Here is a 112,005-nt window from a genome sequence, read left to right on the forward strand (position 1 = left end):
TACGGCGTGGGCTTCGCGTGGGAAGCCCCGCCGCCCGCGGACTGATCGACCCCGCTACTGCGGACCGCCGCAAAGGGCACGGCCGAGGTGTCGGCCGCGGTGAAGCGCGTGGTGCCGCTGCGCCGGGCGCTGCGCGGCTTGTGCGCGGGCCATTCGCTCTCGGTCCAGCTGAAGCTCCAGCCATACGTGGCGCCGGGACGCGCGGCATCGGCATAGGCGATGCGCAGGCTGCCCGAGGTCTCGTCGTGGCAGTGCGGCGAGGTCTTGTATTCCTTCTCGGAGAAGCAGGCGCGGATCATCTGCGAGCACCAGAAGGGGATGTCCTCGTAGGCCGGCTTGGCCGTGGCCGGATCTCCTTCCAGCGGCACGAAGTCGGCGACGACGAAGCTGGCGCCGCCGCCCGAGTACATGTCGCTGAAGGCGCTCTGCACCGCGACCGCCCAGCGGCCGTCGGCCAGCGGATAGAGCGCGGGTGCGAGCGAGCGCTGCGCCTCGCGACCCCCGCCGAGCTTCGAGGGCGTGCCCTGGTAGGCCGAGAAGTCATGCAGCCGCTGCAGGCGCCAGGTTCCCTCGGTATTTCTTTGCACGCGCGCCATCGCGAGCGGCTTCACCGACAACACCACGTATTCGCCCTCGGCACCACCGCGTGGGCGGTAGAGGCCGAGCTCCTCGGCGCTGCACGGCTTCGTGAGCAGCGCGCAGAAGGTGGGGCGCCATTGGGCATCGACCGCTTCCGGCTTGGCGACGCGGTCGAAGACCTGGGCTGTGGGGGCGGCTGTCGCGGCCGTTGTTGCCAGGAATGAGAAGGCGGCAATGGCGGTTCGCCAGGTTCGGAGGGAGGGCATGAAGCGATCTTAGGGCGGGCTTGCTGCGGGTCGGGGCGCGTGCACAGGACAGCGGGTACTTCCCTCCGCGAATGTCCCCCGGCCTTCGGCCTCCTCCTTTATTTCGCTGCGGGAAGCACCCACTGCCCTGTGCACGTGGGCGCAGCGGTGGTGCCAGCGGCTAACGACCGCCGCGTCCAGGCTCACGCCGATGGGGTACTCCCCGCAGCGAAATCAAGGAGGAGCCGAAGGCGGGGGACATTCGCGGAGGGGGAGTACCCCATCGGCGTGAGCCCGCTACAACCTGCGGCCGGCATACTCCCCACCCCGACACGCCGAGGCCTCCATGACCCCAGAGCTGCGCCCCCTCTTCGACGCCCAGCGCGCCGCCAGCCTGCGCGACCAGGCCCCGCCCTGGAGCGTGCGCGCCGATCGCCTGCGCCGGCTGCGCGCGCTGGTGCGCGACCACCGCGCCGCGATCGCCGCGGCGATCAGCGCCGACTTCTCGAACCGGCCGCGCCAGGAGACCGAACTGGCCGAGGTCTTCCCCACGCTCGAGGGCATCGACCATGCGCTGCGCCACGGCAAGCGCTGGATGCGCGTGCGGCGTCGCGGCACCGGGCTGTGGTTCAGGCCCGCGTCCTCGCGGCTGATGCCGCAGCCGCTCGGCGTGGTCGGCATCGTCGTGCCCTGGAACTACCCGCTGTACCTCGCGGCCGGGCCGCTCACGGCCGCGCTGGCCGCGGGCAACCGCGCGATGCTCAAGCAGTCGGAGTACACGCCGCGCTTCGCCGAACTGTTTGCGCGGCTGGTGGGCACGGCCTTCGCGGCCGACGAGATCGCGGTGGTCAACGGCGACGCCGAAGTCGCGCGCGAATTCGCGAGCCTGCCCTTCGACCACCTGCTGTTCACCGGCTCGACCGAGGTCGGCCGCCACGTGATGCGCGCCGCGAGCGAGCACCTGACGCCGGTGACGCTCGAGCTCGGCGGCAAGTCGCCGGCCATCGTGGGACGGGGCGCGGCCTTCGACAAGGCGGTGGAACGCATCCTCGTGGGCAAGACGCTCAACGCCGGCCAGACCTGCATCGCGCCCGACTACGTGCTGGTGCCGCGCGAGCAGCAGGCGCGTTTCGTCGAGGCCGCGCGGCGCGTGTTCGCTTCGCTCTATCCCGACCTGGCGCGCAATGCCGACTACACCAGCATCGTGAGCCCGCGCCACTTCGCGCGGCTCGAGTCGCTGGTGGACGAGGCCCGGGCGCGGGCGCCGCGGTGGAACGGCTGGGCGACGCGCCGGCCGATGCCGCGTCGCGGCGGCTGCCGCCGGTGATGCTCACGGGCGTGGACGACGGCATGCGCGTGATGCGCGAGGAGATCTTCGGCCCGGTGCTGCCGCTCGTGCCCTACGACACGCTCGAGGAGGCCATCGGCTACGTCAACGCCCGGCCGCGGCCGCTCGCGCTCTACCTGTTCGAGAAGCAGCGCGCGGACATCGACCGTGTGCTGGCCCAGACCGTGGCCGGCGGCGTGACCGTCAACGACACCCTGTTGCACGTCGCGCAGGACGACCTGCCCTTCGGCGGCGTCGGTGCGAGCGGCATGGGGTCCTATCACGGCGAGTTCGGCTTCCAGACCTTCTCGAAGATGAAGCCGGTGTTCCACCAGTCGGGCCTCAGCGGGGTCGGCCTGTTCAAGCCGCCCTACGGCAAGACCTCCGAGCGGATGCTGAAGCTGCTGGCGCGCTGAGGCCGCCGCCGCGCCGAAGGATCGGGCAAGAACCGGCAAACGCACGGCCGGAAACGGCCAGCCCCGAAGTGCCCGCGCACCGAAGATGGGCTCATGCGAGAAGAAAGTTCGCCCGCCAGCCGGCGTCACCGGCGCGACGCCCTTGTTTCGGAGAAAAAGGCAAGAACCGCGTTCGATCCGGATAACGCCCGAGGCGGCAGCGGCGCGACACTTCCAAGCATGCCGGGAGCCGCGTGGCAACCGTGCATCCCCCAAGCATGAGGAGTTATCCATGACCGCAATCCAGGACAAAGTCGTTCTCATCACCGGCGCGAGCAGCGGCATCGGCGAAGCGACCGCGCGGCTGCTCGCGCGGCGCGGTGCGCATGTGGTGCTCGGTGCGCGCCGCACCGACCGGCTCGCGGCGCTCGCGGCCGAGATCCGGGCCACGGGCGGCTCGGCGAGCTTCCAGCGGCTCGACGTCACGCTGCGCCCCGAGATGGAGGCCTTCGCCGAGCTGGCGCTCGAGCGCCACGACCGCATCGACGCACTGGTCAACGCCGCGGGCGTGATGCCGCGCTCGCCGCTGTGGATGCGCAAGATCGAGGAGTGGGAGCTCATGATCGACGTCAACCTGCGTGGCGTGCTGCTCGGCATCGCGGCCGTGCTGCCGACCATGCAGGAGCAGGGCTGGGGCCACATCGTCAATCTCTTGCCGGTGTCGGTCACGGGCGTGACGGCGGAGTCGGCCGTCTACCACGGCACCCAGTACGCGGTGGACGCGATCTCCGAGGGCCTGCGCCAGGAGCATGCGGGCCGCCTGCGCGTGAGCGTGCTTCATCCCGAGCTCGCGCCGCCGGGCGATCCGCGCCTGGAGCGCATCGCCGCGGGCCTGGCGGGCGAACGCATGTCGACGCGGCGGCGCCTGCTCGCGCCGACCGACGCGGTGGCGCGTTCGATCGCCGGCGCGATCGAGGGCGGCTACTACGCGGCGCACCCCGTGCCCGCGCTGCTGCGCTCGCCGGGTGGCCGCTCGGACAGCGCGCCCGAGGAGCCGGCCGAGTACGCCTTCTGACTCAGTAGGTCTTGTAGGGCAGGAACTTGCCCGAGAGCACCACGTGCACGCGGTCGCCCTTGGGATCGGGCTCGCGCTGGATGTCCATGCTGAAGTCGATGGCGCTCATGATGCCGTCGCCGAACTCCTCGTGGATCAGCTCCTTGATGGTGGTGCCGTAGACGCTGACGATCTCGTACCAGCGGTAGATCAGCGGATCGGTCGGCACCGCCGTCGGCAGCGAGCCCTTGTAGGGCACCACCTGCAGCCACTTCTGCTCCTCGGCGCTAAGGCCGAAGATGCGCCCGACGATCTTCGCCTGCTTCTCGTCGAGCGTCATCTGGCCGAGGCAGGCGGCGGTGGTCCATTCCTTCGAGAGGCCGAGCTTCTTCGCGACATCGGCCCACTGCAGGCCCTTGGCCACCTTGGTGGCGATGATCTTCTCGGTGACGTCGTTGCGGTTCATGTTCAGGTGCTCCTTGAGTGCCGGACACGGGCAAGCAACAGGCGTGCCGCCGCCCGGCCCGGCGCCATCAGGCGCGTTCCCAGCGGAACTTGCGCTCCGACTCCTGGATGGGCTGGTCGTTGATGCTCGCGTAGCGCCGCTGCATGAGGCCGTTGGGCGCGAACTCCCAGTTCTCGTTGCCGTGGCTGCGGAACCAGTGGCCCGAGTCGTCGTGCCATTCGTACTCGAAGCGCACCGCGATGCGGTTGTCCATGAAGGCCCAGAGCGTCTTCTTCAGGCGGTAGTCGAGCTCGCGCACCCACTTGCGCTGCAGGAACTGCACCACCTGCTCGCGGCCGTTGACGAAGTCGGCGCGGTTGCGCCATTCGGTGTCGGGCGTGTAGGCCAGGCTCACGCGCACCGGGTCGCGCGTGTTCCAGGCATCTTCGGCGGCCTGGACCTTCTTGAGCGCGGTCTCGAGCGTGAACGGGGGCAGCGGCGGGCGGGATTCGGATTCCATGGCGGTCTTTCGGTGAAGAGGGAAACGTTGGAAAGGGGAAAGGCGGTGTAGCCCGGCCGCAATGTGCCACATGTAGACAGACCTGTCTACATGGATGCGGGAGTGCCTACAATCGCGACATGGACCTGGACCTTTCCGCCCTGCCCGCGCGCGAGCGCATCCTGCTCACGGCGCACGACCTCTTCTATGCCGACGGCATCCGCGCCACCGGCATCGACCGCGTGATCGCGGCCTCGGCGGTGACCAAGGTCACCTTCTACCGCCACTTCCCCTCGAAGGACGACCTGGTGCGCGCCTTCCTCGACCACCGGCATGCGCGCTGGATGGCCTGGTTCGTCGATGCGCTGGGGCGGCGCGGCGCGCACGAGCGCAGCGGCGACGCGCAGGCCCTGCTGCTGCTGGCCGACGTGATGGCCGAATGGTTCACCGACCCGGTGTTCCGCGGCTGCGCCTTCATCAACGCCGTGGCCGAGGTGGGCGGCAGCGTGGAGGGCGCGGCCGAGCGCGCGCGCGATCACAAGCGCGAGATGGTCGAGGTGATCGCCGACCTGCTGCCCGCCACGCTGCCGCAGCGCATGGCGCTCGCGCAGGCCGCCGCCCTCGGCATCGACGGCGCGATCGTCAAGGCGCAGATGGGCGCAGAGCTGGTGCGCGAGGCGGTCGAGGACCTGCGCCGGCTGCTGCGCGCGCTGGCCGACGCCGCGGCGTCTCCTACTTCACCACCATCGCGGTGAACGGCCACACATAGGCCTGCAGGGTCACGAGGACGCCGACCAGGCAGGCCAGCGCGATCGAGTGGAAGAACACGTAGCGCAGGATCTCGCCCTCGTGGTTGAACCAGCGCGTGGCGGTCGAGGCCACCACGATCGACTGCGCATCGATCATCTTGCCCATCACGCCACCCGAGCTGTTGGCCGCGCCCATGAGGTTGGGACTCAGCCCGAGCTGGTCGGCCGCCACCTTCTGCATGCCGCCGAACAGCACGTTCGAGGCCGTGTCGGACCCCGTGAGCGCCACGCCCAGCCAGCCCATCAGGGTGCCGAAGAAGGGATACAGCACGCCCGTGTTGGCGAAGGCCAGGCCCAAGGTGGTGTCGAGCCCCGAGTAGCGCGTGAGCGTGCCCAGCGCGAGCATCAGCACGATGGTGAGCAGCGAGAACTTCACCAGCCACAGCGTGCGGCCATAGGCGGCCACGAGCTGGACCGGGTTGTACTTCATGACCAGCCCGCCCACGAGCGCCGACACCAGGATGCCGGTGCCGGTGGCCGAGAGCAGCAGCAGCTGGTAGACCGCGCCTTCCTTGGTCGGCTTGGGCACCACCGGCGCCACCTTCTCGATCATGTTGTGCAGCCCCTCGATCGGGAAGTTGGGCGCGAAGATGCCGTTGAGCCAGGTCTTGACCGAGGGCAGGCCCCAGATGAACACGAACACCGTGAGGATCAGCCACGGGGTCCAGGCGCGCACGACCGCGGCCGTGGGGTGTTTCGCGGGCGCGCCCACCGGCGCGGCCTCGCCGCCGTCGGCCTCGTGGCCCTTGAGCGAGACCGAGGTCCACACCCTGGCGGGCTTCCACACGCGCAGGAACAGCACCAGGCAGACCATCGAGACGATGGCCGCGATGATGTCCACGAGCTCGGGGCCGATGAAGTTCGACACCAGGTACTGCGGGATCGCGAACGAGACGCCGGTCACCAGGATCGCCGGCCAGATCTCCCACATGCCCTTGCGGCCCGCGAAGGCCCAGATCAGCCAGAACGGCACCAGCACCGAGAAGAAGGGCAGCTGGCGGCCGATCATCGCGGTGACGGCCATCAGGTCGTAGCCGTGCACCTTGGCCAGCGTGAGCACCGGCGTGCCGAGCGCGCCGAAGGCCACCGGCGCCGTGTTGGCGATCAGCGAGAGCCCCGAGGCCGCGAGCGGCGAGAAGCCCAGCCCGATCAGGATGGCGGCCGTGACCGCCACCGGCGTGCCGAAGCCGGCCGCGCCCTCGAAGAAGGCGCCGAAGGCGAAGGCGATCAGGAGCAGCTGCAGCCGCCGGTCCTCGGTGATGCCGGCGATGGAATCCTGCAGCACCTGGAAGCTGCCGTTCTGCTGCGTGAGCTGCTGCAGGAAGATGATGTTGAGCACGATCCAGCCGATCGGCAGCAGCCCGGTGATGCCGCCGAGGAAGGCGGCCTTGCCCGCCATGTCGGCCGGCATGCCGAAGGCGAAGACCGCGATCGCCAGCGCGCTGAGGAGGCCGAGCCCGGCCGCGAAGTGGGCCTTGACGTGCAGGAGGCCGAGGCACACCAGCATCACCACCACCGGTATCGCGGCGAGCGCCGTCGATACCACCATGCTCCCGAACGGGTTGTAAACCTGTTGCCAAACCATGTGTCTGTCTCCGTACTGTTGGTATTCGATGTGACGGATGCGCTGCAACACACTGCGATCGCTCAGACCCCCTGTTCCTTCCACCTGTCCCCTCTGCACTGCATTGCGGCGCGGCGAAACGAAGCGCCGGGGCGGTCGGGCCCGCGGCGCTTCGATACCATCGTACGCCCGCGGGCCCCGCGGCGCACCACCTGCGGACAACCGTGGGCCGCCCCGTGCCCTCGGGTACAACCTCCTTCTACGCACCGCCCTCCACACCTTCATGGCTTCCACGCGCCTCCCCTCGACCCAGGGCCTGCTCGCCTTCGAGGCCGTCGCGCGCCTGCGCAGCGTGAACCTGGCGGCCGAGGAACTCAGCGTGACGCCCAGCGCCGTGAGCCACCGCATCCGCCAGCTCGAGTCGCAGCTCGGCCTGCGCTTTTTCGCGGGCAGCGACTTCAGCCTCAGCGCCGACGGCATCGTCTACCTGGCGCGGGTGCGCGAGGCCATCTTCGCGCTCGAGCAGGTGCCGGGCCGCGAGGCCGCGCCCCACACCCGGCGGCTGCGCGTGGCCGTCACGCCGACCTTCTCGCGCCAGATCCTGATGCCGCAGCTCGCGCGCTTCTGCGAGGCCCATCCCGAGGTCGAGCTGGTGATGCAGGTGACGGCGCCGATGCGCGAGAACGCGCTCGACGAGGCCGACATCGAGTTGCGTTTCGGCGCCGGGCCGTTCCGCCAGCGCGAGTTCCTGCAGTTCCCGGCCGATGCGCTCACGCCCGTGTGCAGCCCGGCCTACCTGAAGCGCCACGGCCCGTTCGAGGGCTTCGCGACCCGGGCCGAGATCGAACGCGCCCAGCTGCTGCGCACCCCGCTCGAGAACTGGCGCATCTGGTTCGCGGCCCACGGCATCGGCCTGCCCGAGCCGGCCAGCGGCGCCCAGTTCACCGACCTGGGCCTGCTGCTCGAGGCGGCCGCCGAGGGCCTGGGCGTGGCGCTGATGCGGCTGCACCTGGGCCGCGCCTGGATCGACGGCGGCCGGCTGGTGCGGCTGTCGCCGGTCAGCGTGCCCTCGCCCAACCACTACTTCCTGTGCTGGCGGCCCGGTGCGCTCGAGCGCCCCGAATGCGCGGCCTTCGTGGCCTGGGCCCGGCAGTCGCTCGAGGGCTGACGAGGCGGGAAGCGGCCGCCTGAATTCTTTTCAGATCGCCGGCCAGCGTTTTTCAGCCCGCCCGGGCCCCGCCGCGGCCACACTCACGGCGCCGCGCGTTGCGCTGCGGGAGGGGCTGCTGCCCAATAATGGCGGCGGCCCGGCCCCCAGGCCCGCCCACGACAACAACCCGTTCCACAGGAGACTCCCCGTGCCCGACCTTTCCAAGATCACCTGCATCGAAGACCTGCGGGTGGTCGCCAAGCGGCGCGTGCCGAAGATGTTCTACGACTACGCCGACTCCGGCGCATGGACCGAGGGCACCTACCGCGCCAACGAGAGCGACTTCCAGAAGATCAAGCTGCGCCAGCGCGTGGCGGTCAACATGGAGGGCCGCTCCACCCGCACCACCATGATCGGGCAGGACGTGGCGATGCCGGTGGCGATCGCGCCCACGGGCCTCACGGGCATGCAGCACGCCGACGGCGAGATCCTGGGCGCGCTCGCGGCCAAGGCCTTCGGCATCCCGTTCACGCTCTCGACCATGAGCATCTGCTCGCTCGAGGACATCGCCGAGAACACCGGCCGCCATCCGTTCTGGTTCCAGCTCTACGTGATGAAGGACCGCGACTTCATCGAGCGCCTGATCGACCGCGCGCGCGCGGCCAACGTGTCGGCGCTGCAGCTCACGCTCGACCTGCAGATCCTCGGCCAGCGCCACAAGGACATCAAGAACGGCCTGACCACGCCGCCCAAGCCCACGATCAAGAACCTGCTGAACCTCGCGACCAAGCCGCACTGGTGCCTCGGCATGCTGGGCACCAAGCGCCGCACCTTCCGCAACATCGCGGGCCATGCCAAGGGCGTGAAGGACCTGTCCTCGCTGTCCTCGTGGACCGCCGAGCAGTTCGACCCGGCGCTGAACTGGGGCGACATCGAGTGGATCAAGAAGCGCTGGGGCGGCAAGCTGATCCTCAAGGGCATCCTCGACGCGGAAGACGCGCGGCTGGCCGCGAACAGCGGCGCCGACGCGCTGATCGTGTCGAACCACGGCGGCCGCCAGCTCGACGGCGCGCCCTCCTCGATCAGCGCGCTGCCGGCCATCGTCGATGCCGTGGGCCGCGACATCGAGGTCTGGATGGACGGCGGCATCCGCAGCGGCCAGGACGTGCTCAAGGCGCGCGCCCTCGGCGCCCGCGGCACGCTGATCGGCCGCAGCTTCCTCTACGGCCTCGGCGCCTACGGCCAGGCCGGCGTGACGCGCGCGCTGCAGATCATCCACAAGGAGCTCGACGTGACCATGGCCTTCTGCGGCCACACGAGCATCGACACCGTGGACTCGGGGATCCTGCTGCCGGGCACCTACGACTTCTAGCAGGCTGCCACGGATCCGGCCCGTGGGGGCGGGCCGAATCCAAGGCCACGTCGGAGATAGGCCGATGCGGCACCCGCTGACACGACCCGGTCATCGTGCGGCGCAGAATGGTCCGGCAACAACAACACGGCCGCCGGCCCGTTCGGTGGCCCACAGGCACCATGAGCGCGACCACGCCCCTCCACGCGAGCCCGGCAAGCCCGGCGGCTTCCGCCTCCCCACCCCACTACACGGCGGAAGAAAAACGCCACCGCGTGTTCGCGATCATGGCGGCCTCCTCGGGCAACTTGGTCGAGTGGTTCGACTTCTACGTCTACGCGTTCTCGGCGCTCTACTTCGCGCCGGCCTTCTTCCCCAAGTCCGATCCCACCGCGCAGCTGCTCAACACCGCGGGCGTGTTCGCGGCCGGCTTCCTGATGCGCCCGATCGGCGGCTGGCTGTTCGGCCGCATCGCCGACCGGCTCGGGCGCAAGACCTCGATGCTGATCTCGGTCACGATGATGTGCGGCGGCTCGCTGGTCATCGCCTGCCTGCCGACCTACGCGGCCATCGGCGCCTGGGCGCCGTTCCTGCTGCTGATGTGCCGGCTGTTCCAGGGCCTGTCGGTGGGCGGCGAATACGGCACCACCGCCACCTACATGAGCGAGGTCGCGCTGCGCGGCCAGCGCGGCTTCTTTTCCTCGTTCCAGTACGTCACGCTGATCGGCGGCCAGCTGCTCGCGGTGCTGGTGATCGTGGTGCTCGAGCAGCTGCTCAGCGAGGCCGAACTCAAGGCCTGGGGCTGGCGCATCCCGTTCGTGATCGGCGCCATCGCCGCGGTGGTCGCGCTGCTGTTGCGCCGCACGCTGCACGAGACGCAGAGCGACGAAGCGAAGAAGAACAAGGAAGCGGGCAGCATCGGCGGCCTGTTCAGGCACCACACGCCGGCCTTCCTCACCGTGCTGGGCTACACGGCCGGCGGCTCGCTGATCTTCTACACCTTCACCACCTACATGCAGAAGTACCTGGTGAACACGGTGCACCTGCCGATCAAGACCGCGAGCTACGTGATGACCGGCGCCCTGTTCGCCTACATGTGCATGCAGCCGCTGTTCGGCGCGCTGTCGGACCGCATCGGCCGGCGCAACAACATGCTGCTGTTCGGCGGCCTGGGCGCGATCGCCACCGTGCCGATCCTCACCGCGCTGCAGCACACCACCAGCCCGGTGCTGGCCTTCGTGCTGATCATCGTGGCGCTGGCCATCGTGAGCTTCTACACCTCGATCAGCGGCATCGTGAAGGCCGAGATGTTCCCGCCCGAGGTGCGCGCGCTCGGCGTGGGCCTGGCCTATGCGGTGGCCAACGCGATCTTCGGCGGCTCGGCCGAGTACGTGGCGCTGGGCCTGAAGTCGCTGGGCCACGAGTCGGCCTTCTTCTGGTACGTGAGCGCGATGATGGTGATCGCCTTCCTCGTGAGCCTGCGGCTGCCGCGGCAGGCCAGCTATCTGCACCACGACCATTGACCCGACTGGCCGTGGCTATCCCCGGCATGAGGATTTCCAAACCCGCGCCGGGGTGAAGCACGGCACCATGGAGCCTCAGCCAGGAGAACCACCATGACGCTCAGGAACCTCAGAAAACTCGTCGGCGGCGCGATCTCGCTCGCGGGCGCCGCGGTGCTGATCTCGCAGCACCTCTGACGCACCGACTGCACCCCGCGGCGCTCAGTCCGCGTACACCCCCGCGGCCTTGATGATCGGGCTCCACTTCGCGATCTCGGCCGCCACGAACTTCTTGTGGCCCTCGGGCTCGATGCGCCCGTCGGTCGCGACCACGGCGCCCAGCGCTTCCTCGCGCTTGATGAAGTCGGCGTCCTTCAACGCGGCCTTCAGGGCTTCGTTGAGCTTCTTCTGGATCGGTGCCGGCGTGCCCCTGGGCGCATACAGGCCGTGCCAGATCGTGACCTGGAAGTCCTTCAAGCCGGCTTCCTGCAGAGTGGGCAGGTCCTTCAGCAGCGGCGTGGTCAGGCGCTTGGGCGAGGTCACGGCATAGGCCTTGACCTTCTTGGCCTCGATCTGCGGCGAGGTGTTGGTGGTCTGGTCGCACAGCAGGTCGATCTGGCCGCCGATCAGGTCGGTGATGGCCGGCGCGGTGCCCTTGTAGGGCACGGGCGTCATCTCGGTCTTGGTGGCGCTCTGGTAGAGCAGGCCGCACAGGTGCGAGGCCGAACCCACGCCGGCATTGCCGATGTTGATCTTGCCCTTGTTGGCCGTCACCCACGAGGACAGCTCGGCGTAGTTGTTGGCCGGCAGGCTGGGCTTGGCGATCAGGGTCATCGGCACGTCGTTGACGATGCCCAGGTATTCGAAATCGGTCTCGACCTTGAACGGCACGTTGCGCACCAGCGTCGGCACGGTGGCCATGGCGATGTGGTTGAGCAGCAGCGTGTAGCCGTCGGGTGCCGCGCGCGCCACCTTGGCCGCGCCGATCGAGCTGCCCGCGCCGGGCACGTTGTCGATGATCACGCTGGCGCCGCCCAGCGGCTTGCGCAGCGCCTCGGCGAGGTCGCGCGCGACGCGGTCGGTGGGGCCGCCGGCCGCGAAGGGTACGACGATGGTGACGGGCTTGCCCGCCGGGAAGTCCTGCGCCTGCACGGTGAAGGCGCAGGCGGCGGCCACCGTGGCGAGGGCGAAGGCGAAAGCGGAACGCTGGGTCATGGAGTCTCCGGGTATTGAAAGGTCGAATGCGAAAAGAGGATCAGGGCGCGCGCGCCGGCACGCGCTGCTCGAGCGGCGGCGGCTGCCAGGCCGGCTGGATGTGGCAGCCGTTCTTGCCGTCGGTGTCGTAGCGCGGCATCAGCGCGGCGCAGCGCTGCGCGAGCCCCGCGGGCGTGGGCTTCTCGCCCTTGTCGATCCAGTCGAGCAGCGCGGCGAACAGAGCCGGGTATTCCGAATCGCTGAGGTAGCTGTGCTCGCGCTCGTCGCTGAAGCTCTGCACCAGCAGGTCGCCGGTGCCGGCCGCGTCGCGGATGCGGCGGTAGGCGTTCTCGAGTTCGACGAAGGCGGTCGGGTCGTCGATGGCATGCAGCCCCACGGTGGGCAGCGCGGTGCGGCCCGTGGGCTGGCTGTCGGCCGCGAGCGCGCCCTTGGCCTGCGGATCGGCCGCGTAGCGCAACACGCCGGCGTTGAGCGCGGCCGCCTCGGCCGGCGCCGCGGCGTAGCTCACGCCGACGTTGCCGAAGGGATTGCGGCCCTGCAGCCGCAGCTGCGTCAGGTCCTGGAACAGCCAGGTGGCCCAGTTCAGGTGGCCGACCAGCGAGCGCTCGGGGATCTTCACCGCGGTGAGGAGGGTCTTGAGCCGCGCGGCCTGCTCGGGCGTGCGCTGCGCCGCGGGCAGGCCCACCCCGGTGCAGTCGCGCACGCGCTCGGCCAGTTCCTTGCGCGTGAGCTTCGCATCGAGCGGCAGGCCCTGCCACAGCGGGTACTGCGGCTCGTCGGGCTTCGGATGGTTGCGGCAGACGTACTGGTAGACCACGCGCAGGTCGAGCCGGAAGTCGTAGGCGCTGTTGCCGCCGCCGAGCACGCCGCTGGTCAGCAGCAGGCCGTCGTAGGGACCCTTGGCACCGCCGGCCGGCGCATAGAGCTCGGCCGCCTTCGCCGCCACGCCCGCGCCATAGCTCTGGCCATGCAGCAGGGTGCGGCGCGGCTCGCCGAACTGGCGCACGAAGAGCTGGCGCAGGCGCTCGGTGTCTTCGGCCGCCATGGTCACGCCATAGCCGCCGCGCCGGTAGGTGGAACCGGCCCAGGCATAGCCGGCCTTCACGGTCACGGCCCAGCGCTTGAGGTCCTCCTCGCTGCGCTCGAGCTTGGGCGGTCCGGTTTCAGGGCCGCCGTGCGCGTGCATCACGAGCACGCCGCGGTTCCAGTCCTTGGGGATCGCGATCCAGTAGACGCGCGCCGGTGCCGTCGGCGCCGGTGTAGCAGCGGGCGTCCTGCGGCACCGATGTCGGACACGCGGTCGCCCTGGGCCCGGCAGGCGCTGCGAGGGCGGTGGGTGCGAGAACGCTCGACGCAGCGAGGCTCGCGAGCGCCGTCGACACGAGGCGTGCCGTCCAGGCCAACGTGCGAGAGGACTTCTTCGTCAATTGCGAACTCCGAATTGCAGCCCCGCGCTCGTGCCCGCGCCGGACACGTAGCCGATGACGCCGCTGTTGAAGATGAAGTGGTCCGGTGTTCCGGCGCTGGATTCGACCACGCCGCGCAAAGGCTTGTTATAGGCAAGTGTCGCCGCAGTGCCCGCCAGATTGAAGTCCGTGCCGGTCGCCGTGGCCGCACTGTTCAGGCCCGACACGCTCGACATGGCGTAGCTGCCGTCCGCCGTGCCAAGGGGCAGCTCCTCGCCGTCATTCGGTTGCAGCGCGTAGAAGCGCATGCCGAAATTGGCGGCCGATGCGCGCACCAGGTGCAGCGGCACCGCCGCGCCATTCACCAGGCCGATCACCATCGAGCCTGTGAGATCACCTCCGCTGGTGGCGGTGCTGGCGGTGGTGAACACGTTGAATGCCTTGTGCGTGGCGTCGTAGGTGATGTAGCCCTTCTCGGTGTTCGTGCAGGAGGCGTTGTAGATCATGAAACTGCCGGCGTCACCCGCCGCGCTGCGGCAGTACTGGAAGGAACCCCGCATCGCGCAGGCGCACGGCCCCGGCATAGACCTTCGCACCGCTCGCGCCCTGTTGCACGCCCACCGTGTTGAAGATGTCCGAGACCGGCTTGAACTCCGTGGGGTCGAGCACGTTGTCGAAGGTGTTCTGGAACGCGAGCAGCGGCGCAAAACTGGCGCCGACCGGTGCCTTCACGCCCCCCTGCAGCACACCGCCCGGCGCGAACGTGAACACGGCACCCGCCTCGTCGCTGGTGTAGCTGCAAAGCCCCTGCGACACCAGCTTGCCGCTACTGGGGGCGGGGTCCTTGCGCTGCACGCTCGCATCGATGGTCACGGTGTAGGCCATCGTGGCCGGATCGATCCGCACGCTGAGTTCCTCGCCGAAGCTGTTGCCGCCCTTGTAGGTGGTGACGGCTGCCGGCAGGTTCTGACAGGCCAGCGGATTGCCGGCTTCCGTCACGCAGCTGTAGTTGATCGCCGCATCGAGGCTGCCGCTGCCGCCGTACTTGGGCCAGCTCGGGTACTGGCACAGAGGACGCGTGCGGCCGTAGGTGGCAGGCACCGCATCGACCGCCACGGCGGTGGCCGGGGCCAGCCCGCCCTCGACCCAGCCTTCGAGCGCCGCGAGCGAATCCCAGTTGGGAATGAACACGCCCGTGCCGTGGCCCATGCCGGGCACGGTGTAGAAGCGCACGTTCTGGTCGACCATGGTCTGGCCCATGGTGGCGATCATCTGCTTGTAGTAGTCGATGGTGGAGTTGTTGCTGATCACCTCGTCGGCCAGGCCGTGCAGCATGATCAACTTGCCGCCATGCCCGAAGAACGGCGACAGGTCGGGGTTGGTGGCGTCGGTGAGGTTCGAGACCTCGGTCACGCGCGCCGTGTATGCACCGGGGTTGAGCGGATCGAAGGTCAGGGTATCGAAGTCGGTGATGCGCGTGACGAAGAACTTGACCCACTGGTCGCCCGTCACGTACATGTTGGCATCGTTCGTGCCGGCAGGGTTGTCGGGCTGGTTGTCGGTCCCCAGGTCGCGCGTGGTGTAGGGGCCCGCGACCAGCGTGCCTTCCAGCAGGTTGTAGCCACCCGCGCGCTTGACGCCATTGGCCAGGGCGTAGCTGCTGAACTCGAGCGGCGATTCGATGGCCTTCACCGTGTCGATCTGTGCCTTCGACAGGCAGGTGTCGCCGGTATCGGTGCCACCGGGGCAGAGCAGGTCCGAGAGGATCTGCGCGTTGAGCTGGCGGCAACTCTCGACATTGCTCACGATGTTGTCGACGGCGCCGTCGAGCTTGTCGCAGCGCTGCTTCACCGTGTCCTGCACCAGCAGCGTCTTCTTCTTGGTCAGCCAGCCCGCACCGCCGTTGTTGTAGAGCGCCCGCCCCACCGCCACGTTCGACAGCCGCGTCCCTGTGTAGTTGAGCGCTGGCTCGTTGGCGATCACGCCGTCGTAGTCGAGCGGCCAGCGCTGGATGTAGCTCAGCGCGTCGCGCCCGCCGGTCGAAGTGCCGAGGAAGTAGGCCTTCTTCGGCTTGACGCCGTAGCGCGCGAGCACCAGTGCCTGCGCCACGTCGCGCGTCTTCTTGAGCGACAGGCCGCCGTAGTTGGCGAGCTGCTCGTCGTTGGCCGCGAACTTCCCGTCGGTGATGCTGCTCGACTGGTGACCCGAGTCGTCGCCGTAGGTGGCGTAGCCGAGCGCGAGCGGCGCGGGCTTGTCCCGCGGGCCGAAGCGGATCTGCTCGGTGCCGTCGATCAGCACCCCGTCGAAGCCGCCGCCGCCGAAGTGGATGGTCTTCTGGTTCCACTTCTCGGGCAGGTTCAGCGCGAAGTTGATCAGCTGCGAGTTCGGGTCCACCGGCTGGATGGTGCCGCGCACGCGGCAGTAGTCGCCGTAGCTGTTGCCGGCCTCGCCCGCGGCCACCGGCGTGGCGCTGGTCACGGTGGCGCCCTGCGTGGGCAGGCTGATCTGCGCGGCAGCCAGGCTCATGCCGGCGAGCTCGGCGCAGGCCTTCGCGGTCTGCGCCGGCGGCGGCGGCTCCACGGGCGGGTTGCCGCCGTCGCCACCATTCGCGGGCGGGTTGACGGGCAGGAACGGGAAGCCGCCGCCCCCTCCTCCGCCGCCACCGCAGGCGGCCAGGATCAGCGACAGGCCCAGCGCGGTGGCACCGGCGCGCAGCATGGAGGGAAGGCCGAGTCGGGTCGGCACGGAATTGGGCAAGGGGCGCTGTAAGCGGTGTGGGCGCATGGTCTTTGTCTCCGGAACACGGCCTCGCGGGGCCGTTCATTGAAAGTTGCCCTGCGGCCGTGCCAGGAAAACGCATCGGCTCGAAGGGGCGGCCGGACGATAGAAGCAGCCTGACCTAGGGTCAAATAAAATAACAAGGCACTTTCAATATGAAAAAAGTATGGAGATAAGACCGCTGCGCTACTTCGTGGCCGTCGCCGAGACCGGCCACATGACGCGCGCCGCCGAGCGCCTGGGCATCCAGCAACCGCCGCTGAGCCTGACCATCAAGGCGCTGGAACGCGAGCTCGGCGTGCTGCTGTTCAAGCGCCATCCGCGCGGCGTGACGCTGACCGACGCGGGCCGCCAGTTCCAGGCCGAGGCGCTGCGCATGCTGCAGGACATGGACGCGATGCGGCAGCGCATGGCGCGCGTGGCCAGCGGCCAGGCCGGCAGCCTGGCCGTGGGCTTCACCAGTTCGGCCGCCGCGCACCGCTTCGTGCCCGAAGCCTTGCGTGCGTTCAGGCGCGAGTACCCCGACGTCGAGCTCCAGCTCAGCGAGAACAACGCCGCCGAGATCACCGAGGCGCTGGCCGCGGGCCGCGTGCATTGCGGCCTGCTGCGCGTGCCGGTCGACCGGCCCGCGGGCCTGGCGTTCGAGACCCTGCTGCGCGAGCCGGTGCTGGTGGCGATGCCCAGCGACCACCCCTTCGCCACCGCGCGCAGCCAGCGCTCGGCTTCCCGCCCGCTGCCGCTCGCGAAGCTCTGCGAGGAAGACCTGATCCTGGTGCGGCGACCCGGCGCGCCCGGCCTCTATGCCGAGCTGCTCGCGCTGTGCCATGCCAAGGGCCTGCGCCCGCGCGTGGTGGCCGAGGTCGAACGCATGATGACCAACCTCAACCTCGTGGCCGCGGGCGTGGGGCTGTCGGTGGTGCCGGCCTCGATGACCGGCGTGCACGCGCACGCGATCGCCTATGCGCCGCTGGCCGACGGCGGTGCGCTCGACGCGCCGCTCACGCTGGTGTCGCGCGCCGACGAGGACAACCTGCCCGCGCGCCGTTTCGCCGCGCTGCTGCGCGGCCTCGCGGCCGGCGACGCGAAGGGCCGGCCATGACGCGGCCTTTGCATCGCCGCGTGCTGCTCGGCGCGGGCGCGTCCTTCGTCGGGCTCGCCGCGCTGGGCGTGTCGCGCGCCGGCGCGGCATCGGCCTGGCCCAGCCGGCCGGTGCGGCTGATCGTGGTCTACCCGCCGGGCGGCGTCAGCGACGGCATGGCGCGCGTGCTGGCCGAGCCGCTGGCGCAGTCGCTCGGCGTGCCGGTGCTGATCGAGAACCGGCCCGGCGCCGGCGGCAGCGTGGGCATGGATGCGCTCGCGCGCGCCGCGCCCGACGGCCACGCGCTGGCCTTCTCGGCCATCAGCCCGCTCACCTTGCATCCGCTGCTCGCGCGCGTGGCCTACGACCCGCTGCGCGCCTTCGTGCCGGTGGCCAGCCTGATGCGCACGCCGGTGCTGGTGGTCGGCACCCAGGCCTTCACCGGCCGCGGCTTCGGCGACCTGATTGCGCAGGCGCGTGCCCAGCCCGGCGCGGTGCGCTGGGCCAGCTCGGGCGTGGCTACCATCGGCCACCTGGTGCTCGCGCAGGTGCGGGTGCAGAGCCGCACCGACATCACGCACATCCCCTACCAGGGCGGCGGCCCGCAGCTCAACGACGCGCTGAGCGGCCAGTTCGAGGTGCTGTCGACCAACGTCGCGGCGCAGCAGCTGCAGTACATCGAGAACGGCCGCTTCCAGGCGCTCGCGGTCGGCGCGCCGCGCCGCATCGAGGCCCTGCCCGATGTGCCGACGCTTGCCGAGCTCGGCTACGAACGCGCCAACCGCGATTCGCTGTTCGGCCTGTTCGCGCCGGCGCACACGCCGCAGCCCGTGGTGCAGCGACTCAACGCCGAGATCCAGCGCCTGCTGCGCGGCGAGACGCTGCGGCTTCGGCTGCGCGAGGCCTACAACCTGCCGGCCGGCGGCAGCAGCGAGGACTTCGCGCGCGAGATCGCGCTGGACCGGCGGCGCAACCGGGCGCTGGTGGCGGGGGATCGCTCGCAGTTCGATTGAGGCCGCATCGCGCGGCCGGCGGGGCACTCAGGTTTCGGCGACCCAGAGCCCCGGATAGTCGTGCACGAAGCCGTCGGCCGTGACGCCGAGCACCGCCTCGTAGTCGAAGCGCTTCGCCACGTAGCGGTAGGCGTTGTCGCCGCGGCGCTCGTAGCGCTGCATCAGCTCGCCGAGGCTGCCGCCGTCGAGGTCGATCCAGGCCGCGGGCGCGTCGGCGCCCTCGCCGTCCGACAGGCTGAGGCGGCGCAGCTGCAGCAGGTTGGTCGCGGGCGTGAAGCCCAGGTCGAGGTCGACGCAGTGCGAGAGATCGGGCACCGGCTCGTCGTTGAGCTTCCAGCGGCCCTGCGCGTCGCGCGTGATCGAGAGGTCGACCGTGCTGTCGCCGAGCCAGCCGCGCACCGTGCCCCACTGCGCGTGCCAGTGCAGGTCGCAGCGCACGCGGTAGTGCAGCTGCGCCACGCGGCCGTCCTCGGCGCGGAAGGCCGAGGCGCCGTCGAGCTGCCAGGCGCTGGCATTGCGTTCGAGACGGCAGGCATCGTGGCCCGGAACGTCGAGCCTGCGCCAGAGGATGGAAGCGACGGTTTGCATGGGGCGGATGATGGCCCGGGCCGTGGGGCGGCGCAAGCATTGCCCCGCCACGCCGCAGGTGCTGGTCAGGTTCGGGAACTAGCGTCGCTCGCCATGACGCCGCCCGACGCCTGCCTCGCCACCCGTCTGCTCGACCGCCTCGACCGGCTGACGATGCCGCTGGCGCTGGCGATCGCGCTGCTGCTGTTCCTGCAGTGGCCGCTGCGCGATCTCGCCGGGGCCGGCTTCGGACCGACGCAGGCCAACGACCTCGCGCAGTGGCTGTTCGCGCTCTACGTGGCGGTGGCGCTGCGGCACGCGGGCCGGCGCGGCGTGCACCTGGTGGCGCGGCCCGACCTCGCCGCGGGCAGCCCCGCGCGCTGGCGCCGCGCCGGTGCCGCGCTGTGCGTGCTGCCGTGGGCACTGTTCCTGGTGACCGTGTCGGCGCGGCCGGTGCTGGGCTCGGTGGCGGCGCTCGAGCGCTTTCCCGACACCTTCAACGCGGGCTACTTCATGGTCAAGATCGCGCTGCTGCTGCTCGCCGTGCTGCTCGCGCTGCAGGCGGCACTCGAGCTCTGGCAGGCCTGGCCGTGGAGGCGCGCGCGATGAGCGCCGGCGACGGCTGGCTCGGTCTCGCGCTGCTCGCGGTGGCGCTCGCGCTGATGATGAGCACGGGCTGGCCCACCTACGCGGTGCTGCTCGGCGTGTCCACGCTCGGCGCGGTGGCGGGCCTGGCGCTCGGCGCCTTCGACATGGCGCTGCTGCAGAACCTGCCGTGGCGCATCGTCGGCCTGCTCGAGCACGACCTGCTGCAGGCGCTCGCGCTCTATGCGGTGGTGGGTGCGCTGCTCAACCGGCTCGCGCTCGCGCAGCACCTGTACGAGGGCCTGCGCCGCCTGCTCGCGCGCATCGCGCCGCGTGTCGCGGCCGAGATCGCGGGCATGGCGCTCGGCCTGTTGCTGGCGCCGATGAACGGCTCGGTCGGCGCGAGCCTGCTCACGCTGGCGCGCACCGCGGGCGAGGGCTGGGCGCGCGAAGGACTGTCGGCCCCGCGCCGCACGGCGCTGGTGGCGGTGACCGGCACGCTCGGCGTGATCGTGCCGCCCTCGCTGGTCCTGCTGCTGCTCGCCGACGCGATGCTGCGTGCCCACACCGAGGGCGTCAACATGGCGCGCGGCCTGGGCCTGCCGGGCGCCGCGGCCGAACGCATCGTCAACACGCAGGACATCCTGCAGGCCGCGCTGCTGCCGGCCGCGGCGCTGTTCGTCGGCTGGCTCGCGATCGCGGCCTGGAGCGCGCGCCGCGCTCGCCGCGCCGTGCCGGCCACGCCCGCCGCGCGCGAGCCGCTCACGCGTGCGCAGCGCTGGACACTGTCGATCGTGCCGCCCGTGATCGGCTCGCTGCTGGTGCTGATCGCGCTCGGCCGCGTGCGGCCGGTCGAAGGCGCCGCCACCGCCTGCATGCTGCTGCTGGGCTGGGGCCTGGTCTCGGGCCAGCTGCTGCGCGCGGGGCTGCTGCGCCAGGTGCTCGACGACGCGATGGCGCTGACCGGCGCGCTCTATGCGCTGCTGGTCGCGGCCACCACCTTCTCGCTGCTGCTGCGCGGCTTCGGCACCGATGCGCTGGTCATGCGGCTGATGCTCGCGCTGCAGGGCCATCCGATGCTCGGCCTGGGCGCCGTGCTCGCCATCCTGCTGGCCTGCGCCTTCGTGCTCGATGCCTTCGAGCTGATCTTCCTGGTGGTGCCGATCGTGATGCCGCCGGTGCTCGCCCAGCTTCCCGATGCGGCCTGGATCGCGACGCTCGCGCTGCTGGTGCTGCAGGCCGGCTTCCTGCTGCCGCCCTTCGGCTATGCGCTCGTGCTCGCGCGCGGGCAGACCGTGCCGCGCCCGCCGCTGCGCGCGGTGGCGCTCGCGCTGGCGCCCTATCTCGCGCTGCTCGCGCTGGTGCTGGCCGCGGCGATGGCCTGGCCCGTCAGCACGCACTGGCTGCGCGACGCGGCCGAGGCGGCAGCATCCGGGCAGGCGCCGATGGATCCCGAGGCGGTCGACCGCCTGATGCGCGAGATGGCCCCGCCGCCCGACCCGGCCGACGGCGTGCCCGCGACCGAATCGCCCTGAGCGAAGCCGCGGGCGCTACTGCACCGCCGCCAGCACGCGGTCGAAGAACTCCGCCGCCGTGCGGCCGAAATCCTCGGGCAGGTAGTCGCGCTCGAAGTCGCGCGCGAACGCGGCCTCGAGGTCGTCGTGCGAGCCCCGGTAGTCGGCGATCTCGGCACGCAGCGCGGCCAGTTCGGCCGGGGTGCTCGATTCGCGGTACGAGGCCATGATCTCGGCGCCGGTCTCGCCGAAGAGGATGTCGGCGTCCTGGCCGAAATAGACCTTGGTCAAGTGGTCGATCAGTTCGAATCGCATCGTGGGTCTTGTTGTGCTGACTGTCAGAACGGATGGGCGGTGAGGATGTAGAAGGGCTTGCCGTTGTAGGCGCGCATGTTGAGCGTCACGCGCACCTTGGTGAGCTGGCTCACGGCCGTGCTGCCGCGCTGCACGCCGATGCCGACCACGGTGCCGATGTCGTGCTCGAAGGCCATCGGCTTGGAGCCCACCTGCGCCGAGCGCGACCAGGCGCGGATCGCGCGCGCATTGGCGCGCACCGTCTGGCTGATGGCCGACTCGGCGGTGGCGAGGTCGAAGAAGGACGACGACTTCTGCAGGCTGGGCTTCTTCGCGAAGCGGCCGAACAGGTCCTGCGCCGACTTGCCGACGTGTTCGCGGATGGTGTGGCCGCCGGCCTTGGAGCCGGCCACGCCCTCGTGCTCGATGAGGCGCACGGGCTCGAGCTTGAAGCGGCTCGCGCGCACCGCGATGACGCGCGATGCGGCGAGGCCGCCGGCCACGAACAGCGGCACCGCGACGTCGACCGCGAGTCCCACCTGCGCGCCGGTCTCGGGCGAGGCGCCCATGGCCTGCGCGGCGGCATCGGCCGTCATGGAGGTGGCGGTGCGCTGCGAGCGGCCTGTCCAGACCTGGCGCGCGGCGGTGGCGGTGACGTCGCTGCCGTGGGCGCCGAGCACCACGCAGCCGACCTTGCTCGCCATGGTGGGCTCGGGCGCGACGCACAGCACGCCCGCGCCGACCAGCTCGAGCACGCCGCCGACCAGCGCCGCGGTGCCCCAGAGCCGGTTGCTGAGGCTCGCCGACTCGGGCACGTCCTCGCCACCGAGCACCGCCGCCAGCTGCACCGGCGTCAGCGCGACCGAGAGGCCGCCTTCCTCGTCGTCACCCATGGCGCATTCCTTTCCTAGAACGTGTTCATGGCCCTCGTGGGGGCTTGAGATTCCGATGCATTCTTGCACGCTGCGCCGGCCCGGGCGAACATCGGCGCAGCGCGAGACAATCGTTACCGTGAGTTCCAAGCCCGCCGCCACCCCCCCGATCCGCCGCATCGCCCACCTCGACATGGACGCCTTCTACGCGTCGGTCGAGCTGCTGCGCTATCCGCAGCTCAAGGGACTGCCGGTGGTCATCGGCGGCGGCCGGCGCAGCGTGGACGAAGCCATCAGCCGCCTGCCGCCCGGCGGCACGCTGGCCGACATCCCGGTCGATGCCTTCGCGCGGCTCAAGGACTACGTGGGTCGCGGCGTGATCACCACCGCCACCTACCCGGCGCGGCAGTTCGGCGTGGGCTCGGCCATGGGGCTCATGAAGGCCGCCAAGCTGTGCCCGCAGGCGATCCTGCTGCCCGTGGACTTCGAGGAGATCCGCAAGTACTCGCGCGGCTTCAAGTCGATCATCACCGACATCGCACCGCTGATGGAGGACCGCGGCGTGGACGAGGTCTACATCGACTTCACCGAGGTGCCCGGCGGCCAGCGCGAGGGCGGGCGCACGCTGGCGCGGCTGATCCAGAAATCGATCTTCCAGGCCACCGGCCTGACCTGCTCGATCGGCGTGGCGCCCAACAAGCTGATCGCCAAGATGGCGAGCGAATTCGACAAGCCCAACGGCATCTCGGTGGTGTACGAGGACGACGTGCAGACGCGCATCTGGCCGCTGCCCTGCCGCAAGGTCAACGGCATCGGACCCAAGGCCGACGAGAAGCTCAAGCGCCTGGGCATCGAGACCATCGGCGAGCTCGCGGCCTGCGAGCGCGGCTGGCTGATCGACAACTTCGGCAAGTCCACCGGCGCCTGGATGCACGAGGTGGCGTGGGGCCGCGACGACCGCCCGGTGGTGACCGAGAGCGAGCCGGTCTCGATGAGCCGCGAGACCACCTTCGAGCGCGACCTGCATGCGGTGCGCGACCGCGCGGAACTCGGCGAGATCTTCACGCGGCTGTGCGAGAAGGTCGCCGAGGACCTGCGGCGCAAGGGCTACGTGGGCAAGACCATCGGCATCAAGCTGCGCTACGACGACTTCAAGATCGCCACGCGCGACCAGACCATCGACCGCTTCACCGACGACGCGAAGACCATCCGCCGCACCGGCGGCCTGTGCCTGAAGCGCGTGCCGCTCGAACGGCCGCTGCGCCTCTTGGGCGTGCGCGTGGGCGCACTGGCGCGCGCGGGCAGCCCCGAGGCGCTGGCACCGGCCGGCGGCACGCAGCGCCCGGCCGCCGCGCCCGAGTCGGCCACGGCCTCGCTGTTCTGACGGCATGGCCTTCATCGCACGCTGGCTGCGCCGCTTCTCGCTGTTGCTGCTCGGCCTCGTGGTACTGATCGGGCTCTATGCGGGAACGGCGTTCGCGCTGGTGTTCTGGCCCAGCCATGCGAAGACCACCGCGCCGGAAGCGCCCTACGTCGAGGCCTGGGTGCTGACCAACGGCGTGCACACCGACTACGTGTTCCCGGTGCGCTCGACGCTGATCGATTGGCGCAAGCTGTTCCCGCTCGCCGACTTCCCGGCCGTGCCGCCCGGTGCCGACTACGTGGCGCTGGGCTGGGGCGACCGCGAGTTCTACCTGCACACGCCGACCTGGGCCGACCTCACGGTCTCACGCGCGCTGGGTGCGCTGTCGGGCCGCAACCGCGCGCTGCTGCACGTGAGCTACCTGCGGCGCGACCAGTTCGGCGCCGGCGCGTTCCGGCTGCCGCTGTCGATGCCGCAGTACCTGCGCCTGATCGAGCATGTGCGAAGCACCCTGCCCGCGGGCCAGGCGACCGCCATCGCGGGCGCGCACTACAACGCCCAGGACGCCTTCTACGAAGCCAACGGCGCCTACCACCTGTTCGAGACCTGCAACACCTGGACCGGCCGCGGCCTGCGCCGCGCGGGCGTGACGGTCAGCCGCTGGACGCCGTTCGACTTCACGGTGACCTGGCATCTGCAGCCGGCGCCCTGAGCGCGGCCGCCTATGTCTCAGGGCCGCGGCACGCCGCCCCGCCACTGCCCCCAGTTCGCCACGATGTGGTCGACCACGCGCGTGCCCACCAGCGCGATGTTCTCCACCGTCTCGGCGAAGCCGCCGGCCGTTTCGCCGGGCGCGGGGTCGAGGTGCTGCAAGGTGGTCTCGTTGGGATTGCCCTGGTCGAAGTTGACCGCGCCGCGCAGGCTCATCACGCGGTCGGTGCCGTGGGTGCGCTGGATCACGAGCGTGATCGCGGCGGCTTCCATCTCGGTGATCACGTAGTCGTCGGCGCCATAGAGCTTCGCGATGTACTGCGCCTGGTTCGACATGCCGGGGCCGTGGAAGAAGGTGTCGCCCGTCATGTGGGTGCCGGTGCCGACGAAGGGCGCGCGGCGCGCCGCGGCATCGGGATAGCGCAGCCGGTAGCCGCGCGCCGATTCCGAATCCTTGAGCGGCGTGTCGGCCGTGAGCTTCATGGCCCAGCCGACGAGCTCGGGGTCGAGCTTGAAGCGGCGGTACGACTCGTAGCCCTTGCGCGGCATGAAGGTAGGCTCGCCGGGCTGGTTCTCCTCGGGCGCCCAGCGGTGGCCGAGGTCGTAGTCGACCAGCCAGGTGGCCCAGCTCACCTCGCCGATGGTGCCGCGCGAGGGCGGGGTGCCGGCCACGCCCGAGATCACGTAGTAGGCCTGCGAGAAATCGAACTGCGGGTTCAAGAGGATCGCCTGCATCGAGGCCGAGGAATTGACCTTGCCCATGCCGAGCACCGCGCCGCAGACGCCGTCGGCATTGCAGAAGACGGGCTGCAACGCGCCGGGCACGGCCATCGGCTTCGCGCCCTTCCAGTAGCGCTCGTACCAGTGCTGGAACTCGCCCGCGCGGTCGCCGGTGTTCTGGCCGATCTCGAACATGGCGGCGACGAACACCTTCACCTTCACGGGCAGTTCGGCGCGGGCTTCGGCGCCGGGCGCGGGCGGCATGGTGGCGGCGCTGGCGGCACCGGCCAGCAGCGCGGCGGCGGCCAGTGCCGAGAGACGGGCGAAGCGCAGGGAGGGGAAAGACGGCATGGGGGACTCCGTGGATTCGAGGACGAGGGCAGGACACGCAAGCGCGGCCATCGCACCGGCGGCGCTCGCGGCGTCCTACAGCCGCGCATTGTCGGCGCTGGCACAACAGGCCTGTCTACACCACGCAACCACCATGCCGGACACAGCATCCTCCGCGAGACGGCCTCCGTCCAAGCCCACGCCGATTGCGAACGGGCTGGTCTATGTGAACCCCGACATGCCGGGCATCCGGCGCCTGCGGCACGGCGCGAAGTTCCGCTACCGCGACGCGCGCGGCCAGTGGGTGCGCGACGTGGACGAGCTCTCGCGCATCCGCATGCTGGCGATACCGCCGGCCTACGACGACGTGTGGATCTGCCCGCTGCCCAACGGCCACCTGCAGGCCACGGGCCTCGATGCGCGCGGCCGCAAGCAGTACCGCTACCACGCCGACTGGCGCGCGCTGAAGGACGAGACCAAGTTCGACCGGCTCGAGGCTTTCGCGCGCGCGCTGCCGCGCATCCGCGCGCGGGTGCAGCGCGACCTGCAGGCCGGCAAGGTCACGGGCGCGCCGGCCCGGGCGCAGGTGCTGGCCGCGCTGGTGCGGCTGCTCGACACCACGCTGATGCGCGTGGGCAACGAGGAGTACGCGAGCAGCAACGGTTCCTACGGCCTCACGACGCTGCGCAACCGGCATGCGGCGGTGAAGGGCGCGGCGCTGAACCTGCGCTTTCGCGGCAAGAGCGGCGTGATGCACGAGGCCACGCTCGAGGACCCGCGCGTGGCGAAGATCGTGCGCGGCTGCCAGCAGCTGCCGGGACAGGCGCTGTTCCAGTACGTGGGCGAGGACGGCGAGCCGCACAGCGTCTCGTCGACCGACGTCAACGACTACCTCGGCGAGGTGGTCGAGGGCCAGAAGGGCCTGGACGGCGAGCGCTTCACCGCCAAGGACTTCCGCACCTGGCACGGCACGGTGCAGGCGCTCGAGCTCACGCGGCTGGCCTGCGAGCCGGGCCGGGTCGCCTCGGACGGCAGCCGCTACACCGCGAAGGACATCCTCGCGACCGTGGCGCGCCAGCTCGGCAACACGCCCGCGGTCTGCAAGAAGGCCTATGTGCATCCCGCCGTGCTGTCGCTGGGCAGCGCGCTCGCGAGCACCGAGGCCGATGCGGCGTCGGCCCTGCTCGAACGCATCGCGGGGCGCCGCAGCGCGCGACCCTCGCGCGGGCTGCATGCGGCGGAGCGGCGTTTGCTGGATTTTCTGCAGGCGCATCGGCGCGAACTGCAGGCCGCGACGCGGCAGCGCAAGAGCGCGAAGCCCGTATCGGGCCCGACGACATCGTCGGAAAAATCGAAGCACGCGCCGCTGGCCGTGCGCAAGGCCACGCCAGCGCGGCCGCGCGTTCAGCCCGCGCCGAGCGAGAAGCGCACGCTGTCGCGCTCGAGCGCGATGCGGTAGCCGAGGTCCTCGGCCAGGCTCTGCAGCGCGATGGCGTCGATGGCCAGCGCGCGTGGTGCGCGGTGCGCATCGAGCACGGGATTGACGGCGCTGGCCTCGCGCGGCAGCGCCGCGAAGCGCAGGCCTTCGGCACCGTCCGCCTCGATGCGGATCGCGCCGGCTTCCGGCGCGCCATCGTGCAGGTAGCCGAGCGCGCCGAGGAACAGATAGCGCAGCGCGGCGGCCGCGGGCCAGCGCTTGTCGTTCTCGCCAGCGGCGAGCGCATCGTCGACCTCGAGCGACACGCCATGCAGGTCGAAGGCCGCGCGCATCAGCGCGACGCAGCGCGCCACGAGCGCGGCGCGCGTGATGCCGTCGTCGGTGGTGGCCAGCTCCCAGTCGCGCAACGAGCGGATGCCTTCGACCAGTTCGGACACCTGGCCATCGACCAGGCCCATGCGTTCCTCGCTGACGGCACGGTCGATGGTCTCGGCGGCGAGCTGGCGCTTGAGCATCAGCAGCGCCATACGGATCACCGACACCGGCGCCGCCATGTCGTGGCGCAGCGCGGGCAAGGCACGGGTCAGGAGTTCATGGCGCACGCCGGCGGCGATCCAGCTGCGGGCTCCAGGAGAGGTCTTCATCGCGCCGCGGCTCCGGCCGCGGGAGCGGCGTGTGGATGGCGATGCCCGGAGAACGGGCCGGAAGGAGGGGCGATGAGGAGGGGGAGGTTCAAGGGAAATGTCCCGGTGCGAGGCAAGCGACAGAGTATCGGCCGCGCCTCGCCGCCCGGGTGTAGGAACCTGCCTACGCAGGTTCTCGCTCGCCGGAGATCAGGGCTTGCCGAGGTAGGTCCGCACGTCCTTGACCTCGACGCCGGCGGCCGCGACCGCCGAGCGCAGCTGTGCCTCGGTAACGCCCAGCGTCTGGGTCCAGTAGCGCATCTCGTGCGCCTCGTTCACGTTGATGCGCGAGCGATCGGGTTGCCCGCGTTGGCTCAGGTCGTCTGCCATGGTGCTGTCCTCCAGGATGGTTCAGGGAATGGACAGCAGACTGAGTCCGATCGATGACCGCGACGGAAAGACCGCAGCGCGTCCCTGTGCAGGACATGTCCGAAGCGAGACGAGGCGATGCAAGACGCGCGCGTTCTTCGCTCAGTCGAACAGGCGGCCGTTGCCCGGCGAGCGCGCATCGAGCCCGGCCTTGCGCACGAGGTCGCGAAAGCCCGCGGGCGAGCTCGAGACCACGGGCACCTTCAACACCGACTCGAGTTCGCGCACGGCATCGAGCGTGACGAGTCCGCCGCAGGAGATGAGGATGCCGTCCGCACCGGGCCGTGCTTCGAACACGCGGCGACCCAGGTCCACCAGCACCTGCGTGCCGACCTGGCCGACCGCCTGCACATCGGAGATCGACAGGCCCTCGACGGCCAGCGGTTCGAAGTCGCACTGTTCGAGGTAGCGCCGCAGCTGCACGTTGACCTCGTCGATGTAGGCGGTGGCCACGGCGACGCGCTTCAAGCCGAGGCTGCGCAGTCCTTCGACGATGGCGTTGCTCATGGTGGTGCACGGCAGGCCGGTGGCACGCGACATCTCGACTTCGAGTTGCCGGTTGAAGGCGGCGCCACGGAAGAAACTCAGCGAGGTGCCCATGAGCGAGATGGCGCCGACGCCCTCCTCCTTGAGTTCCAGCGCCTTGTCGATCACCGAGTCGATGACTTCGGTGTAGCCGCGGGTGGAGATTTCTCCGAGGCCCAGGCCGCGTGCGCTGAAACGGATGCGATCGCCGTAGAGAAGCGGGCCGTCGATGGGGACTTCGCCGGCTTTGGGGGGGACTATGAGGCCCAGGTGCTGTTGGTTCATCTCTTCTGTTTCATTCAGTTTGGGGTCTGGGGCGCGTGCACAGGGCATCGGGTACTTCCCTCCGCGAATGTCCCCCGCCCTTCGGGCTCCTCCTTTATTTCGCTGCGGGAAGCACCCGATACCCTGTGCACGAGACGCGCTCGGGTTGGGCGGCCGGTTCTACGGCCGTGCCCAGGCTCACGTCGATGGGGTACTCCCCGCAGCGAAATAAAGGAGGAGGCCGCAGGCCGGGGGACATTCGCGGAGGGGAGTACCCCGTCGGCGTGAGCCCGCCCCGGACAAAAAATCACCCCCCATCAGCCACGATCCGCTGCTCGGTGATGATGCGTTTCCACCGAACCGTCTCCTCGGCCATGTCCTTGCCAAGCTGCGCCGACGTTGCATAGGCCCGCAAGGTCCCCTGCGCCGCCGCGGCAGTTCCAGCATCGGGCGCGTCGAGCACCGTCTTCACGGCGGCGGAGAACCGCTCGACGATCTCGTTGGGGCGTTCCCGCAGGCGCGAGCACGAAGATGCGCGGCGCCACATCGAACCCCGGCAGCGCATCGGCCAGCGGGGCGATGTTCTCGCCCCCTTCGAGCTTCGCGCTGTTCATCAACGCCACCGCGCGCAGCTTGCCGGCCTTGGACTGCGCCATCGCCGCCGTTGCGCTGACCACGCCGATCGGCACCTGGCCGCCGATCACGTCGGGCACGATCTGCGCGGCGCCGCGGTACGGCACATGCACCACGAAACTGCCGGTGGACTGCTTGAGCATCTCGAAGCCCAGGTGCTGCACCGTGCCCACGCCCGAGGTCGCGAAGGAGAAACGGCCCGGGTTCGCCTTGAGCTGGGCGACGAATTCCGCTGGCGTCTTCGCGGGGAAGTCGTTGCCCGTGACGATCATCAGCGGCGAGACGAAGGCACCGGCCACCGGTTTGAAGCTGGTGAGCGGGTCGATCGCGATCTTCGGCTGCAGCAGCTTGGCGATCAGCAGGGCGCTGTCGCCCATCATCAGCGTGTAGCCATCGGCCGGCGCCTTGGCGACGAAGTCGGCCGCGATGAGGCCGGTGGCACCGGTGCGGTTCTCCACCAGCACCTGCTGGCCCAGCACCGCGGGCAGGCGCGCGCTCAACAGGCGCGCCACGGCATCGACACCGCCGCCGGCCGAATAGCCGACGATGAGGCGGATCGGCTTGTCGGGGTACTTCTGGGCCCAGGCCATGGGCGCCGCGAGCAGGCCCGCGAGGCCGAGGATGGTTGCGGCGCGCAATGCCAGACGACGCGGGTGAGGGATCGTGGGTCTTGTCGTCTTCATCGTTCAGGCCTTGCCCTTGCCGCGCGAGGTCGGCAGCTTCGCGAGTTCGCGCACGCGCTCGGCATTGGGCGCGAAGCCCAGGCCCGGCGTCTCGGGCAGCGTGAGCCAGCCCTGATCGGGCACCGGCAGGCCGTCGAAGATCTGCTCCAGCATCTTGACCGCCACGTAGTGGTACTCGACCAGCCCGCCGTTCGACACGCCCGCATGCAGGTGCATGTTGTGGAAGGGCCAGGCGCCGCCGTTGTCGATCGGCACGTTGAAGGCCTGCGCCATGCCCGCGATCTTCAGGCACTGCGAATAGCCGCCCGAGATCGTCACGTTGGGCTGCAGCACATCGGCCGCCTGGTTCACCAGCAGGTCGCGGAAGCGGAAGGCCAGGCCCTCGTTCTGCCCGCAGGCCAGCGGGATGCTGGTGCGCGCGCGCAACTGGGCCATCTGGCGCACGTCGTTCTGCGTCAGCGGCTCCTCGAAGAAGCTGATGCCGTAGGGCTCGATGCGGCGCGCGAGCTCGCTCGCATGGAACAGGTCGAGGCCGCAGTTGGCGTCGACATAGAGCTTCACCTCCGGGCCGACCGCCTCGCGCACCGCGGCGACGCGGCGCACGTCCTCGGCGATCACCTCGCCGATCGGCCGCGGCTCGTCGCGGCGCGCGAGCGCATGGCCGCCGACGGTCATCTTCAGCCTGCGAAAGCCCCGCTCCACCCACAGCTTGGCGGCGGCCGCGAGCTGGTCGCGCTCGAAGAAGCCGAAGCCGAAGGTCGCATACACCGGCACCCTGGCGCGCGCGCCGCCGAGCAGGCGCCACAGCGGCTGGCCCAGCGCCCTCGCCTTCAGGTCCCACAGCGCGATGTCGAGCGCGGCGATGGCATGGCTCGCGTAGCCGGTCTGGCCGCGCGGCGACAGCAGCCAGTAGAGCTTGTCCCACAGGCGCTCGGTGGCCATCGGGTCCTCGCCGATCAGCGCCGGGCCCGCCACCTCGCGCACCGCGGCGGCGATGATCTCCTCCTCGGTGATGGCGGTCATGCCGTGGCCGACGAGGCCGGTGTCGGTCTCGATCTCGGTCAGGCACAGCGACAGCGAGGTCTTCTTGTCGAGCCCCAGCACATCGATGGCGACGGGAATGTTCAGCGGCGTGGCGCTGACGCGAACGATCTTCAAAATTGTCTCCTTCGTTGTGCGCGCATCTTTGCGCGCACCCCGGCGCAGAACAATTCGTTTTTGGCGGGCTCGAGCCTTCGCGCCGCGCGAAGGCTCGCGGCTCAGTCGGGCCGTCCGAGATGCTCGAGCACCGAGCGCGCGGCCGCGGTCAGGTCCTGCTGCCGGCGTACGCACAGCAGGTGGCGCCGCACGGCCCAGGGCGCGTCGAGCTTGAGGCAGCGCAGCTTGAGGATCTGCAGCTGCGGCAGGATCGCCGCGTAGGGCAGCACGCCGATGCCCACGCCCTGCTCCACCATGCGGCACACCATGTCGAAGCTGCCGACCTGCATGGCGCACCTTGAGCGGCAGCTGCGCCTCGAGCGCGGCATTCAGCAGCACGCGATGCAGCGCCGTGCCTTCGCGCACCACGATGTGCTCGTGGCGCAGCACCTCGTCCGCGCCGATGCGCTTGCGCCGGCCCAGCGGATGGTCGCGCGCCACCACCACGGCGAGTTCGTCGCTGCGGTAGGGCAGGCATTCGAGCGGATCGGCCGGCGTGTTGCCCTCGATCACGCCGATGTCGGCCAGGCCGGCCTGCACCGCCTTCACCACTTCCGTGCTCGCGCGCTCCTGCAGGTCGATCTTGAGCACCGGATGCAGCCGCAGGAAGGAGCCGATCTGCGCCGGCAGGAACTGCGCGATGGTCGAGGCATTGGCCGTGATGCTCACCACGCCCGCCACGCCGTTCTGGAAGTCGTCGAGCTCGGCACCGAGCCGGTCCATGGCCGAGAGCACCGCGCGCGCATGCAGCAGCAGGCCATGGCCCGCCGACGTGAGCGTGACGCCGCGCGCATGGCGCACCAGCAGCGGCAACCGCGCGCGCGCCTCGAGGTCCGAGATGCGCTTGCTCGCGGCCGCGAGCGCGAGGTGGCAGCGCTTGGCGCCCTCGCTGATGCTGCCGTGATCGGCAACGGCCACGAACAGGCGCAGCGAACGGGTGTCGGGGGTCATGCGGGCAGGATGCCACACGGGCCGGACTCGCCCTGGCGAGCGGCCGCGGAAAAGAAAAGGCCGCTGGGGACAGCGGCCTTTTCTTTCGTCTTCGCTTGCGTTCTGCGGCGGGTCTTGCGGACCCATCGAAGAAGCAAAAATTTGGAGCGGGAAAAGAGTCTCGAACTCTCGACCTCAACCTTGGCAAGGTTGCGCTCTACCAACTGAGCTATTCCCGCGAAGCCTCAGATTATATGCCCAAAAACGCAGTTTTCGAATCCGGGCCAAAAAAATCTTCAAAAAACTTCGGCGACACCGGTCCGACTACTGGCGCGCCGTGCGCACGTTGGCCGGCAGCGCCTGCGGCCAGCTGGTGCGAAACGGGTTGATGTCGAGCCCGCCGCGCCGCGTGTAGCGCGCGTACACCGTGAGCTTGGTCGGGTGGCAGTGCTTCCAGATGTCGGTGAACATGCGCTCGGCACAGGGCTCGTGGAATTCGTTGTGGTTGCGAAAGCTCACGATGTAGGCGAGCAGCCCGGCCTGGTCGATGGGCGGGCCGCTGTAGCGGATCTGCACGCTGCCCCAGTCGGGCTGGCCCGTGACCAGGCAGTTGCTCTTGAGCAGCCGGCTGGTCAGCGTCTCGGTCACCGGCAGCTGCGTGGCGTCGCTCGAGAGCAGCTCGGGCGCGGGCTGGTAGTGGGTGCATTCGATGTCGAGCCGGTCGAGGTCCAGGCCGTCGAGCTCGTGCACCGGCTCGCGGTCGAACAGCTCGGGCGCGACCAGCTTCACGCCGATGCCCGCCGCGCGGTCGCTGCCGCGCCACAGCGCCTCGGCCAGGTCGGTGCGCAGGCGTTCGCGCACGGCCTCGGCGTCGGCGAAGGCGGTGTTGTTGAAGCTGTTGAGGTAGAGCTTGAAGGACTTGCTCTCGATGATGTTGGGCGTTTCGCAGGGCACGGTGAAGTGCGCGATCGCGAGCTGCGGCTTGCCGCGCGGGTTGAGCCAGCTCAGCTCGAAGGCGGTCCAGAGGTCGGCGCCGAAGAAGGGCAAGGCACCGGCCGCGATGCCCATGGCCTCGCGCTGGGTGGCGCGCGCGATCGGGAACAGCAGCGTGGGGTCGTAGCGGTCGGCGTAGGCCGACGCGCGGCCGAGCTGGACTGCTCGGGCGTGTTGGGGTTGGGTGTTGTTGGCGTCGTGGCTCATGGATGGCGGATGGCGTCGCGTTCAGGAACGGGACGATGTGTCTGGCAAGGATGGCGCAGACCTCGGGCGGGAGGTCGTGTCCCATGCCGGGAATGGGCACGAACTGCGCGCCGGGAATGCGGCGTGCCGTGTCCTGGCCGCAGGCGATGGGCACCAGCGCGTCGGGCTCGCCCGTGCAGCACCAGGGTCGGACACTGGATGCGGGCCAGCAGCGCGGGGCGCTCGGTGTCGGCGCCGATGGCGAGCATCTGGCGGAACATGCCGGCCGGATGGTAGGCGCGGCGCATGGAAAAGCGCAGGCGCTCGGCCAGCGCCTCGTCGGTCTGCGGATAGGCCGGGCTCTGGATCAGGCGCAGCAGGCGGATGCTGTGCGCGATCAGCTGGTCCTCGCCGCGGCCCAGCGGGCGGCGCAGCAGCATCGCGGCCACCTCGCGGCGCGGACCCGGCAGGCCGCGCGCGCCGCTCGAGCTCATGATGCTCACGAGGCTTAGCACGCGATCGGGCGCGGTCGCGGCCATGCGCTGCGCGATCATGCCGCCCATCGAGGCGCCGACCACGTGCGCCTGCGCGATGCCCAGCGCGTCGAGCACGCCGAGCGAATCGGCCGCCATGTCCTGCAGCGTGTAGGCCGAGCGCACCGGCAGGCCCAGGCGCAGCCGGATGCTCTCCCAGACGATGTTGCCCACGCCCTTGTGGTCGAAGCCTTCGCTCAGGCCGATGTCGCGGTTGTCGTGGCGCACCACGCGAAAGCCGGCGTCGACCAGCGGCTGCACGAAATCGCGCGGCCAGGCCACGAGCTGCATGCCCAGGCCCATCACCAGCAGGATCACCGGCCGGCCCTCGCCGCCGGTGTCGTCGACTTCGATCTGCAATCCGTTGGCCTGGACCTTCATCGTGGCTTTCTTGCGTTGCGGGCTAGCGGAACTCGCGTTCGCGCAGCCACTTGGTGGCGACCGACTTCTCGCCCGCGACCACGGGCGCGCCGCCGTGCAGCGTGCGGGTGGCGGGATCGGGATGGTCGTAGCTGAAGAACACGCCGGTGCCGCGCACCGGCGCGACCTCGAGGCCGACGTCGGGGAAGGTGGTGGCGCCGCCCTTCTCGGGCTCCTGCAGGTACATCACCAGCGTGGCGACGCGCTGGCCGCCGCGCTTGAGGATGGTGGGCGTGCCGGGCTCGCCGGGATCGAAGTAGTCGTAGTGCGGCCGGGTACCGCGCGCCGGGCGCGTAGCGCAGGATCTGCAGGCCCTCGCCGAACTCGAGCGGCCAGCGCAGCAGCAGCGCCAGGCGCTGCTCGAGTTGCCGCACGGTCTCGTTCTCGCCGCGCTCGAAGAACATGCCTTCGCTGGTGCGGTCCACGTTGAGCACCTCGCCGCCGGTCTTGGTCTCGACCGTGAGCGAGCGCGCGAGCCGCACGCGCGCGGCCGCGATCAGCGCCTCGCACTCCTCGGCCGACAGCAGGTTGCCGAACACGATCACGCGCGGATGCTTCATGGTCTGCAGCACCTGCACGCGGCGGTCGCCCACGTCGATGTACAGCGGCGAACCCTCGAGGTCGGGGCCCGGCATCGAGGTGCGCGGCGGCAGCGCCGACGCGGCCCTGGACTCGGGAAAGCCGGCCTCGAGCTGGGCCAGCGCGATGTCGGTGGCGGCATCGTGCCAGCCGGCCGCGCGCATCGAGGCGCGCAGCGCGGGCACCGAATGGCCGGCCGCGAGCTGGCTCACCAGCCAGTCGCGCAGTTCGGGACTCACCGCCTGCGTCATGCGCGCGCTCCGGTTGCCTCGCCTGCTTCCCTCACATCATTCATACGAGTTTTCTCCTGAAGACCAGCCGTTCGGCCGTGGACACCTGGGCGTCGAAACCATAACCCTCGAGATCGAATTTTTCCAGCGCCTTGGGCGTGGCCACGCGGTGCAGCACGGCCCAGCGCGCCAGCAGGCCCGCGCGCGCGCTTGGCGAAGAAGCTGATGACCTTGTAGCGGTCGCCCTTCCACTCCTCGAACACGCATTCGACCACACGCGCCTTGAGCGCCCTGGTGTCGACCGCGCGGAAGTACTCCTGCGAGGCGGCGTTGATCACCACCGGCGTGCGGTCGGCCGCCAGCCGCTCGTTGAGGTGCTCGGCGATGCGCGTGCCCCAGAAGGCATAGAGGTCCTTGCCGTGCCGGTTGGCCAGCGCGGCGCCCATCTCGAGCCGGTAGGGCTGCAGCCGGTCGAGCGGGCGCAGCACGCCGTACAGGCCGCTGAGGATGCAGACGTGGTCCTGCGCCCAGTCGAGTTGCGCGGGCGTGAGCGAGCGTGCGTCGAGGCCGCCGTAGACATCGCCATCGAAGGCGAAGGCGGCCTGGCGGGCGTTCTGCTCGGTGCTCTTGGGACGCCAGGCGGCATAGCGCGCCACGTTGAGGGCGGAGAGCTTGTCCGACAGGCGCATCAGCTCGGAGATCTGCTGCGGCGACTTCTCGCGCAGCAGCTTGATCAGTTCGACCGAGGGGCCCTTCGGGCTCTCGAAATGGGGTTGGGTGGCGGGGACTTCGGCGGGGACCGGGGTGTCGTAGTCGAGCGACTTGGCGGGAGAGAGCAGGAACAGCATCGCGGAATTATCTGTTGGCCCGCCCGCCCCTTGCGGCGCCGGTAAAATCGCCGACCTTCCCTGCCCCCGCGCGGCCCGCGGCCCGTACGACCTGCGTACCGGCGCCATGGCCGCATTGCCCCCAAGCCCCCATGAGCGAACCCACCACACCCACCGCCCAACCCGGCCTCGAGAGCCTTTCCAAATCGTTCGAACCCGCGGCCCTCGAGGCGCATTGGGGTCCCGAATGGGAAAAGCGCGGCTACGCGCACGCGGGCTGGCGCGGCACCGGGAAGCCCAACGCCGACGCCGGCGCGTTCTCGATCCAGCTGCCGCCGCCCAACGTGACGGGCACGCTGCACATGGGCCATGCGTTCAACCAGACGATCATGGACAGCCTCACGCGCTACCACCGCATGAAGGGCGACAACACGCTGTGGCTGCCGGGCACCGACCACGCGGGCATCGCGACCCAGATCGTGGTCGAGCGCCAGCTGCAGGCGCAGAACATCAGCCGCCACGAGATGGGCCCGACGCCGCAGGAAGCGCGCAAGAACTTCATCGCCAAGGTCTGGGAGTGGAAGGAACGCAGCGGCAACACCATCACGCAGCAGATGCGCCGCATGGGCGACACCGTCGACTGGAGCCGCGAGTACTTCACCATGGACGAGAAGCTCTCGCCCGTGGTGATGGACACCTTCGTCAAGCTCTACGAAGAAGGCCTGATCTACCGCGGCAAGCGCCTGGTGAACTGGGACCCGACGCTCAAGACCGCGGTGAGCGATCTCGAGGTCGAGAGCGAGGAAGAGGACGGCTGGCTCTGGCACATCGCCTACCCGCTGGCAGACGGCTCGGGCACGCTCACGGTGGCCACCACCCGGCCCGAGACCATGCTCGGCGACACGGCCGTGATGGTCCATCCGGAAGACGAGCGCTACAAGGCGCTGATCGGCAAGCAGGTGCGCCTGCCGCTGGTCGACCGGCTGATCCCGGTGATCGCCGACGACTACGTCGACAAGGCCTTCGGCACCGGCGTGGTGAAGGTCACGCCCGCGCACGACTACAACGACTATGCGGTGGGCCAGCGCCACCAGCTCGAGACCATCGGCATCCTCACGCTCGACGCGACCGTCAACGACAACGCGCCCGAGAAGTACCGCGGCCTCGACCGCTTCGTGGCGCGCAAGGCCGTGGTGGCCGACCTCGACGCGCTGGGCCTGCTGGTCGAGACCAAGAAGCACAAGCTGATGGTGCCGCGCTGCGCGCGCACCGGCGCCATCGTCGAGCCGATGCTGACCGACCAGTGGTACGTGGCCATGACCAAGCCCGGTGCCGACGGCCAGTCGATCGCGCAGAAGGCGATCGACGTGGTGCGCTCGGGCGAGGTGCGCTTCGTGCCCGAGAACTGGATCAACACCTACAACCACTGGATGGAGAACATCCAGGACTGGACCATCTCGCGCCAGCTCTGGTGGGGCCACCAGATCCCGGCCTGGTACGACGACGAGGGCAAGGTCTACGTCGCGCGCAGCGAGGAGGAAGCCCAGGCGCAGGCGCCCGGCAAGACGCTGCGCCGCGAGGAGGACGTGCTCGACACCTGGTTCTCCGCCGCCCTGTTCCCGTTCTCGACGCTGGGCTGGCCGAACCAGGGCACCGAGCCCACGAGCGACTACAACCTCTACCTGCCCTCGAGCGTGCTGGTCACGGGCTACGACATCATCTTCTTCTGGGTCGCCCGGATGATCATGATGACCAAGCACTTCACCGGCCGCGTGCCGTTCAAGGACGTCTACATCCACGGCCTGGTGCGCGACGCGCAGGGCAAGAAGATGAGCAAGTCCGAGGGCAACGTGCTCGACCCGGTCGACCTGATCGACGGCATCGAGCTGCCCGAGCTGCTCGACAAGCGCACCCAGGGCCTGCGCAAGCCCGAGACCGCGCCCGCGGTGCGCAAGAACACGCAGAAGGAATTCCCCGAGGGCATCCCGGCCTTCGGCGCCGACGCGCTGCGCTTCACCTTCGCCTCGCTGGCCTCGCTGGGCCGCAGCATCAACTTCGACAGCAAGCGCTGCGAGGGCTACCGCAACTTCTGCAACAAGCTCTGGAATGCCACCCGCTTCGTGCTGATGAACTGCGAGGGCCAGGACTGCGGCCTCAAGGAGCACACGAAGGAAGAGTGCAAGGTCGGCGGTCCCGCGCACGGCTATCTGAAGTTCAGCCGCGCCGACTACTGGATCGTCTCGCAACTGCAGCGCGTCGAGGCCGAGGTCGCCAAGGGCTTCGAGGAGTACCGGCTCGACAACGTCGCCAACGCGATCTACCAGTTCGCCTGGGACGAGTTCTGCGACTGGTACCTCGAGATCGCCAAGGTGCAGATCCAGACCGGCGACGACGCCCAGAAGCGCGCCACGCGCCGCACGCTGATCCGCACGCTCGAGACCCTGCTGCGCCTCGCGCATCCGGTGATCCCGTTCATCACCGAGGAGCTGTGGCAGAAGGTCGCGCCGGTGGCGGGCCGCACCGGCGAATCGGTGATGGTGGCGGCCTATCCGCTGAGCCAGCCCGAGCGCATCGACGAGGCCGCCGAGGCCTACGTGGCGCGACTCAAGGCGCTGGTGGACGGCTGCCGCACCCTGCGCGGCGAGATGAACGTCTCGCCCGCGATGCGGCTGCCGCTCTATGCGGTGGCCGACGACGCCGAGGGCGCCGCCTTCCTGCGCGAGGCCGCGCCGGTGCTGCAGGCGCTGGCCAAGCTCAAGGAGGTGCGCGTGTTCGACGACGAGGCCGCCTGGGCGGCGGCCGCCGAGGCCGCGCCGGTGGCCGTGGTCGGCAATGCCCGCCTGTGCCTGCACATGGAGATCGACAAGGCGGCCGAGCGCGTGCGCATCGGCAAGGAAATTGCTCGCATCGAGGGCGAGATCGCCAAGGTCAACGGGAAGCTCGGCAACGAGTCCTTCGTCGCCAAGGCGCCACCGGCCGTGATCGAGCAGGAGCGCAAGCGCCTGGCCGACTTCACGGCCACGCTGGAACGCCTGCGCGACCAGCTTGTGCGCCTCGGCTGACATACGGGCTTCTCCGCAGCCCGGTAGGATGGGTGGCCGGTGCAGAATCGGCCAGGCGGCGGACCGGTTCCGCCGCCGCAGTTCCGGACGGCCCTGGCGGCCCTCACTCCTTCCTTCTTCCTGAACGAACCGACACCGAATTGCCCATGTCCACCTCCCCGACGCGCATCCGCAAGGCCGTATTCCCCGTTGCAGGCTTCGGCACCCGCTTCCTGCCGGCCACCAAGGCCCAGCCCAAGGAAATGCTGCCGGTGGTCGACAAGCCCCTGATCCAGTACGCGGTCGAGGAAGCCTATGCCGCGGGCATCCGCGACATGATCTTCGTGACCGGCCGCAACAAGCGCGCGATCGAGGACCACTACGACACCGCCTACGAGCTCGAAAGCCAGCTCGAGGCCAGCGGCAAGGACGCGCTGCTCAACATCGCGCGCTCGGTGATGCCCGACGACATGACCTGTTCCTACGTGCGCCAGCCGCGCATGCTGGGCCTGGGCCATGCGGTGCTGTGCGCCGAGCACCTGGTGGGCAACGAGCCCTTCGCCGTGCTGCTGGCCGACGACCTGATGGTCGGCCCCACGGGCGGCGAACCGGTGCTGGCCCAGATGACCGCCGCCTTCGCGCGCCTTGGCGGCTCGCTGCTGGCGGTGCAGGAAGTGCCGCTCGAGCATGTGAAGCGCTACGGCATCGTGGCCGGCGACGCCGTCGAGGACGGCCTGGTCAAGGTCAACCGCATGGTCGAGAAGCCGAAGCCCGAGGACGCCCCCTCGCGCCTGGGCGTGGCCGGCCGCTACATCCTCACGCCCGGCGTGTTCGCCGAGATCCGCCAGCAGCCCAAGGGCGCGGGCGGCGAGATCCAGCTCACCGACGGCATCGCCGCGCTGATGAAGAAGGAATCGGTCTACGCCTATTCCTACAAGGGCGTGCGCTACGACTGCGGCAGCAAGGAAGGCTTCCTGCAGGCCAGCGTCGAGCTCGCGCTGGCGCATCCCGAGGTCGGCGGCCAGTTCCGCGAGTACCTCAAGAGCCTGAAGCTCTGAGCCGGGTCACTCAAATCAAAAGGCCGGGGAGCGATTCCCGGCCTTTTTTGCTTTTTCGATGCCGTGCCGCGCGCGGCCTCAGCGCCGCTTCAACACGTGGATGAAGTCGGTGCCGACCGTCTGCTGCTCCATCAGCGCGTTGCCGGTCTGCCGCGCGAAGGCCTGGAAGTCGCGCACCGAGCCGGGGTCGGTCGAGACCACGCGCAGCAGTTGGCCGCTGGCCATGTCGTTGAGCGACTTCTTGGCCTTGAGGATGGGCAGCGGGCAGTTGAGCCCGCGGGTGTCGATTTCGCGGTCGACGTCCATGGTCAGGCTCCCTTGCCCGGCGGCGGATCGGCGGGCGGCAGGTCGAGGCCGCGACGGCGTTCCTCGTTCTCGGCTGCGGTGAAGAACACCGGCTCGTGGCCGCGCGTGCGCAGCCAGTCGGCCAGCGCGTAGCCGGTGCCGGCGGGCCAGCACTTGAGGTCGGGCAGGTCGTAGAGGCGGTAGTCGACCAGCTCGGGCGAGAGCTTGACCTCGCCATCGGCCACCACGTGGTAGGCGATGATGACCTGGTTCATGCGCTGGAAGTCGTAGGCGCCGACGATCTTGGTGGCGCTCACGTCGAGGTTGGTCTCCTCCTTGACCTCGCGCGCGATGCCTTCCTCGGGCGTCTCGCCGGCCTCCATGAAGCCCGTGATCAGCGCGAACATCTTGCCGGGCCAGGCCGCGTTGCGCGCCAGCAGCACCTGGCCGCGGTACTCGACGATGGCGGCGAGCACCGGCGTCGGGTTGTTCCAGTGCGTGTGGCCGCAGTTGGGGCAGCGCAGGCGCTCCTTGGGGCCGCCGTCTTCCATCAGCGCGATCCATTCGAGCGGCGTGGCGCAGACTTGGCAGAACTTGGGATGGGGCATGGGGTGGCTCTTGTTCTTTCTTGTCTCGTTCCGGGGAACCGCCGGCGCGCCCGCGTGGCGCACCGGGGTGCTGGCATCAGGCGGGGAAGACGCCGGTCGACAGGTAGCGGTCGCCGCGGTCGCAGACCACGAACACGATGGTGGCGTTCTCGACCGTGTTGGCGACCTGCAGCGCCGCCCACAGCGCGCCGGCGGCCGAGATGCCGCCGAAGATGCCCTCCTCGCGCGCGAGGCGCCGGCACATCTCCTCGGCATCGTCCTGGCTCACGTTGATCTCCTCGTCGACGCGGCTCGGGTCGAAGATCTTCGGCAGGTATTCGGCCGGCCACTTGCGGATGCCGGGGATGCGCGAGCCCTCGGCCGGCTGCGCGCCGACGATGCGGATCGCGGGGTTCTTCTCCTTCAGGAAGCGCGACACGCCGGTGATGGTGCCGGTGGTGCCCATGGCGCTCACGAAGTGCGTGACCTTGCCTTGCGTGTCGGCCCAGATCTCGGGGCCCGTGGTCTCGTAGTGGATGCGCGGGTTGTCGGGGTTGGCGAACTGGTCGAGCACGCGGCCCTTGCCCTGCGCCACCATCTGCTCGGCGAGGTCGCGCGCGTATTCCATGCCGCCGCTCTTGGGCGTGAGCACGAGCTCGGCGCCGAAGGCCTTCATGGTCTGGGCGCGTTCGATCGAGAGGTCCTCCGGCATGATCAGGACCATGTGGTAGCCCTTGATGGCCGCGGCCATCGCGAGCGCGATGCCGGTGTTGCCCGAGGTGGCCTCGATCAGCGTGTCGCCGGGCTTGATCTCGCCGCGCTCCTCGGCGCGCTTGATCATCGAGAGCGCCGGGCGGTCCTTGACCGAGCCGGCGGGGTTGTTGCCCTCGAGCTTGCCGAGGATCACGTTGTTGCGCCGGGCGTTCTCTTCGGCGTTGATGCGCTGCAGCGCCACCAGCGGCGTGCGGCCGATGGCGTCTTCGATGGTGGGGTACTTGTGGGTCATGACTGCGTCCGGTCTGCCGCGCGGGAGGCGCTGGATTCCGCCCCGGAGGGTAGCGGATATGCGAAAGAAGGAGCTTTTGGACGGTTCATCATTCCACTGTGCCATAATTTTGGGCTTCCTTCCTGCCGTGCCCGGGTGGTGAAATTGGTAGACGCAGGGGACTCAAAATCCCCCGCCGCAAGGCGTGCCGGTTCGATTCCGGCCCCGGGCACCACACACGGCAGCGACATCTCCCGGCTTGTACCTTCGCAGCCGAACCACCGCGCACTCGCGGTGCGTTTCTATAATCCGGCCCCAATCCGTCCGCCTCGCGCTTCAGATCCAGCCGCCGCCACATCTCGATTCGAGAAGGATTCCTGCAATTTCCCTGGCTGGAATCGATGTGCCCGCGCGCTATTACAGAGAACTGCTGAACTTCTGCCTCCGCACGGTCAACGACCGCGAGGTGGCCGCCGATGCACTGCAGGAAAGCTATGCCCGCGTGTTGGCGCTCCAGCATCCCGTCGAACAGCCCCGCGCCTTCCTGCGCAAGGTGGCGCAGAACGTCCTGCGCGACCACTGGCGCGCGGAGAAGGTGCGCAACGCGGTGTTCTCCGAACGTGCCGACCCCGCCCCGCTTCGCCCGGACGACGACGCCGGGCCCGCGGACGAGCCGGCCGCGCCCTCCTCCTGGCAGCCCGAGGAACGCGCCGAGGCGCGCCAGCGCCTGGCGCTGCTGCAGCGGGCCATCGACGGCCTGCCCGAGAAGCAGCGCGAGGCCTTCCTGCTCTACCGCTTCGAGGAACTGCCGCATGAAGAGATCGCGCGCCGCATGAACATCTCCGTGCGCATGGTCGAACGCCATCTCCAGCTCGCGCTGCTGCACTGCAAGCGGCAGGTGCAGGGCGAACCCACGCCGCCGCGCGACACATGAACAGCCCGCCCCACCCCCAGGCGCCGGACGACGGTGCGCCGCCCACCGCCGTGGAAGCCCAGGCGCTCGACTGGTTCTTCCGCCAGCAGCACCGCGCGCTGCCGGCGCGCGATCAGGCGGCGTTCGAGGCCTGGCTCGCGGCCGCGCCCGACCATGCGCGCGAGTACGCGCAGCTCCAGGCGGTCTGGCGCGACATGGCGCAGTTGCCGGCCGCCGCGCGCCAGCCGTTGCTGAACCTTGCCCTCGCCCGCGCCCCGGTCCGCGCGCGCTCCACGCCGACACGCTCGCCCTGGCAATGGGGCGCCGCGTTCGCCGCCTGCGCCGTCCTCGCACTGGCCGCCTGGGCCGGCTACCAGCACATTCCCGTCGAGTCGCAGGCCCTCGCCAACGGTCCGCGCGAGGTGCGGCAGCTCGTGCTGGCCGACGGCACCCGCATCCGCGCCAACGTCGGCACCCGGCTGGCCGTGCACTACACCCTGGCCCGGCGCGAAGTGCGGCTGGAGCGCGGCGAGGCCTTCTTCGAGATCGGCGAGGACCGCCGTCCCTTCGCCGTGGTCTCGGGCACGGCGCGCATCCGCGACATCGGCACCGAGTTCAACGTGCTGGCGCTGCCCACGCTGCTGCAGGTGGGCGTGAAGAGCGGACGCGTGGCCCTGACGCCCGACATGGCGCGGCCCGGCGTCGAACGCGAACTGGGTGCCGGCGAAACGGCCAGCATCGACCTGGCGGCCGGCGCGTCGGCCGAGCCGGTGGTCGTCCAGGGTGCCGCCGACGCGGTCGGCAGCTGGCGCGACGGCATCCTGATCGTCGAGGCTGAGCCGCTGGCGCGCGTGCTCGAGAAGCTGGCGCGTTACCGCACGGGCGCGGTGACGCTCGACGGCGCGGTTGGCACCCTGCAGGTGTCCGGAACCATCGACCTGCGCCGCCCCGACGCCTTTCTGCGCGCGCTGCCCGACCTGCTCCCCGGTGTGCAGCTGCACTGGCAGCCGGACGGCGCGGTGTCGATCGGCGCCGCGCGCCGCTCCTGAGCCGCTCGATTATTTTTTCGGCCCGGCATTCGGGTGCGCGCGACTGGCACGTCTAGACAGGTAAGCACCTTGTCTTACCTGGAGGAGAAAGCATGACAGTCCGTGGCACCGCCACCCGCGCCGCCCGCGTCGCCCGCGCCGCCCGCGCCATCGGGGGCGCAACTTCGGCGCGCCACCCCGGCCCGCCGTCCGGTTCGTTTCCGCCGTTCGCACGCCAGGGGGCGCTGGCCCTCGTGCTGGCGGCGCTGTTCGCCGGCCCGGCCGCGGTCCACGCGCAGGCCCAGGCCACGCCCGTGGTCACGTTCCGGGTCGAGGCCGGCACGCTGGGCCAGGCCCTCACGCAGATCGGCCAGCAGGCCCGCATGCAGGTGCTGTTCAGCCCGGCCCTGGTGGCAGGCCGCGGCGCGCCCGCGCTCAGCGGGGCCCTCAGTGTCGAACAGGCACTGACGCGGGTACTGGCCGGCAGCGGGCTGGTCGCGCGCCGCTCCGAAGGCGGCTTCGTCGTGCAGCGGCCGGCGCAGGACGCCGGCGCCGGCGAACTCGCGCCCGTCACCGTGACCGCGCCGACCGACGCCAGCGCCACCACCGAGGGCACGGGCTCCTACACCGCCCGGATCACCGGCGCCGGCACGCGCATGGACCTGACGCTGCGCCAGACGCCGCAATCGGTCAGCGTGGTCACGCGCCAGCAGATCGAGGACCAGAACCTGGTCTCGCTCGACGACGTGCTGCGCCAGACGCCCGGCATCGTCGCCGACCGGCTCGACGAGCGCGTGAGCTTCACCTCGCGCGGCTTCGAGCTGAGCCAGATGATCGACGGCATCCCGACGCTGGCCTTCGCCAGCGTGGCCGGCGAGCCGAGCATGGTCGGCACCGCGATGTACGACCGCGTGGAGGTCGTGCGCGGCGCGGCCGGCCTGCTCAACGGCGTGGGCACGCCGGGCGGGTCGATCAACCTGGTGCGCAAGCGGCCCACCACCGAGCTGTCGGGCTACGTGCAGGGCGGCTTCGGCTCGTGGAACCGCTACGGAGCCGAGGCCGACATCGGCGGCAAGCTCAACGAGGCGGGCACGCTGCGCGGGCGCGTGGTGGCCTCGCGCTCCGACGGCGACACCTTCACCGACGACAAGAAGCGCCGGCAGGACTTGTTCTACGGCGTGGTCGAGGCCGACATCGCGCCGCGCACGACGGTGGCACTGGGCTACGAATACCAGAAGAACGCGATCACGGGAGCCAACTTCGGACAGTCGCCGCTGTTCTACGCCGACGGCTCGCGCACGCGGCTGCCCGTGTCCTTCAACTCCAGCGCACCCTGGAGCTACTGGAACATGACCACCGACCGCGTGTTCCTGAACCTCGAGCACCGGCTGGACAACGGCTGGCGCGTGAAGGCCGAGGCGGCCAGCGTGAAGAACCAGCGCGAGCGCGCCGGCGGCGACCTCTGGCTCTATCCCTCGACCTTCGATCCGCTGACCCAGGAGGGCGTGCTCGACCGCGGCTACAACCCGGCCAAGGGCCGCAACAAGTCGTTCGACCTCTATGCCACCGGGCCCTTCGAGCTGTTCGGCCGCACGCACCAGGCCAGCTTCGGCCTCAACGTGAACCGCTACAGCTACTCGGTGTTCGGCAGCAGCGCGAGCCCCGAGGGCTCGGACCAGGTGCCGGTCGCGCTCTACGGCATCGCGGCCGCGCCGCGGCCCGCGTTCATCTACCCGAACTTCCGCTTCGGCGAGCAGACGCAGCAGCGCGCGCTCTACGGCTCGGTGCGACTGCGGCCGACCGACGAGCTGGCCGTCATCGTCGGCGGCCGGGTCACCTGGTACCGCAACCGGGGCACGTCGACCAACTGGGCCGATGGCGTCCAGAGCACCACCGACACGCCGCTGCAGCGCGAGAACGGCGTGTTCACGCCCTACGTGGGCGTGGTCTACGACCTGAGCCGGGAGTTCTCGGCCTATGCGAGCTACACCGACATCTTCCAGCCCAACACGTCCAAGGACACGAACAACAACGTGCTCGATCCGAAGCGCGGCCACAACATCGAGCTGGGCCTGAAGGGCGAGCACCTCGACGGCAGGCTCAACACCAGCTTCGCGGTGTTCCGCACCGAGGAAGACAACCTGGCGGTGGAGATCCCCGGCGCACCGCCGCTGGCGGACGGCACGATTCCGATGCGCGCCGTGAAGGGCGCGCGCACCAAGGGCTTCGAGGCCACGGTGTCGGGCGAACTCGCGAAGGGCTGGCAGCTCATGGGCGGCTACACCTACAACGCCAAGCGCGATGCCGAGGGCGCGCTGCTCAACACCGCCCTGCCGCGCCGCATGCTGCGCATCTCGACCAGCTACCGCCTGCCCGGCGACTGGAGCCGGCTCACGCTGGGCGGCAGCCTGAGCTACCAGAACGGCATCTACTTCGACGAGAGCTACGGCCTCGGCCGCGCCACCCAGGGCAGCGTGACGCTGATCGGCCTGATGGCGCGCTACGAGTTCAGCCGGCAGCTGAGCGCGAGCCTCAACATCGAGAACCTCGGCGGCAAGCGCTACTACGCGGGGCTCGGCGGCTACAACGGCTACACCGAGGGCACGCCGCGCAATGCGTGGCTGAAGCTGCAGTACAAGTTCTAGGAGCCAGCGTTCTCGCGCAGCCCGGTATGCACCGTCGGATGCGCGAGCCGCACGCGCAGCTCGCGCTTGAGCCGCGTGTTGTCGAGCCGACGCGATTCGCCCATGAAGCTCAGCAACTGCAGCGGCAGCTGGCGCTCGGCCTCCTCGCGCGCCACCCGTGGCGGGCGCGGCATGCCGTAGAGATCGGCCGCGAGGTCGATGTAGTCGCCCATGCGCAGCTCGGTGTCGTCCGAGGCATGCACGATGCGCTGCGGCCGGCCGCGGAACAGCGCCGCGATGCAGGCGCGCGCGAGATCGTCGGCATGGATGTGGCTGGTGTAGACGTCGTCCTCGCGCCGCAGCACCGGCGTGCCGCGCTGCAGCCGCTGGCGCGGCGTGCCGCCTTCGCGGTCGGGTGCGTAGATGCCCGGGATGCGCAGGATGCTGGCGCGCACGCCCGTGCTGCGGCCGAACCAGCGCACGGCGCGCTCGGCATCGACGCGCCGGTGGCTGCGCGGCGTGTCGGGGCGCACGGTGCGGGTCTCGCTCACGCGCGCGCCGCCGCAATCGCCGTAGACGCCGCTGGTCGAGCCGTAGACCAGCGCATCGGGCAGCGCACGCAGCCGCAGCGCGCGCACCAGCGCCGCGGTGCGCTGGTCGCGCCACCAGGCCGAGCCGCTGTCGCGCGGCGGCGGCGCCAGGTGCAGCACGCGCGTGCCCAGCGCCGACAGGCGGCGCAGGGTCCTGGGATCGTCGAGATTGCCGATCAGCGGCCGGATGCCCGCGGCCCGCAGGTCGGGCACGCGCTCGGCCGAGGAGGTGAGCGCCACCAGCGACACGCGCCCGCGCAGATCGCGCGCCACGCGCTGGCCGACGTCGCCGCAGCCGACGATCAAAAGGCGCGCTCGGCGGAAGCGCGCCGGCAGCGCGCCGGAGGGGCTATGGATTGAAGGCAAAATTCGGGTTCCCTTTTCTTTTTTCAGCCCCCATGTAACGGGCTGATCCAAGCCGAAGAATACCGATGACTGTTGCAGCGCCGCATGAGGCGGGCTTTTCCATCACCGTCGAACCCAGCGGCCGCCATTTCGTGGCCCAAGGCGACGAAACCATCCTCGCTGCCGGCATCCGCCAGGGCATCGGCCTGCCCTATGGCTGCAAGGACGGCGCCTGCGGCTCGTGCAAGTGCCGCAAGCTCTCGGGCGAGGTCGAGCTCGGCCCGCATCAGAGCAAGGCCCTGAGCGCGGAAGAGCAACTCGCGGGCTTCGTGCTGACCTGTTGCGCCCGCGCGCGCAGCGACGTGGTGCTCGAATCGCGCCAGGTGACCGAGGCCGGCGCCCATCCGATCCGCAAGATGCCGGTGCGGGTGCTCGCGCTCGCGCGCAAGTCGCACGACGTGATGCAGGTGCGCCTGCAGCTGCCGGCCGGCGAGCCGCTGCAGTTCTACGCGGGCCAGTACGTGGAATTCATCCTGCGCGACGGCGCGCGCCGCAGCTACTCGATGGCCAATGCACCGCACACGCTGGGCGAGCCGGGCACCGGCATCGAGCTGCACCTGCGCCACCTGCCGGGTGGCAAGTTCACCGACCACGTGTTCCTCACCATGAAGGAAAAGGAGATCCTGCGCATCGAGGGTCCCTACGGCAGCTTCTTCCTGCGCGAGGACTCCGGCAAGCCGATGATCCTGCTGGCCTCGGGCACGGGCTTCGCGCCGATCAAGGCGCTGCTCGAGCACATGAAGTTCAAGGCCATCGACCGCCCCGCCACGCTCTACTGGGGCGGCCGCCGGCCCGAGGACCTCTACATGGACGACTGGGTGCGCGAGCAGCTCGCGCAGATGCCGAACCTGCGCTACGTGCCGGTGATCTCCAACGCCACGCCCGAGGACAACTGGACCGGCCGCACCGGCTTCGTCCATGCCGCGGTGCTGGAAGACTTCGCCGACCTCTCGGGCCACCAGGTCTACGCCTGCGGCGCGCCGATCGTGGTCGACTCGGCCAAGCGCGATTACGTGGCGCTCGCGGGCCTGCCCGAGGAAGAGTTCTTCGCCGACGCGTTCACCACCGAGGCCGACAAGGCACTGCCCTGAAGCTGGCCGCCCGGCGCGCCGGCTAGGGATAGCCACGCTGCAAGCACCGCGCGGCGCGCCGACAATCCGGGGCATGACAACCCGCAAGACCTTCCTCGCCACCCTCGCCCTCTCCACGCTCGCCCTGGCCACCGGCGCCCCCGCCCTGGCCCAGCAGCAGCGACCGATCCGCCTCGTCGTGCCCTACGCGGCCGGCGGCCCCATCGACGTGACGGCGCGCGCGCTGGCCGAACGCGTGCGCGACACGCTCGGCGGCCCGGTGATCATCGACAACAAGCCCGGCGCGGGCGGCAACATCGGCGCCGACATCGTCGCCAAGGCCGCGCCCGACGGCCTGACCATCGGCATCGCGGCCACCGCCACCAACGCGGTGAACCCCTGGCTCTACAGCAAGATGCCGTTCAACGCAGCGACCGACTTCGCGCCGATCACGCAGATGGTCCGCGTGCCCAACGTGCTGGTGATGAACGCCGAGACCGCGCAGCGCCTGAAGATCGCCACGCTCAAGGACCTGATCGCCTACGCCCGGGCCAACCCCGGCAAGCTCAACTACGGCAGCGGCGGCAACGGCAGCGCCGGCCATCTCGCGGGCGAGATGTTCAAGAAGGCGGCCGGCATCTTCGCGGTGCACATCCCCTACAACGGCGGCAACCCGGCGCAGCTCGCGCTGGTATCGGGCCAGGTCGACTTCAACTTCGACAACCTCGCCACCGCCGCGCCCAACATCCGCTCGGGCAAGCTCAAGGCGATCGCCGTGACCACCCTGCAGCGCAGCAGCGCCCTGCCCGAGGTGCCGCCGGTATCGGACACGCTCAAGGACTTCTCGATCGACACCTGGTGGGGCCTGGTCGCGCCGGCCCATACGCCGCCGGACGTGATCGCCAAGCTCAACCATGCCTTCGTCGATGCGCTGAACGCGCCGGAGACGAAGTCGCGCTTCGCGCTGCTGCTGGCGGAGCCGGTGGCCAGCACGCCCGCGCAGTTCGGCGCCTTCATGAAGAGCGAGCTCGGCAAGTACGAGCAGGTGGTGAAGGCCACGGGCGCGAAGGTCGACTGAGCTCGCACCCACAAGACAAAGGGCGGCCGGTGCCTCGCACCGCCGCCCTTTTTTTGGCGTGGCCTCGAAAGGCCCGCCGTGCCGCTTACTCGCCCAGGTACGCCGCGCGCACCTTCGGATCGCTGAGCAGCCCCTTGGCATCGCCCGACATGGTGATCAGGCCCGACTCCATCACGTAGCCGCGGTCGGCCAGCTGCAGCGCGCGGTTGGCGTTCTGCTCGACCAGCAGGATGGTCACGCCCTGCGCGGCCACGGCCTGCACCACCTCGAAGATCTTGTCGCACATGATCGGCGACAGGCCCATGGTGGGTTCGTCCAGCAGCAGCACCTTGGGGCGTGCCATCAGCGCGCGGCCCATGGCCAGCATCTGCTGCTCGCCGCCCGACATCGTGCCGGCCAGCTGGTCCTTGCGCTCGCGCAGCCGCGGGAAGGTCACGAACACGCGCTCCATGTCGCTCGCGATGCCGGCCTTGTCCTTGCGGATGTAGGCGCCGATCTGCAGGTTCTCGGTGATCGTCATGCGCGTGAACACGCCGCGGCCCTCGGGCACCATCACCAGGCCCTCGCCCACCAGGTCCCAGGCGCCGCGGCCCTTGATGCTGCGGCCCAGGAACTCGATGTCGCCCGCGCCCGCGGGCAGCGTGCCGGTGATCGCCTTCATGGTGGTGGTCTTGCCCGCGCCGTTGGAGCCGATCAGCGAGACCAGCTCGCCCTCGCGCACCTCGAAGTCCACGCCCTTGACGGCCTGGATGCCGCCGTAGCCCACCTTCAGGCCGCTGACCTTGAGCAACACCTTGCCCGCGGCCTTGCGCTGCGAAGCGCCCGCCGCGACTTCCTCTTGGGTTTGCACTGCTGCGCTCATCTCAATGTCCTCCGGTGCCGAGGTAAGCCTCGATCACCTTTTCGTTCTTCTGTACGTCCGCCGGCGTGCCTTCGGCGATCTGCTTGCCGTAGTCGAGCACCGTGACGCGGTCGCACAGGCCCATGATCAGCTTCACGTCGTGCTCGATGATCAGGATCGTGCGGTCGTCGCGGCGGATGCGATCGATCAGCTCGCGCAGCTGGACCTTCTCGGTCATGTTCATGCCGGCCGCGGGCTCGTCCAGCGCGATGAGCTGCGGGTCGGTGGCCAGCGCGCGCGCGATCTCCAGGCGGCGCTGGTCGCCGTAGCTCAGCGTGCGCGCCTTGTAGTCGGCGAACTTGCCGATGCCCACGTAGTCGAGCAGTTCCTGCGCGCGTTGCGCAATGGCTTTCTCTTCGGCCTTGAAGGAGCTGGTGCGCAGCATCGCGCCGACCACGCCGGAGCGGGTGCGGATGTGGCGACCGACCATCACGTTCTCGAGCGCCGTCATCTCGGCGAACAGGCGGATGTTCTGGAAGGTGCGCGCGATGCCGGCCTTGGCCACCTCGTGCACGGCCGTGGGCTGGTAGGGCTTGCCGGCGAGCTCGAAGCTGCCGCTGTCGGGCGTGTAGAGCCCGGTGATGACGTTGAAGAAGGTGGTCTTGCCGGCGCCGTTGGGGCCGATCAGGCCATAGACCTGGCCGCGCTGGATGGTGATGCCGACGTCGGACAGGGCCTGCAGGCCGCCGAAGCGCTTGGAGATGCCGCGAACGTCGAGGATGGTGTCTGCCTTGCTCATGGGATGCGTCTCCTCGCTCACGGATTGATCGACATGGGACGCGAGGCCGCACCGGGCAGCTCGTCGGCCGGGGTGTCGACGCCCGGTGCGTGGGTCTGCAGCGAGCCCGGCGCCACGGCGGCATGGGCCGGATCGACCGGCACGCCGCCCTTGCGCTGAAGCGTCTTGCCGTGCTCGGGCGAGGGCCACAGGCCGCGCGGGCGCACCAGCATGATGACGATCATGGCCAGCGCGATGAACAGCTGGCGCAGGATGGAAGCATCGAGGCGCCCGTCGGTCAGCGCCTGCAGCGGGCCGGCGACATAGCGCAGCACCTCGGGCAGGGCCGCCAGCAGCACGGCACCCAGGATCACGCCGGGCAGGTGGCCGATGCCGCCGAGCACGACCATGGCGACGATCATCACCGACTCCATGAGGCTGAACGACTCGGGCGAGACGAAGCCCTGGAAGGCCGCGAACATGGAACCCGACACGCCGCCGAAGCTCGCGCCCATGCCGAAGGCCAAAAGCTTCATGTTGCGCGTGTTGATGCCCATCGCCTTGGCGGCGATCTCGTCCTCGCGGATCGCCATCCAGGCGCGGCCGATGCGCGAGACCTGCAGGCGGTGCGAGATCACGATGGTGACCACCACCAGCGCGAGGAACAGGTAGTAGTAGAGCGTGACCGAGGAGATGGTGAAGCCGTCGAACTTCCAGGCCTTGCCCAGGTCCAGGCCCCAGAACTTGATCGAGTCGATCGAAGTGATGCCCTTGGGGCCGTTCGTGATGTTGATCGGCTGGTCGAGGTTGTTCAGGAACACGCGGATGATTTCGCCGAAGCCCAGCGTGACGATGGCGAGGTAGTCGCCGCGCAGCTTGAGCGTGGGCGCACCCAGCAGCACGCCGAGCAGCGCCGCGAACACGAAGGCCAGCGGTATCACGATCAGCAGCGAGGTGTGCAGGCCGTTCGGGAAGGTGGCCTTGAACCACTCGAAGGTCTCCGACAGGTGGCCCGAGCCCATGAGGGCGTAGAGGTAGGCACCGACCGCGAAGAAGGCGACGTAGCCCAGGTCGAGCAGGCCGGCGTAGCCGACCACGATGTTCAGGCCCAGTGCGAGCAGCACGTAGAGCAGTGCGATGTCGGCGATGCGCACCCAGGCGTTGCCCTGGCTTTGCAGCAGCAGCGGCAGCGCGAGCACGGCGATGACGCCGACCAGGTAGAGCGCGAGGTTCTTGCTGTTCTTCATGATGGCAAGCTCCTTCAGGCGCGATCGGCCACGCGTTCGCCGAGCAGGCCGGCCGGGCGCAGCGTGAGCATCACGATCAGCACGATGAACGCGAAGATGTCGCTGTAGTTGCTGCCGAGCACGCCACCGGTGAGGGTGCCGATGTAGCCCGAGCCGATGGCCTCGATGAGCCCCAGCAGCAGGCCGCCGACGACCGCGCCCGCGAGGTTGCCGATGCCGCCGAACACGGCCGCGGTGAAGGCCTTGAGGCCGGGCAGGAAGCCCATGGCGTGCTGCGCGATGCCGTAGTTGGAGGCGTACATGACGCCCGCGATGGCCGCGAGCACGGCACCGATGATGAAGGTGGCCGAGATGACCATGTCGGGGCGGATGCCCATCAGCGCGGCCACGCGCGGGTTCTCGGCGGTGGCGCGCATCGCGCGGCCGAGCTTCGTGTAATTGACCAGCCACATGAGGATGGCGAGCGAAACGGCCGTGACGCCGAGGATCATCACCTGCGTCGGCGAGATGACGGCGCCGGCGATGTGGATGGGGTCCGAGGGCAGCAGGGTCGGGTAGGCCTTGTTGGTGGGCTTCCAGATGATCATCGCCAGCGTCTGCAGCAGGATCGACATGCCGATGGCGGTGATCAGCGGTGCGAGCTCGGGCGAGTTGCGCAGCGGCCGGTAGGCGACCTTCTCGATCACGAAGTTCAGTGTGGCGGCGACGACGCACGCGATGATCAGCGCGATGATCAATATCAGCCAGCCCGGCGTGCCGGGCATCGACGACTGCATGAGCCCGATGATGGACCAGCTCGTGAGCGCCCCCACCATCAGCACTTCACCGTGCGCGAAATTGATCAGATTGATGATGCCGTACACCATGGTGTAGCCCAAGGCTATCAAGGCGTACATGCTGCCGAGAACCAGACCGTTGATGATCTGCTGCAGCAAAATGTCCATAAAGAAGATTCCTCTGTGTTGCACCGTTGCGGGGTGCCATTCACCCACCGTGGCACCGGTTTGGCGCCTTGGCTTCACAAGCAAAAAACCAGCCAGCATGTGGTGGCCGGCGATTTAGTGGGCGGGATTGTAGTCACGGGTCAGCGCCGATTTGGTGCGCATCGACGGGGGTTTACCCGCTGACGTCATGCGCTTTGCGCTTGTATCCATGCACGTCTTGCGTGCACGCCGCAAGGGCGTATCAGTCGCCCTGTTCAGCGTTTCGACGCCGCAGTTCGCGCAGCTTCTCGCCGATGCGGATCTCGAGTCCGCGATCGACCGGTTCGTAGAAGACCTGGCCCTGCAGGCCGTCGGGCAGGTACTGCTCGCCGGCCGCGAAACCACCCTCCTCGTCGTGCGCGTAGCGGTAGCCCTTGCCGTAGTCGAGCTCCTTCATGAGCTTGGTCGGGGCGTTGCGCAGATGCATGGGCACGGGCCGCGTGCTGTCCTTCTTGACCAGCGCGCGCACCGCGTTGTAGGCCGTGTAGACCGCGTTCGACTTCGGCGCCATCGCGAGATAGACCACGCACTGGGCCAACGCGAGTTCGCCCTCGGGCGTGCCCAGGCGCTCGTAGACGTCGGCCGCGTCGAGCGCGAGCCGCAGCGCGCGCGGATCGGCCAGGCCGATGTCCTCGCTCGCCATGCGCACCAGCCGGCGTGCCATGTAGCGCGGGTCGGCGCCGCCGTCGAGCATGCGCACGAACCAGTAGAGCGCGGCATCGGGATCGCTGCCGCGCACCGATTTGTGCAGCGCGCTGATGGTGTCGTAGAACTGCTCGCCGCCCTTGTCGTAGCGCCGCATGCGCTCGCCGAGCACGCGCAGCAGCCATTCGTCGCCGATGGCCTCGAGCTTCTCGGCGCGCGCCGCGACGGCCAGCGTCTCGAGCGTGTTGAGCAGCCGGCGCGCATCGCCGTCGGCATAGGCGATCAGCCGATCGAGCGCGGCGTCCTCGATGGCGGGCAATGCGTCGATGGCCTGCGCCTTCGCGACGATCTGCTTGAGGTCGGCCTCGCCGAGCGACTGCAGCACATAGACGGCGGCCCGCGAGAGCAGCGCCGAGTTGACCTCGAACGACGGGTTCTCGGTGGTGGCGCCGATGAAGGTGAAGAGGCCCGACTCGACGTGCGGTAGGAAGGCGTCCTGCTGGCTCTTGTTGAAGCGATGCACTTCGTCGACGAAGACGATGGTGCGCCGCTGCTCGAGCCCGTCGCGCGCCGCTGTCGCGCGCTCGACCGCCTCGCGGATGTCCTTCACGCCGCCGAGCACCGCGCTGATGCTCAGGAACTGCGCATCGAAGGCATCGGCCATCAGGCGCGCGATGGTGGTCTTGCCGGTGCCCGGCGGGCCCCAGAGGATGCACGAGTGCGGCTGGCCCGACTCGAAGGCGATGCGCAGCGCCATGCCGGGCCCGAGCAGGTGCTGCTGGCCGATGACTTCGCCGAGCGTGCGCGGGCGCAGGCGCTCGGCCAGGGGTTGATGCGAGCTGACGGCCAAGAGCGGGATGAGCGAATGAGAGGTGGATTACTGCTTGACGACGTCCGCGCCGGTGGGCACCTTGAAGTCGAAGGTGGCGGCGGGCAGCGCGGGGTTGACCTCGACCTTGCTGAACTTGAGCACCGAGCGCTGGCCGAAGCTGTCGAGGATCTCGAGCGCCGCGAGCGCGTCGCCCTGGAAGCCGACCTGCACGTTCTGCAGCTGGCCGTCCTTGTTCTTCGGCGTGGCCTTGACCCATTGCAGGCCGTCGCGTTCCGGTCCTGCCTCGAGCGCGAAATCGGCCTGCAGCGCGCGCAGGTCGGGCGCGGCGGCGATCAGGGCCGCGGGGGTCGAGCCCAAGGCCTGCGCCTGCGCGCGCTGCGTGACCTGGTTGAGGTCGGCGTCGTAGAGCCACAGTGTCTTGCCGTCGGCCACGATGCTCTGCGCGAAGGGCTTCTTGTAGTCGAACTTGAAGCGGCCGGGCCGCTGGAATTCGAAGGTGCCGCTGGAGGTCTTCACGCGGCCGGCCTGGCCGTCGCGCGGCGGCGCGGTCACGGTCTGGGTGAAGTCGGCGCGGCCGGACTTGGCGGGACTTGACGAAAGCCTCGAGGCTTTCCATGCCGCCGGCCCATGCATGGGCACCGCATGCGAGGAGAAGGCCGGCGAGCAGCCAGGGACGAGTCTTCATTTTTTCAAACCTTCGAAGCTGAACACCGCATCGACCTTACCCCGGCGGCCATGACCGCCCTTGTAGGGCTTGATGAAGATTTGCAATGGGCAGCGAGCTTGTGCAAGCCGTATCTCAACACGTAACGGAATGGACGCGGGACCTCGTGGGAGCGCCTATTCGGCGCGCGCGGGCACGAGGATCTCGCGCTGGCCGCTGCCGCTCATGGCGCTCACGAGGCCGGCCTTTTCCATGTCCTCGACCAGCCGCGCCGCGCGGTTGTAGCCGATCTTCAGGTGACGCTGCACCAGCGAGATGCTGGCTTTGCGGTTCTTGAGCACGACCTCGACCGCCTGGTCGTACATCGGGTCCTTCTCGGCATCGCCACCGCCGAGCAGGTCGCCGTCACCGTCGCCATCGACCGTGCCGCCTTCGAGCACGCCCTCGATGTAGTCGGGCTCGCCCTGGCTCTTGAGATAGGCCACCACGCGGTGCACTTCCTCGTCGCTCACGAAGGCGCCGTGCACGCGGACCGGCAGGCCGGTGCCGCTGGGCATGTAGAGCATGTCGCCCATGCCGAGCAGCGCCTCGGCGCCCATCTGGTCGAGGATGGTGCGGCTGTCGATCTTGCTCGAGACCTGGAACGCGATGCGGGTCGGGATGTTGGCCTTGATCAGGCCGGTGATCACGTCGACGCTGGGCCGCTGCGTGGCCAGGATCAGGTGGATGCCGGCGGCGCGCGCCTTCTGCGCGAGGCGGGCGATCAGCTCTTCGATCTTCTTGCCGACCACCATCATCAGGTCGGCCAGCTCGTCGATCACGACCACGATGTGCGGCTCGCGGCGCAGCGGCTCGGGATCGTCGGGCGTGAGGCTGAAGGGGTTGTAGATGAACTCCTCGCGCGCCTTGGCCTCGTCGATCTTGGTGTTATAGCCCGCGAGGTTGCGCACGCCGAGCTTGCTCATGAGCTTGTAGCGGCGCTCCATCTCGGCCACGCACCAGTTGAGGCCGTGCGCGGCCTGGCGCATGTCGGTGACCACGGGCGCGAGCAGGTGCGGGATGCCTTCGTAGACCGACATTTCCAGCATCTTCGGGTCGATCATGAGCAGGCGCACGTCGCGCGCCTCGGCCTTGTAGAGCAGGCTCAGGATCATCGCGTTGATACCCACCGACTTGCCCGAGCCGGTGGTACCGGCCACCAGCACGTGCGGCATCTTCGCGAGGTCGGCGACCACGGGGTTGCCGATGATGTCCTTGCCCAGACCCATCGTGAGCATCGACTTGCCCTCGTTGTAGATCTGCGAGCCGAGGATCTCGCTGAGCTTGATCGACTGGCGCTTGGCGTTCGGCAGTTCGAGCGCCATGTAGTTCTTGCCGGGGATGGTCTCGACCACACGGATCGACACCAGCGAGAGCGACCGGGCGAGGTCCTTCGCGAGGTTGACGATCTGCGAGCCCTTGACGCCGGTGGCGGGTTCGATCTCGTAGCGCGTGATGACCGGACCGGGCGAGGCGAGCACGACGCGCACCTCGACGCCGAAGTCCTTGAGCTTCTTCTCGATCATGCGCGAGGTCATCTCGAGCGTGTCGGAGGAGACGGTCTCCTGGCGCGCCTGCGCCGCATCGAGCAGGTCGACCTGCGGCAGCTTGTTGTCGGGCAGCTCCTTGAACAGCGGCTTCTGGCGCTCCTTGGCGACACGGTCGCTCTTGGGCACCTCGGTCATCGCGGGCTCGATCTGCACCGGCGGCGACGCGGGGCGGCGCTTGGCGCGCGGCTCGATGCGCAGGTCGTCCATGTCGGGCGCGGTGGCGGGCTGATCGCCGTCGATCGAGGGTTCGATGGCACCGCGTGGCGTATAGGCCGGTTCGTCGTCGACCTCGGCGCGGCGCTCGCGCACGGCCTTCTTGCCCAGCGCGATGTCGGCGGCGACCTCGCGCTTCTCGCGGCGCGATTCGAACAGCGAATACACGCGCGCGCCGATGCGCTCGGCGATCTGGCTCCAGGAGAAGCGGAACACCAGCGCCGAACCGATCACGCCGCCGGCGATGGCCACCAGCGCGGAGCCGGTGAAGCCCATCCAGCGCACGCTCGCGGGACCGACCAGCAGCCCGATGGCGCCGCCGCCCGAGCCGGGCAGGTGCGATTCGAGCCGGTACAGGCGCGACCATTCGAGCATGGTGCTCGCGCACAGCAGCAGCACGAGCCCGAACCAGAAGGCCAGGCGGCTGCGGTTGAAGCGGCCGCGCGGCGCGGGATCGCCATGGGGCCCGTCCTCGCCGCCGCGCATCCAGCTCGCGAGCGAGGACAGCCAGGCGCGCAGCCCGGCCGCCAGGCACCACCAGACCGAATAGCCGGCCAGGAAATAGCTGCCATCGGCCACCCAGGCGCCGATGCGGCCGCCCCAGTTCTTGATCTCTCCGCCGGTGCCCGAGGTCGACCAGGCGGCATCGGAGGGCGTGAAGCTCAGCAAGGCGAGCAGCCAGAACAGCAGCGCCGCGAAACCGGCGATCAGGGTGATCTCGTGGGCGAAGCGCATGGCCCGCACACGCACGGGCGCACCTTCGCCGGCCGTGGAAGAGTGAAGCGTATTGAGCGAATAGGTCATGAAATACTGGCGGCCAGACCGGCAGGATGCGGGTCTGGCGGCACGAACACTACAACGAAAAGGGCCGCGGCTATTCTGCCGCGTCCACGGGCCGCGGCAGTTTCGCTCACACCTTCTTTCACGCCCCGTGCCGGCTCAGGCCAGCGACAGCAGGCGCTCCTTGACGATCATCGAGCCGTCCTCGAGGGTCTGCACGAAACCGCGCTCCTCGAGATCCTTCATCACGCGGCTCACCATCTCGCGCGAGGCACCGACCATCTTCGCGAGGTCCTGGCGCGAGATCTTCTCGCGCACCTTGAGGTTGCCGGCACCGTCGTCGACCGCGAACTCGAGCAGCGAGCGCGCGACGCGGCCGTAGACGTCCATCAGCGCGAGCGACTCGATCTTGCGGTCGGCATGGCGCAGGCGCTGCACCAGGCCGCGCATGATGTTGTAGGCCATCGAGGAGTTCTCGGGCAGGCAGCGCGCGAAGGCTTCGCGGCCCAGCATCAGCACGTCGCACTGGATCTCGGTGCGCACGGTGGCCGAGTGCGGCTCATCGTCGATCAGGCTCATCTCGCCCAGATAGTCGCCGGGATGCAGCGTGGCGAGGATGACCTCGCGGCCGCGGCTGTCGGCGCTGGTCACGCGCGCCCGCCCGGTCAGGATGATGTAGAGCGCGTCGGACTTCTTGCCCTGCTCGACCACGACCTCCGCGCGCTTGAAGCGCTTCTTGATGATCGCGTCCGCAATGCTTGCGGATTGTGAAGGAGTCAGCGACGCGAACAGCGGAACGCGCCGGAGCAATTCAAGGTTGGACAGCATCGACATTCATTCAATCCCTGGTACCGCGCGCTCCTGCGGTCGGGCCATCGGCGCGCCGATGGATTACTACAATCGCGCGCATTGAAAACACCGTGCACTCGGTGGTTGATCCGAGCGGCGATACTCCCCATGTATCGCTACCACCCTCAAAATGTACACGCTGAATCAGCGCAATTCCTAGGTTTTTACGCACCATGTCCGCTTCCCAACATGCCAAGGTTTTAATTCTGGGCTCAGGTCCCGCCGGTTATACGGCTGCCGTTTATGCGGCGCGTGCAAATCTTCAGCCTTTGCTGATTACCGGCATGGCCCAAGGCGGTCAATTGATGACGACCACCGAGGTCGACAATTGGCCGGCCGATGTGCATGGCGTGCAGGGTCCCGACCTCATGCAGCGTTTTCTGGAGCACGCCGAGCGCTTCAAGACCCAGATCGTGTTCGACCACATCAACAAGGTCGACCTGAGCAAGCGCCCCTTCACGCTCACCGGCGACAGCGGCACCTACACCTGCGATGCGCTCGTGATCGCCACCGGCGCGTCGGCCAAGTACCTGGGCCTCGATTCCGAGCAGAAGTTCATGGGCCGCGGCGTGTCGGGTTGCGCGACCTGCGACGGATTCTTCTATCGCGAGCAGGAAGTCTGCGTGATCGGCGGCGGCAATACCGCGGTCGAAGAAGCGCTTTATCTTTCGAATATCGCGAAAAAAGTAACGCTGGTGCATCGCCGCGATAAATTCCGCGCGGAACCAATCCTGATCGACAAGCTTCACGAAAAAGAAGCCGAAGGAAAAATCGAACTGAAAGTACACAATACGCTCGATGAAGTCCTGGGCGACGATTCCGGCGTGACCGGCATTCGCATCAAGAACACGCAGACCGGCGTGACCGAACAGATCGACCTCAAGGGCTGCTTCATCGCCATCGGCCACCACCCGAACACGGACATCTTCCAGGGCCAAGTCGACATGAAGGACGGCTACATCGTCACGCGTTCGGGCCTGCAGGGCTTCGCCACCATGACCAGCGTGCCGGGCGTGTTCGCTGCCGGCGACGTGCAGGACCACATCTACCGCCAGGCCATCACCAGCGCAGGCACGGGCTGCATGGCCGCGCTCGATGCGCAGCGCTTCCTGGAGCAGGACGGCACGCTCTGAGCCGCCTGGCTCCTAGACGAGGCGGGCCTGATGCCCGCCTTTTTCATGGGCCCGCCCCGGGCTTTCCTGCAGGGCCGCCAAAAGGGCTATAATCCGAGGCTTTGCCGAAATCGCGCCTCCTTTCCATGAAGGGTGGGCTCAGCGGCAATCCGGGGTACCGCCACCCGTTTCTGGCGAGGTCAAGCTGCAAAACACCCTCGGCCACTGCCGTCGAGCCGGTGCCAGCTGTTCAAGAAAGAGTGTCCTCATGGCACGCGTATGTGAAGTCACGGGCAAGGGCCCGATGGTGGGAAACAACGTTTCCCACGCCAACAACAAAACCAAGCGCCGGTTCCTGCCGAACCTGCAATACCGTCGTTTCTGGGTCGAAACGGAAAACCGCTGGGTTCGCCTGCGTGTTTCGAGCGCTGCCCTGCGCCTGATCGACAAGAACGGCATCGACGCCGTGCTCGCAGACCTGCGCGCACGCGGCCAAGCTTAAGGAGCTGAATCATGGCAACGAGCAAAGGCGGACGCGAAAAGATCAAGCTGGAATCCACCGCGGGTACCGGCCACTTCTACACGACCAGCAAGAACAAGAAGACGATGCCTGAAAAGATGTCGATCATGAAGTTCGACCCGAAGGCACGCAAGCACGTCGAATACAAGGAAATCAAGCTGAAGTAATTCAGTCTGAATTCTTTCTAAAAAGCCCGCAGCGCAAGCCGCGGGCTTTTTTATTTGCCCGGAATTTCGATCGACTAACAAATGCGACGGGCACAAAAAAGCCGGCCACGAGGCCGGCTTTCTAACGGAGAAAAGGCTCTCTCAGGCGCGCGCCGAGCGCAGCCGCGTCGAGAACTCACGCAGGCCCGCGATGCCACTGGCTTCCGCGCGATGGCACCAGGCCGCCAGGTCGGCCGCCAGCTGTTCGCGCGAGTGCGAGGTGTTGAGCCAAAGCTGGCGCAGCTCTTCGCGCATGGTCGCCATCTTGTCGAGCACCGGGTGGGCGGCACGGGCCTGCACCACGTGCGAGCGGGCCGAGGCGGGCACCTTGTCGTCGTCGCGGTGCATCCAGCGCTTGGCGGCCTTCAGTGCCGAGAGGTCGGCGCCCTTGCTCTTGAGCGCGGCGATTTCCTCTTGCGTGGCGCGGCGCATCTCGCGCGCGAAACCGGCCATCACCTCGTAGCGGTTGGCGATCACGGCCTCGAGCGTCTTCTCGTTGGCCACGGGCTGGATGTCGCCGATCAGCATCTTCGGCGGCACCTTCTTGACCTTGGCCCAGCCGATCTTCTGCATCATCTGGATGTAGATCCAGCCGATGTCGAACTCGTACTTCTTGACCGAGAACTTGGCCGAGGTCGGATAGGTGTGGTGGTTGTTGTGCAGCTCTTCGCCGCCGATGATCAGGCCCCAGGGCATTATGTTGCGGCTGGCGTCGGGTGCCTCGAAGTTGCGGTAGCCCCAGTAGTGGCCGATGCCGTTGATGATGCCGGCGGCGGTGATCGGGATCCACAGCATCTGGACCGCCCACACGGCCATGCCGAGCGTGCCGAACAGCGCCAGGTTGAGCACCAGCATCAGGCCCACGCCCTGCCAGCTGTAGCGCGAATACAGGTTGCGCTCGATCCAGTCGTCGGGCGTGCCGTGACCGTAGCGCTCCATCGTTTCCTTGTTCTTCGACTCCGCGCGGTAGAGCTCGGCGCCGCGCCAGAGCACTTCCTCGATGCCCTTGACCTGCGGGCTGTGCGGATCTTCCTCGCTCTCGCACTTGGCGTGGTGCTTGCGGTGGATCGCGACCCACTCCTTCGTCACCATGCCGGTGCCGATCCAGAGCCAGAAGCGGAAGAAATGCGACGGGATCGGCCGAGGTCCATTGCCCGGTGCGTTTGCGTCCGGTGCAGGAAGATCGTCACGGCGGCGATCGTGATGTGCGTGGTGACGAGCGTGTACAGCACGATCTGCCACCAGGTGAGATCCCACAGGCCGTTTCCGAGCCAGTCGATGGCCGCACTCAGGATGGCGGAGTCAGGAAGCAACATTGAGTCAGGTACTCCATAACCGCACGAAGGTGCGGCTTGTCTAGGTAACTCGCAATTTTAGGGCCGGGGGTCAGGAATCACTCACCTTTCACCCCATGGTTTGCGCAGATTTACCCTTACTTTGCGAGCGCCGTACCTATTTGCGGTTCCACACGGCGGCAAAGAAACCGTCGGTGGCGTGCAGGTGGGGCCACAGCCGCAGGTAGCGCCGTCCGTCGGCACCGCCCGCGACCAGGCTGTCGCCCTGCTCCACCTTGAGGCCCTGCAGAAGTTCCGCCGCGTCCACGGGCACGAAATCGGGATTCGCGGCGCCGAAAGCCTCCGCGATGGCCTCGTTCTCCTCGGGCAACACGCTGCAGGTGGCGTAGACCAGCCGCCCGCCCGACTTCACCAGCCGGGCCGCGCTCTGCAGGATCGCCGCCTGCTTCACGGTCAGTTCCTCCACCGATTTGGCCGATTGGCGCCATTTGAGGTCCGGATTGCGCCGCAGCGTCCCGAGCCCCGAGCAGGGCGCATCGACCAGAACCCGGTCGATCTTGCCCGCGAGCCGCTTCACGCGGTCGTCGCGCTCGTGCGCGATGGCGGCCGGATGCACGTTCGAGAGCTTGCTGCGCGCCAGCCGCGGCTTGAGCGCATCGAGGCGGTGCGCCGAGGTGTCGAAGGCGTAGAGCCGCCCGGTGTTGCGCATGCCCGCGCCGATCGCCAGCGTCTTGCCGCCGGCGCCCGCGCAGAAATCGACCACCATCTCGCCGCGCTTGGCGTCCAGCAGCAGCGCCAGCAGCTGCGAACCCTCGTCCTGCACCTCGATGGCGCCGCGCACGAAGGCGTCGAGCTTGGTCAGCGCGGGCTTGCCTTCGATGCGCAAGCCCCAGGGCGAATACGGCGTTGCTTCCGATTTGATAGCAGCCTTGGCAAGCTCCGCCTTCACATCGGCCCGCTTGTTATGGAGGGAATTGACGCGCAGGTCGAGCGGCGCCGGCTGCTGCAGGCTCCGGACCAGCGGCCAGAAACCGTCGCCGAGCTGGCTCTTGAGCGGTGCCACCAGCCATTCGGGCAGGTTGTGGCGATGGCGTTCGAGCAGGTCGTCCTCGCTGACGGCGTCGCAGTTGTCGAGCCAGCGCTTCTCGGTGTCGTTGAGCGCGCTCTTGAGGAAGTCGCGCGGGCCGTGGAAGCCCAGGATCGCCATCCGGCGTTCCTTCGGGCCGCTGCCCGAGGGCGAGAGGTGATCGAAAAGCAGCTTCTTGCGCAGCACGGTGTAGACCGTCTCGGCCAGGGTGGCGCGCTCGCGCGGACCGAACTCGCGGTGGTCGCGGAAGAAGCGCGAAACCACCTGGTCGGCGGGGTGATCGAATTTCAGGGCCAGGCCGACCAGATCGGCGGTGGCGTCCAACAAGGCTTTGGGGTGCATGCCCCGATTGTCTCAGCCGCCGTCGACCTCAGGCTCCGCGCGTCCAGACGGCCCCGAAAGCCTGCCGCTCGATGTCCTCCAGCGTCGGCGAATGCCCGGCCCACAGCACCAGCGCCACGCCGGGCAGGCTCAGCGTCTGCTCGAGCTGGCGGCACAGCTGCCAGCGCTCCTCGTCGTCCAGCCCCGGCAGCTCGACGAAGACGACGAAGGCGCGCCGCCACGGAAATTCGCGCAGGTTCTTGCGCACCAGCCAGGCGCGCGACACCGGCAGGTTGCGCACGAGGTCGGCCCGCAGCTCGTCGAGCTCGTGCGCGTTGAGGTCGTGGCGGCCGATCTGGGCGAAGCACGGCGTCTCGGTCAGTTCCTCCCACGCGCGCGCCTCGGCCTCCTCGGCCTCCTTCAGGCGGCCGCGCCAGTGCTTGAGGCCCGCCTCGTCGTGCGGACCGGCATCGGGGTTCTCGAGCACCGCCACCGCATTGCGCGCCGCCCACCAGCGGCTGGCGGCGCCCGATTCGTGCAGCCGCTCGAGCACCGCGAGCCGCGCCTCGCGCTCGGTCGGCGGAATCATCTGCGCCAGGCCGCGCAGCGCGCCCGGATGCTCGGGCGCGATCCGCAGCGCGCGCTCGTAGTGCTCGCGCACCGGCGCCGAGGTGTCGAGGCGGCGCTCGGCATCGGCCCATTCGACCCATTCGTCGGGCGTGTTGCGCTCGCCGCGCGCCGCCAGCACCGCGATGCGCTCGCGGATGCGCGAGCGGTGCGCATGGTGCTGCTTCCAGTCGGCGGCATGGGCCTGGCGCCACTGGGCGTCGAAGTGCGCGATCCAGCGCGGGCCGTCGACCAGCATCTCGAGCGCCGGCCGCTTCGACCAGGCCGGCACCGTCGCCTTCTGGCGTAGCGCCTCGAGCCGGTCGCGCAGCACCGGGTGCGTGTCTTCCAGGTCGCTGACGCGGCGCATCGCCTCGCGCAGCGCCTGGCGCGCGAACTCCGGTCCCGGCGGCGTCGCGACGCACTCGCGCAGCCCCGCGAAAGGCCCCGGCGGCAGCGGCTCGCGCTCGGCCCGGGCCCAGTGCCAGGGCCAGAACTCGTTGGCGTACCAGCTGGCCTTGATCGAGATCTCGGTCAGCGCCGCGGCCGCCACCGAGGTGCCGAGCAGCCGGCCCGAGATGCGGTCGGCTTCGTACTCGTCCTGCCGCGCGAGCGCGAAGGTCTTGGCCGCGAAGCGCGGAAAGTACCAGCGGAAGAAGGCCTGCGAGACGATCGCCATCACGCCTTCGTTGCGCTGCAGGTTGGCGTCGAGCTTGAGCCACGACAGCCGCGTGCGGTAGATCCAGGCGCTGAGCTTGCCGTGGTTGCCGCGCAGGTGGCCGTACTCGTGCGCGAGCACCGACAGCAGCCGCCGCCGGTCGAGCATCATCAAGAGCGGCAGCCCGATGCTCAGCGAATTGACCGCGCCGCCGAAGAGCCCGAAGCGCGGCACCTGGCGGATGCTGGCGTTGAAATCGTCGTCGAGGTAGACGTGATGGACCGGCGGCCCCTTGATCTTGCCGCGGATGCGGTCGAGCGCCTCGAACAGCTGGGGCGCGTCCTCGCGCGAGAGCTCCAGGCCGTCCGGCTCGTCGAAGCGCACCCACAGCGCGCGCACCGTGGCCCACAGCAGGCCCAGCCCGAACAGCAGCAGCCAGCCGCGCGAGACGCTGAATCCGCCATCGCCGAGCGACACGGCGACCCAGACGATCAGCCCCATCGCCAGCCCGAGGCAGGCCAGCACCCACAGATAGCCCAGGGCCGCGAATGCCGCCACGCCGCGGCGGTAGCGCGCGCTGTCCTCCGCACTGGCATGCTCGCTCAGCCGGACGAGGTGGACAAAATCAGCGCGATCCATTCCGGTACTTCCGCCGGCCCCGGCATGCCTGCCGGCGGCCCCGACTCCTGACTAAGAAAGAAACGACCCCGTGACCGACGACGACCTGCCGCCCCTGATCGAAACCCCGCCGGGCCGCTACCGCCACTACAAGGGCGGGGAATACGAGGTGCTGGGCACCGTGCGCCACAGCGAGACCCTGGAACCGATGACGCTCTACCGCGCGCTCTACGGCGCCCGCGGCCTGTGGGTGCGCCCGGCCGCGATGTTCGGCGAAACCGTGGACATCGACGGCCGCGTGCAGCCGCGCTTCGCGCGGATCGACGGCTGAACGGGCGCCGGCGCTCATCCTGCCTCGCCGCTTCGCCGTCCGTGCGAACGAATCGGGACGCTCAGCCGCAGCGGACGTCCGTCACCCGGTTGCGGGCGTCGACGTCGAGGTTCAGGCGCCCGCCATCGAGTTCGGTGGTCGCGGCGTCGCCGGGCTTGAGCACGCGCACCGTGCCGGCGCCCGCGCGCACCTTGGCGGCGGCTTCGAGCTGCGGCGTGAGCTGCTGACCCACGGCGAAACGGGCACCGTCGGCACCGCACTGGAACACCGGGGCGGGCGGCGGCGCCGGCGCTGCGGGCGGCGGCGGGGCCGGAGCGGCGCAGCCGGCCAACAGGGCGGCACCGGCGATCGTGGACAGTAGCGATTGGGTTTTCACTGCGACTCCCGAAAACCCGCGAATATAAACAAGTTCTTTAAGGATTGTGTCCTGATGTATCCATCAGCCACTGGGCAATGGCGCGTGGATACAACTGGTGCTCCTGGGCGAGCACCCGGCCGGCGAGCGTCGCCGCCGTGTCGTCGGGCAGCACCGGCACCACGGCCTGCGCCAGGATCGGGCCATGGTCGAGCTCGGTCGTGACCTGGTGCACCGTGACGCCCGCCACCTTGCAGCCCGCGTCGATCGCGCGCTGGTGGGTGTGCAGGCCCGGGAAGGCCGGCAGCAGCGAGGGGTGGATGTTCACCAGCCGCCCGGCATAGCGCTCGACGAAGCCGGGCGTCAGGATGCGCATGAAGCCCGCCAGCACCACCAGCGCCGGCGCATGCGCGTCGACCGCCGCGGCGAGCGCCTGGTCGAAGGCTTCGCGGCTCTCGAAATCCTTGTGCGGCACCACCGCGGTCGCGATGCCCTGCGCCCGGGCCAGCGCAAGGCCGCCCGCCTCCGCCTTGTTGCTGACGACGGCGGCGACGCGCGCGCCGAAACGCTCGGCCCAGCGGTCGCGCGCCGCGGCGCGCACGATGGCCTCCATGTTGGAGCCGCCGCCGGAGATCAGGATCACGATGTTCTTCATGGGAGGCGGGATTATCCGTGCCCGCCAAGCTGCCCTTTTCCGGCCCGCCCCTTGCCGCGCAAGGTCCGCGCACCCCAGACTTGTCGCCGCGCGGACAGCGATTTGCAGCACGACCGTGCTAAAACTCGTGGCTCCGGAGACACGCCGCGTCTGCGGTGCACCGACGATCAACACAGCGAGGCACGCATGGATTTGAGCTTCACGCCCGAAGAACAGCAGTTCCGCGAAGAGATTCGCGCATGGGTCAAAGAAAACCTTCCCAAGGAGATCTCCACCAAGGTCCACAACGCGCTGGAACTCACGCGCGACGATATGCAGACCTGGGCCAAGATCCTCGGCAAGAAGGGCTGGCTGGGCTACGGTTGGCCCAAGGAATTCGGCGGTCCCGGCTGGACCGCCGTGCAGCGCCACCTGTTCGAGGAAGAAACCGCGCTGGCCGGCGCGCCGCGCATCGTGCCCTTCGGCCCGGTGATGGTGGCCCCGGTCATCATGGCCTTCGGCAACCCCGAGCAGCAGAAGCGCTTCCTGCCCGGCATCGCCAGCGGCGAGGTGTGGTGGAGCCAGGGCTACAGCGAACCGGGCTCGGGCTCCGACCTCGCCTCGCTCAAGACCAAGGCCGAACGCCAGGGCGACAAGTACATCGTCAACGGCCAGAAGACCTGGACCACGCTCGGCCAGTACGGCGACTGGATGTTCAACCTCGTGCGCACCAGCAGCGAGGGCAAGCCCCAGACCGGCATCAGCTTCCTGCTGCTCGACATGAAGTCGCCCGGCGTCACCGTGCGCCCGATCAAGCTGCTCGATGGCGGCCATGAGGTCAACGAGGTGTTCTTCGACAACGTCGAGGTGCCGGCCGAGACCTGATCGGCGAGGAGAACAAGGGCTGGACCTACGCCAAGCACCTGCTCTCGCACGAGCGCACCAACATCGCCGACGTCAACCGCGCCAAGCGCGAGCTCGAGCGCCTCAAGCGCATCGCGAAGACCGAGGGCGTGTACGACGACGCGCGCTTCCGCGACGAGATCGCCAGGCTCGAGGTCGACATCGTCGCGCTCGAGATGATGGTGCTGCGCGTGCTCTCGGCCGCCACCTCGGGCAAGAACTCGCTCGACGTGGCCGGCCTGCTCAAGATCCGCGGCAGCGAAATCCAGCAGCGCTACAGCGAACTGATGATGCTCGCGGGCGGCCCCTATGCGCTGCCCCTGATCCGCGAAGCCATGGCCGCCGGCTGGCAGGGCAACTTCCCGGGCGGCAACCCGGCGCTCGCGCCGCTGTCGTCGACCTTCTTCAACATGCGCAAGACCACCATCTACGGCGGCTCGAACGAAGTGCAACGCAACATCGTCGCGCAGACGGTTCTGGGCTGAGCCCTTCGACCAGGCTCAGGACAAACGGAGATCACACATGGACTTCAATTTCACCGACGACCAGGAACAACTGCGCGACGCCGTCCGCAAATGGGTCGACAAGGGCTATGACTTCGAGCGCCGCCGCGGCATCGAAGCCAAGGGCGGCTTCTCGCGCGAGGCCTGGGACGAGCTGGCCGAACTCGGCCTCGGCGGCCTCTACATCTCCGAAGACGACGGCGGCCTGGGCATGGGCCCGGTGGCCGGCATGGTCGTGATGGAAGAGCTGGGCCGCGGCATCGTGCTCGAGCCCTTCGCGCAGACGCTGATCGCCGGCGCCGTGCTCGGCGGCTACGCGGGCGAGGCGCTCAAGAAGGCCTGGCTGCCGCGCATCGCGGGCGGCGAGGCCATCGTGGTGCTGGCCTACCAGGAGCGCAAGGCGCGCTACCGCCTCGACGTCTGCGAAGCCAAGGCCGTGAAGGCCGGCGAGAGCTGGAGCCTGACCGGCGCCAAGAGCCTGGTGGCCATCGGCGACCAGGCCGATGCCTACCTCGTGCCCGCCCAGGCCGACGGCAGGATCGCCCTGTTCCTGGTCGAGCGCAGCGCCAGCGGCGTGGAAGCGCGCGGCTACGGCACGCAGGACGGCAGCCGCGCCGCCGAGGTGGTGTTCGACAAGGCCGACGCCACGCTGGTCACGGCCGACGGCCTCGCGGCCCTCGAGTACGCGGTCGACGTCGGCATCGCCGCCACCTGCGCCGAAGCGGTGGGCGTGCTCGACAAGACGGTGGACGTGACGGTCGACTACATGAACCAGCGCAAGCAGTTCGGCGTGGTCATCTCGAGTTTCCAGGCGCTGCGCCACCGCGTCGCCGACATGAAGATGCAGCTCGAGCTCGCGCGCTCGATGAGCTACTACGCCACGCTCAAGCTCAACGCCCCCGCGGCCGAGCGGCGCCAGGCGCTGGCGCGCGCCAAGTACCAGCTCGGCGTCTCGATGCGCTTCGTGGGCCAGAACTCGGTGCAGCTGCACGGCGGCATCGGCGTGACCGACGAATACATCGGCAGCCACTACTTCCGCAAGCTCACGCAGCTCGAGATGAGCTTCGGCGACAGCTTCCACCACCTGGGCGAGGTGTCGGCGCGCATGCAGGACACGGCCGGCGTCTTCGCCTGACGGTGCTTTTCTCTTAGCATCCAGCGCCCGCCCGCCTTCGCGCCGGCGGGCGTTTTCATTCGGAACGGCCCCCGCAACGCAACCACGAAGAACGACCATGCCATCCCGCCGCACCCTCCTCCTCGGCGCGCCGCCGGTCCTCGCCGGGCTGCTCGCCTCCCCGCCCTCCTGTTGACCGCCTGCGCCAATGCGCCGACCGCCATGCCCTCGCTCGCCGACCGCCCGCCCATCGTCTTCGTGCACGGCAACGGCGACTCGGCCGCGCTGTGGCAGACCACGCTCTGGCGCTTCGAATCGAACGGCTGGCCGCGCGCGCGCCTGTTCGCCTTCGACCAGCCCCTGCCGCTGGCGCGCGACGACGACGCCGTGGCCCAGCCCGGGCGCAGCTCCACGGCGGAATCGGCCGCTTTCCTCAAGGAAAAGGTCGAGCAGGTGCTGCGCGCCACCGGCGCGACCCGGGTCGTGCTGATCGGCAACTCGCGCGGCGGCAACACCATCCGCAACTACGTGCAGAACGGCGGCGGCGCGGCCGTCGCCAGCCACGTGGTGCTCGGCGGCAACCCGGCGCACGGCATCTGGGCCGTGCCGGGCCTGCGCGAGAACAACGAGTTCTCGGGGCTGTCGCCCTTCATGCGGCAGCTCAACGCACCCAAGGGCCCGAACGGCGACGAGGTGACGCCCGGCGTGAAGTGGCTCACGCTGCGCTCGGACAACAACGACAAGTACGCCCAGCCCGACGGCCTGTGGATCGGCTCGCCCGGCAAGCCGACGAACATCGGCTTCGACGGCCCGGCGCTCAAGGGCGCGACCAACACCGTGCTGCCGCGCGTGGACCACCGCGAAACCTCGTTCTCGCCCGCGGCCTTCGCGGCGACCTGGCGGTTCCTCACCGGCGAGGCGCCGCGCAGCCTGGAGATCGCGCGCGAGGCGGGCCCGGTGCTCGACGGCCGCGCGATCGGCGCGGAGAACCAGTCGCTGGCCGGCGCGCAGGTGCTGGTGTACGCGGTCGATCCGGCCACGGGCCGGCGGCTCGGCGAGCCCGTGCACCGCAAGACCGTCGGCGCCGACGGGCGCTGGGGCCCCTTCAACGCACGCGCCGATGCGGCCTACGAATTCGTGTTCGACACGCAGGCCGGCGTCACCCACATCTACCGCAGCCCGTTCCCGCGCGGCAGCAGCCTCGTGAACCTGCGGCTCGATCCGATCGTGCCGGCCGACGGCAGCGCCAACGCGGTCGTCGTCTTCACGCGGCCGCGCGGCTATTTCGACGCGCAGCGCGACACCCTGCGCTTCGACGGCAAGAGCCCGCCGGCCGGCGTGCCGCCCAGGGGCGCGGGCGTGTCGAGCTCGCGCCTGCGCGAGACGGGCGCCGAGCCGCAGCGCGCGATCACGGGAGAGTTCAACGGCGAGCGCCTCACGGGGCTCACCTGGCCCGCGGCCCAGCGCCATGTCACGGTGCTGGAACTGACCTACTGAAGAAAAAGCGGCATGCGATGAACGACAGCTCCCCCTTCGTGCTCGAGGCCCGCGACGCCCGCGGCGTGGTCACGCTCACGCTCAACCGCCCGGACGCGTTCAATGCGCTGTCCGAGGGCATGCTGGGCGCCCTCGAAACGGCCATCGCCGGCATCGCGGTCGACGACACGGTGCGTGCCGTCGTGATCGCCGGCGCTGGCAAGGCCTTCTGCGCCGGCCACGACCTGAAGGAAATGCGCGCCGCGCCCGCGCTCGACTACTACCAGCGCCTGTTCACGCGCTGCGGCGAGATGATGCTGTCGCTGCAGCGGCTGCCGGTGCCCGTGATCGCGCGCGTGCACGGCATCGCGACCGCCGCGGGCTGCCAGCTGGTGGCGGTGTGCGACCTCGCCGTGGCCTCGAGCGAGGCGCGCTTCGCGGTCAGCGGCGTCAACGTCGGGCTGTTCTGCGCCACGCCGAGCGTCACGCTGTCGCGCAACCTGGGGCGCAAGGAGGCCTTCGAGATGCTCGTCACCGGCGAATTCATCGGCGCCGAGGAGGCGCGCGAGAAAGGCCTGGTCAATCGCGTGGCGGCGCCGGCCGAACTCGATGCCGCCCTCGAGGCACTGCTGGCCAGCATCGTCGCCAAGCCGCGCACCGCGCTGACGCTCGGCAAGGCGCTGTTCTACCGGCAGCTCGAAACGGGCATCGCGCCGGCGCTGGCGGACGCCAGCCAGACCATGGCCTGCAACATGATGGATGCGAGTGCGCTCGAAGGCGTGCAGGCCTTCATCGAGAAGCGCCCGCCGGCCTGGAAGGCCTGAACCCGGCCAGCTAGCTGTCGTGCAGCCGCGAGCTCTGCGGCAGGTGCGCCATCAGGAATTCCATCTGGTCCGCCAGGATGCGGCGGTTGCGCAGGATGAAGTCCTCCCAGAGGCTGGGCACGTAGGGCGCGTACAAGAGCGGCATGTCGGCCTGCTCGGGGGTGCGGCTGCTCTTGCGGTGGTTGCAGGGCTTGCAGGCCGTGACCACGTTCATCCAGGTGTCGATGCCGCGCTGCGCGAACGGAATGATGTGCTCGCGGGTCAGCTCGTCTTCATGGAAGTGGCCGCCGCAGTAGGCGCAGACGTTGCGGTCGCGCGCGAACAGCTTGCTGTTGGTGAGCCCCGGGCGCTGGGTGAAGGGGTTGATGCGCGGCACGCCCTTGGTGCCGATGATGCTGTCGACGGCAATCTGTGACTGCTCGCCCGTCATCGCGTTGTGGCCGCCGCGGAACAGGGCCACCTGGCCGCCAGCCTCCCAGCGGACTTCGTCCGCTGCATAGTGGATCACCGCCTGTTCGAGCGAAATCCACGACTGGGGCAGCCCTTGGGCCGACAGCTTCAAGACCTTCACCACACGCCTCCTCGACAGAACGAAAGAAACACGGAGAGACCCGGGACACGGAGCGCGTCGGCGACCTCGCGGATCGGCGCACTGCGTCACAATATACCGGCTTTGTGACAAACGGCCTGATGAGCCCATTCGGCGGGCGACAGGCGCTATCAAAAAGATATTCACCCATGCAGGTTTTCCGCGGCTTCCGGCACCCGGGGCGTGGCTCCGGCCTGCGCCTTGACCATCGGCAATTTCGACGGCGTCCACCGTGGCCACCAGGCCATGCTGGCGCTCCTGCAGACCGAGGCGCGGCAGCGCGGCCTGCCGAGCTGCGTGCTGACCTTCGAGCCCCATCCGCGCGACTATTTCGCCGCGCTCGCGAAGAAGCCCGACTCGCGCCGGCGCGCATCGGCACGCTGCGCGACAAGCTCGGCGAGCTGGCCGCCTGCGGCGTCGCGCAGACCGTGGTGCTGCCCTTCGATGCCCGGCTCGCCTCGCAGTCGCCCGAGGAATTCATCCAGAACGTGCTGGTCGACGGCCTGGGCGCGCGCTACGTGCTGGTGGGCGACGACTTCCGCTTCGGCGCCCGGCGCGCGGGCGACTACGCGATGCTCGACGCGGCCGGCGATGCCCGCGGCTTCGATGTCGCGCGCATGAACAGCTACGAGGTGCACGGCCTGCGCGTGTCGAGCTCGGCCGTGCGCGAGGCGCTGGCCGAAGGCCGCATGGCCGACGCCCAGACCCTGCTGGGCCGGCCCTACGCCATCTCGGGCCACGTGGTGCACGGGCGCAAGCTGGGCCGCGCGCCGGCGCCTCGGCACCGGGGCAGGACGACGGCTTCCGCACCCTCAACCTGCGCTTCAAGCACTGGAAACCGGCGGCCAGCGGCATCTTCGTGGTGCTGGTGCACGGCCTGTCCGAGCGGCCGCTGCCCGGCGTCGCCAACCTCGGCGTGCGGCCCTCGCTCGACCCGAACGACGTCAATGCCGGCCGGGTCCTGCTCGAGACGCACTGCCTCGAGTGGCCCTCTCACCTGGGCGCCGAGGGGCCTACGGTAAAATCGTGCGCGTGGAACTGCTGCACAAATTGCACGACGAATTGCGCTACACCAGCCTCGAAGCCCTCACCGCGGGCATCGCGAAGGATGGACGCGACGCGCGTGCCTTCTTTGCATCCACCCACGCAGAAACCCACCGCCAGACCACGCGCGATCGAATTTAGCCCTGCACGCTCCGTGCTGCCGCCCTTCGACAAGCTCAGGGCGAACGGCTTTTCTTCCGCACCGACGCCCTTTGTGCCGTTCGGGCTGAGCCTGTCGAAGCCCACTGTTTCGCACCCCCAACATGTCTGACGCTGCCGCCCCCCACCGATTACCGTTCCACGCTGAACCTGCCCGACACCCCCTTCCCGATGCGCGGCGACCTGCCCAAGCGCGAACCGGGCTGGGTCAAGGAATGGAACGACGCCGAGCACGGCACCTACCACCGCCTGCGCCTGGCCCGCCGCGGCGCGCCCAAGTTCATCCTGCGACGACGGCCCGCCCTACGCCAACGGCCAGATCCACATGGGCCACGCGGTGAACAAGATCCTGAAGGACATGATCACCAAGGCGCGCCAGCTCGAGGGCTGACGACGCGCTCTACGTGCCGGCTGGACCGCCACGGCCTGCCGAATCGCAGAACGCCATCGAGAAGCAGTTCGGCCGCAACCTGAGCCGCGACGAGATGCAGGCCAAGAGCTGCGCCTACGCCACCGAGCAGATCGCGCAGCAGATGGCCGACTTCCAGCGCCTGGGCGTGCTGGGCGAATGGGACCATCCCTGACAAGACCATGGACTTCGCCAACGAGGCCGGCGAGCTGCGCGCGTTCAAGCGCGTGATCGAGCGCGGCTTCGTCTACCGCGGCCGAAGCCGGTCTACTGGTGCTTCGACTGCGGCTCGTCGCTGGCCGAGTTCGAGATCGAGTACGCCGACAAGAAGAGCCAGACCATCGACGTGGCCTTCAGGGCGCACGAGCGCGAGAAGGTGCTCGCCGCCTTCGGCCGGCCCGATGCGCCTGGGCGACGTCTTCGCCGTCATCTGGACCACCACCGCCTGGACCATCCCGGCCAACCAGGCGATCAACCTGAACCCCGAGCTCGAGTACGCGCTGGTCGACACCGAGCGCGGCCTGCTGATCCTGGCCGCCTCGCTGGTCGAGATGTGCATGACGCGCTATGCGCTCGACGGCAAGGTGATCGCCACCGTCAAGGGCGAGGCGCTCGGCGGGCTCGAGTTCGAGCATCCGCTGTACGACGTGGACGCGGGCTACCGCCGCCTGTCGCCGATCTACCTGGCCGATTACGCCACCGCCACCGACGGCACCGGCCTGGTCCACTCCTCGCCCGCCTACGGCCTGGACGACTTCAACTCCTGCGTCGCCCATGGCGTGGCCTACGACGACATCCTGAACCCGGTGCAGGGCAACGGCAGCTACGCGCCCGATTTCCCGCTGTTCGGCGGCCAGAACATCTGGAAGGCCGTGCCGGTGATCATCGCCGCGCTGCGCGATGCCAACCGCCTGCTGACCACCGAGACCATCAGCCACAGCTACCCGCATTGCTGGCGCCACAAGACGCCGGTGATCTACCGCGCCGCGGCCCAGTGGTTCATCCGCATGGACGAGGGCGAGGGCGTGTTCACCAAGGACAAGGCGCCCAAGACGCTGCGCCAGACCGCGCTCGACGCGATCGAAGAGACCAGCTTCTATCCGGAGAACGGCAAGGCCCGCCTGCACGACATGATCGCCGGCCGGCCCGACTGGTGCATCAGCCGCCAGCGCAGCTGGGGCGTGCCGATCCCGTTCTTCCTGCACAAGGACTCGGGCGAGCTGCATCCGCGCACCATGGAGATCCTCGACCAGGCCGCCGACATCGTCGAGAAGGGCGGCATCGAGGCCTGGAGCCGCGTGACGGTGGAAGAGATCCTCGGCGCCGAGGACGCGCCGAGCTACACCAGAGAGCACCGACATCCTCGAGGTGTGGTTCGACTCGGGCTCGACCTTCTATCACGTGCTGCGCGGCACGCACCCCACGGTGCACCACGAGACCGGCCCCGAGGCCGACCTCTACCTCGAGGGCCATGACCAGCATCGCGGCTGGTTCCACTCGTCGCTGCTGCTGGCCTGCGCGCTCGAAGACCGCGCGCCCTACAAGGGCCTGCTCACGCACGGCTTCACCGTCGATGCCAAGGGCATCAAGATGAGCAAGTCGCTCAAGAACGGCATCGATCCGCAGGAGATCAGCAACAAGCTGGGCTCGGAGATCATCCGCCTGTGGGTGGCAGCGAGCGACTATTCGGGCGACATCGCGGGCGACGACAAGATCCTCGCGCGCGTGGTCGACGCCTACCGCCGCATCCGCAACACGCTGCGCTTCCTGCTGGCCAACACCAGCGACTTCGATGTCGCGAAGGACGCGCTGCCCCTGTCGGAGCTGTTCGAGATCGACCGCTACGCGCTCGCGCGCGCCGCGCAGTTCCAGGACGAGATCCTCGCGCACTACAAGGTGTACGAGTTCCATCCGGTGGTCGCCAAGCTGCAGATCTACTGCTCGGAAGACCTCGGCGGCTTCTACCTCGACATCCTGAAGGACCGCCTCTACACCACCGCGCCCGGCTCGCGCGCGCGCCGCAGCGCGCAGACCGCGCTGTGGCACATCGCGCAGGCGATGCTGCGCTGGATGGCGCCGTTCCTGAGCTTCACGGCCGAGGAGGCCTGGAAGCTCGTCGGCACCGGCGCGCCCGGCGACTCGATCTTCACCCAGACCTACAGCCGCTTCGACGCGCCCGACGAGGCCCTGCTCGCCAAGTGGGGCCGCATCCGCGAGATCCGCGACGCGGTGAACAAGGAGATCGAGACGGTGCGCGCCGACGGCAAGGTCGGCTCCTCGCTGCAGGCCAACCTGCGCGTGACGGCGCCGGCCGAGGACTTCGCGCTGCTGGGTTCGCTCGGCGAGGACCTGAAGTTCGTCTTCATCGCCTCGGCGATCGAGCTGGCCGCGGGCGAGGCGCTGGCCACGGCGGTCGTGCCGAGCACGGCGCAGAAATGCGAGCGCTGCTGGCATTACCGCGAGGACGTGGGCCACGATCCGGCCCATCCGACGATCTGCGGTCGCTGCACCAGCAACCTGTTCGGCGCCGGCGAATCGAGGAGCTTCGCCTGATGGCCGCCACCCGCACCGTCTCGGCCTCGCGCTCGCGCGGCACCGGCATCTGGCCCTGGCTCGCGCTGGCACTGATCATCGTGATCATCGACCAGTTCACCAAGACGCTGATCCTCGGCTACTACAAGCTCGGCGACGCCACCTACGTCACCAGCTTCTTCAACGTCGTGCGCGCGCACAACACGGGCGCGGCCTTCTCGTTCCTGGCCGACCATTCGGGCTGGCAGCGCTGGCTGTTCACCGGCATCGGCGTGGCGGCGGCCGTGTTCATCGTCTGGATGCTGAAGTCGCACGCGGGCCAGAAGCTGTTCTCGTTTTCCATGGCCTGCATCCTGGGCGGCGCCATCGGCAACGTGGTCGATCGGATGATGCACGGCTACGTGGTGGACTTCCTGAGCTTCCACGCGGGCGGCCGGCACTTCCCGGCCTTCAACGCGGCCGACAGCGCGATCACGCTGGGCGCGATCTGCCTGATCCTCGACGAGATCCGCAGGGTGCGGCGCGGCAAGTAGCGGCCCAACGTCTTTTTTGCTCCCTCGAAGGGCGCGCCGGGATTCCCGGCGCGCCCTTCGCGCATTCGGCGCACGGGTTTTCATCGATCCCGCGCTGTCATGGCGGGGTCATACTGCCGCGGTCCAATGTAATCGATTACATAGCACCCACCGATGAGCATCCAAGCAGTCGCGGCCAAGGCCGGCGTGTCCGTCGCCACCGTCTCGCGCGTCTTCAATTTCCCCGACAAGGTCAGCGGCGCCACGCGCGACCTGGTCGAGCGCGCGGCGCGCGAGCTCAATTACCTGCCGAACGCCAGCGCCCGCACCCTGCGCACCCAGCGCAGCCGCGTGCTCGGCGTGGTGCTGCCCACGCTGCTCAACCCCACCTTCGCCGAATGCCTGCAGGGCATCGCGCAGGCGGCCGTGGCGGGCGGCTACGCGATCATTCCCGTCACCACCGGCTACAGGCTCGACGAGGAGGAACGCGCGGTCCACATGCTCTTGGCCGGCAATGTCGACGGCCTGATCCTCGTGGTCTCCAACCCCTCGACCTCGAAGGCGCTCGAGCGGCTGCGCGCCCAGCGCGTGCCCTACGTGCTGGCCTACAACCGCCATCCCGAGCATCCCTGCGTCACGGTCGACAACGAGGCCGCCGTCGCCGACGCGGTGGCGCGGCTGGTGCTCTTGGGCCACCGGCGCATCGCGATGGTCAGCGGGACGCTGGCGGCCTCCGACCGCGCCCAGCAGCGCTACCGTGGCTACCAGAAAGGCATGGCCGACGCGGGCCTCAAGCCGCAGCCACTGGTCGAGGTGCCCTTCGTCGAGAGCGCGGTCGACCGCCTTGCGCGGCTGCTGCAGCTGCGCCACCGGCCCAGCGCGCTGGTCTGCTCGAACGACCTGCTGGCCATCCGCAGCATCCGCGCCGCGCACCGCAGCGGCCTGGCCGTGCCCGCCGATCTCAGCGTGATCGGCTTCGACGGCATCGCGCTCGGCGAGGACCTCACGCCCGCGCTCAGCACCATCGCGCAGCCCAACAGCGACATCGGCCGCCATGGCGTCGAGCTGCTGATCCAGGCCATGGCCGGCGGCGGCGCGCTCGACGCCGATGCCAGCCTGCTGCTGCCCCACGTGTTCCGCGACGGCGAATCGTGCGCCGCCGCGCCCGACGGCGACCCGGGCGACATCGCCTGACGCCCTTTTCTCCCGACTGCCTCAACCCACCCCGCCACAGGAGCTTCTCCCATGTCCTCTTCCTTGCGCCACATCGCGCGCCTCGGCCTGCTCGCCGCCGCGCTCGTCGGCGGCAGCGCCGCCTTCGCGCAGACCGCCATCTGCTACAACTGCCCGACCGAATGGGCCGACTGGGGCACCCAGCTGAAGGCCATCAAGGCCAAGACCGGCATCACCGTGCCGCCCGACAACAAGAACTCGGGCCAGTCGCTCGCGCAAATGGCGGCCGAGAAGGCCAGCCCGGTGGCCGACGTCACCTACCTCGGCGTGACCTTCGCGGTGCAGGCCGCCAAGGACGGCCTGGTCGAGCCCTACAAGCCGGCCGCCTGGAAGGACATCCCCGACGGCCTCAAGGACCCCGCAGGCAACTGGTTCACCATCCACTCGGGCACGCTGGGCTTCATGGTCAACGTCGACGCGCTCAAGGGCAAGCCAGTCCCCAAGTCGTGGGCCGACCTGCTCAAGCCCGAGTACAAGGGCCTGATCGGCTACCTCGACCCGGCCTCGGCCTTCGTCGGCTACGTCGGCGCGGTCGCGGTCAACGAGGCGCGCGGCGGCACGCTCGACAACTTCAAGCCGGCCATCGACTACTTCAAGGCGCTGCAGAAGAACGAGCCGATCGTGCCCAAGCAGACCTCGTACGCGCGCGTGCTCTCGGGCGAGATCGCGATCCTGCTCGACTACGACTTCAACGCCTACCGCGCCAAGTACAAGGACAAGGCCAACGTCGCCTTCGTGATCCCGAGCGAAGGCACGCTGGCCGTGCCCTACGTGATGAGCCTGGTGGCCAAGGCGCCGCACGCGGCCGACGCCAAGAAGGTGCTGGACTTCACGCTGTCCGACGAGGGCCAAGCGATCTGGGCCAAGGCCTACCTGCGCCCGGTGCGCGCCGGCGCGATGCCCAAGGAGATCGAGGCCCAGTTCCTGCCCGCGAGCGACTACGCGCGCGCCAAGAGCGTGGACTACGGCCGCATGGCCGCGGCGCAGCGCGCCTTCTCCGACGAGTACCTGAAGGAAGTGCGCTGAGCCGCACCGCATGAGATGACGCAGGCCACCGCCACGATGCCTTCGGACGGCGCCTCCGGCGCCTGGACCCCGCGCTGGCGGCTGCTGGCCTGCGCCCTGCCCGCGGCCGCCTTCTTCGCGGCCTTCTGGCTGCTGCCGGTGGTGCGGCTGCTCGCGCTGCCCGCCGACAAGGGCTGGGCCACCTACTTCGCCGTGCTGACCGATGCGCGCTACCTGCAGAGCATGGTCAACACCGTGCTGCTGTCGGCGGCGGTCACGCTGGCCACGCTGGTGCTCGGCGCGGCGGTGGGCATCTACCTCGCGCGCCATGCCTTCTGGGGCCGGCGCGTGCTGCTGTCGCTGCTCACGCTGCCGCTGTCCTTTCCGGGCGTGATCATCGGCTTCTTCGTGATCCTGCTCGGCGGCCGCCAGGGCGTGGTGGCGAGCTTGAGCGACGCGCTGATCGGCGAGCGCATCACCTTCGCCTACGGCCTGCTCGGGCTGTTCCTGGCCTACCTGTATTTCTCGCTGCCGCGCGCCATCGCCACCTACGCGGCCGCAGCCGAGGCCATGAACCTGCAGCTCGAGGAAGCCGCGCGCTCGCTCGGCGCCTCGCGGCTGCGCGTGGCGCGCGACGTGTGGATGCCCGAGCTCGCGCCCACCACCCTGGCCTGCGGCGCGATCCTGTTCGCGACCTCGATGGGCGCCTTCGGCACCGCCTTCACGCTCGCGAGCAAGTTCGAGGTGATCCCGATCACCATCTACAACGAGTTCACCAACTACGCGAACTTCGCGCTCGCGGCCTCGCTGTCGATCGCGCTCGGCCTCGTGACCTGGCTGGTGCTGTTCGCCGCGCGCCGCTTCGGCGCGAACCCCGTCGCACGCTGAGGCCGTCCCGTCATGCGAACGAACACCCAGCCCCAAGCCCCTTTCCTGCTCGCGATCACGCTGGTCGTGAGCCTGTTCATGATCGCGCCGATGCTGCTGTCGGTGATGGCCGGCCTGGTCAACAACTACAGCACCGGCCTCCAGAGCGGCCTCACCCTGCGCTGGCTCGGCGAGGTGTGGGAGAACTACGGCGGCACCGTCGGCTGGTCGCTCGCGCTGGCCACGGCCTGCGTCGCCTGCACCGTGCTGCTCGGCGTGCCCTGCGCCTATGCGCTGGCGCGCAGCCGCTCGCGCGCGGCCCATGTCTTCGAGGAGCTGCTGACCCTGCCGGTCGCGGTGCCGGGCCTGGCGACCGCGCTCGCGCTGATCCTCGCCTACGGCCAGCTCACGGCCTTCCGCCAGAGCTTCGCGTTCATCCTGGTCGGCCACGTCGTGTTCACGCTGCCCTTCATGGTGCGCACCGTGAGCTCGGCCTTCCAGCGCCACGAGCTGCTCGCGCTCGAGGAGGCCGCGCGCACGCTGGGCGCGAGCTTCCGCCAGCGCTTCATGGGCATCCTGGTGCCGGCCGTGTTCCCCGCCATCGTGGCCGGCAGCCTGATGGTGTTCACGCTCTCGGTGGGCGAGTTCAACCTGACCTGGATGCTGCACACCCCGCTCACGCGCACCCTGCCCGTGGGCCTGGCCGACAGCTATGCCTCGATGCGCATCGAGATCGGCTCGGCCTACACGCTGGTCTTCTTCGCCGTCATCCTCCCCGTGCTGTGGGGCCTCCAGTACCTCGCCCACCTGATCCAGAAACGCCATGGAACTTGAACGCGTCCCCATCGACATCGCCCACTGCGCCAAGACCTACGCCGACGGCACGCGCGGCCTGCAGCCCACCGACCTCCAGGTGGAGGCCGGCGAGGTGCTGGCGCTGCTCGGCCCCTCGGGCTGCGGCAAGACCACGCTGCTGCGGCTGATCGCGGGCCTGGAAACGCCCGACGCCGGCAGCCGCATCGCCTTCGGCGGCCAGGACGTGACGCAGCGCCCGGTCGAGCAGCGCGGCGTGGGCATGGTGTTCCAGAGCTATGCGCTGTTCCCGCAGATGACGGTGGCGGCCAACATCGGCTATGGCCTGCGCATCCGCGGCGTGGCGCCCGCCGAGGAGAAGCGCGCCGTCGGCGAACTGGTCGACCTGGTGCGCCTGGGCGGCCTCGAGAACAAGCGCCCGGCCGAGCTCTCGGGCGGCCAGCGCCAGCGCGTGGCGCTCGCGCGCGCGGTGGCGGTGCGCCCGCGCGTGCTGCTGCTCGACGAGCCGCTGGCCGCGCTCGACGCCAAGCTCAAGGAGTCGCTGCGCGACGAGCTCGCCGAGCTGCTGCGTCGGCTGCACATCACCGCGGTGCACGTCACGCACGACCAGCAGGAGGCGCTGGCCATCGCCGATCGGCTCGCCGTGATGCAGGCCGGGCGCATCGTGCAGGTGGGCCGCGGCGAGGACCTCTACCGCGCGCCCGCCCATCCCTTCGTGGCCGAATTCCTCGGCCGCGTGAACCGGCTGCAGCGCACGCCCGAGGCGCTGCGCGAAGACGTCGTGCGGCTCGGCGGCAGTGCCCTACCCTGCCCCGGCGCCTGGCGCGACCGCGCGCTGCTGCTGGTGCGCCCCGAGGACATCGAGGTCGGCCCCGCGCAGCCCGCGCGCCCCGGTTGGGGCACGGCCACGGTCGAGCGCCGCACCTTCCTCGGCGACAGCGTGCAGCTGCAGCTGCGCGTGGCCGACCAGCCGCAGATGCTCCTGGCCGACACCGCGCGCGACACGCCCTACGGCATCGGCGATGCCGTCGCGCTTCGCATCCACCCCGACCGATTGATGAGCCCGCAGGACACCCGCGCATGACCGCCACGACCCAAGACACCTTCCTGGTCCAGCTCACCGACCTGCACATCCGCGAGCCGGGCCGGCTGGCCTATGGCCGCATCGACACCGCGCCCTACCTCGCGCGCGCGGTGCGATCGGTGCTCGCGCTGCGGCAGTCGCCCGACGCGGTGGTGATCACCGGCGACCTCACCGACTTCGGCCGCGCCGCCGAGTACGAGCACCTCGCGCGCCTGCTGGCGCCGCTCGAGGCGCGGGGCATTCCCGTCCACCTGATGCCCGGCAACCACGACGACCGCGACCAGCTGCGCCGCAGCTTCCCGGGCCACGCCTACCTCGGCGACGGCGGCGACAGCGACGGCGACGGCTTCGTGCAGTACGCGTTGAACGTCGGGCCGCTGCGGCTGATCGCGCTCGACACCGTGGTGCCCGGCGCCAGCCATGGCGCGCTGTGCGAGAAGCGGCTGGCCTGGCTCGAGGCCCGGCTCGGCGAGAGCCGGCGCGAGCCGGTGGTGGTGGCGATGCACCATCCGCCGTTCCAGACCCTGATCGGCCACATGGACGAGATCGGCCTGCTCGAGGGCGCCGCGGAACTCGAGGCCCTGATCGCGCGTCATTCCAATGTGGAACGCGTGATCTGCGGCCACCTGCACCGCGCCATCGACGTGCGCTTCGGCGGCACCCTGGCCTCGACCGCGCCCGCGCCCGCGCACCAGGTCTGCCTGGACCTCGCGCCCGACGCGGCCTCGGCCTGGACGCTCGAGCCCCCGGGCTTCCGCGTGCATGCCTGGTCGCCCACGGCCGGCCGCCTGGTCACGCACCTCGCGGCCTCGGGGCATTTCGAGGGGCCGTATCCGTTCCACGACAACGGCGCGTTGATCGATTAGGACCCCGCTGGCCTGCTCCGGCCACATGTGGAGAATGGGGGGTCAACGCAAAACCGAAACAGAACGAAAAGAAAGGATCAAGCCCGACACCCATGAAGCATCTTCTGAACCTGCTGGCGGCCGTCGCCCTGCTGGTGTGGGGCACGCACCTCGTGCGCACCGGCGTTCTTCGCGTGTTCGGCGCCAATTTGCGCAAGATCCTCGTGCAGAGCATGCGCAACCGATTCACGGCCGCCCTCTCGGGCATCGGCGTCACGGCCCTGGTGCAATCGAGCACCGCCACTTCGCTGATGACCTCCTCCTTCGTCGGCCAGGGCCTGATCACCCTGCCCGCGGCGCTGGCGGTGATGCGCGGCGCCGACGTGGGCACGGCGCTGATCTCGGTGCTGTTCTCGGCCGACCTGTCCTGGCTCTCGCCGATGTTCATCTTCGTGGGCGTGGTGCTGTTCATCAGCCGCCCGGCCAGCGTGGCCGGCCGCATCGGCCGCGTCTTCATCGGCCTGGGCCTGATGCTCCTGGCCCTCCAGCTGGTGGTCGAAGCCACCGAGCCGCTGTTCTCCTCGCAGGCGGTGCGCGCGGTGCTGGCCTCGATCAGCAGCGACGTGCTGCTCGAGATCACCATCGGCTCCGTGCTCGCGATCGCCTCGTACTCGAGCCTCGCGGTGGTGCTGCTGGTGGCGACCATGGCCAATTCGAACGTGGTGCCGCTCGACGTCGCGCTCGGCCTGGTGCTCGGCGCCAACCTCGGCAGCGGCCTGCTCGCGGTGCTGACCACGGCCAAGTCGGCGATTCCGGTGCGCCAGGTGACCATCGGCAACCTGCTGTTCAAGGCCCTGGGCGTGGCGGTGGTCGCGCCCTTCGTCGGGCTCTGGCTGCGCTACGTGCAGCCGCAGCTGCCGACGCCCACGCATGGCGTGGTGCTGTTCCACTTGGCCTTCAACATCATCATCAGCATCGGCTTCATCGGCCTCACGCAGACGGTGGCGAAGCTGGTGACGCGCATGCTGCCCGAGCCCGCGCCCTCGACCGCCTCGCTGCGACCGCACCACCTCGATCCTTCGGCGCTGTCGACGCCCACGCTCGCGATCTCGAATGCCGCGCGCGAGGCGCTGCACCAGGCCGACATCGTGGAGACGATGCTGATCGGCGTGCTCGACGTGATCCGCCGCAACGACCTCAAGCTCGCGCAGGAGCTGCGCCAGCTCGACGACACCGTGGACGAGCTCTATTCGGCGATCAAGTACTACATGACGCGCATCTCGCGCGAGGCCCTCGGCGAGGAGGAGAGCCGGCGCTGGACGGACATCATCAGCTTCACGATCAACATGGAGCAGATCGGGGACATCATCGAGCGGGTGATCCAGGACGTGGAGGACAAGAAGATCAAGCCGCAGCGCAACTTCTCGGAAGCGGGGATGGCGGAGATCGTCGAGCTGCACGGGCGGCTGGTGGCGAATCTGCGGCTGTCGATGAGCGTGTTCCTGAACGGGAATGTTCGGGATGCGCAGAAGCTGCTCGAAGAGAAGGCTCGGTTTCGGGATCTGGAGCGGGCTTATGCGACGACGCACCTGGATCGGTTGTCGGATCGGACGACGTTGAGCATCGAGACCAGTTCATTGCATATCGATCTGATCAGCGATTTGAAGCGGATCAATTCGCATATCTGTTCTATTGCTTATCCGATCTTGGAGTCGGCTGGGGCGTTGGCGCCTTCTCGGTTGAAAGAGTCTCGGTTGGGGAAGATCGAAGGCTGAGTCTTGTATTGAAGCTGTTGGCCGGGTCTCGCCCCGGCGGGCGACTCACTTTTCTTGTCTCGCCAAGAAAAGTAAGCAAAAGAAGGCGACCCCGCTGTCTGTGTCCCTCCGCTTCGCTGCGGGCAACCTGCGGTGCTCGGGGAAAGCGGGGGTCCGCAGAACTCGCTGCGCTGCGCTCCGCTCAGACAGCTGCGGCCCTTATCCCGCTTTCCCCTGCGCTCCTCGGCACAGCCAGAGGGGGGTGATTCGGGCCTTTGCTTCGCTCGGCCTGGCATACCCCTCGGGCCTTCGCTGCGCTCGGCCGCGGGTACCTAGCAAGCCATCGCTTCGGGTCTTGCTCCCTCTCCCTCTGGGAGAGGGCTGGGGTGAGGGCACTGGGCGGTGGATACCGTCAGACCCTTGGTGAGGCCCGGTGCCCTCACCCTAACCCTCTCCCAGAGGGAGAGGGGAACAAGAAAAACACAAGGCCGAGCGAAGCGATGGCCCGAGCGACATTGCCAGGCCGAGCGAAGCGATGGCCCGAGCGGCATTCCAAGGCCGAGCGAAGCGATGGCCCGAGCGGCATTCCAAGGCCGAGCGAAGCAAAGGCCCGACCCACCCCCCTCTGGCTGCGCCGAGGAGCGCAGCGTTTCGCGGATAAGGGCTCGCAGCTGTCTGAGCGCAGCGCAGCGGAGCGAGTTCTGCGAGACCCCGCGAAACGCGAGCACCGCAGGTTGCCCGTAGCGAAGCGGAGGGTCGCAGACAGTGGGGTCGCCTTTTCTTTGCCTACTTTCTTTTGGCGAAGCAAAAGAAAGTAGGTCGCCCGCCGGGGCGAATTCCCGGCCGACAGCCTCAGCAGAAACAACCCGCTATTTAGAAGAGACAACCCCCAAAGCAGCAGGCTCAACAACAGCCTCCCGCCGCGCATACCTCTGCGCCAACACAGCACAAACCATCAACTGCATCTGATGAAACAACATCAGCGGCAAAACGATGGCGCCCACAGCATGCGAGGCAAACAGAACCTTCGCCATCGGAATCCCGCTAGCCAGACTCTTCTTCGACCCACAGAACACGATCGTGATCTCGTCTTCAGTATCGAAGCCCAGCTTGCGCGCCAACAAGGTAGTCAGGCTCAACGCCAAAGCCAGGATCACCGCACACACGACCAGCAACCCCACCAGCGCATGCATCGGCACCTGCCGCCACAACCCCTCGATCACCGCCGCACTGAACGCCGTATAGACCACCAGCAGGATCGACCCCTGGTCCACGAACTTCAGCACCGAAGCGCGCCGCTTCACCCAGCCCCCGATCCACGGCCGCAGCAGATGCCCGGCCGCGAACGGCACCATCAGTTGCAGCAGGATCCGCCCGATCGCATCGAGCGACGACGACGCCGCATGCCCGCCGTGCGGCAGCACCACCAGCCCCACCAGCACCGGCGTCACGAACCCCCCAGCAGCGTCGAGGCCGAGGCGCTGCAGATCGCCGCCGGCATGTTGCCGCGCGCCATCGCCGTGAACGCGATCGCCGACTGCACGGTCGCGGGCAGCACGCACAGGTACAGCACGCCGGTGTAGAGCTCGGGCGTGACCAGCGGCACCAGCACCGGCTTCAACGCCAGCCCGAGCAACGGGAACAGCACGAAGGTGCTTGCGAACACCAGCAGGTGCAGCCGCCAGTGGGTGATGCCCTCGAGGATCGCCTCGCGCGAGAGCTTGGCGCCGTGCAGGAAGAACAGCAGGCCAATGGCCACCGTGGTCAGGCCCTCGAAAAATTGGGCGGGACGGCCGCTGGCGGGGACCAGGCTCGCGAGGGTGACGACCGACAGCAGGGCGAGGGTGAAGTTGTCGGGCAGGAGACGGGAACGGGACATGGAAAGGCAAAGCGCGACCGCCCCCGGGACGGGGACGATCGCTCGAATTAGGGATTACCCGTATTTTCGCGCTAGTGCGCCGTCGAAGCGGCGGGGCGCGAAGAAGGCGACGCGGACGGTGGGGGATAGCCCGTGGCGGTGGCCGTGAAGCGCGCCTGGCGGCAGCGCAGGCAGAAGTCGATCAGGTCGTCGACCTCGGTCGCCTTGTCGAACACGGCATCGGCGCCGAGCTGCAGGCAGCGGCGGCGCATGTCGGGCGTGGCGTGGTTGCTCAGCACCACCATCTTCTGCGACGGGTCGCGGTGGCGGCAGGCCTGAAGCACGCTGAGGCCGGTGCCGTCTTTCAGAAACAGGTCGATGATCGCCAGGTCCCACGCCGCCATGTTGCGCGTGAGCCAGCGCGTGCTCTCGGCCTCGGTGTCGGCCAGGCCGACCGGATCGACCCGCGCCACCTCGCGCAGGGTGCCCACGAGGTTCTCGCGGATGGTGGGGTTGTCTTCGACGATGAAGGTGCGGACGGTGCTCATGGCGGCAGGCGGCGATCCCGCGAAGAGGCGGGACGGCGGCGGGGCTTCGTTGCCAACGAGGCTACAAAGTGCTCCCGCCACAAGACGCAGGCATGACACCCCTGCCCGGGTAGGACAAGGCCGGGGTGGCGCTCAGAGCGTGAGGATGGTGCAGCCCGTGGTCTTGCGCGCCTCGAGGTCGCGGTGCGCCTGCTGCACGTCGGCCAGCGCATAGCGCTGCACGATCGGGATCTTCACCGCGCCGCTCTGCACGATGGCGAACAGGTCGTCCGCCATCGCCTGCGTGCTCTCGCGCGTGGCCAGGTGCGAGAACAGCGTGGGACGCGTCAGGTACAGCGAGCCCTTCGAGGCCAGCACGCCGAGGTTCACCGGCGGCACCGGGCCCGAGCCGTTGCCGAACACGGCCAGCAGGCCGAAGGGACGCAGGCAGTCGATCGAGCCTTCGAAGGTGTCCTTGCCGACCGAGTCGTAGACCACCTTCACGCCCTTGCCGCCGGTGATCTCCTTGACGCGGGCGGCGAAGTTCTCGCTGCTGTAGTTGATGGCATGCGCCGCGCCGTGGTCCAGCGCGAGCTGGCACTTGGCGTCGCTGCCGGCGGTGCCGATCAGCTGCAGGCCCAGCGCCTTGGCCCACTGGCAGGCGATCAGGCCGACGCCGCCGGCCGCGGCATGGAACAGCACGAAGTCGCCGGCCTGCAGGCCCTCGGCCGGCAGCGTCTTCTTCAGCAGGTACTGCGTGGTCAGGCCCTTGAGCATCATGGCCGCGCCGGTCTCGAACGAGATGTCGTCGGGCAGCTTGCAGACGCACTTGGCGGGCATCACGCGCAGCTCGCTGTAGGCGCCGGGCGGCTGGCTCGCATAGGCGGCGCGGTCGCCGGCCTTCAGGTGCGTCACGCCCTCGCCCACCGCCTCGACCACGCCCGCGGCTTCCATGCCCAGCTGCAGCGGCATCTGGAACGGATAGAGCCCGCTGCGCTGGTAGGTGTCGATGAAGTTCAGGCCCACGGCCTTGTGGCGGATGCGGATCTCGCCGGGGCCGGGCTCGCCGACCTCGACCTCGACGATCTTCAGTTCCTCGGGACCGCCATGGCGGTCGATACGAACGGCTTTGCTCAACATCGGTGCTGTCTCCACGCGCGAAAAAAGAAGAGGCGCATCCTGCCATGTTTGGGGTTTCCGCGGCGACACGGGTCATTGCATCCAGCCGTTAGAGTCGGCGCCCATGTCACAGCCGCAGCGCCTCACGCCACTGACCGTCCTCCTGCTTGTCGTGCCGCCGCTGCTGTGGGCCGGCAACGCGGTGGTCGGCCGGCTGGTGCGCGAGCTGGTGTCGCCGCTCACGCTGAACTTCGTGCGCTGGGTCATCGCCTTCGTGCTGCTGCTGCCGCTCGCGGCCCCGGTGCTGCGGCCCGCGAGCCCGCTGTGGCCGCACTGGAGGCGCTATGCGCTGCTGGGCCTGCTGGGCATCGGCCTGTACAACGCCTTCCAGTACCTGGCGCTGCAGACCTCCACGCCGATCAACGTGACGCTGGTGGGCTCGAGCCTGCCGCTGTGGATGCTGGCGGTGGGCAGCCTGTTCTTCGGCGCCCGCCCGCATGGGCGCGCGATCGGCGGCGCGCTGCTGTCGATGCTCGGCGTGCTGCTCGTGCTCAGCCGCGGCGAATGGCGCCAGCTGCTGGCACTGCGGCTGGTGCCGGGCGACCTCTACATGATCCTGGGCACTATCGCATGGGCCTTCTACAGCTGGCTGCTCGCGCGCACGCACGAGCCCGCCGCGCTGCGGCGCGACTGGGCCGCCTTCCTGATGGCGCAGCTGGTGTTCGGCGTCGCCTGGTCGGGCACGTTCGCGGCCGGCGAATGGGCGCTGACGCCGGCCCACCTCGACCTGGGCTGGCCGCTGGTCGCCGCCATGGCCTTCATCGGCATCGGCCCTGCCGTGCTGGCCTACCGTTGCTGGGGCAGCGGCGTGCAGCGCGCGGGCCCGCAGGTGGCCGGCATCTTCATGAACCTCACGCCGCTGTTTGCGGCCGTGATGTCGGCGGCCTTCCTGCGCGAAGCGCCGCACTGGTACCACGGCGCGGCCTTCGTGCTGATCGTGGGCGGGATCGTGGTGTCGGCGCGGCGTTGAATCACTGGCGCGGGGCGAACAGGCGCGCCAGCGTGGGCTGCGCCGCGAGCCAGCGCGGCGCCTCCTCGCGCCCCACCAGTCGCCACACATAGCCGGGCCGGCCGTAGAGATCGCGGCCCAAGGCCAGCAGCGCGGGAATGTCGAGCGCCTCGAGCAGTTCGGGCCGGTTGTATTCCTGGTGCGCGAAGCCACGGATCTTGGCGCGCACCGCCTCCTCGTCCATCGCGAGGTACGACAGGTGCCAGCCCGCGTCGTCGATCAGCCGCGCGGGCTGGGCGCCGCTGCGCACGCGCAGGCGCAGCTGGTCGGGCGTGAGGCCGTCGAGCCGCGCGCGCGTGGCCGCCACGGTCCAGATCGCCGCGGCCTCGGGGCCCTGCACGTTGCGGTAGTCGGCGTAGAAGTAATAGAAGGCCTGGCGCAGCCCGAAGACCTCGTGGCGGCGGTCGTCGCGCATGGCGCGAACGACGTCGGCGCGCGGTATCTCGTCGGCGTCGGAGACCATCACCAGGTCGTGCGGCGCCGCGTCGTACAGGCCGCGCAGGATCTGGTTGCGCTGGAATTTCTCGCGGATCCAGAAGCCCGATGTCGGCGTGTCGGCATGCCAGTCGCCGGGCACGGCGATCGCATCGGCCGCCGCGTCGACCTCGGGCATGTCGTGCACCGCCACATGGCGGATGCGCGGCAGGAAGGCCGCAATGCGCGGATCGGCGGCATCGAAGCGCAGCGGCTTGGGCGCGCCGGTGAAGCTGCGGTCGGCCTCCACCAGCACGAAGCAGTCGACCACCTCGTCGAGCTCGTGCAGCCGCGCCGCGAGGACGTCGGCCTCGCCGTTGTAGGTGAAGCAGTCGTAGACCCTGCGCGTGGGGCCCTGCGACACGGCCACGGCCTGACGCGCCTCGAGCGGGAACTCGACGCGGTAGCCGCGGCGCTCGAACATCGCCAGCAGGTCGCGCTCGCCGTACCAGCCGTCGAGCTCCGACAGCGGCACCAGCGAACGCACCGTGGGCGGCGACAGCGACACCAGCCGGCGCACCTTCGAGTGATGACCGAAGATCTTCAGCGCATCGAAGCCATGGTGCAGTTGCGGGCCCGCATGCTCGATCGCGAACTCGCGCGCCAGCTCGACCGGCGCGAAGCGCAGGCCCCTGGCCTCGAGCGCGGGCCGCAGCACGCCGGTCAGCTGCACGTCTTCGAGCAGCGGGTTGTGATGCCAGTGCATCCGCAGCGGCTCGCCCTCGAGCGCATCGGGCGGCGGAATCTCGACGCGGATGTCCGGGTGGTCGACCAGCGCGCGCAGGAAGCGCCGGCTGCGCAGGCTGAAGCCGCCGTTGAGCACCGGCGTGACGCGGTGGTCGGGCCGCGCGTACTCGTCGGCCCACTCGAAGCGGTTGCGCCAATAGGCCGGCCCCTGCGGCGGCTCGATGCGCGCGAGGTGGATCGGCGCGCCGATGCAGTCGTGGTCGAGGAAGGCCGCGTTCCAGTTGGCCGCGTCGAGCACCCAGCCGTCTTCCTGCACGATCAGCGCGAACTCGGTGTCCACCAGGCGCCAGAGCGCGAACATGATGAACCAGCTGTACTCGTGGTAGTCAAGCGGCGCGATCGCGCGGTGCGCGATGCCGCGGCCCAGGTCGGGCGGCGCCTGCGGGCTGCACAGCAGCGCGCGCGCGCCGGGCATCTGCGCCAGGCTCAGCGCGAGCGCCATGGCGGCGCCGCGCGCATCCGGCAGGCCGGTGACGGACACCAGCGTGATCTCTTGAAACGACTCCCTGCTCATCCTCTTGCCCCGCGAATTCTTCGGCTCGCGTGATGCCTGGTCCGGCTCAGTAGGTGCCCGGGTAGGCACCGCCGTCGGCCAGCACGTTCTGACCCGTCATGTAGCCGGCCTGCACGCTGCACAGGAAGGCGCAGATGGCGCCGAACTCGGCCGGCGTGCCGAAGCGGCGCGCGGGCACGGCCTTCTTGCGGTTCTCCCACACGGTGTCGAAGTCCAGGCCCGACTTCTGCGCCGCGCCGCTCATCGTGCCCTTGAGGCGATCGGTCTCGAAGGAACCGGGCAGCAGGTTGTTGATGGTCACGCCCTTGCCGGCAACGCCGCTGCGCGCCACGCCGGCCACGAAGCCGGTGAGGCCGCTGCGCGCGCCGTTCGACAGGCCCAGCACCTCGATCGGCGATTTCACCGAGCTCGAGGTGATGTTGACGATGCGACCGAAGCCGCGCTCGGCCATGCCGTCGACCGTGGCCTTGATGAGCTCGATCGGCGTGAGCATGTTGGCGTCGACCGCCTTGATCCAGTCCTCGCGCTCCCAGTTGCGGAAGTCGCCGGGCGGCGGGCCGCCCGCATTGGTGACCACGATGTCGAAGGCATGGCCCAGCGCGAACACGGCGGCGCGGCCGGCCTCGGTCGTGATGTCGGCCGCCACGGCCTTGACGAAGGGCGCGGGCGTGCCCGCCGCGGTGGCCGCGTCGGCCAGCTGCTTGGCGGCCGCCTCGAGCGCCTCGGCGCCGCGCGCCACGATCACCACGTTGACGCCCTCGCGCACCAGCGCCTCGGCGCAGCCGTAGCCCAACCCCTTGCTCGCGCCGCACACCAGCGCGGTCTTGCCTGCAATGCCCAGATCCATTTGTTCGACTCCAGAGAGAAAAAAGAAAGCGCGGTGGCCTCAGCGGCCCTTGCGCGTGAAAACGAAGATGCCCGCGATCACCAGCGCCGTGCCGGCGGCGATCCAGGCCGTGAACGGCTCGCCAGTATGACCACGCCCATGAGGATGGTCGACAGGGGCCCGATCATGCCGGTCTGGGCGGCGATGGCCGGCCCGATGCGCTCGATGGCCATCATCACCATCAGCACCGGCACCGCCGTGCACAAGGTGGCGTTGAGCACCGACAGCCAGATCACCTCGGGCGCCACCTGCAGCGCCGCATCGAGCGGGCGCAGCAGCGCGAACTGCGCGAGGCAGAACAGGCAGGCCACCGTGGTCGCGAGGCCCACCAGCCGCAGCGAACCCAGGCGCTGCACGAATTCGCCGCTGTAGACCAGGTAGCCCGCATAGCTCACCGCGCTGAGGAACACCAGGAACGCGCCCGGGCCGCCGCGAGGCCGCCGCCCTTGCTCTCGCCGGCCAGCAGCTCGTGGCCGAACACCAGCAGCACGCCCGCGTAGCTGATGACCATGCCGATCAACTGCGGCCGCGTGACGCGGCGGCGGTACAGCACCCAGCCGAAGAACAGCACCAGCGTGGGATGAGATAGAGGATCAGCCGCTCGAAGCTGGCCGAGATGTAGGCCAGCCCGGCGAAGTCCAGGAAGCTCGCGAGGTAGTAGCCCGAGAAGCCCAGCCCGATCACGCCGAGCCAGTCGCGAAAGCTCAGGGCGGGCTTGCCGCGGCCCGCCCACCAGGCCATGAGCGCGAACAGCGGCAGCGCGAACGGCATGCGCAGCATGATCAGCGTTACGGCGTCGACGCCGTGGCGGTAGGCCAGCTTGACGATGATCGCCTTGCCGCTGAACGCGATCGCGCCCAGCGAGGCGAGGACGAGGCCGGGCGCGATGCGCTTCGCGCTGTCTGGAAGGGGAATGCCGTTGCTCGCGGCCGTCTTGGTCATCCCCCGATCATCGCGTGAAAGCTCAATACCCTGCTGCCGCTCCGTCTCGGCGCGGATCGCTGGCGGCCACGTAGCCCTCGACAGAGGGATCGCCCGCGCGCCAGATGAACTGGCCGGCACCGAAGTCCTGGTAGGAGTCGTTGATGACCTCGAGGTGGTGGCCCAGCTCGCGCAGGCCCTGCACGGTGGCGGGGTTCATCGCGGCCTCGACGTTGATCTCCAGGCCCGCGTTGAAGCGCCAGCGCGGCGCATCGCAGGCGGCCTGCGGGTTCTGCTTGTAGTCGAGCATGCGCACCAGGGTCTGCATGTGGCCCTGGGGCTGCATGTTGCCGCCCATCACGCCGAAGCTCATCACCGGCTGGCCGTTCTTGGTGAGGAAGGCCGGGATGATGGTGTGGAACGGGCGCTTGCCCGGTGCCACCACGTTCGGGCTCTCGGCCCTGAGGCTGAAGCCATGGCCGCGGTTCTGCAGGCTGATGCCGAATTCGGGCTCGACGCAGCCCGAGCCGAAGCCCATGTAGTTGCTCTGGATGAAGCTCACCATCATGCCGCTCTCGTCGGCCGCGGTGAGGTAGATGGTGCCGCCCTTGACGGGGTTGCCGGCCTTGAAGTCCTGCGCCTTGCTGCGATCGATCAGCCGCGCGCGCGAGGCCAGGTAGGCGTCGTCGAGCATCTGCTCGGTCGTGACCTCCATGGTCTTGCGCTCCGACACGTAGCGGTAGACGTCGGCGAAGGCCAGCTTCATGGCCTCGATCTGCAGATGCTGCGACTCGACCGAGTCGACCGGCAGCGAGGCGATGTCGAACTTCTCGAGGATGCCCAGCGCGATCAGCGCCGCGATGCCCTGTCCGTTGGGCGGGATCTCGTGCAGCGTGTGGCCGCGGTAGTCGCGCGAGATCGGCGTGACCCACTCGGGCTGGTAGGCCGCGAGGTCGGCCACGGTGAGCGCGCCGCCCTGCTCGCTGGAGAACTTCGCGAGCGCCTCGGCGATCTCGCCCGTGTAGTAGGCCTCGCCCCTGGTGCGCGCGATGGCCTTGAGCGCGCGCGCGGCGGCGGCGAAGCGGAACAGTTCGCCGACCTCGGGCGCGCGGCCCCGGGCAGGAAGGCCTGGGCGAAGCCCGGCTGCGATTGCAGCAGCGGCGTGGCCGCGAGCCACTTGCCCTGGACCACCGGCGGCACCAGGTAGCCGCGCTCGGCGATGTCGATGGCCGGCGCCATCAGGTCGGCGAAGGGCAGCTTGCCGAAGCGCTCGCTGAGCGCGGCCCAGCCGCGCACCGCGCCCGGCACGGTCACCGAGTCGATGCCGCGCATCGGCGGGGTGGCGGCGTCGGCGCCGTACTTGGCCTTGAAGTACTCGGGCGTCCAGGCCTTGGGCGCGGGGCCCGAGGCGTTGAGGCCGTGCAGTTCCTTGCCGTCCCACAGGATGCAGAAGGCATCGCTGCCCAGGCCGTTGCTCACCGGCTCGACCAGGGTCATGACGGCCGCGGTGGCGACGGCCGCGTCGACCGCGTTGCCGCCCTGCTGCAGGATGCGCAGGCCGGCCTGCGCGGCCAGCGGGTGCGAGGTCGACACCACGTTGCGCGCGAACACCGGGATGCGGGTGGAGGTGTAGGGATTGCCGAAATCGAAGTTCATGGCGGTCATGGCGGTCGTGCTCTCGTGTCTTCAGTCGTTGGTGATCTTGCGTTCGACGACGATCTTCTTCCACTTGGCGGCGTCGACGGCCACCATCTTCGCGAACTGCTCGGGCGTGCCGGCCGTGGCGGGCTCGATGCCCAGGCGCGACAGCTTGTCCTTGACCTCGGGGTCGGCCAGCGCCTCGTTGGCGGCCTTGTTCACGCGCGCCACCAGATCGGCCGGCAGGCCCTTGGGGCCGTAGAAGCCGAACCAGGTGTTCGATTCGTAGCCGGGCAGCGTGTCGGCGATCGGCGGCAGCTCGGGCGCGAGCGGGCTGCGCTTGAGCGAGGTCACGCCCAGCGCGCGCAGCCGGCCGTCGCGCACGTGCGGCATGCCGGTGGGCAGCGAGTCGAACAGCACGTCGACCTTGCCGCTGATCAGGTCGGGGATCGCGAGCGCCGTGCCCTTGTAGGGGATGTGGGTGACGAACACGCCGGCCTGCGCCTTGAACAGCTCGGCCGTGAGCTGCACGATGGTGCCGTTGCCGCTCGAGGCGTAGTTGAGCTTGCCGGGGTTCTTCTTCGCGTAGTCGATCCACTCGCGCACCGTCTTCGCGGGCGAGTTCACCGGCACCAGCATGATGCTCGGCGCGTCGCCCACGTGCGCGATCGGCGTGAAGTCGCGCACCGTGTCGTAGGGCAGTCGGCTGGTGATGGCCGGGCCGATCGAATGCGTGCTGGTGGTGGCCAACAGCAGCGTGTAGCCGTCGGGCGCGGCCTTGGCCGCGATGTCGGAACCGATGGCGCCGCCGGCGCCGGGCTTGTTGTCGACCACCAGCGTGGTGCCCAGCTTCTCGCCCATCTTCTGGCCCAGCGTGCGCGCGAACAGGTCGGTGGCGCCGGCCGCGGGAAAGGGCACGACCAGGCGGATCGGCTTGTTGGGATAGCCCTGCGCGAAGCCGGTGGCCGGCGCGGCCAGGCACAGCGCGGCGAAGGCGGCCGCGAGGCCGTGGAGAAACTGGTGGCGTTGCATGGTGCTGGATTCCCTTCGCAAGATGGCGAACATTCGATGCTAAGCAGCGCGGGCGCATCAAGCCAGATAATCCCGCTTATTCAACTATGAGCACAATTTATGGCACGGATCGCCGCCGAGGAGGTTTCGCTGCAGCAGCTTCGCGCGCTCGCGGCGGTGGCCGAAACGGGCAGCTTCACGCTGGCCGCCGAGAGCCTGCAACTGACCCAGCCGGCCATCAGCCACCTCGTCAAGCGCATGGAGGAGGACCTGGGCCAGCCGCTGGTGGTGCGCGGGCGGCGCATCCGCATGACCGATGCCGGCCAGATGATGGTCGACACGGCCGTGCGCGCGCTGCGGCTGATCGATGAGTCGGTCAATGCCTGTCGCTCGCAGGCGCAGTTGCGCGAGGGCCGCGTGGTGCTGGCGGTGGGCCATCTCACGGCCGGCGCGCTGATGCCGCCGCTGCTCGGGCGCTTCGCGCACAAGCACCCCAAGCTGGCCACCACGCTGCTCGACAGCACCGCCGAGCAGATGATCTCGCGCATCCTCTCGCAGGAGGCCGACCTGGGCTTCGGCTCCGACATCGGCCAGGCGCATTCCGAGCTCGCGACCGAGCCGCTGTTCACCGAGCGCATGGCGCTCTTCGTGCGCGAGGACCATCCGCTCGCGCAGCGCAGCAGCATCGAGGCACGGCAGCTCGAGGCCCTGCCCTTCATCCACGTCAACCCCGACGCCAACGTCTGGCGCGCGGTGAGCCGGCAGCTGTCGAGCGTGGCCAACGTCTATCCGCAGGTGGCGCACCACGTGTCGATGCTCTCCACCGCCTTCGGCCTGATCCAGGCCGGCGCGGGCGTGGCGCTGCTGCCGCGCTACGTCGAGGTGCTGATGCCGCCGAACCTGCGCGTGCTCTCGGTCACGCGGCCGGTGCTCGAATACCCGCTGGTGGCGGTGCGGCTGGCCAAGCATCCGCTGAGCCCGGCGGCGATGGCCTTCCTCGACATCGCGCGGCAGCACCTGAAGCCGCGCGCGGCGAAGGGCTGAAAGGTCTTCGCCAAAAACGAACGGCGCCCGCGGGCGCCGTTCCTTGGAGCGAGCCCGGCACGCATGCCGGGCGGTCGTCGATCACTCCTCGACGAAGGCTTCCTCGCGCTTCGACTTCACGGCCGGCAGCAGCACGATGACGAGCAGCAGCAAGGCGGCAGCCAGCAGGCCGGCGGAGATCGGACGCGTGATGAACACGCTCCAGTCGCCACGCGACAGCAGCAGCGAGCGGCGCAGGTTCTCTTCCATCATCGGGCCCAGGATGAAGCCCAGCAGCAGCGGCGCGGGTTCGCAGCCGAGCTTGAAGAAGGTGTAGCCCACGAAGCCGAAGATGCCCACCATCCAGATGTCGAAGGTGTTGTTGTTGGTCGAGTACACGCCGATCGCGCAGAACAGAACGATCGCCGGGAACAGGTACTTGTACGGCACCGACAGCAGCTTGATCCACATGCCGATCAGCGGCAGGTTCAGGATGATCAGCATCGCGTTGCCGATCCACATCGAGGCGATCAGGCCCCAGAACAGCTCGGGGTTGCTGGTCATCACCTGCGGACCCGGCTGGATGTTGTGGATCGTCATCGCACCCACCATCAGCGCCATCACGGCGTTGGGCGGGATGCCCAGCGTCAGCAGCGGAATGAAGGAGGTCTGCGCGCCGGCGTTGTTGGCCGACTCGGGAGCCGCCACGCCGCGGATGTTGCCCTTGCCGAAGGGCACTTCGCCCGGCTTCAGCTTGGTCTTCTTCTCGATGGTGTAGGCCGCGAAGGCCGCCAGCAGCGCACCGCCGCCGGGCAGGATGCCCAGGGCCGAACCGAGGGCCGTGCCGCGCAGCACCGCGGGCACCATGCGCTTGAAGTCTTCCTTGGTCGGGAACAGGCCCTTCACCTTGGCGGTGAACACTTCGCGCTCTTCATCGGGACGCGAGAGGTTCGCGATGATTTCGCCGTAACCGAACACGCCCATGGCGATGGCCACGAAGCCGATGCCGTCGGTCAGTTCGGGGATGTCGAAGCTGAAGCGCGCCACGCCCGAGTTCACGTCGGTGCCCACCAGACCCAGCAGCAGGCCCAGCACGATCATCGCGATCGCCTTGAGCAGCGAACCCGAAGCCAGCACCACGGCGCCGATCAGGCCCAGGATCATCAGCGAGAAGTATTCGGCCGGGCCGAACTTGAAGGCCAGCTCGGTCAGCGGCGGCGCGAAGGCGGCCAGGATCAGCGTACCGACGCAGCCCGCGAAGAACGAGCCCAGGCCCGCCGCGGCAAGCGCCGGCCCCGCCCGGCCCTTGCGCGCCATCTGGTAGCCATCGATCACTGTCACCACCGAGGATGACTCCCCTGGCAGGTTCACCAGGATGGCGGTGGTGGAGCCGCCGTACTGCGCGCCGTAGTAGATGCCGGCCAGCATGATGAGGGCCGACACCGGGGGCAGTGCGTAGGTCGCGGGCAGCAGCATCGCGATGGTCGCGACGGGGCCGATGCCGGGCAGCACGCCGATCAGCGTGCCCAGGATACAGCCGACCAGGCAGTACAGCAGGTTCGTGAAGGTGAACGCGACGCCGAAGCCGGTCGAGAGGTTTTGAAAGAGTTCCATGGTGCTTGCGTCCTCAGCCGATGAAGGTCGGCCAGACCTGGATCTGGAGCTTGAGCGCCCAGATGAATGCAACGTAGCTGCCGACGGCCAGCACAGTGGCCAGGATCAGCACGCTGGGCAGCTTGAACTCGTGGCCCGCGAGGCTCGCGATGATCACCAGCGCATAGATCGCGATGATCATCCCCATGGCCGGCAGGCCGATGCTCGGCAGGCCGCCGAGCAGGATGCCGAACATCAGGTTGGCGCCGAGGATCAGCACGACCTGCTTCCAGGCCCACTTGCCGATCGGATCGCCGGTGGTGGTTTCGACGGTCAGGCCGCTGAACATGATGCCCAGGCCGATCACCGCCATCAGGATGCCGAGCACCAGCGGGAAGTACCCGGGGCCCATGCGAGCGCCTGTGCCCACGCTGTAGTTGGTGGCGCCCCAAGCGAAGGCGACCCCGACCACGGTGAACATCAGGCCCGAGAAAAAGTCTTTCTGACTCTTGATTTTCACGAACAGTCTCCTCGAACAAATTTCGATGCGGGATTGTGGAGTCAGGTGGAAGTCAGCCCCATGTGGGTTCCACCTACCGAGAACTTAGGGATAACCCCGGTGCACGAGGCGCCTCGGATGTAGGCTGTTCGTGTTCGGCGCGGGGCTGCGCCGGGGACTGTTCAAGCGTCGAGCGGCGGCGTGGCGCTCAGCACTTCCTCGATGGTGGTCAGGCCCTCGGCCACGCGCAGCGCACCCGCGAGGCGCAGCGGCCGCATGCCGTCGACCACGGCCTGGCGCCGCAGCACCGCGAGGTTGGGCGCCTTCGTGACCTCGTTGCGGAAGGTCTCGCTGATGCTCAGCAGTTCGTACAGGCCCATGCGGCCCATGTAGCCGGTCATGCGGCAGTCGACGCAGCCCACCGGCTTGTAGGCGCGCACCGAGCCCGTGATCTGCCACGGCTTGACGATGGCCTCGAGCTTCTCGCGCGTGATGCCGTCGTCGGGCTGCTTGCAGTGCGGGCACAGGGTGCGCACCAGTCGCTGCGCGAGCACGCCGAGCATCACCGCGTTGATGAGGTACGAGGGCACGCCGAGCTCCATCAACCGCGTGATGGCGCTGGGCGCGTCGTTGGTGTGCAGGGTGCTGAACACCAGGTGGCCGGTCAGCGCGGCCTGCACCGCCATCTCGGCGGTGGCGAGGTCGCGGATTTCGCCGACCATGATGATGTCCGGGTCCTGCCGCATCAACGCGCGCAACCCCTCGGTGAAGCCGAAATCGAGTTGCGGTTGCACCTGCGTCTGGTTGAACGAAGGCTCGATCATCTCGATCGGGTCTTCCACCGTGCTGACGTTGACCTCCTCGGTCGCCACGCGCTTGAGCGTCGAGTACAGCGTGGTGGTCTTGCCCGAGCCCGTGGGGCCGGTCACGAGGATGATGCCGTTGGGCCGCGTGACGAGCTGCTCCCAGCGCTGCGCATCGTGCTGCGCGAAGCCGAGCGCGTCGAGGTCCTTGACCGCGGTGTCGGGGTCGAAGATCCGCATCACCATCTTCTCGCCGAAAGCGGTGGGCAAGGTCGACAGCCGCATCTCGATCTCTTCGCCGCGCATGTTGCGGGTCTTGATGCGGCCGTCGAGCGGCCGGCGCTTCTCGACCACGTCCATGCGGCCCAGCAGCTTGATGCGCGCGACCATCGCGTTCATCACGCCCATCGGCATCTGGTAGGCCGGATGCAGCACGCCGTCGATGCGAAAGCGGATCACGCCCTGCTCGCGGCGCGGCTCGAGGTGGATGTCGCTCGCGCGCTGGTCGAAGGCGTACTGCCACAGCCAGTCGACCACCTGCACCACGCTCTGGTCGTTGGCATCGAGCTGCTTGTTGCTCTTGCCGAGCTCGACGAGCTGCTCGAAGCTCGCGCCGCCGGTGTTGCCGCCGGCCTTCTGCGCCGCGCGCACCGACTTCGCGAGCGCGAAGAACTCGGCCGTGTAGCGCTGGATCTCGGCCGGGTTCGCGACCACGCGCCGCACCGTGCGCCGCGACTGGCGCTCGACCTCGGAGATCCAGTCGGTGAGGAAGGGTTCGGCCGTGGCCACCACCACCTCGTTGGGCAGCACCTGCACCGGCAGCACCTTGTGGCGCTCGGCATAGGCCGCGCTCATGGTGTCGGCGACCTTGCCCACGTCGACCTTGAGCGGATCGATGCGCAGGTAGGACAGGCCCGCGCGGCCCGCGAGCCACTGCGCGAGCATCTCGAGGTCGAGCGGCTTGCTGTCGCTCTCGCGCGTCATCGCGACATTGGCCAGCCGCACCAGCGGATGCTGGCGGCTCTCGGCCTGGGCGCAGCGTGCGATGGTGCGCTTGGCTTCCATCGGCGAGATCACGCCGTCGGCGGCCAGCCATTCGATCAGGCGACGCAGCTCGAGCGGCCCTTCGGGGCGGACGGCCGGTGCGGCGGAAGCGGGAACGGCGCTCATGGATTCAGTTGGAAAGGACCGGCTTGAACACCCGCAGCCACTTGGGCGCGGGCAGGCCCCAGCGAGTCTGGATGGTTTGGGCACGCTCGGCAAGCGCCTCGCGCTTGGGCCGGCTGGGCTGGCGCTGCGCGAGCACCACCGTGTTGCCTTCGCGCGTCGGCTTGAAGGCCCAGACCGCGTCGGCGCCGAAGGCGGCCTGGATCTTCTCGAGGCTGCGCTCGTAGCTCGACGAGCGGCCGAAGAGATTGACCGTCATCGCGCCGTCCTCGGTGAGCAGCGCGCGGCAGTCGGCATAGAAGTCCTCGCTGTCGAGCACCGGCGCCGCGGCCTCGTGGTCGTAGAGATCGACCTGCAGCGCGTCGACCGTGCCCTGCCATTCGGGCCGGCGGATCTCCTCGGCCGCGTCGGCGATCACCACGCGCAGCTTGGCGTCGTCGGGCGGCAGCTTGAACCAGCCGCGGCATGCCGACACCACCTGCGGATTGAGCTCGATCGCGGTGGTGCGCATGCGCAAGGTCTTGCGGCAGAACTTGGTGAGCGTGGCCGCGCCCAGGCCGAGCTGCATCGCATGGCGGTTGCCGATGCCGGTGCCGCCTGTGAACAGCAGCCAGGCCATCATGCGCTGCACGTACTCGAGCTCGATCTCGTAGGGCGCGTCCAGCTTCATCGAGCCCTGGACCCATTCGGTGCCCAGGTGCAGGTAGCGGATGTCGCCCCAGTCGGAGAAGTTGACCTCGGGCAGTTCGGCGGGAAGGCGGGACGTGGATTGCTTGCGTGCGGCCATCGGATCAGACCAGTCCATGGACAGAGAAGACCTCGCGCCATGCGGCGAGCTTGCGCTCGAAGCTCCACGACGCATTGGCCGGGCTGGTCGAAGGCAGTGGGTAAACCGGCACGCCGAGGGTTCGGGTATGCCGGGCGTGCTTGAAGCTCTCGCCGCCGTTGTGGGCCACGGCCGCCAGCTTCGGCAGGTGCAGCGCCGCGATGTCGTTGGGCACGGCCGCGCGGATCGCCGAATCGAGGCTGCCCTCGCGCTCGCAGGCCGCATAGACGTCCCACACGCCGAGGCCGTGCGCCAACAGCCAGTCGCTACGCTTTCGATAGCTGTCTACTCCCGTGGGGAGCGGGTCATGGGGCCACAGGGCTTGCAAGATTTTCCAGAACTGGTTTTGGGGATGCGCATAGTACTGCTGCAGCTCGAGCGATCTCGCGCCCGGGAAGCTGCCGAGAATCAGCAGCACGGTGGCGGGCGAGACGATCGGAGCGAGTCCGGTGAGCACAGGGACCGCGGCCACCGGCCCGGGGATGGCTTCGCGCTCGGGCGGGGCCGGGCTTGCGGGGGATCTGGATCTGGGCATGGATGCGCATTCTGGCCGCAAGCGATAGTCCAGGACCGGTCGCGGCGCGCCCCAAAAAGGAAAACCCGCCGAAGCGGGTTTCCAGTCCTTGCGTGCCGGCCCGAGGGCGCGGCGCGTGCGGGTTTACTTCTTGGCGGCTTCGTTCTCGGCCGTGCCCGGGATCTTCTCGCCGATGGCGTGGCCCGTGCTGCGCATGCCGTCGGCCGTCTTGTGGCCGGCGTTCTCGACCGCGTTGCCGGTCTTGTTGGCCGCCTTCTTGGTGGCGTTGGTGGCCTTCTTGGTGGTCTTCTTGGTCGCGTCCCAGGTCTTCTCGGCGCCCGACTCGGTCGCGTTGGCGGCCTTCTTGGTCGTGCGCTTGGTCGCGTCCCAGGCCTTCTCGGCGCCGCGCTCGGTCGCGTTCACGGCGCGCTTGGTGGTGTCCTTGGTCGCGTCGTAGGCGTCCTTGCCGGCTTCCTTCACCTTCTCGGTGGTCGAGGGTTCGGCCGTTGCCGGAGCGGTGGTCTGTGCCACGGCGGAGATGCCCACGGCACCGAAGGCCAGTGCGAGCACGACGGGAAGGGTGCGAGCGAAAGTTGCTTTCATGGATGAACTCCTTTTCTTGGATGAAATGCTGGGAGCCGGTGTCGTTCGACATCGGTGACGAAGGTCGTCACACCCGTCCAACGAAGCTCCACGGTTCAAGGATGACAGCAAATGCAGGCCCGAAAACCACTTCGACCCAAGTCAAGGCATTGGCCTACGCCCCGGGTAAGGACCCCTCCGACAGCGCCAGAAGACTTTGGAGCTTCGGCATCGCTTCCACGGCATTTCGCGTGGTTTTTTCGGCCAGCTCGTCGACCCCGATGCCGCGCAGTTGCGCCACCACTTCGGCGATGCGCGGCAGCTCGCCGGGCTCGTTGCGGCCCTGCGGCTCGCCCGCGTCGCGCTGCGCCTGCGTGCGGTAGAGCCAGTGCGGCTGGATGTCTGGCGCGTCGGTCTCCATCACCAGCGCCTCGATCGGCAGGCTGGCCGCGAGCCGCCGCAGCTGCAGCGCGCGCTCGAAGGTCACGGCGCCGCCGAAGCCCAGCTTGAGCCCGAGCGCGGTGCAGGCTCGTGCCTGCTGCTCGCTGCCGTTGAACGCATGGGCGATGCCGCGCCACGGCTGCCCGCTCGCGGTCTGGCGCAGATGCTTGAGCACCTTGTCGACCGAGCGCCGCACGTGGATCAGCACCGGCAGCTCGTGCTTGCGCGCCAATTGCAACTGAGTGTGAAAGAAATGCTGTTGCTTGTCGTCGTCGAGGTGCTCGACGAAATAGTCGAGCCCGATCTCGCCGACCGCCACCAGCCGCGGATCGTCGCGCCGCGCGGCCAGCTCGGCATCGAGCAGGGCCAGGTCTTCCTCCTTCGCATCGCTCGTGCACAGCGGATGGATCCCCAGCGCATAGGCGTCGCCCTGGCGCTCGGCCAGCTCGCGCACGGTCTCGAAATTGAAGGCGGCCACGGCCGGGATCACGCACAGCGCGACGCCGCGTTCGGCCGCGCGGGCGCGGATCCCGGGCATCTGCGCACCGAACTCGGGCGCGTCGAGGTGGCAGTGGGTATCGACGAAAAGAGCCATCGCGTCATGATGCCCGAAGGGATGCAAGGCAGAAGAAAGCGTGCTACCGTGCTTTTCATCACGCTCATTGCGTGACACCCACCACGCGACAGTCTTTTGCCGGAGGTGCACCCATGCGCAGGCCCGCCATGTACAGCCGCTCGCCACGCACGCCGATCGAGTCCGACGACGGGGCCCCCGGGCAGGCCGTCACCGATCCCGTGGCGCCGCAGCCCGCCGCCGCGCGCGAGCGCTGGCAACCCGGGCGCCGCAGCTTCGCGCTGCTGAGCCTCGCGCTGTGCGCGGCCCTCGCGGCCGGCGGCGCGGCTTGGTGGCAGCGCGGCAATGCGCGCCAGCTCACGCAGAAGGACATCGACGCGGCCGTGCTGCGCACCTTGCAGACCAACACCCTGCCCTCGCCCGCCGCCAAGGCCGCCGACATCGTGCGGCCCTCGGTGGTGCGCGTGGTCGGCTACGGTTCCGAGAAGGCCACGCCCGAGGCCAAGACCCAGAAGCGCGGCCGCAACATGGCCAAGGGCAAGTCGCCCGAGGCACCGGCCGACGACGGCCCGCCGGGCCAGGTCGAGCGCGGCGTGGGCACCGGCGTGGTGATCGTCGACAAGGGCGTGATCCTCACCAACCTGCACGTGGTCGCGGGCTCCGAGACCATCAAGGTCACCTTCGCCGACGGCCTGGAGGCGCCGGCCGTCATCACCGGCGTGCAGCCCGAGAACGACCTCGCGGTGCTGCAGGCGCAGAAGATTCCCGACGACCTGATTCCCGCCGTGATGCGCTCGACCGCCGACCTGCGCCCCGGCGACCAGGTGGCCGCGGTGGGCTTTCCGTTCGGCATCGGCCCCTCGGTGTCGGCCGGCGTGGTGTCGGGCCTCAAGCGCTCGTTCCGCTCGCCCGAGGGCAAGCAGGAGCTCGGCAACCTGATCCAGTTCGACGCGGCCGCCAACCCCGGCAATTCGGGCGGGCCGCTGGTCAACATGGATGGCGAGGTGCTCGGCATCGTCACCGCCATCCTCAACCCCACGCAGCAGCGCACCTTCATCGGCATCGGCTTCGCGGTGCCGATCGAGAACGCCGCCTCGGCGGCCGGTTCGCCACCGTTCTGACCCCCTTTCTCCTCCTCGATCCAGAAAGTCCCGAATGAGCAGCACCGAGACCTCCTCCTTCGCCACGCCCGCCAGCACCGCCGAGCTCATGGAACAGATCCTCTACCAGGTGAAGCGCGTGGTGGTGGGCCAGGACCGCTTCCTCGAGCGCGTGATGGTCGCGATGCTCGCGGGCGGCCACCTGCTGGTCGAAGGCGTGCCGGGCCTCGCCAAGACGCTGACCGTGAAGACGCTGGCCGACACCGTGCAGGGCCAGTTCAAGCGCATCCAGTTCACGCCCGACCTGGTGCCCTCCGACCTCGTGGGCACGCGCATCTACAACCAGAAGACCGGCGACTTCAGCACCTCGCTGGGCCCGGTGTTCGCCAACCTGCTGCTGGCCGACGAAATCAACCGCGCGCCGGCCAAGGTGCAGAGCGCGCTGCTCGAGGTGATGCAGGAGCGCCAGGTCACGATCGCGGGCGAAACGCACAAGGTGCCGCGCCCCTTCCTCGTGATGGCCACCCAGAACCCGATCGAGACCGAGGGCACCTATCCGCTGCCCGAAGCGCAGGTCGACCGCTTCATGATGAAGGTGCTGGTCGACTACCCGACCGACGAGGAAGAGTTCGTGATCGTGCAGCGCGTGATCGGCCCGCCGGTCGAGGCCGTGCCGGTCGCCACCACCGAGCAGCTCGCGGCGCTGCAGGCCGAGGCGCGGCGCGTGTACGTCGACCCCTCCCTGATCCAGTACGCGGTGAAGCTGGTGTCGGCCACGCGCACGCCCGACAGGCACGGGCTCAAGGACATGGGCCGCTTCATCACCTTCGGCGCCAGCCCGCGCGCGAGCATCAGCCTGACCGAGGGCGCGCGCGCCCTGGCGCTGCTGCGCGGACGCAGCTACGCGCTGCCCGAGGACATGACGGCGCTGGTGCCCGACGTGCTGCGCCACCGCGTGACGCTGTCCTACGAGGGCCTGTCCGAGGGCCTGACGCCCGACGGCCTGATCGAGAAGATCATGCGTGCGGTGCCCGCGCCGCCGAAGCCGCTCGAGCACGAGAAGCTCGCCGCCTGAACCCGGATCACCCCACACGACCCGCCATGAAGAAAAGCTGGTGGCGCAAGGCCCCCGAGGCCGCCGCGAACGACGAACGCCCCGCGCTCGAAGCCGGCGGCGCCGAGCGCGCGCTGCGCCGCCTCGAATGGACCGTGATCCGCCGCCTCGACGGCCTGCTGCAGGGCGACTACCGCACGCTGATGCGCGGCACCGGCCTCGACCTGGCCGACCTGCGCGAATACCAACTGCACGACGACGTGCGCCACATCGACTGGAACGTCACGGCGCGGCTGCAGACGCCGCACGTGCGCGTCTTCACCGAGGACCGCGAGATGTCGGCCTGGTTCGTGCTCGACCTGAGCCGCTCGGTCGACTTCGGCTCGGGCCTGAAGGCCAAGCGCGAGATCTCGGCGGGCTTCGTCGGCGTGTTGGCGCGCCTGCTCACGCGCCACGGCAACCGTGTCGGCGCGCTGGTCTACGGCCACGATCTCGAGGCCGTGATCCCGCCACGCAGCGGCCGGCGCCACGTGCTGCACCTGCTGCACGCGATGGAGCGCCGCGCCGAGCAGGCCGACAAGGCGCCGCCGCAGAAGGGCATGACCCGGCTCGACGACCTGCTGAAGTCGGCCGCCACCCTGATGCCGCGCCGCTCGACCGTGTTCGTGGTGTCCGACTTCCTGAGCGAGCCCGGCTGGGAGAAGCCGCTGGGCCAGCTGGTGCAGCGCCACGAGGTGGTGGCCGTGCGCCTGTTCGACCCGCTCGAGCTCGACATGCCCGACCTGGGCCTGGTGCCGCTGCGCGACGCCGAGACCGGCGAGCAGCTCTGGGTCGACACCCACGATGCGGGTTTTCGCCGCCGCTTCGCACGCATCGCGCGTGAGCGCGAGGATGCGCTGCGCGGCGCGCTGGCCCGTGCCGGGGTCGACACGCTGGAGCTGTCGACCGCCGACGACCTGGTCGAAGCGATCGTGCGCTTCGCCGACATGCGCAAGCGGCGCGTGCGCACTTCGGGTGCCTCGCGTTCTGTAAAGGCGGTGGCTGCATGACGACCATCGGGTATATCGAGTTGACGTTGGCGACGACGAGCGCGAGGATTTCGCCGTGACCTTCCTCTGGCCCCAATTCCTCTGGCTGCTGCTGGCGCTGCCGCTGCTGGTGCTGCTCTACCTGTGGCTGCTGCGCCGCAAGAAGAAGCTCGCGGTGCGCTACGCCAGCCTGTCGATCGTGCGCGAGGCGATGGGCACCGGCCAGAGCATCCGGCGCCACGTGCCGCCGTTCCTGTTCCTGCTCGCGCTGGCCGCGATGCTGGTGGCCGCCGCGCGGCCGATGGCGGTGGTGATGCTGCCGTCGAACCAGCAGACCATCATCCTCGCGATGGACGTCTCGGGCAGCATGCGTGCCGCCGACGTGCAGCCGAACCGACTGGTGGCGGCGCAGGATGCCGCCAAGAGCTTCATCAAGGACCTGCCGCGCAACGTGAAGGTCGGCATCGTCGCGTTCGCGGGCAGCGCGCAGGTGGCGCAGCTGCCCACCACCAACCACGACGACCTCGTGACCGCGATCGACAGCTTCCAGCTGCAGCGCGCCACGGCCACCGGCAATGCCATCGTGGTGTCGCTCGCCACCCTGTTCCCCGAGGCCGGCATCGACGTCTCGCAGTTCAGCGCGCCGAGCCGCCAGCGCGGCGTGGCCATCGACCAGGCCGACAAGCCGGCCAAGGAATTCACGCCGGTCGCGCCGGGCTCCTTCACCTCGGCCGCGATCATCATGCTGACCGACGGCCAGCGCACCACCGGCGTCGATCCGCTCGACGCGGCCAAGGCCGCGGCCGACCGCGGCGTGCGCATCTACACCGTGGGCATCGGCACGGTCGACGGCGAGACCATCGGCTTCGAGGGCTGGTCGATGCGCGTGCGGCTCGACGAGGAAACCCTCAAGGCCGTCGCCAGCAAGACCCAGGCCGACTACTTCTATGCCGGCACCGCCGCCGACCTCAAGAAGGTCTACGAAACGCTGAGCTCGCGGCTCACGGTCGAGAAGAAGGAAACCGAGATCTCGGCGCTGTTCGCGCTCGGCGCCGCGGTGCTCACGCTGCTGTCGGCCGGGCTCTCGCTGCTCTGGTTCAACCGGATCCTCTAGGGCGACGCCCTCTCAGGCCTTCGCCATTCCCTCGATCCCCGCGAGCACCTCGCGCAGGATCTCCTCGGACAGCGCCTCGTCGTTCATCGCGCGCGCCAGCACCAGAGCGCCGGTCATCGCCGCCACCGCGCGGATCGCGTCGCCGCGCGCATCGGCGTTCTTGCGTGCGCGCCAGGGAAAGAACTTCGCGAAGCGCTCGATGCTGGCCTTCATGTGGGCGGTGAGCGAAGGCGCGGTGACCTGCTTCTGCGCGGTCTGGGCCGAGAAGGCCGCGAGCAGGCAGCCGTCGCCGGGCGCATCGCGGTGCGACACGCTGAGGTAGGCGCGCACGTAGTCGACCATGCCGTTGGGCAGCTGGGTGGCGGCATCGAGGTCGGCCAGCGAATGCGCCGATGCATGGTCGACGCACTCGGCCATCAGCGCTTCCTTCGAGTCGAAGTGGTTGTAGAACGGGCCGTGCGTGAGGCCCGTGGCCTTCATGATCTCGCTCACGCTCACGCCGCCGAAGCCGCGCTCGCGGAACAGGCGCGAGGCCTCGCCCAGGATCTTCTGATGCTTTTCGGCGGTTTCCGCTGCGGGGTATCGCATGTGACCTCATCCTCTTTCCGGGTACTTCCAGACCCTGGTTGACGCTATTCATGATAGGCATCATGCTTCGCACCGTCAAACATGACAGCCATCATGCTTAACGACGAAGGGCCTTTGGGAAGCGGTCGCCGACCGCGCGGGCACCCCGACTTCTTTTTTGGAGAACGACATGAGCGAGCAAGCGAACAACACCTCCGCCAAGCCCGGCACCGCGGTGGTGACCGGCGCCTCCGCCGGCCTGGGCCGGCTTTTCGCCGACCGGCTGGCGCGCCGCGGCCACGACCTGCTGCTGGTGGCGCGCCGCGGCGACCGCCTCGACGAGGCCGCCAAGGCGCTGCGCAGCCAGTACGGCGTGACGGTGAACACCCTGGTGGCCGACCTCGGCGCCGCGGCCGACCTCGAGCGCGTGGCGCAGGCCATTGCCGCCGATGCCTCGATCACGCTGCTGGTCAACAACGCCGGCACCTCCACGCTGGCGCCGGTGCTCGCGACCGCGCCCGCGTCGGCGCAGTCGATGATCGACGTCAACGTCACCGCGCTGGCGCGGCTGAGCCTGGTGGCGCTCGCGGGCTTCAAGGCGCGCGACCGCGGCACGCTGATCAACATCGGCTCGGTGCTGGGCTTCCACACGCTGCCGATCAGCAGCATCTACAGCGGCACCAAGGGCTTCGTGCTGAACTTCACGCGCGGCCTGCAGGAGGAAGTGGCGGGCAGCGGCGTGCGCGTGCAGCTGGTGCTGCCCGCGGCCACGGCCACCGACATCTGGGAGCTGTCGGGCGTGCCGGTCACGAACCTCGATCCCGCGCACGTGATGACGGCCGAGCACTGCGTCGATGCCGCCATCGCCGGTCTCGACCTCGGCGAGCCGATCACCATGCCCTCGGTGGACGACTACGCGCCGCTGTTCGCGGCCTACGACGACGCGCGCGCCCGACTCTTCGGCGCCTCGCAGAACGGCACGCCGGCCACGCGCTACGCCGGCGCGGCGCGCTGAAGGTCCGCGCCCTCAGGCCGCCGGCTTCGGCTTCTTCTTCGCGCGTGCCGGCGGTGCCTTCACGGCACCGATGCCGCCGAGGAACAGGTCGGCCACCACCGGCGCGATCGAGGCATGGTCGAGCTGGCCGCCGGGCTTCATCCAGGTGAACATCCAGTTGATCATGCCGAACAGCAGCATGGTCAGCGGCTTGGCGAGGTCGTCGCTCGGCGTGCCCGGGCGCAGCGCGGCCACCGCGCGCGCGAAGCCCGCGACCACCTCGCGCTCCTTGTCGAGCACGCGCTCGCGGTCCTGTTCCTCGAGGAAGCGCACGTCGTCGGTCAGCACGCGGTGCGCGTCCTGCGCGCCCGCGTACTCCTCGACGATGCGGTAGATGAAGCGCCGCAGCCGCTCTTCATCGGTCTGCGTCGAGGCCTCCTCCTCGGCCACCAGCGCCGCCAGCTTGGAGACGTGCGTCTCCGCGATGCTGATCAGCAGGCTGCGCTTGTCCTTGTAGTAGTGGTAGAGCGTGGCCTTCGAGAGATTGCAGGCCTCGGCCACCTGGTTCATCGAGGTGGCCGGGTAGCCCTGGCGCGCGAACAGCCGCGCGGCCCGCTCGAGGATGAGCTCGCGCTGGTCGTCGTAGCTGGCGGATCTTCCTCTGGGCATCGGTGTTCTTTCTGTTCTGGCGTTGAGAGGGTGTGACGGGCAGCGCGCGATCTTGCCCTAGCTACGCTTGGTCGCGATCAGCGGCTTGACGTCGATCGCCGGCAGCCGCGGCCGCCCGGCCTCGACCTGCGCCAGCGGCTCGACCTCGCGCATGGTCGCGAGGCTGCGCACCGCGAGCGCCTGGTAGACCTGCGTGCCCTCGAGCTTCCACGCGATCTCAGCCTCGCTCAGTTCTCTTTTCACGCGCGCGGGCATGCCCGCCACCAGCGTGCGCGGCGGCACCTTCATTCCGGCCGGCACGAAGGCGCTGGCGGCCACGATGGCCTTCTCGCCGATCTCGGCCTCGTCCATCACCACGGCGTTCATGCCCACCATGGCGTCGCGCCGCACCACGCAGCTGTGCAGGATCGCGCCATGGCCGATGTGGCCGTTGACCTCGATCACCGTGTCGTTGTCGGGAAAGCCGTGCACGCAGCAGTTGTCCTGCAGGTTCGAGCCCTCCTCGAGCACGATGCGGCCGAAATCGCCGCGCAGGCTGGCGCAGGGGCCGACATAGCAGTTCGGGCCCACGATCACGTCGCCGATCAGCACGGCGGACGGATGCACGTAGGCGGTGGGGTCGACGACGGGGATCACGCCGTCGATGGCGTAGCTGGGCATGGGTGCGGTCTCCTGTGGGGTGCCGGTCCTTCGTCTCGCGATTCAGGGTTTTCCCTGAATGCTTTGGACTTGTGCCGGATTCGTTCGCGATCCTAAAATCTACCGAACGGTCGGTCAATAGTAATTGACCCGAAGTCATCCCCCACACAGATGAGAGACAAGCCCATGTCGGAACCCCTGGTCCTCGTCGGCAATGCCGGCGCCGTCCGCACACTGAGCCTCAACCGCCCCGCGGCGCTCAACAGCTTCACGAGCGAACTGCATGCCGAACTGCTGGCGGCGCTCGAAGCGGCCGCGGCCGATGCCGAGGTGCGCTGCGTGGTGCTGACCGGTGCCGGCCGCGCCTTCTGCGCCGGCCAGGACCTCGCCGACCCGATGGTCGCGCCCGACACCACGCCCGGCGCCGCGCCCAAGGACCTGGGCCATGTCATCGAGAAGCTCTACGGCCCGCTGGTCCAGCGCATCCGCAGCATGCCCGTGCCCGTGGTGGCCGCGGTCAACGGCGTGGCCGCCGGCGCCGGCGCCAACCTCGCGCTGTGCTGCGACCTCGTGCTCGCCGCGCGCTCGGCCAGCTTCATCCAGGCCTTCACCAAGATCGGCCTGGTGCCCGACACCGGCGGCACCTGGCTGCTGCCGCGGCTCGTGGGCCCGGCGCGCGCGCTGGGCATCGCGATGCTCGGCGACAAGCTGCCGGCCGAGGAAGCCGCGCGCATCGGCCTGATCTGGCAGGCGGTGGACGACGCCGCGCTGGCCGACGCCGCCGCCGCGCTCGCGGGCCGGCTCGCCGCCATGCCCTCGCGCGCGCTGGTCGCCACGCGTGCCGCGATGAATGCCGCGCAGACCATGGACCTCGACACTGCACTGGCCGAGGAGGCCCGCCAGCAGCGCGACCTCGGCGCCGCCAACGACTACCGCGAAGGTGTCGAGGCCTTCCGCGCCAAGCGCGCCCCCGTCTTCAAGGACCGCTGAGCCATGAGCACCGAACGCACCCCGCAACAGACCGCCGAATACGTGCGCGACGGCATGTTCGCCAACGACAACGCCTCCAAGGGCCTGGGCATGCGCATCGTGGAGGTCGGCCCGGGCCAGGCCACGATCGAGATGCGCGTGCGCCCCGACATGCTCAACGGCCATGCGATCTGCCACGGCGGCTTCATGGCCACGCTGGCCGATTCCACCTTCGCCTTCGCCTGCAACTCCTACAACGAGCTGACCGTGGCCTCGGGCTTCGCGATCGACTTCATCGCGCCCGCGCGCGAAGGCGACCTGCTGACCGCGCGCTGCTTCGAGGTCTCGAAGGCCGGCCGCACCGGCGTCTACGACACCGAGATCACCAACCAGCGCGGCGAGCGCGTCGCGATCTTCCGCGGCCGCTCCTACACCGCCAAGGGCCGCCCCGCCGTCGCGGCCTGAACCGAACGAAAAAAACGAGGACCCCGTCATGCCAGCACCCCGCCCCGCCCCCGGCGATCTCGAACCGATCGAGACCGCGAGCCGCGACGAGATCACCGCGCTGCAGGTGCAGCGCCTGCGCGACACGCTGCAGCGCGCCTACGACAACGTGCCGCACTACCGCCAGGCCTTCGACGCCAAGGGCGTGCAGCCGGGCGACCTCAAGACGCTGGCCGACCTCGCGAAATTCCCGTTCACGGTCAAGAGCGACCTGCGCGACAACTATCCCTT

General features: G+C 69.2%; 97 protein-coding genes, 2 tRNA genes and 13 pseudogenes (2 of these 112 running past the window's edge). 53 read left to right on the forward strand and 59 right to left on the reverse strand.

Going from position 1 to position 112,005, the window contains the following annotated elements; all coding sequences use genetic code 11:
- From ACHMXE_RS35140 to ACHMXE_RS35150, 3 genes and pseudogenes are all read left to right on the forward strand, one after another.
- A pseudogene (locus ACHMXE_RS35140) lies at positions 1-45 on the forward strand (response regulator) (it extends 665 nt beyond the left edge of the window).
- A gap of 1,125 nt (positions 46-1,170) precedes the next feature.
- Positions 1,171-2,567: pseudogene (locus tag ACHMXE_RS35145) on the forward strand (coniferyl aldehyde dehydrogenase).
- A gap of 271 nt (positions 2,568-2,838) precedes the next feature.
- A complete protein-coding gene (locus ACHMXE_RS35150; protein WP_203204781.1) occupies positions 2,839-3,621 on the forward strand; it encodes an SDR family oxidoreductase in 783 nt (260 codons plus the stop codon).
- Between the two features lies 1 nt (position 3,622).
- Here the strand turns inward: ACHMXE_RS35150 and cynS are convergent, their stop codons facing one another.
- Positions 3,623-4,066: a cyanase gene (cynS, locus tag ACHMXE_RS35155; protein WP_209547406.1), complete on the reverse strand. Its 444-nt coding sequence runs from the start codon at positions 4,064-4,066 to the stop codon at positions 3,623-3,625.
- 67 nt (positions 4,067-4,133) lie between these two features.
- Positions 4,134-4,565 (reverse strand): DUF1348 family protein, encoded by a 432-nt coding sequence (locus ACHMXE_RS35160; protein ID WP_395348542.1) that lies wholly within the window; start codon positions 4,563-4,565, stop codon positions 4,134-4,136.
- A 125-nt stretch (positions 4,566-4,690) separates the two neighbouring features.
- On the opposite strand from ACHMXE_RS35160, the gene ACHMXE_RS35165 reads away from it, so the two are divergent.
- Entirely contained in the window at positions 4,691-5,299 is a 609-nt protein-coding gene (locus ACHMXE_RS35165) for a TetR/AcrR family transcriptional regulator (protein ID WP_395352934.1), read from the forward strand.
- On the opposite strand, the gene ACHMXE_RS35170 is transcribed toward ACHMXE_RS35165, so the two are convergent.
- A complete protein-coding gene (locus tag ACHMXE_RS35170; RefSeq protein WP_395348543.1) occupies positions 5,277-6,938 on the reverse strand; it encodes an L-lactate permease in 1,662 nt (553 codons plus the stop codon). The two genes, ACHMXE_RS35165 and ACHMXE_RS35170, sit on opposite strands and share 23 nt — an antisense overlap.
- Before the next feature lie 262 nt (positions 6,939-7,200).
- On the opposite strand from ACHMXE_RS35170, the gene ACHMXE_RS35175 reads away from it, so the two are divergent.
- From ACHMXE_RS35175 to ACHMXE_RS35185, 3 genes are all read left to right on the forward strand, one after another.
- Positions 7,201-8,085: a LysR substrate-binding domain-containing protein gene (locus ACHMXE_RS35175; RefSeq protein WP_203204778.1), complete on the forward strand. Its 885-nt coding sequence runs from the start codon at positions 7,201-7,203 to the stop codon at positions 8,083-8,085.
- A gap of 190 nt (positions 8,086-8,275) precedes the next feature.
- Entirely contained in the window at positions 8,276-9,439 is a 1,164-nt protein-coding gene (locus ACHMXE_RS35180; protein WP_203204777.1) for an alpha-hydroxy acid oxidase, read from the forward strand.
- Positions 9,440-9,600: 161 nt separating this feature from the next.
- Complete coding sequence (locus tag ACHMXE_RS35185; protein WP_395348544.1) at positions 9,601-10,941, forward strand: MFS family transporter; 1,341 nt, start codon at positions 9,601-9,603, stop codon at positions 10,939-10,941.
- 201 nt (positions 10,942-11,142) lie between these two features.
- Here the strand turns inward: ACHMXE_RS35185 and ACHMXE_RS35190 are convergent, their stop codons facing one another.
- From ACHMXE_RS35190 to ACHMXE_RS35205, 4 genes and pseudogenes are all read right to left on the reverse strand, one after another.
- Positions 11,143-12,135 (reverse strand): tripartite tricarboxylate transporter substrate-binding protein, encoded by a 993-nt coding sequence (locus tag ACHMXE_RS35190; RefSeq protein ID WP_395348545.1) that lies wholly within the window; start codon positions 12,133-12,135, stop codon positions 11,143-11,145.
- A 40-nt stretch (positions 12,136-12,175) separates the two neighbouring features.
- Positions 12,176-13,517: pseudogene (locus tag ACHMXE_RS35195) on the reverse strand (alpha/beta hydrolase family protein).
- Positions 13,518-13,558: 41 nt separating this feature from the next.
- Positions 13,559-14,047: a hypothetical protein gene (locus ACHMXE_RS35200; protein WP_395348546.1), complete on the reverse strand. Its 489-nt coding sequence runs from the start codon at positions 14,045-14,047 to the stop codon at positions 13,559-13,561.
- A 13-nt stretch (positions 14,048-14,060) separates the two neighbouring features.
- The gene (locus tag ACHMXE_RS35205) at positions 14,061-16,286 is read right to left on the reverse strand and encodes a tannase/feruloyl esterase family alpha/beta hydrolase (RefSeq protein ID WP_395348547.1); all 2,226 of its coding nucleotides are present in this window, start codon (positions 16,284-16,286) and stop codon (positions 14,061-14,063) included.
- 199 nt (positions 16,287-16,485) lie between these two features.
- On the opposite strand from ACHMXE_RS35205, the gene ACHMXE_RS35210 reads away from it, so the two are divergent.
- Both ACHMXE_RS35210 and ACHMXE_RS35215 read left to right on the forward strand, forming a co-directional pair.
- Positions 16,486-17,418: a LysR substrate-binding domain-containing protein gene (locus tag ACHMXE_RS35210; RefSeq protein ID WP_395348549.1), complete on the forward strand. Its 933-nt coding sequence runs from the start codon at positions 16,486-16,488 to the stop codon at positions 17,416-17,418.
- A complete protein-coding gene (locus tag ACHMXE_RS35215; RefSeq protein ID WP_395348551.1) occupies positions 17,415-18,410 on the forward strand; it encodes a Bug family tripartite tricarboxylate transporter substrate binding protein in 996 nt (331 codons plus the stop codon). Before ACHMXE_RS35210 ends, ACHMXE_RS35215 begins: the two co-directional genes overlap by 4 nt.
- Positions 18,411-18,437: 27 nt before the next feature.
- Here ACHMXE_RS35215 and ACHMXE_RS35220 read toward each other — a convergent pair whose 3' ends face one another.
- Positions 18,438-18,998, reverse strand: a complete 561-nt coding sequence (locus tag ACHMXE_RS35220) for a putative glycolipid-binding domain-containing protein (protein ID WP_203204771.1) — start codon at positions 18,996-18,998, stop codon at positions 18,438-18,440.
- Between the two features lie 93 nt (positions 18,999-19,091).
- On the opposite strand from ACHMXE_RS35220, the gene ACHMXE_RS35225 reads away from it, so the two are divergent.
- Both ACHMXE_RS35225 and ACHMXE_RS35230 read left to right on the forward strand, forming a co-directional pair.
- Positions 19,092-19,586 (forward strand): C4-dicarboxylate ABC transporter substrate-binding protein, encoded by a 495-nt coding sequence (locus ACHMXE_RS35225; RefSeq protein ID WP_395348552.1) that lies wholly within the window; start codon positions 19,092-19,094, stop codon positions 19,584-19,586.
- Complete coding sequence (locus tag ACHMXE_RS35230; RefSeq protein WP_395348553.1) at positions 19,583-21,097, forward strand: TRAP transporter large permease subunit; 1,515 nt, start codon at positions 19,583-19,585, stop codon at positions 21,095-21,097. The genes ACHMXE_RS35225 and ACHMXE_RS35230 overlap by 4 nt, the downstream gene beginning before the upstream one ends.
- A gap of 15 nt (positions 21,098-21,112) precedes the next feature.
- On the opposite strand, the gene ACHMXE_RS35235 is transcribed toward ACHMXE_RS35230, so the two are convergent.
- On the reverse strand, positions 21,113-21,391 hold the full coding sequence (locus tag ACHMXE_RS35235) for a contact-dependent growth inhibition system immunity protein (protein WP_209547396.1): 279 nt from the start codon (positions 21,389-21,391) through the stop codon (positions 21,113-21,115).
- Positions 21,392-21,414: 23 nt separating this feature from the next.
- Positions 21,415-22,263: an RNase A-like domain-containing protein gene (locus ACHMXE_RS35240; protein WP_203204769.1), complete on the reverse strand. Its 849-nt coding sequence runs from the start codon at positions 22,261-22,263 to the stop codon at positions 21,415-21,417.
- A 172-nt stretch (positions 22,264-22,435) separates the two neighbouring features.
- On the opposite strand from ACHMXE_RS35240, the gene ACHMXE_RS35245 reads away from it, so the two are divergent.
- Positions 22,436-23,626, forward strand: coding sequence for a Y-family DNA polymerase (locus tag ACHMXE_RS35245; RefSeq protein WP_395352936.1), 1,191 nt, complete (start codon positions 22,436-22,438; stop codon positions 23,624-23,626).
- Between the two features lie 4 nt (positions 23,627-23,630).
- Positions 23,631-24,317: a TIGR02117 family protein gene (locus ACHMXE_RS35250; protein ID WP_395348554.1), complete on the forward strand. Its 687-nt coding sequence runs from the start codon at positions 23,631-23,633 to the stop codon at positions 24,315-24,317.
- A gap of 17 nt (positions 24,318-24,334) precedes the next feature.
- On the opposite strand, the gene ACHMXE_RS35255 is transcribed toward ACHMXE_RS35250, so the two are convergent.
- The gene (locus ACHMXE_RS35255) at positions 24,335-25,387 is read right to left on the reverse strand and encodes a purine-nucleoside phosphorylase (protein WP_395348555.1); all 1,053 of its coding nucleotides are present in this window, start codon (positions 25,385-25,387) and stop codon (positions 24,335-24,337) included.
- Between the two features lie 133 nt (positions 25,388-25,520).
- Here ACHMXE_RS35255 and ACHMXE_RS35260 point away from each other — a divergent pair, with 133 nt between their 5' ends.
- Entirely contained in the window at positions 25,521-26,825 is a 1,305-nt protein-coding gene (locus ACHMXE_RS35260) for a DNA topoisomerase IB (protein ID WP_395348556.1), read from the forward strand.
- Here ACHMXE_RS35260 and ACHMXE_RS35265 read toward each other — a convergent pair.
- From ACHMXE_RS35265 to yaaA, 12 genes and pseudogenes are all read right to left on the reverse strand, one after another.
- Positions 26,771-27,448 (reverse strand): hypothetical protein, encoded by a 678-nt coding sequence (locus ACHMXE_RS35265; RefSeq protein ID WP_395348558.1) that lies wholly within the window; start codon positions 27,446-27,448, stop codon positions 26,771-26,773. The two genes, ACHMXE_RS35260 and ACHMXE_RS35265, sit on opposite strands and share 55 nt — an antisense overlap.
- A 189-nt stretch (positions 27,449-27,637) precedes the next feature.
- Positions 27,638-27,817, reverse strand: a complete 180-nt coding sequence (locus tag ACHMXE_RS35270; protein ID WP_203204764.1) for a DUF3606 domain-containing protein — start codon at positions 27,815-27,817, stop codon at positions 27,638-27,640.
- Positions 27,818-27,958: 141 nt separating this feature from the next.
- Complete coding sequence (locus tag ACHMXE_RS35275; protein WP_395348559.1) at positions 27,959-28,666, reverse strand: arylmalonate decarboxylase; 708 nt, start codon at positions 28,664-28,666, stop codon at positions 27,959-27,961.
- Between the two features lie 296 nt (positions 28,667-28,962).
- On the reverse strand, positions 28,963-29,961 hold the full coding sequence (locus tag ACHMXE_RS35280; protein WP_395348560.1) for a Bug family tripartite tricarboxylate transporter substrate binding protein: 999 nt from the start codon (positions 29,959-29,961) through the stop codon (positions 28,963-28,965).
- Positions 29,962-29,964: 3 nt separating this feature from the next.
- A complete protein-coding gene (locus ACHMXE_RS35285) occupies positions 29,965-31,119 on the reverse strand; it encodes a mandelate racemase/muconate lactonizing enzyme family protein (RefSeq protein ID WP_395352938.1) in 1,155 nt (384 codons plus the stop codon).
- Positions 31,120-31,220: 101 nt separating this feature from the next.
- Positions 31,221-31,487 (reverse strand): LysR substrate-binding domain-containing protein, encoded by a 267-nt coding sequence (locus ACHMXE_RS35290; protein ID WP_395352940.1) that lies wholly within the window; start codon positions 31,485-31,487, stop codon positions 31,221-31,223.
- Between the two features lie 19 nt (positions 31,488-31,506).
- Positions 31,507-32,235, reverse strand: a pseudogene (locus ACHMXE_RS35295) (LysR family transcriptional regulator); the annotation flags it as partial.
- Positions 32,236-32,251: 16 nt separating this feature from the next.
- Positions 32,252-32,327, reverse strand: a tRNA-Gly gene (locus ACHMXE_RS35300).
- An 85-nt stretch (positions 32,328-32,412) separates the two neighbouring features.
- Positions 32,413-33,288 carry an NADPH-dependent 7-cyano-7-deazaguanine reductase QueF gene (gene queF, locus ACHMXE_RS35305; RefSeq protein WP_395348561.1) on the reverse strand — a complete coding sequence of 292 codons (876 nt, stop codon included), beginning with the start codon at positions 33,286-33,288 and terminating at the stop codon, positions 32,413-32,415.
- Positions 33,285-34,181: an alpha/beta fold hydrolase gene (locus tag ACHMXE_RS35310; protein WP_395348562.1), complete on the reverse strand. Its 897-nt coding sequence runs from the start codon at positions 34,179-34,181 to the stop codon at positions 33,285-33,287. Before ACHMXE_RS35310 ends, queF begins: the two co-directional genes overlap by 4 nt.
- A 22-nt stretch (positions 34,182-34,203) precedes the next feature.
- Positions 34,204-35,050, reverse strand: a pseudogene (locus ACHMXE_RS35315) (2OG-Fe(II) oxygenase).
- 40 nt (positions 35,051-35,090) lie between these two features.
- Positions 35,091-35,877, reverse strand: a pseudogene (gene yaaA / locus ACHMXE_RS35320) (peroxide stress protein YaaA).
- Between the two features lie 131 nt (positions 35,878-36,008).
- Here yaaA and ACHMXE_RS35325 point away from each other — a divergent pair.
- Together ACHMXE_RS35325 and galU are read left to right on the forward strand one after the other, a co-directional pair.
- Positions 36,009-38,918: a valine--tRNA ligase gene (locus ACHMXE_RS35325; RefSeq protein ID WP_395348563.1), complete on the forward strand. Its 2,910-nt coding sequence runs from the start codon at positions 36,009-36,011 to the stop codon at positions 38,916-38,918.
- A gap of 146 nt (positions 38,919-39,064) precedes the next feature.
- Positions 39,065-39,955 carry a UTP--glucose-1-phosphate uridylyltransferase GalU gene (gene galU, locus ACHMXE_RS35330; RefSeq protein ID WP_203204754.1) on the forward strand — a complete coding sequence of 297 codons (891 nt, stop codon included), beginning with the start codon at positions 39,065-39,067 and terminating at the stop codon, positions 39,953-39,955.
- 78 nt (positions 39,956-40,033) lie between these two features.
- On the opposite strand, the gene ACHMXE_RS35335 is transcribed toward galU, so the two are convergent.
- The 3 genes from ACHMXE_RS35335 to cysM form a co-directional block, all read right to left on the reverse strand.
- On the reverse strand, positions 40,034-40,261 hold the full coding sequence (locus ACHMXE_RS35335) for a sulfurtransferase TusA family protein (protein ID WP_057592910.1): 228 nt from the start codon (positions 40,259-40,261) through the stop codon (positions 40,034-40,036).
- A 2-nt stretch (positions 40,262-40,263) separates the two neighbouring features.
- Positions 40,264-40,848: an NUDIX domain-containing protein gene (locus ACHMXE_RS35340; RefSeq protein ID WP_203204753.1), complete on the reverse strand. Its 585-nt coding sequence runs from the start codon at positions 40,846-40,848 to the stop codon at positions 40,264-40,266.
- Positions 40,849-40,924: 76 nt separating this feature from the next.
- The gene (cysM, locus tag ACHMXE_RS35345; protein WP_209547383.1) at positions 40,925-41,833 is read right to left on the reverse strand and encodes a cysteine synthase CysM; all 909 of its coding nucleotides are present in this window, start codon (positions 41,831-41,833) and stop codon (positions 40,925-40,927) included.
- 129 nt (positions 41,834-41,962) lie between these two features.
- Here cysM and ACHMXE_RS35350 point away from each other — a divergent pair.
- The 4 genes from ACHMXE_RS35350 (at position 41,963) to ACHMXE_RS35365 (ending at position 46,398) form a co-directional block, all read left to right on the forward strand.
- A tRNA-Leu gene (locus ACHMXE_RS35350) sits at positions 41,963-42,047 on the forward strand.
- 168 nt (positions 42,048-42,215) lie between these two features.
- Positions 42,216-42,746 (forward strand): RNA polymerase sigma factor, encoded by a 531-nt coding sequence (locus ACHMXE_RS35355; protein ID WP_395348566.1) that lies wholly within the window; start codon positions 42,216-42,218, stop codon positions 42,744-42,746.
- On the forward strand, positions 42,743-43,774 hold the full coding sequence (locus ACHMXE_RS35360; protein WP_395348567.1) for a FecR family protein: 1,032 nt from the start codon (positions 42,743-42,745) through the stop codon (positions 43,772-43,774). The genes ACHMXE_RS35355 and ACHMXE_RS35360 overlap by 4 nt, the downstream gene beginning before the upstream one ends.
- Positions 43,775-43,866: 92 nt before the next feature.
- Entirely contained in the window at positions 43,867-46,398 is a 2,532-nt protein-coding gene (locus tag ACHMXE_RS35365) for a TonB-dependent siderophore receptor (RefSeq protein WP_395348568.1), read from the forward strand.
- Here the strand turns inward: ACHMXE_RS35365 and ACHMXE_RS35370 are convergent.
- Entirely contained in the window at positions 46,395-47,333 is a 939-nt protein-coding gene (locus ACHMXE_RS35370) for an SDR family oxidoreductase (protein WP_395348569.1), read from the reverse strand. The two genes, ACHMXE_RS35365 and ACHMXE_RS35370, sit on opposite strands and share 4 nt — an antisense overlap.
- A 65-nt stretch (positions 47,334-47,398) precedes the next feature.
- On the opposite strand from ACHMXE_RS35370, the gene ACHMXE_RS35375 reads away from it, so the two are divergent.
- Together ACHMXE_RS35375 and ACHMXE_RS35380 are read left to right on the forward strand one after the other, a co-directional pair.
- The gene (locus ACHMXE_RS35375; protein WP_395348570.1) at positions 47,399-48,463 is read left to right on the forward strand and encodes a CDP-6-deoxy-delta-3,4-glucoseen reductase; all 1,065 of its coding nucleotides are present in this window, start codon (positions 47,399-47,401) and stop codon (positions 48,461-48,463) included.
- Positions 48,464-48,536: 73 nt separating this feature from the next.
- Positions 48,537-49,520: a tripartite tricarboxylate transporter substrate binding protein gene (locus ACHMXE_RS35380; RefSeq protein ID WP_209547380.1), complete on the forward strand. Its 984-nt coding sequence runs from the start codon at positions 48,537-48,539 to the stop codon at positions 49,518-49,520.
- 85 nt (positions 49,521-49,605) lie between these two features.
- On the opposite strand, the gene ACHMXE_RS35385 is transcribed toward ACHMXE_RS35380, so the two are convergent.
- The 8 genes and pseudogenes from ACHMXE_RS35385 to ACHMXE_RS35420 form a co-directional block, all read right to left on the reverse strand.
- Positions 49,606-50,382 carry an ABC transporter ATP-binding protein gene (locus ACHMXE_RS35385; RefSeq protein WP_057595015.1) on the reverse strand — a complete coding sequence of 259 codons (777 nt, stop codon included), beginning with the start codon at positions 50,380-50,382 and terminating at the stop codon, positions 49,606-49,608.
- A gap of 1 nt (position 50,383) precedes the next feature.
- A complete protein-coding gene (locus tag ACHMXE_RS35390) occupies positions 50,384-51,160 on the reverse strand; it encodes an ABC transporter ATP-binding protein (protein ID WP_203204747.1) in 777 nt (258 codons plus the stop codon).
- A 17-nt stretch (positions 51,161-51,177) separates the two neighbouring features.
- Positions 51,178-52,386, reverse strand: coding sequence for a branched-chain amino acid ABC transporter permease (locus ACHMXE_RS35395; protein WP_203204746.1), 1,209 nt, complete (start codon positions 52,384-52,386; stop codon positions 51,178-51,180).
- A gap of 14 nt (positions 52,387-52,400) precedes the next feature.
- Complete coding sequence (locus ACHMXE_RS35400; protein ID WP_395348571.1) at positions 52,401-53,330, reverse strand: branched-chain amino acid ABC transporter permease; 930 nt, start codon at positions 53,328-53,330, stop codon at positions 52,401-52,403.
- 241 nt (positions 53,331-53,571) lie between these two features.
- Positions 53,572-54,864 (reverse strand): replication-associated recombination protein A, encoded by a 1,293-nt coding sequence (locus ACHMXE_RS35405; RefSeq protein ID WP_395348572.1) that lies wholly within the window; start codon positions 54,862-54,864, stop codon positions 53,572-53,574.
- 27 nt (positions 54,865-54,891) lie between these two features.
- Positions 54,892-55,531 (reverse strand): annotated as a pseudogene (lolA, locus tag ACHMXE_RS35410) (outer membrane lipoprotein chaperone LolA).
- 155 nt (positions 55,532-55,686) lie between these two features.
- Positions 55,687-58,116 carry a DNA translocase FtsK gene (locus ACHMXE_RS35415; protein ID WP_395348573.1) on the reverse strand — a complete coding sequence of 810 codons (2,430 nt, stop codon included), beginning with the start codon at positions 58,114-58,116 and terminating at the stop codon, positions 55,687-55,689.
- Between the two features lie 135 nt (positions 58,117-58,251).
- On the reverse strand, positions 58,252-58,926 hold the full coding sequence (locus tag ACHMXE_RS35420; RefSeq protein WP_057595021.1) for a Crp/Fnr family transcriptional regulator: 675 nt from the start codon (positions 58,924-58,926) through the stop codon (positions 58,252-58,254).
- A gap of 188 nt (positions 58,927-59,114) precedes the next feature.
- Here ACHMXE_RS35420 and trxB point away from each other — a divergent pair, with 188 nt between their 5' ends.
- The 3 genes from trxB to rpmG all read left to right on the forward strand — a co-directional run bounded on the left by trxB (position 59,115) and on the right by rpmG (position 60,740).
- Entirely contained in the window at positions 59,115-60,074 is a 960-nt protein-coding gene (trxB, locus tag ACHMXE_RS35425) for a thioredoxin-disulfide reductase (protein ID WP_395348574.1), read from the forward strand.
- A 247-nt stretch (positions 60,075-60,321) separates the two neighbouring features.
- Positions 60,322-60,555 carry a 50S ribosomal protein L28 gene (gene rpmB, locus ACHMXE_RS35430; protein WP_028251282.1) on the forward strand — a complete coding sequence of 78 codons (234 nt, stop codon included), beginning with the start codon at positions 60,322-60,324 and terminating at the stop codon, positions 60,553-60,555.
- A gap of 11 nt (positions 60,556-60,566) precedes the next feature.
- Positions 60,567-60,740 carry a 50S ribosomal protein L33 gene (rpmG, locus tag ACHMXE_RS35435; protein WP_007830291.1) on the forward strand — a complete coding sequence of 58 codons (174 nt, stop codon included), beginning with the start codon at positions 60,567-60,569 and terminating at the stop codon, positions 60,738-60,740.
- Between the two features lie 141 nt (positions 60,741-60,881).
- On the opposite strand, the pseudogene ACHMXE_RS35440 reads toward rpmG, so the two are convergent.
- From ACHMXE_RS35440 to ACHMXE_RS35450, 3 genes and pseudogenes are all read right to left on the reverse strand, one after another.
- Positions 60,882-62,095, reverse strand: a pseudogene (locus tag ACHMXE_RS35440) (fatty acid desaturase).
- A 136-nt stretch (positions 62,096-62,231) separates the two neighbouring features.
- Positions 62,232-63,503, reverse strand: a complete 1,272-nt coding sequence (locus tag ACHMXE_RS35445) for an RsmB/NOP family class I SAM-dependent RNA methyltransferase (RefSeq protein WP_395348575.1) — start codon at positions 63,501-63,503, stop codon at positions 62,232-62,234.
- 28 nt (positions 63,504-63,531) lie between these two features.
- Positions 63,532-65,385: a M48 family metalloprotease gene (locus ACHMXE_RS35450; protein ID WP_395348576.1), complete on the reverse strand. Its 1,854-nt coding sequence runs from the start codon at positions 65,383-65,385 to the stop codon at positions 63,532-63,534.
- A gap of 70 nt (positions 65,386-65,455) precedes the next feature.
- On the opposite strand from ACHMXE_RS35450, the gene ACHMXE_RS35455 reads away from it, so the two are divergent.
- A complete protein-coding gene (locus tag ACHMXE_RS35455; RefSeq protein ID WP_203204738.1) occupies positions 65,456-65,695 on the forward strand; it encodes a DUF1653 domain-containing protein in 240 nt (79 codons plus the stop codon).
- 61 nt (positions 65,696-65,756) lie between these two features.
- On the opposite strand, the gene ACHMXE_RS35460 is transcribed toward ACHMXE_RS35455, so the two are convergent.
- Both ACHMXE_RS35460 and purN read right to left on the reverse strand, forming a co-directional pair.
- The gene (locus ACHMXE_RS35460; protein WP_395348577.1) at positions 65,757-66,071 is read right to left on the reverse strand and encodes an I78 family peptidase inhibitor; all 315 of its coding nucleotides are present in this window, start codon (positions 66,069-66,071) and stop codon (positions 65,757-65,759) included.
- Positions 66,072-66,108: 37 nt separating this feature from the next.
- Positions 66,109-66,705 (reverse strand): phosphoribosylglycinamide formyltransferase, encoded by a 597-nt coding sequence (purN, locus tag ACHMXE_RS35465; RefSeq protein WP_203204736.1) that lies wholly within the window; start codon positions 66,703-66,705, stop codon positions 66,109-66,111.
- A 186-nt stretch (positions 66,706-66,891) separates the two neighbouring features.
- Between purN and ACHMXE_RS35470 the strand changes: the two are divergent.
- The 4 genes and pseudogenes from ACHMXE_RS35470 (at position 66,892) to ACHMXE_RS35485 (ending at position 71,504) form a co-directional block, all read left to right on the forward strand.
- A pseudogene (locus tag ACHMXE_RS35470) lies at positions 66,892-68,072 on the forward strand (acyl-CoA dehydrogenase family protein).
- Between the two features lie 37 nt (positions 68,073-68,109).
- A complete protein-coding gene (locus ACHMXE_RS35475) occupies positions 68,110-69,225 on the forward strand; it encodes an acyl-CoA dehydrogenase family protein (RefSeq protein WP_395348578.1) in 1,116 nt (371 codons plus the stop codon).
- Between the two features lie 201 nt (positions 69,226-69,426).
- Positions 69,427-70,701, forward strand: a complete 1,275-nt coding sequence (locus ACHMXE_RS35480; RefSeq protein WP_395348579.1) for an alpha/beta fold hydrolase — start codon at positions 69,427-69,429, stop codon at positions 70,699-70,701.
- Between the two features lie 17 nt (positions 70,702-70,718).
- Positions 70,719-71,504 carry an enoyl-CoA hydratase gene (locus ACHMXE_RS35485; RefSeq protein WP_395348580.1) on the forward strand — a complete coding sequence of 262 codons (786 nt, stop codon included), beginning with the start codon at positions 70,719-70,721 and terminating at the stop codon, positions 71,502-71,504.
- A 10-nt stretch (positions 71,505-71,514) separates the two neighbouring features.
- Here ACHMXE_RS35485 and ACHMXE_RS35490 read toward each other — a convergent pair whose 3' ends face one another.
- Complete coding sequence (locus tag ACHMXE_RS35490) at positions 71,515-72,075, reverse strand: HNH endonuclease (protein WP_395348581.1); 561 nt, start codon at positions 72,073-72,075, stop codon at positions 71,515-71,517.
- Between the two features lie 167 nt (positions 72,076-72,242).
- Between ACHMXE_RS35490 and ACHMXE_RS35495 the strand changes: the two are divergent.
- The 13 genes and pseudogenes from ACHMXE_RS35495 to ACHMXE_RS35555 all read left to right on the forward strand — a co-directional run bounded on the left by ACHMXE_RS35495 (position 72,243) and on the right by ACHMXE_RS35555 (position 84,371).
- A pseudogene (locus tag ACHMXE_RS35495) lies at positions 72,243-73,278 on the forward strand (bifunctional riboflavin kinase/FAD synthetase).
- A 343-nt stretch (positions 73,279-73,621) separates the two neighbouring features.
- Positions 73,622-73,687 (forward strand): hypothetical protein, encoded by a 66-nt coding sequence (locus ACHMXE_RS35500; RefSeq protein ID WP_395352942.1) that lies wholly within the window; start codon positions 73,622-73,624, stop codon positions 73,685-73,687.
- 13 nt (positions 73,688-73,700) lie between these two features.
- The gene (locus tag ACHMXE_RS35505; RefSeq protein WP_395348582.1) at positions 73,701-73,880 is read left to right on the forward strand and encodes a hypothetical protein; all 180 of its coding nucleotides are present in this window, start codon (positions 73,701-73,703) and stop codon (positions 73,878-73,880) included.
- A 7-nt stretch (positions 73,881-73,887) separates the two neighbouring features.
- Positions 73,888-75,180: a class I tRNA ligase family protein gene (locus tag ACHMXE_RS35510; protein WP_395348583.1), complete on the forward strand. Its 1,293-nt coding sequence runs from the start codon at positions 73,888-73,890 to the stop codon at positions 75,178-75,180.
- Positions 75,074-76,258: a class I tRNA ligase family protein gene (locus ACHMXE_RS35515; protein WP_395348584.1), complete on the forward strand. Its 1,185-nt coding sequence runs from the start codon at positions 75,074-75,076 to the stop codon at positions 76,256-76,258. The genes ACHMXE_RS35510 and ACHMXE_RS35515 overlap by 107 nt, the downstream gene beginning before the upstream one ends.
- Entirely contained in the window at positions 76,258-76,770 is a 513-nt protein-coding gene (lspA, locus tag ACHMXE_RS35520; RefSeq protein WP_395348585.1) for a signal peptidase II, read from the forward strand. Before ACHMXE_RS35515 ends, lspA begins: the two co-directional genes overlap by 1 nt.
- 153 nt (positions 76,771-76,923) lie before the next feature.
- Positions 76,924-77,943 carry a LacI family DNA-binding transcriptional regulator gene (locus ACHMXE_RS35525; RefSeq protein WP_395348586.1) on the forward strand — a complete coding sequence of 340 codons (1,020 nt, stop codon included), beginning with the start codon at positions 76,924-76,926 and terminating at the stop codon, positions 77,941-77,943.
- 51 nt (positions 77,944-77,994) lie between these two features.
- The gene (locus tag ACHMXE_RS35530; RefSeq protein ID WP_093355754.1) at positions 77,995-79,008 is read left to right on the forward strand and encodes an ABC transporter substrate-binding protein; all 1,014 of its coding nucleotides are present in this window, start codon (positions 77,995-77,997) and stop codon (positions 79,006-79,008) included.
- Between the two features lie 15 nt (positions 79,009-79,023).
- A complete protein-coding gene (locus tag ACHMXE_RS35535; RefSeq protein WP_395348587.1) occupies positions 79,024-79,875 on the forward strand; it encodes an ABC transporter permease in 852 nt (283 codons plus the stop codon).
- Positions 79,876-79,887: 12 nt separating this feature from the next.
- Entirely contained in the window at positions 79,888-80,688 is an 801-nt protein-coding gene (locus ACHMXE_RS35540) for an ABC transporter permease (protein WP_395348588.1), read from the forward strand.
- Entirely contained in the window at positions 80,678-81,751 is a 1,074-nt protein-coding gene (locus ACHMXE_RS35545) for an ABC transporter ATP-binding protein (protein WP_395348589.1), read from the forward strand. Before ACHMXE_RS35540 ends, ACHMXE_RS35545 begins: the two co-directional genes overlap by 11 nt.
- Entirely contained in the window at positions 81,748-82,617 is an 870-nt protein-coding gene (locus ACHMXE_RS35550; RefSeq protein ID WP_395348590.1) for a phosphodiesterase, read from the forward strand. Before ACHMXE_RS35545 ends, ACHMXE_RS35550 begins: the two co-directional genes overlap by 4 nt.
- A gap of 92 nt (positions 82,618-82,709) precedes the next feature.
- Positions 82,710-84,371 (forward strand): Na/Pi cotransporter family protein, encoded by a 1,662-nt coding sequence (locus ACHMXE_RS35555; protein WP_203204723.1) that lies wholly within the window; start codon positions 82,710-82,712, stop codon positions 84,369-84,371.
- 848 nt (positions 84,372-85,219) lie between these two features.
- On the opposite strand, the pseudogene ACHMXE_RS35560 reads toward ACHMXE_RS35555, so the two are convergent.
- The 3 genes and pseudogenes from ACHMXE_RS35560 to ACHMXE_RS35570 form a co-directional block, all read right to left on the reverse strand.
- A pseudogene (locus ACHMXE_RS35560) lies at positions 85,220-86,229 on the reverse strand (bile acid:sodium symporter family protein).
- Positions 86,230-86,300: 71 nt separating this feature from the next.
- Complete coding sequence (locus ACHMXE_RS35565; RefSeq protein WP_203204721.1) at positions 86,301-86,756, reverse strand: response regulator; 456 nt, start codon at positions 86,754-86,756, stop codon at positions 86,301-86,303.
- A gap of 132 nt (positions 86,757-86,888) precedes the next feature.
- Complete coding sequence (locus tag ACHMXE_RS35570) at positions 86,889-87,875, reverse strand: quinone oxidoreductase family protein (protein WP_395348591.1); 987 nt, start codon at positions 87,873-87,875, stop codon at positions 86,889-86,891.
- A gap of 103 nt (positions 87,876-87,978) precedes the next feature.
- Here ACHMXE_RS35570 and ACHMXE_RS35575 point away from each other — a divergent pair, with 103 nt between their 5' ends.
- Complete coding sequence (locus tag ACHMXE_RS35575; RefSeq protein WP_395348592.1) at positions 87,979-88,884, forward strand: DMT family transporter; 906 nt, start codon at positions 87,979-87,981, stop codon at positions 88,882-88,884.
- A 1-nt stretch (position 88,885) separates the two neighbouring features.
- Here ACHMXE_RS35575 and ACHMXE_RS35580 read toward each other — a convergent pair whose 3' ends face one another.
- From ACHMXE_RS35580 to ACHMXE_RS35600, 5 genes and pseudogenes are all read right to left on the reverse strand, one after another.
- The gene (locus ACHMXE_RS35580; RefSeq protein ID WP_395348593.1) at positions 88,886-90,625 is read right to left on the reverse strand and encodes a DUF5672 family protein; all 1,740 of its coding nucleotides are present in this window, start codon (positions 90,623-90,625) and stop codon (positions 88,886-88,888) included.
- A gap of 79 nt (positions 90,626-90,704) precedes the next feature.
- Positions 90,705-91,505, reverse strand: a complete 801-nt coding sequence (locus tag ACHMXE_RS35585; RefSeq protein ID WP_395348594.1) for an SDR family oxidoreductase — start codon at positions 91,503-91,505, stop codon at positions 90,705-90,707.
- Positions 91,506-91,544: 39 nt separating this feature from the next.
- A pseudogene (locus tag ACHMXE_RS35590) lies at positions 91,545-92,486 on the reverse strand (DMT family transporter).
- A 22-nt stretch (positions 92,487-92,508) separates the two neighbouring features.
- A pseudogene (locus ACHMXE_RS35595) lies at positions 92,509-94,130 on the reverse strand (gamma-glutamyltransferase family protein).
- Positions 94,131-94,151: 21 nt separating this feature from the next.
- Positions 94,152-95,135, reverse strand: a complete 984-nt coding sequence (locus ACHMXE_RS35600) for a tripartite tricarboxylate transporter substrate binding protein (protein ID WP_203204715.1) — start codon at positions 95,133-95,135, stop codon at positions 94,152-94,154.
- A 99-nt stretch (positions 95,136-95,234) separates the two neighbouring features.
- Between ACHMXE_RS35600 and ACHMXE_RS35605 the strand changes: the two genes are divergently transcribed.
- Positions 95,235-96,158, forward strand: a complete 924-nt coding sequence (locus tag ACHMXE_RS35605; protein ID WP_395348595.1) for a LysR family transcriptional regulator — start codon at positions 95,235-95,237, stop codon at positions 96,156-96,158.
- An 81-nt stretch (positions 96,159-96,239) separates the two neighbouring features.
- Here the strand turns inward: ACHMXE_RS35605 and ACHMXE_RS35610 are convergent, their stop codons facing one another.
- The 7 genes from ACHMXE_RS35610 to ACHMXE_RS35640 form a co-directional block, all read right to left on the reverse strand.
- Positions 96,240-97,751, reverse strand: a complete 1,512-nt coding sequence (locus ACHMXE_RS35610) for a tripartite tricarboxylate transporter permease (RefSeq protein ID WP_057593756.1) — start codon at positions 97,749-97,751, stop codon at positions 96,240-96,242.
- 13 nt (positions 97,752-97,764) lie between these two features.
- Positions 97,765-98,250 carry a tripartite tricarboxylate transporter TctB family protein gene (locus ACHMXE_RS35615; protein ID WP_395348596.1) on the reverse strand — a complete coding sequence of 162 codons (486 nt, stop codon included), beginning with the start codon at positions 98,248-98,250 and terminating at the stop codon, positions 97,765-97,767.
- 161 nt (positions 98,251-98,411) lie between these two features.
- Positions 98,412-100,202, reverse strand: coding sequence for a GspE/PulE family protein (locus ACHMXE_RS35620; RefSeq protein ID WP_203204712.1), 1,791 nt, complete (start codon positions 100,200-100,202; stop codon positions 98,412-98,414).
- Positions 100,203-100,206: 4 nt separating this feature from the next.
- Positions 100,207-100,986, reverse strand: coding sequence for a spermidine synthase (locus tag ACHMXE_RS35625; RefSeq protein ID WP_395348597.1), 780 nt, complete (start codon positions 100,984-100,986; stop codon positions 100,207-100,209).
- Between the two features lie 4 nt (positions 100,987-100,990).
- Entirely contained in the window at positions 100,991-101,560 is a 570-nt protein-coding gene (locus tag ACHMXE_RS35630; protein ID WP_395348598.1) for a DNA-deoxyinosine glycosylase, read from the reverse strand.
- A gap of 123 nt (positions 101,561-101,683) precedes the next feature.
- A complete protein-coding gene (locus ACHMXE_RS35635; RefSeq protein WP_203204709.1) occupies positions 101,684-102,142 on the reverse strand; it encodes a hypothetical protein in 459 nt (152 codons plus the stop codon).
- A 154-nt stretch (positions 102,143-102,296) separates the two neighbouring features.
- Positions 102,297-103,157: a TatD family hydrolase gene (locus ACHMXE_RS35640; protein ID WP_395348599.1), complete on the reverse strand. Its 861-nt coding sequence runs from the start codon at positions 103,155-103,157 to the stop codon at positions 102,297-102,299.
- Between the two features lie 113 nt (positions 103,158-103,270).
- Here ACHMXE_RS35640 and ACHMXE_RS35645 point away from each other — a divergent pair, with 113 nt between their 5' ends.
- Genes ACHMXE_RS35645 through ACHMXE_RS35660 form a run of 4 tightly spaced genes read left to right on the forward strand, consistent with a single transcriptional unit; the run spans position 103,271 to position 107,432 of the window.
- Positions 103,271-104,257 (forward strand): S1C family serine protease, encoded by a 987-nt coding sequence (locus ACHMXE_RS35645; protein ID WP_203204707.1) that lies wholly within the window; start codon positions 103,271-103,273, stop codon positions 104,255-104,257.
- A gap of 34 nt (positions 104,258-104,291) precedes the next feature.
- Positions 104,292-105,311 carry a MoxR family ATPase gene (locus ACHMXE_RS35650; protein ID WP_093351739.1) on the forward strand — a complete coding sequence of 340 codons (1,020 nt, stop codon included), beginning with the start codon at positions 104,292-104,294 and terminating at the stop codon, positions 105,309-105,311.
- A gap of 26 nt (positions 105,312-105,337) precedes the next feature.
- Positions 105,338-106,339: a DUF58 domain-containing protein gene (locus ACHMXE_RS35655; protein WP_395348600.1), complete on the forward strand. Its 1,002-nt coding sequence runs from the start codon at positions 105,338-105,340 to the stop codon at positions 106,337-106,339.
- A 55-nt stretch (positions 106,340-106,394) separates the two neighbouring features.
- Positions 106,395-107,432 carry a VWA domain-containing protein gene (locus tag ACHMXE_RS35660; protein WP_057593746.1) on the forward strand — a complete coding sequence of 346 codons (1,038 nt, stop codon included), beginning with the start codon at positions 106,395-106,397 and terminating at the stop codon, positions 107,430-107,432.
- Positions 107,433-107,444: 12 nt separating this feature from the next.
- Here ACHMXE_RS35660 and ACHMXE_RS35665 read toward each other — a convergent pair whose 3' ends face one another.
- Complete coding sequence (locus tag ACHMXE_RS35665) at positions 107,445-108,020, reverse strand: TetR/AcrR family transcriptional regulator (protein WP_203204705.1); 576 nt, start codon at positions 108,018-108,020, stop codon at positions 107,445-107,447.
- A gap of 169 nt (positions 108,021-108,189) precedes the next feature.
- Between ACHMXE_RS35665 and ACHMXE_RS35670 the strand changes: the two genes are divergently transcribed.
- Entirely contained in the window at positions 108,190-109,014 is an 825-nt protein-coding gene (locus tag ACHMXE_RS35670; RefSeq protein WP_395348601.1) for an SDR family NAD(P)-dependent oxidoreductase, read from the forward strand.
- Positions 109,015-109,026: 12 nt separating this feature from the next.
- On the opposite strand, the gene ACHMXE_RS35675 is transcribed toward ACHMXE_RS35670, so the two are convergent.
- Positions 109,027-109,662 (reverse strand): TetR/AcrR family transcriptional regulator, encoded by a 636-nt coding sequence (locus ACHMXE_RS35675; protein ID WP_395348602.1) that lies wholly within the window; start codon positions 109,660-109,662, stop codon positions 109,027-109,029.
- A 57-nt stretch (positions 109,663-109,719) separates the two neighbouring features.
- Positions 109,720-110,322: a phenylacetic acid degradation protein PaaY gene (locus tag ACHMXE_RS35680; RefSeq protein WP_093351755.1), complete on the reverse strand. Its 603-nt coding sequence runs from the start codon at positions 110,320-110,322 to the stop codon at positions 109,720-109,722.
- A gap of 165 nt (positions 110,323-110,487) precedes the next feature.
- Here ACHMXE_RS35680 and ACHMXE_RS35685 point away from each other — a divergent pair, with 165 nt between their 5' ends.
- The 3 genes in view from ACHMXE_RS35685 to paaK are tightly spaced (at most 28 nt apart) and all read left to right on the forward strand, a layout consistent with a single transcriptional unit that may run on beyond the window.
- Positions 110,488-111,291, forward strand: a complete 804-nt coding sequence (locus tag ACHMXE_RS35685) for an enoyl-CoA hydratase-related protein (RefSeq protein ID WP_395348603.1) — start codon at positions 110,488-110,490, stop codon at positions 111,289-111,291.
- A 3-nt stretch (positions 111,292-111,294) separates the two neighbouring features.
- On the forward strand, positions 111,295-111,735 hold the full coding sequence (gene paaI / locus ACHMXE_RS35690) for a hydroxyphenylacetyl-CoA thioesterase PaaI (protein ID WP_057593742.1): 441 nt from the start codon (positions 111,295-111,297) through the stop codon (positions 111,733-111,735).
- 28 nt (positions 111,736-111,763) lie between these two features.
- Positions 111,764-112,005 carry the 5' end (the start) of a phenylacetate--CoA ligase PaaK gene (paaK, locus tag ACHMXE_RS35695; RefSeq protein ID WP_203204700.1) on the forward strand. Its footprint extends 1,069 nt past the window's final position, so 242 of the gene's 1,311 nt are visible here — the first part of the coding sequence; the start codon lies at positions 111,764-111,766; its stop codon lies off the right edge, out of view.

This window comes from Variovorax sp. UC122_21 (assembly GCF_044056785.1).
In the GTDB taxonomy this organism is placed as follows: Bacteria; Pseudomonadota; Gammaproteobacteria; order Burkholderiales; family Burkholderiaceae_C; genus Variovorax.

Excerpts from the sequence above, each read along its gene's own strand:
- ACHMXE_RS35150 (WP_203204781.1), top strand. The coding sequence starts at position 2,839 with ATGACCGCAATCCAGGACAAAGTCGTTCTCATCACCGGCGCGAGCAGC.
- cynS (WP_209547406.1), bottom strand. The coding sequence starts at position 4,066 with ATGAACCGCAACGACGTCACCGAGAAGATCATCGCCACCAAGGTGGCC.
- ACHMXE_RS35160 (WP_395348542.1), bottom strand. The coding sequence starts at position 4,565 with ATGGAATCCGAATCCCGCCCGCCGCTGCCCCCGTTCACGCTCGAGACC.
- ACHMXE_RS35170 (WP_395348543.1), bottom strand. The coding sequence starts at position 6,938 with ATGGTTTGGCAACAGGTTTACAACCCGTTCGGGAGCATGGTGGTATCG.
- ACHMXE_RS35175 (WP_203204778.1), top strand. The coding sequence starts at position 7,201 with ATGGCTTCCACGCGCCTCCCCTCGACCCAGGGCCTGCTCGCCTTCGAG.
- ACHMXE_RS35185 (WP_395348544.1), top strand. The coding sequence starts at position 9,601 with ATGAGCGCGACCACGCCCCTCCACGCGAGCCCGGCAAGCCCGGCGGCT.
- ACHMXE_RS35190 (WP_395348545.1), bottom strand. The coding sequence starts at position 12,135 with ATGACCCAGCGTTCCGCTTTCGCCTTCGCCCTCGCCACGGTGGCCGCC.
- ACHMXE_RS35200 (WP_395348546.1), bottom strand. The coding sequence starts at position 14,047 with ATGATCTACAACGCCTCCTGCACGAACACCGAGAAGGGCTACATCACC.
- ACHMXE_RS35210 (WP_395348549.1), top strand. The coding sequence starts at position 16,486 with ATGGAGATAAGACCGCTGCGCTACTTCGTGGCCGTCGCCGAGACCGGC.
- ACHMXE_RS35215 (WP_395348551.1), top strand. The coding sequence starts at position 17,415 with ATGACGCGGCCTTTGCATCGCCGCGTGCTGCTCGGCGCGGGCGCGTCC.
- ACHMXE_RS35220 (WP_203204771.1), bottom strand. The coding sequence starts at position 18,998 with ATGCAAACCGTCGCTTCCATCCTCTGGCGCAGGCTCGACGTTCCGGGC.
- ACHMXE_RS35225 (WP_395348552.1), top strand. The coding sequence starts at position 19,092 with ATGACGCCGCCCGACGCCTGCCTCGCCACCCGTCTGCTCGACCGCCTC.
- ACHMXE_RS35230 (WP_395348553.1), top strand. The coding sequence starts at position 19,583 with ATGAGCGCCGGCGACGGCTGGCTCGGTCTCGCGCTGCTCGCGGTGGCG.
- ACHMXE_RS35235 (WP_209547396.1), bottom strand. The coding sequence starts at position 21,391 with ATGCGATTCGAACTGATCGACCACTTGACCAAGGTCTATTTCGGCCAG.
- ACHMXE_RS35240 (WP_203204769.1), bottom strand. The coding sequence starts at position 22,263 with ATGGGTGACGACGAGGAAGGCGGCCTCTCGGTCGCGCTGACGCCGGTG.
- ACHMXE_RS35245 (WP_395352936.1), top strand. The coding sequence starts at position 22,436 with ATGGACGCCTTCTACGCGTCGGTCGAGCTGCTGCGCTATCCGCAGCTC.
- ACHMXE_RS35250 (WP_395348554.1), top strand. The coding sequence starts at position 23,631 with ATGGCCTTCATCGCACGCTGGCTGCGCCGCTTCTCGCTGTTGCTGCTC.
- ACHMXE_RS35255 (WP_395348555.1), bottom strand. The coding sequence starts at position 25,387 with ATGCCGTCTTTCCCCTCCCTGCGCTTCGCCCGTCTCTCGGCACTGGCC.
- ACHMXE_RS35260 (WP_395348556.1), top strand. The coding sequence starts at position 25,521 with ATGCCGGACACAGCATCCTCCGCGAGACGGCCTCCGTCCAAGCCCACG.
- ACHMXE_RS35265 (WP_395348558.1), bottom strand. The coding sequence starts at position 27,448 with ATGAAGACCTCTCCTGGAGCCCGCAGCTGGATCGCCGCCGGCGTGCGC.
- ACHMXE_RS35270 (WP_203204764.1), bottom strand. The coding sequence starts at position 27,817 with ATGGCAGACGACCTGAGCCAACGCGGGCAACCCGATCGCTCGCGCATC.
- ACHMXE_RS35275 (WP_395348559.1), bottom strand. The coding sequence starts at position 28,666 with ATGAACCAACAGCACCTGGGCCTCATAGTCCCCCCCAAAGCCGGCGAA.
- ACHMXE_RS35280 (WP_395348560.1), bottom strand. The coding sequence starts at position 29,961 with ATGAAGACGACAAGACCCACGATCCCTCACCCGCGTCGTCTGGCATTG.
- ACHMXE_RS35290 (WP_395352940.1), bottom strand. The coding sequence starts at position 31,487 with ATGCCGCGCTCGAGGCGCAGCTGCCGCTCAAGGTGCGCCATGCAGGTC.
- queF (WP_395348561.1), bottom strand. The coding sequence starts at position 33,288 with ATGAGCCACGACGCCAACAACACCCAACCCCAACACGCCCGAGCAGTC.
- ACHMXE_RS35310 (WP_395348562.1), bottom strand. The coding sequence starts at position 34,181 with ATGAAGGTCCAGGCCAACGGATTGCAGATCGAAGTCGACGACACCGGC.
- ACHMXE_RS35325 (WP_395348563.1), top strand. The coding sequence starts at position 36,009 with ATGAGCGAACCCACCACACCCACCGCCCAACCCGGCCTCGAGAGCCTT.
- galU (WP_203204754.1), top strand. The coding sequence starts at position 39,065 with ATGTCCACCTCCCCGACGCGCATCCGCAAGGCCGTATTCCCCGTTGCA.
- ACHMXE_RS35335 (WP_057592910.1), bottom strand. The coding sequence starts at position 40,261 with ATGGACGTCGACCGCGAAATCGACACCCGCGGGCTCAACTGCCCGCTG.
- ACHMXE_RS35340 (WP_203204753.1), bottom strand. The coding sequence starts at position 40,848 with ATGCCCCATCCCAAGTTCTGCCAAGTCTGCGCCACGCCGCTCGAATGG.
- cysM (WP_209547383.1), bottom strand. The coding sequence starts at position 41,833 with ATGACCCACAAGTACCCCACCATCGAAGACGCCATCGGCCGCACGCCG.
- ACHMXE_RS35360 (WP_395348567.1), top strand. The coding sequence starts at position 42,743 with ATGAACAGCCCGCCCCACCCCCAGGCGCCGGACGACGGTGCGCCGCCC.
- ACHMXE_RS35365 (WP_395348568.1), top strand. The coding sequence starts at position 43,867 with ATGACAGTCCGTGGCACCGCCACCCGCGCCGCCCGCGTCGCCCGCGCC.
- ACHMXE_RS35375 (WP_395348570.1), top strand. The coding sequence starts at position 47,399 with ATGACTGTTGCAGCGCCGCATGAGGCGGGCTTTTCCATCACCGTCGAA.
- ACHMXE_RS35380 (WP_209547380.1), top strand. The coding sequence starts at position 48,537 with ATGACAACCCGCAAGACCTTCCTCGCCACCCTCGCCCTCTCCACGCTC.
- ACHMXE_RS35385 (WP_057595015.1), bottom strand. The coding sequence starts at position 50,382 with ATGAGCGCAGCAGTGCAAACCCAAGAGGAAGTCGCGGCGGGCGCTTCG.
- ACHMXE_RS35390 (WP_203204747.1), bottom strand. The coding sequence starts at position 51,160 with ATGAGCAAGGCAGACACCATCCTCGACGTTCGCGGCATCTCCAAGCGC.
- ACHMXE_RS35395 (WP_203204746.1), bottom strand. The coding sequence starts at position 52,386 with ATGAAGAACAGCAAGAACCTCGCGCTCTACCTGGTCGGCGTCATCGCC.
- ACHMXE_RS35400 (WP_395348571.1), bottom strand. The coding sequence starts at position 53,330 with ATGGACATTTTGCTGCAGCAGATCATCAACGGTCTGGTTCTCGGCAGC.
- ACHMXE_RS35415 (WP_395348573.1), bottom strand. The coding sequence starts at position 58,116 with ATGACCTATTCGCTCAATACGCTTCACTCTTCCACGGCCGGCGAAGGT.
- ACHMXE_RS35420 (WP_057595021.1), bottom strand. The coding sequence starts at position 58,926 with ATGTCGATGCTGTCCAACCTTGAATTGCTCCGGCGCGTTCCGCTGTTC.
- trxB (WP_395348574.1), top strand. The coding sequence starts at position 59,115 with ATGTCCGCTTCCCAACATGCCAAGGTTTTAATTCTGGGCTCAGGTCCC.
- rpmB (WP_028251282.1), top strand. The coding sequence starts at position 60,322 with ATGGCACGCGTATGTGAAGTCACGGGCAAGGGCCCGATGGTGGGAAAC.
- rpmG (WP_007830291.1), top strand. The coding sequence starts at position 60,567 with ATGGCAACGAGCAAAGGCGGACGCGAAAAGATCAAGCTGGAATCCACC.
- ACHMXE_RS35445 (WP_395348575.1), bottom strand. The coding sequence starts at position 63,503 with ATGCACCCCAAAGCCTTGTTGGACGCCACCGCCGATCTGGTCGGCCTG.
- ACHMXE_RS35450 (WP_395348576.1), bottom strand. The coding sequence starts at position 65,385 with ATGGATCGCGCTGATTTTGTCCACCTCGTCCGGCTGAGCGAGCATGCC.
- purN (WP_203204736.1), bottom strand. The coding sequence starts at position 66,705 with ATGAAGAACATCGTGATCCTGATCTCCGGCGGCGGCTCCAACATGGAG.
- ACHMXE_RS35475 (WP_395348578.1), top strand. The coding sequence starts at position 68,110 with ATGGACTTCAATTTCACCGACGACCAGGAACAACTGCGCGACGCCGTC.
- ACHMXE_RS35480 (WP_395348579.1), top strand. The coding sequence starts at position 69,427 with ATGCCCTCGCTCGCCGACCGCCCGCCCATCGTCTTCGTGCACGGCAAC.
- ACHMXE_RS35485 (WP_395348580.1), top strand. The coding sequence starts at position 70,719 with ATGAACGACAGCTCCCCCTTCGTGCTCGAGGCCCGCGACGCCCGCGGC.
- ACHMXE_RS35510 (WP_395348583.1), top strand. The coding sequence starts at position 73,888 with ATGGACTTCGCCAACGAGGCCGGCGAGCTGCGCGCGTTCAAGCGCGTG.
- lspA (WP_395348585.1), top strand. The coding sequence starts at position 76,258 with ATGGCCGCCACCCGCACCGTCTCGGCCTCGCGCTCGCGCGGCACCGGC.
- ACHMXE_RS35525 (WP_395348586.1), top strand. The coding sequence starts at position 76,924 with ATGAGCATCCAAGCAGTCGCGGCCAAGGCCGGCGTGTCCGTCGCCACC.
- ACHMXE_RS35530 (WP_093355754.1), top strand. The coding sequence starts at position 77,995 with ATGTCCTCTTCCTTGCGCCACATCGCGCGCCTCGGCCTGCTCGCCGCC.
- ACHMXE_RS35535 (WP_395348587.1), top strand. The coding sequence starts at position 79,024 with ATGACGCAGGCCACCGCCACGATGCCTTCGGACGGCGCCTCCGGCGCC.
- ACHMXE_RS35540 (WP_395348588.1), top strand. The coding sequence starts at position 79,888 with ATGCGAACGAACACCCAGCCCCAAGCCCCTTTCCTGCTCGCGATCACG.
- ACHMXE_RS35545 (WP_395348589.1), top strand. The coding sequence starts at position 80,678 with ATGGAACTTGAACGCGTCCCCATCGACATCGCCCACTGCGCCAAGACC.
- ACHMXE_RS35550 (WP_395348590.1), top strand. The coding sequence starts at position 81,748 with ATGACCGCCACGACCCAAGACACCTTCCTGGTCCAGCTCACCGACCTG.
- ACHMXE_RS35555 (WP_203204723.1), top strand. The coding sequence starts at position 82,710 with ATGAAGCATCTTCTGAACCTGCTGGCGGCCGTCGCCCTGCTGGTGTGG.
- ACHMXE_RS35565 (WP_203204721.1), bottom strand. The coding sequence starts at position 86,756 with ATGAGCACCGTCCGCACCTTCATCGTCGAAGACAACCCCACCATCCGC.
- ACHMXE_RS35570 (WP_395348591.1), bottom strand. The coding sequence starts at position 87,875 with ATGTTGAGCAAAGCCGTTCGTATCGACCGCCATGGCGGTCCCGAGGAA.
- ACHMXE_RS35575 (WP_395348592.1), top strand. The coding sequence starts at position 87,979 with ATGTCACAGCCGCAGCGCCTCACGCCACTGACCGTCCTCCTGCTTGTC.
- ACHMXE_RS35585 (WP_395348594.1), bottom strand. The coding sequence starts at position 91,505 with ATGGATCTGGGCATTGCAGGCAAGACCGCGCTGGTGTGCGGCGCGAGC.
- ACHMXE_RS35600 (WP_203204715.1), bottom strand. The coding sequence starts at position 95,135 with ATGCAACGCCACCAGTTTCTCCACGGCCTCGCGGCCGCCTTCGCCGCG.
- ACHMXE_RS35605 (WP_395348595.1), top strand. The coding sequence starts at position 95,235 with ATGGCACGGATCGCCGCCGAGGAGGTTTCGCTGCAGCAGCTTCGCGCG.
- ACHMXE_RS35610 (WP_057593756.1), bottom strand. The coding sequence starts at position 97,751 with ATGGAACTCTTTCAAAACCTCTCGACCGGCTTCGGCGTCGCGTTCACC.
- ACHMXE_RS35620 (WP_203204712.1), bottom strand. The coding sequence starts at position 100,202 with ATGAGCGCCGTTCCCGCTTCCGCCGCACCGGCCGTCCGCCCCGAAGGG.
- ACHMXE_RS35625 (WP_395348597.1), bottom strand. The coding sequence starts at position 100,986 with ATGGCCGCACGCAAGCAATCCACGTCCCGCCTTCCCGCCGAACTGCCC.
- ACHMXE_RS35630 (WP_395348598.1), bottom strand. The coding sequence starts at position 101,560 with ATGCCCAGATCCAGATCCCCCGCAAGCCCGGCCCCGCCCGAGCGCGAA.
- ACHMXE_RS35635 (WP_203204709.1), bottom strand. The coding sequence starts at position 102,142 with ATGAAAGCAACTTTCGCTCGCACCCTTCCCGTCGTGCTCGCACTGGCC.
- ACHMXE_RS35640 (WP_395348599.1), bottom strand. The coding sequence starts at position 103,157 with ATGGCTCTTTTCGTCGATACCCACTGCCACCTCGACGCGCCCGAGTTC.
- ACHMXE_RS35645 (WP_203204707.1), top strand. The coding sequence starts at position 103,271 with ATGCGCAGGCCCGCCATGTACAGCCGCTCGCCACGCACGCCGATCGAG.
- ACHMXE_RS35650 (WP_093351739.1), top strand. The coding sequence starts at position 104,292 with ATGAGCAGCACCGAGACCTCCTCCTTCGCCACGCCCGCCAGCACCGCC.
- ACHMXE_RS35655 (WP_395348600.1), top strand. The coding sequence starts at position 105,338 with ATGAAGAAAAGCTGGTGGCGCAAGGCCCCCGAGGCCGCCGCGAACGAC.
- ACHMXE_RS35665 (WP_203204705.1), bottom strand. The coding sequence starts at position 108,020 with ATGCGATACCCCGCAGCGGAAACCGCCGAAAAGCATCAGAAGATCCTG.
- ACHMXE_RS35670 (WP_395348601.1), top strand. The coding sequence starts at position 108,190 with ATGAGCGAGCAAGCGAACAACACCTCCGCCAAGCCCGGCACCGCGGTG.
- ACHMXE_RS35675 (WP_395348602.1), bottom strand. The coding sequence starts at position 109,662 with ATGCCCAGAGGAAGATCCGCCAGCTACGACGACCAGCGCGAGCTCATC.
- ACHMXE_RS35680 (WP_093351755.1), bottom strand. The coding sequence starts at position 110,322 with ATGCCCAGCTACGCCATCGACGGCGTGATCCCCGTCGTCGACCCCACC.
- ACHMXE_RS35685 (WP_395348603.1), top strand. The coding sequence starts at position 110,488 with ATGTCGGAACCCCTGGTCCTCGTCGGCAATGCCGGCGCCGTCCGCACA.
- paaI (WP_057593742.1), top strand. The coding sequence starts at position 111,295 with ATGAGCACCGAACGCACCCCGCAACAGACCGCCGAATACGTGCGCGAC.